115 protein-coding genes (1 of these 115 cut by a window edge) are annotated in these 110757 nt (G+C 65.1%); 66 read left to right on the forward strand and 49 right to left on the reverse strand.

What is annotated here, in order from left to right; genetic code table 11:
- The 4 genes from FGF80_RS08895 to FGF80_RS08910 form a co-directional block, all read right to left on the reverse strand.
- On the reverse strand, positions 1-217 hold the start of the coding sequence (locus FGF80_RS08895; protein ID WP_138653445.1) for a methyl-accepting chemotaxis protein. 2360 nt of this gene lie to the left of the window's left edge; only the first 217 of its 2577 coding nucleotides appear in the window; the start codon lies at positions 215-217; its stop codon lies off the left edge, out of view.
- The gene (locus FGF80_RS08900) at positions 217-1485 is read right to left on the reverse strand and encodes an ABC transporter substrate-binding protein (protein WP_138653447.1); all 1269 of its coding nucleotides are present in this window, start codon (positions 1483-1485) and stop codon (positions 217-219) included. The genes FGF80_RS08895 and FGF80_RS08900 overlap by 1 nt, the downstream gene beginning before the upstream one ends.
- Before the next feature lie 272 nt (positions 1486-1757).
- The gene (locus FGF80_RS08905) at positions 1758-2714 is read right to left on the reverse strand and encodes an electron transfer flavoprotein subunit alpha/FixB family protein (protein WP_006183830.1); all 957 of its coding nucleotides are present in this window, start codon (positions 2712-2714) and stop codon (positions 1758-1760) included.
- Positions 2711-3502 (reverse strand): electron transfer flavoprotein subunit beta/FixA family protein, encoded by a 792-nt coding sequence (locus tag FGF80_RS08910; protein ID WP_006183829.1) that lies wholly within the window; start codon positions 3500-3502, stop codon positions 2711-2713. Before FGF80_RS08910 ends, FGF80_RS08905 begins: the two co-directional genes overlap by 4 nt.
- Before the next feature lie 206 nt (positions 3503-3708).
- On the opposite strand from FGF80_RS08910, the gene FGF80_RS08915 reads away from it, so the two are divergent.
- The 6 genes from FGF80_RS08915 (at position 3709) to FGF80_RS08940 (ending at position 8412) form a co-directional block, all read left to right on the forward strand.
- Positions 3709-4185, forward strand: a complete 477-nt coding sequence (locus FGF80_RS08915; RefSeq protein ID WP_006183828.1) for a TRAM domain-containing protein — start codon at positions 3709-3711, stop codon at positions 4183-4185.
- Between the two features lie 122 nt (positions 4186-4307).
- Positions 4308-5300, forward strand: coding sequence for an MBL fold metallo-hydrolase (locus FGF80_RS08920; protein WP_138653449.1), 993 nt, complete (start codon positions 4308-4310; stop codon positions 5298-5300).
- A 111-nt stretch (positions 5301-5411) separates the two neighbouring features.
- On the forward strand, positions 5412-5765 hold the full coding sequence (locus FGF80_RS08925) for a hypothetical protein (protein ID WP_006183826.1): 354 nt from the start codon (positions 5412-5414) through the stop codon (positions 5763-5765).
- A 124-nt stretch (positions 5766-5889) separates the two neighbouring features.
- Entirely contained in the window at positions 5890-6348 is a 459-nt protein-coding gene (locus FGF80_RS08930) for a Tfx family DNA-binding protein (RefSeq protein ID WP_138653451.1), read from the forward strand.
- Between the two features lie 162 nt (positions 6349-6510).
- Positions 6511-7296, forward strand: coding sequence for an SDR family oxidoreductase (locus FGF80_RS08935; RefSeq protein WP_138653453.1), 786 nt, complete (start codon positions 6511-6513; stop codon positions 7294-7296).
- A 144-nt stretch (positions 7297-7440) separates the two neighbouring features.
- Positions 7441-8412, forward strand: coding sequence for a hypothetical protein (locus FGF80_RS08940; protein ID WP_138653455.1), 972 nt, complete (start codon positions 7441-7443; stop codon positions 8410-8412).
- Between the two features lie 16 nt (positions 8413-8428).
- Here FGF80_RS08940 and ubaA read toward each other — a convergent pair whose 3' ends face one another.
- Complete coding sequence (ubaA, locus tag FGF80_RS08945; RefSeq protein ID WP_138653457.1) at positions 8429-9265, reverse strand: SAMP-activating enzyme E1; 837 nt, start codon at positions 9263-9265, stop codon at positions 8429-8431.
- Between the two features lie 181 nt (positions 9266-9446).
- Here ubaA and FGF80_RS08950 point away from each other — a divergent pair, with 181 nt between their 5' ends.
- The 4 genes from FGF80_RS08950 to FGF80_RS08960 all read left to right on the forward strand — a co-directional run bounded on the left by FGF80_RS08950 (position 9447) and on the right by FGF80_RS08960 (position 13026).
- Positions 9447-9632 carry an HVO_0416 family zinc finger protein gene (locus FGF80_RS08950; RefSeq protein WP_081603398.1) on the forward strand — a complete coding sequence of 62 codons (186 nt, stop codon included), beginning with the start codon at positions 9447-9449 and terminating at the stop codon, positions 9630-9632.
- 149 nt (positions 9633-9781) lie between these two features.
- Entirely contained in the window at positions 9782-9940 is a 159-nt protein-coding gene (locus FGF80_RS19135; protein WP_006183815.1) for a DUF7563 family protein, read from the forward strand.
- A 63-nt stretch (positions 9941-10003) separates the two neighbouring features.
- A complete protein-coding gene (locus FGF80_RS08955) occupies positions 10004-11881 on the forward strand; it encodes a UvrD-helicase domain-containing protein (protein WP_138653459.1) in 1878 nt (625 codons plus the stop codon).
- Entirely contained in the window at positions 11878-13026 is a 1149-nt protein-coding gene (locus FGF80_RS08960) for a M24 family metallopeptidase (protein WP_138653461.1), read from the forward strand. The genes FGF80_RS08955 and FGF80_RS08960 overlap by 4 nt, the downstream gene beginning before the upstream one ends.
- Here FGF80_RS08960 and FGF80_RS08965 read toward each other — a convergent pair.
- Positions 13023-13286 (reverse strand): DUF7533 family protein, encoded by a 264-nt coding sequence (locus FGF80_RS08965; protein ID WP_138653463.1) that lies wholly within the window; start codon positions 13284-13286, stop codon positions 13023-13025. The two genes, FGF80_RS08960 and FGF80_RS08965, sit on opposite strands and share 4 nt — an antisense overlap.
- Positions 13287-13398: 112 nt before the next feature.
- Here FGF80_RS08965 and FGF80_RS08970 point away from each other — a divergent pair, with 112 nt between their 5' ends.
- On the forward strand, positions 13399-14004 hold the full coding sequence (locus tag FGF80_RS08970) for a riboflavin synthase (RefSeq protein ID WP_138653465.1): 606 nt from the start codon (positions 13399-13401) through the stop codon (positions 14002-14004).
- 110 nt (positions 14005-14114) lie between these two features.
- Here FGF80_RS08970 and FGF80_RS08975 read toward each other — a convergent pair whose 3' ends face one another.
- A complete protein-coding gene (locus FGF80_RS08975; protein ID WP_138653467.1) occupies positions 14115-15131 on the reverse strand; it encodes a PrsW family intramembrane metalloprotease in 1017 nt (338 codons plus the stop codon).
- Between the two features lie 224 nt (positions 15132-15355).
- On the opposite strand from FGF80_RS08975, the gene FGF80_RS08980 reads away from it, so the two are divergent.
- Both FGF80_RS08980 and FGF80_RS08985 read left to right on the forward strand, forming a co-directional pair.
- A complete protein-coding gene (locus FGF80_RS08980) occupies positions 15356-15733 on the forward strand; it encodes a DUF7532 family protein (protein WP_138653469.1) in 378 nt (125 codons plus the stop codon).
- Positions 15734-15815: 82 nt separating this feature from the next.
- Positions 15816-17255, forward strand: a complete 1440-nt coding sequence (locus tag FGF80_RS08985; protein ID WP_138653471.1) for a DUF402 domain-containing protein — start codon at positions 15816-15818, stop codon at positions 17253-17255.
- 49 nt (positions 17256-17304) lie between these two features.
- Here the strand turns inward: FGF80_RS08985 and FGF80_RS08990 are convergent, their stop codons facing one another.
- The 3 genes from FGF80_RS08990 to FGF80_RS19570 all read right to left on the reverse strand — a co-directional run bounded on the left by FGF80_RS08990 (position 17305) and on the right by FGF80_RS19570 (position 19214).
- On the reverse strand, positions 17305-17769 hold the full coding sequence (locus tag FGF80_RS08990; RefSeq protein WP_006183805.1) for an NUDIX hydrolase: 465 nt from the start codon (positions 17767-17769) through the stop codon (positions 17305-17307).
- Positions 17770-17903: 134 nt separating this feature from the next.
- Positions 17904-18893, reverse strand: a complete 990-nt coding sequence (locus FGF80_RS08995) for a bile acid:sodium symporter family protein (RefSeq protein WP_006183804.1) — start codon at positions 18891-18893, stop codon at positions 17904-17906.
- Between the two features lie 174 nt (positions 18894-19067).
- Complete coding sequence (locus tag FGF80_RS19570) at positions 19068-19214, reverse strand: DUF7560 family zinc ribbon protein (protein WP_138653473.1); 147 nt, start codon at positions 19212-19214, stop codon at positions 19068-19070.
- Between the two features lie 284 nt (positions 19215-19498).
- Here FGF80_RS19570 and FGF80_RS09005 point away from each other — a divergent pair, with 284 nt between their 5' ends.
- Positions 19499-19768, forward strand: a complete 270-nt coding sequence (locus tag FGF80_RS09005) for a hypothetical protein (RefSeq protein WP_049907762.1) — start codon at positions 19499-19501, stop codon at positions 19766-19768.
- 34 nt (positions 19769-19802) lie between these two features.
- On the opposite strand, the gene FGF80_RS09010 is transcribed toward FGF80_RS09005, so the two are convergent.
- Positions 19803-20858: an aldo/keto reductase gene (locus FGF80_RS09010; RefSeq protein WP_138653475.1), complete on the reverse strand. Its 1056-nt coding sequence runs from the start codon at positions 20856-20858 to the stop codon at positions 19803-19805.
- A gap of 124 nt (positions 20859-20982) precedes the next feature.
- On the opposite strand from FGF80_RS09010, the gene FGF80_RS09015 reads away from it, so the two are divergent.
- The 3 genes from FGF80_RS09015 to FGF80_RS19990 all read left to right on the forward strand — a co-directional run bounded on the left by FGF80_RS09015 (position 20983) and on the right by FGF80_RS19990 (position 22471).
- Positions 20983-21198 (forward strand): hypothetical protein, encoded by a 216-nt coding sequence (locus tag FGF80_RS09015; protein WP_006183800.1) that lies wholly within the window; start codon positions 20983-20985, stop codon positions 21196-21198.
- Positions 21199-21320: 122 nt separating this feature from the next.
- On the forward strand, positions 21321-22217 hold the full coding sequence (locus FGF80_RS09020) for an acyltransferase (RefSeq protein WP_138653477.1): 897 nt from the start codon (positions 21321-21323) through the stop codon (positions 22215-22217).
- A gap of 146 nt (positions 22218-22363) precedes the next feature.
- The gene (locus FGF80_RS19990; protein ID WP_449406422.1) at positions 22364-22471 is read left to right on the forward strand and encodes a DUF7563 family protein; all 108 of its coding nucleotides are present in this window, start codon (positions 22364-22366) and stop codon (positions 22469-22471) included.
- Positions 22472-22529: 58 nt separating this feature from the next.
- On the opposite strand, the gene FGF80_RS09025 is transcribed toward FGF80_RS19990, so the two are convergent.
- The 3 genes from FGF80_RS09025 to FGF80_RS09035 all read right to left on the reverse strand — a co-directional run bounded on the left by FGF80_RS09025 (position 22530) and on the right by FGF80_RS09035 (position 25672).
- A complete protein-coding gene (locus tag FGF80_RS09025; RefSeq protein ID WP_138653479.1) occupies positions 22530-24170 on the reverse strand; it encodes a preprotein translocase subunit SecD in 1641 nt (546 codons plus the stop codon).
- Entirely contained in the window at positions 24167-25039 is an 873-nt protein-coding gene (gene secF / locus FGF80_RS09030; RefSeq protein ID WP_006183797.1) for a protein translocase subunit SecF, read from the reverse strand. Before secF ends, FGF80_RS09025 begins: the two co-directional genes overlap by 4 nt.
- Positions 25040-25198: 159 nt before the next feature.
- On the reverse strand, positions 25199-25672 hold the full coding sequence (locus FGF80_RS09035; protein ID WP_006183796.1) for a DUF5812 family protein: 474 nt from the start codon (positions 25670-25672) through the stop codon (positions 25199-25201).
- 150 nt (positions 25673-25822) lie between these two features.
- Between FGF80_RS09035 and FGF80_RS09040 the strand changes: the two genes are divergently transcribed.
- Positions 25823-27118, forward strand: coding sequence for a glucose-6-phosphate isomerase (locus tag FGF80_RS09040; RefSeq protein ID WP_138653481.1), 1296 nt, complete (start codon positions 25823-25825; stop codon positions 27116-27118).
- A gap of 102 nt (positions 27119-27220) precedes the next feature.
- Positions 27221-28342 carry a CPBP family intramembrane glutamic endopeptidase gene (locus tag FGF80_RS09045; RefSeq protein WP_138653483.1) on the forward strand — a complete coding sequence of 374 codons (1122 nt, stop codon included), beginning with the start codon at positions 27221-27223 and terminating at the stop codon, positions 28340-28342.
- A gap of 58 nt (positions 28343-28400) precedes the next feature.
- Here the strand turns inward: FGF80_RS09045 and FGF80_RS09050 are convergent, their stop codons facing one another.
- Together FGF80_RS09050 and FGF80_RS09055 are read right to left on the reverse strand one after the other, a co-directional pair.
- Positions 28401-28859: an NOB1 family endonuclease gene (locus FGF80_RS09050; protein WP_006183793.1), complete on the reverse strand. Its 459-nt coding sequence runs from the start codon at positions 28857-28859 to the stop codon at positions 28401-28403.
- A 4-nt stretch (positions 28860-28863) separates the two neighbouring features.
- On the reverse strand, positions 28864-29109 hold the full coding sequence (locus tag FGF80_RS09055) for a PRC-barrel domain-containing protein (protein WP_006183792.1): 246 nt from the start codon (positions 29107-29109) through the stop codon (positions 28864-28866).
- Positions 29110-29358: 249 nt separating this feature from the next.
- Here FGF80_RS09055 and infB point away from each other — a divergent pair, with 249 nt between their 5' ends.
- The 4 genes from infB (at position 29359) to FGF80_RS09075 (ending at position 34323) form a co-directional block, all read left to right on the forward strand.
- The gene (gene infB, locus FGF80_RS09060; protein WP_138653485.1) at positions 29359-31158 is read left to right on the forward strand and encodes a translation initiation factor IF-2; all 1800 of its coding nucleotides are present in this window, start codon (positions 29359-29361) and stop codon (positions 31156-31158) included.
- Positions 31159-31391: 233 nt separating this feature from the next.
- Entirely contained in the window at positions 31392-33077 is a 1686-nt protein-coding gene (gene pyrG, locus FGF80_RS09065) for a glutamine hydrolyzing CTP synthase (protein WP_138653487.1), read from the forward strand.
- Positions 33077-33994 (forward strand): glutamine-hydrolyzing GMP synthase, encoded by a 918-nt coding sequence (gene guaA, locus FGF80_RS09070; protein WP_138653489.1) that lies wholly within the window; start codon positions 33077-33079, stop codon positions 33992-33994. Before pyrG ends, guaA begins: the two co-directional genes overlap by 1 nt.
- Positions 33991-34323: a DUF7126 family protein gene (locus FGF80_RS09075; RefSeq protein ID WP_006183784.1), complete on the forward strand. Its 333-nt coding sequence runs from the start codon at positions 33991-33993 to the stop codon at positions 34321-34323. Before guaA ends, FGF80_RS09075 begins: the two co-directional genes overlap by 4 nt.
- Positions 34324-34811: 488 nt before the next feature.
- Here the strand turns inward: FGF80_RS09075 and FGF80_RS09080 are convergent, their stop codons facing one another.
- Positions 34812-35579, reverse strand: coding sequence for a 5-formyltetrahydrofolate cyclo-ligase (locus FGF80_RS09080; protein ID WP_138653491.1), 768 nt, complete (start codon positions 35577-35579; stop codon positions 34812-34814).
- Positions 35557-36117: a MogA/MoaB family molybdenum cofactor biosynthesis protein gene (locus FGF80_RS09085; RefSeq protein WP_138653493.1), complete on the reverse strand. Its 561-nt coding sequence runs from the start codon at positions 36115-36117 to the stop codon at positions 35557-35559. The genes FGF80_RS09080 and FGF80_RS09085 overlap by 23 nt, the downstream gene beginning before the upstream one ends.
- A 474-nt stretch (positions 36118-36591) precedes the next feature.
- On the opposite strand from FGF80_RS09085, the gene FGF80_RS09090 reads away from it, so the two are divergent.
- Both FGF80_RS09090 and FGF80_RS09095 read left to right on the forward strand, forming a co-directional pair.
- Complete coding sequence (locus tag FGF80_RS09090; protein WP_006183781.1) at positions 36592-37617, forward strand: zinc-binding dehydrogenase; 1026 nt, start codon at positions 36592-36594, stop codon at positions 37615-37617.
- A 112-nt stretch (positions 37618-37729) separates the two neighbouring features.
- Positions 37730-38044 (forward strand): hypothetical protein, encoded by a 315-nt coding sequence (locus FGF80_RS09095; RefSeq protein WP_138653495.1) that lies wholly within the window; start codon positions 37730-37732, stop codon positions 38042-38044.
- 68 nt (positions 38045-38112) lie between these two features.
- Here the strand turns inward: FGF80_RS09095 and FGF80_RS09100 are convergent, their stop codons facing one another.
- Entirely contained in the window at positions 38113-38430 is a 318-nt protein-coding gene (locus FGF80_RS09100; RefSeq protein WP_006183778.1) for a DUF7853 family protein, read from the reverse strand.
- Positions 38431-38651: 221 nt separating this feature from the next.
- Here FGF80_RS09100 and FGF80_RS09105 point away from each other — a divergent pair, with 221 nt between their 5' ends.
- Together FGF80_RS09105 and FGF80_RS09110 are read left to right on the forward strand one after the other, a co-directional pair.
- The gene (locus tag FGF80_RS09105; protein ID WP_138653497.1) at positions 38652-39725 is read left to right on the forward strand and encodes an alkaline phosphatase family protein; all 1074 of its coding nucleotides are present in this window, start codon (positions 38652-38654) and stop codon (positions 39723-39725) included.
- Positions 39722-40465, forward strand: a complete 744-nt coding sequence (locus FGF80_RS09110; RefSeq protein ID WP_138653499.1) for a class I SAM-dependent methyltransferase — start codon at positions 39722-39724, stop codon at positions 40463-40465. Before FGF80_RS09105 ends, FGF80_RS09110 begins: the two co-directional genes overlap by 4 nt.
- A gap of 680 nt (positions 40466-41145) precedes the next feature.
- Here FGF80_RS09110 and FGF80_RS09115 read toward each other — a convergent pair.
- The 3 genes from FGF80_RS09115 to FGF80_RS09125 are packed head-to-tail and all read right to left on the reverse strand — an operon-like array spanning position 41146 to position 43857.
- A complete protein-coding gene (locus FGF80_RS09115) occupies positions 41146-42207 on the reverse strand; it encodes a glucose 1-dehydrogenase (RefSeq protein WP_006183775.1) in 1062 nt (353 codons plus the stop codon).
- Positions 42204-42584: a Rid family detoxifying hydrolase gene (locus tag FGF80_RS09120; RefSeq protein WP_138653501.1), complete on the reverse strand. Its 381-nt coding sequence runs from the start codon at positions 42582-42584 to the stop codon at positions 42204-42206. Before FGF80_RS09120 ends, FGF80_RS09115 begins: the two co-directional genes overlap by 4 nt.
- Before the next feature lie 58 nt (positions 42585-42642).
- Positions 42643-43857 carry an aminotransferase class V-fold PLP-dependent enzyme gene (locus FGF80_RS09125; RefSeq protein WP_138653503.1) on the reverse strand — a complete coding sequence of 405 codons (1215 nt, stop codon included), beginning with the start codon at positions 43855-43857 and terminating at the stop codon, positions 42643-42645.
- 112 nt (positions 43858-43969) lie between these two features.
- Here FGF80_RS09125 and FGF80_RS09130 point away from each other — a divergent pair, with 112 nt between their 5' ends.
- Together FGF80_RS09130 and FGF80_RS09135 are read left to right on the forward strand one after the other, a co-directional pair.
- Complete coding sequence (locus tag FGF80_RS09130; protein WP_138653505.1) at positions 43970-44731, forward strand: IclR family transcriptional regulator; 762 nt, start codon at positions 43970-43972, stop codon at positions 44729-44731.
- A 79-nt stretch (positions 44732-44810) separates the two neighbouring features.
- Entirely contained in the window at positions 44811-45509 is a 699-nt protein-coding gene (locus FGF80_RS09135; RefSeq protein WP_006183771.1) for a PIG-L deacetylase family protein, read from the forward strand.
- A gap of 351 nt (positions 45510-45860) precedes the next feature.
- Here FGF80_RS09135 and dgoD read toward each other — a convergent pair whose 3' ends face one another.
- On the reverse strand, positions 45861-47012 hold the full coding sequence (gene dgoD, locus FGF80_RS09140; protein ID WP_138653507.1) for a galactonate dehydratase: 1152 nt from the start codon (positions 47010-47012) through the stop codon (positions 45861-45863).
- Between the two features lie 273 nt (positions 47013-47285).
- Here dgoD and FGF80_RS09145 point away from each other — a divergent pair, with 273 nt between their 5' ends.
- From FGF80_RS09145 to FGF80_RS09155, 3 genes are read left to right on the forward strand one after another with little or no spacing between them, the layout of a single operon-like run.
- Positions 47286-48593 carry an extracellular solute-binding protein gene (locus FGF80_RS09145; RefSeq protein ID WP_138653509.1) on the forward strand — a complete coding sequence of 436 codons (1308 nt, stop codon included), beginning with the start codon at positions 47286-47288 and terminating at the stop codon, positions 48591-48593.
- A gap of 51 nt (positions 48594-48644) precedes the next feature.
- Positions 48645-49631: a carbohydrate ABC transporter permease gene (locus FGF80_RS09150; protein WP_049907757.1), complete on the forward strand. Its 987-nt coding sequence runs from the start codon at positions 48645-48647 to the stop codon at positions 49629-49631.
- Entirely contained in the window at positions 49628-50503 is an 876-nt protein-coding gene (locus FGF80_RS09155) for a carbohydrate ABC transporter permease (RefSeq protein WP_006183767.1), read from the forward strand. Before FGF80_RS09150 ends, FGF80_RS09155 begins: the two co-directional genes overlap by 4 nt.
- A gap of 94 nt (positions 50504-50597) precedes the next feature.
- Here the strand turns inward: FGF80_RS09155 and nagZ are convergent, their stop codons facing one another.
- Positions 50598-52178: a beta-N-acetylhexosaminidase gene (gene nagZ, locus FGF80_RS09160; protein WP_138653511.1), complete on the reverse strand. Its 1581-nt coding sequence runs from the start codon at positions 52176-52178 to the stop codon at positions 50598-50600.
- Between the two features lie 126 nt (positions 52179-52304).
- Between nagZ and FGF80_RS09165 the strand changes: the two genes are divergently transcribed.
- Positions 52305-53471, forward strand: a complete 1167-nt coding sequence (locus tag FGF80_RS09165; protein ID WP_138653513.1) for an ABC transporter ATP-binding protein — start codon at positions 52305-52307, stop codon at positions 53469-53471.
- A 13-nt stretch (positions 53472-53484) separates the two neighbouring features.
- The gene (locus tag FGF80_RS09170; RefSeq protein ID WP_138653515.1) at positions 53485-53817 is read left to right on the forward strand and encodes a hypothetical protein; all 333 of its coding nucleotides are present in this window, start codon (positions 53485-53487) and stop codon (positions 53815-53817) included.
- A gap of 106 nt (positions 53818-53923) precedes the next feature.
- Here the strand turns inward: FGF80_RS09170 and FGF80_RS09175 are convergent, their stop codons facing one another.
- A complete protein-coding gene (locus tag FGF80_RS09175) occupies positions 53924-55318 on the reverse strand; it encodes a DUF6498-containing protein (RefSeq protein WP_175417010.1) in 1395 nt (464 codons plus the stop codon).
- Positions 55319-55638: 320 nt separating this feature from the next.
- Here FGF80_RS09175 and FGF80_RS09180 point away from each other — a divergent pair, with 320 nt between their 5' ends.
- From FGF80_RS09180 to FGF80_RS09200, 5 genes are all read left to right on the forward strand, one after another.
- Entirely contained in the window at positions 55639-57438 is a 1800-nt protein-coding gene (locus tag FGF80_RS09180; RefSeq protein ID WP_138653517.1) for a glycosyl hydrolase family 18 protein, read from the forward strand.
- An 87-nt stretch (positions 57439-57525) separates the two neighbouring features.
- Positions 57526-59262, forward strand: coding sequence for a glycosyl hydrolase family 18 protein (locus tag FGF80_RS09185; protein ID WP_138653519.1), 1737 nt, complete (start codon positions 57526-57528; stop codon positions 59260-59262).
- Between the two features lie 9 nt (positions 59263-59271).
- Positions 59272-60642, forward strand: coding sequence for a PKD domain-containing protein (locus FGF80_RS09190; protein ID WP_138653521.1), 1371 nt, complete (start codon positions 59272-59274; stop codon positions 60640-60642).
- A gap of 273 nt (positions 60643-60915) precedes the next feature.
- On the forward strand, positions 60916-62595 hold the full coding sequence (locus tag FGF80_RS09195; protein WP_138653523.1) for a S8 family serine peptidase: 1680 nt from the start codon (positions 60916-60918) through the stop codon (positions 62593-62595).
- A 96-nt stretch (positions 62596-62691) separates the two neighbouring features.
- Entirely contained in the window at positions 62692-64329 is a 1638-nt protein-coding gene (locus tag FGF80_RS09200; protein ID WP_138653525.1) for a PKD domain-containing protein, read from the forward strand.
- Between the two features lie 696 nt (positions 64330-65025).
- Here the strand turns inward: FGF80_RS09200 and FGF80_RS09205 are convergent.
- Entirely contained in the window at positions 65026-65496 is a 471-nt protein-coding gene (locus FGF80_RS09205; RefSeq protein WP_138653527.1) for a PadR family transcriptional regulator, read from the reverse strand.
- Positions 65497-65748: 252 nt separating this feature from the next.
- Between FGF80_RS09205 and FGF80_RS09210 the strand changes: the two genes are divergently transcribed.
- The 5 genes from FGF80_RS09210 to FGF80_RS09230 all read left to right on the forward strand — a co-directional run bounded on the left by FGF80_RS09210 (position 65749) and on the right by FGF80_RS09230 (position 67475).
- Positions 65749-66006, forward strand: coding sequence for an ArsR family transcriptional regulator (locus tag FGF80_RS09210; protein WP_202978774.1), 258 nt, complete (start codon positions 65749-65751; stop codon positions 66004-66006).
- A 78-nt stretch (positions 66007-66084) separates the two neighbouring features.
- On the forward strand, positions 66085-66351 hold the full coding sequence (locus FGF80_RS09215) for an IclR family transcriptional regulator (protein WP_006183758.1): 267 nt from the start codon (positions 66085-66087) through the stop codon (positions 66349-66351).
- Between the two features lie 268 nt (positions 66352-66619).
- On the forward strand, positions 66620-66868 hold the full coding sequence (locus FGF80_RS09220; RefSeq protein WP_138653531.1) for a helix-turn-helix domain-containing protein: 249 nt from the start codon (positions 66620-66622) through the stop codon (positions 66866-66868).
- Between the two features lie 29 nt (positions 66869-66897).
- Positions 66898-67179, forward strand: coding sequence for an ArsR family transcriptional regulator (locus tag FGF80_RS09225; protein WP_138653533.1), 282 nt, complete (start codon positions 66898-66900; stop codon positions 67177-67179).
- A 29-nt stretch (positions 67180-67208) separates the two neighbouring features.
- Positions 67209-67475 carry an ArsR family transcriptional regulator gene (locus tag FGF80_RS09230; protein ID WP_138653535.1) on the forward strand — a complete coding sequence of 89 codons (267 nt, stop codon included), beginning with the start codon at positions 67209-67211 and terminating at the stop codon, positions 67473-67475.
- 406 nt (positions 67476-67881) lie between these two features.
- Here FGF80_RS09230 and FGF80_RS19140 read toward each other — a convergent pair whose 3' ends face one another.
- From FGF80_RS19140 to FGF80_RS09255, 6 genes are all read right to left on the reverse strand, one after another.
- Entirely contained in the window at positions 67882-68019 is a 138-nt protein-coding gene (locus FGF80_RS19140; RefSeq protein ID WP_175417011.1) for a hypothetical protein, read from the reverse strand.
- A gap of 314 nt (positions 68020-68333) precedes the next feature.
- Positions 68334-69389, reverse strand: a complete 1056-nt coding sequence (locus FGF80_RS09235; protein WP_138653537.1) for a glycoside hydrolase family 15 protein — start codon at positions 69387-69389, stop codon at positions 68334-68336.
- Positions 69386-70108 (reverse strand): class I SAM-dependent methyltransferase, encoded by a 723-nt coding sequence (locus tag FGF80_RS09240; protein WP_006183752.1) that lies wholly within the window; start codon positions 70106-70108, stop codon positions 69386-69388. Before FGF80_RS09240 ends, FGF80_RS09235 begins: the two co-directional genes overlap by 4 nt.
- Before the next feature lies 1 nt (position 70109).
- A complete protein-coding gene (locus FGF80_RS09245) occupies positions 70110-71477 on the reverse strand; it encodes a glycosyltransferase family 4 protein (RefSeq protein ID WP_006183751.1) in 1368 nt (455 codons plus the stop codon).
- Between the two features lie 231 nt (positions 71478-71708).
- Positions 71709-72269: an NUDIX hydrolase gene (locus FGF80_RS09250; RefSeq protein ID WP_006183750.1), complete on the reverse strand. Its 561-nt coding sequence runs from the start codon at positions 72267-72269 to the stop codon at positions 71709-71711.
- 75 nt (positions 72270-72344) lie between these two features.
- Entirely contained in the window at positions 72345-73316 is a 972-nt protein-coding gene (locus tag FGF80_RS09255; RefSeq protein WP_138653539.1) for a diacylglycerol/lipid kinase family protein, read from the reverse strand.
- 42 nt (positions 73317-73358) lie between these two features.
- On the opposite strand from FGF80_RS09255, the gene FGF80_RS09260 reads away from it, so the two are divergent.
- Complete coding sequence (locus tag FGF80_RS09260; RefSeq protein ID WP_138653541.1) at positions 73359-74081, forward strand: PHP domain-containing protein; 723 nt, start codon at positions 73359-73361, stop codon at positions 74079-74081.
- A gap of 132 nt (positions 74082-74213) precedes the next feature.
- Here FGF80_RS09260 and FGF80_RS09265 read toward each other — a convergent pair whose 3' ends face one another.
- Positions 74214-74627, reverse strand: a complete 414-nt coding sequence (locus FGF80_RS09265; RefSeq protein ID WP_006183747.1) for an Lrp/AsnC family transcriptional regulator — start codon at positions 74625-74627, stop codon at positions 74214-74216.
- 102 nt (positions 74628-74729) lie between these two features.
- Here FGF80_RS09265 and carA point away from each other — a divergent pair, with 102 nt between their 5' ends.
- Complete coding sequence (carA, locus tag FGF80_RS09270; RefSeq protein ID WP_138653543.1) at positions 74730-75809, forward strand: glutamine-hydrolyzing carbamoyl-phosphate synthase small subunit; 1080 nt, start codon at positions 74730-74732, stop codon at positions 75807-75809.
- Between the two features lie 239 nt (positions 75810-76048).
- Here carA and FGF80_RS09275 read toward each other — a convergent pair whose 3' ends face one another.
- Complete coding sequence (locus FGF80_RS09275; protein WP_138653545.1) at positions 76049-76816, reverse strand: SIMPL domain-containing protein; 768 nt, start codon at positions 76814-76816, stop codon at positions 76049-76051.
- 303 nt (positions 76817-77119) lie between these two features.
- On the opposite strand from FGF80_RS09275, the gene FGF80_RS09280 reads away from it, so the two are divergent.
- Both FGF80_RS09280 and FGF80_RS09285 read left to right on the forward strand, forming a co-directional pair.
- Entirely contained in the window at positions 77120-77449 is a 330-nt protein-coding gene (locus tag FGF80_RS09280; protein ID WP_006183744.1) for a DUF7577 domain-containing protein, read from the forward strand.
- 212 nt (positions 77450-77661) lie between these two features.
- The gene (locus FGF80_RS09285; RefSeq protein WP_006183743.1) at positions 77662-77976 is read left to right on the forward strand and encodes a HalOD1 output domain-containing protein; all 315 of its coding nucleotides are present in this window, start codon (positions 77662-77664) and stop codon (positions 77974-77976) included.
- On the opposite strand, the gene FGF80_RS09290 is transcribed toward FGF80_RS09285, so the two are convergent.
- Positions 77977-78789 carry a hypothetical protein gene (locus tag FGF80_RS09290; protein ID WP_138653547.1) on the reverse strand — a complete coding sequence of 271 codons (813 nt, stop codon included), beginning with the start codon at positions 78787-78789 and terminating at the stop codon, positions 77977-77979.
- Positions 78790-79176: 387 nt separating this feature from the next.
- Here FGF80_RS09290 and thsB point away from each other — a divergent pair, with 387 nt between their 5' ends.
- Entirely contained in the window at positions 79177-80847 is a 1671-nt protein-coding gene (gene thsB / locus FGF80_RS09295) for a thermosome subunit beta (protein WP_138653549.1), read from the forward strand.
- Between the two features lie 401 nt (positions 80848-81248).
- Here the strand turns inward: thsB and lrp are convergent, their stop codons facing one another.
- Positions 81249-81713, reverse strand: coding sequence for an HTH-type transcriptional regulator Lrp (gene lrp, locus FGF80_RS09300; RefSeq protein WP_138653551.1), 465 nt, complete (start codon positions 81711-81713; stop codon positions 81249-81251).
- Positions 81714-81839: 126 nt separating this feature from the next.
- Between lrp and glnA the strand changes: the two genes are divergently transcribed.
- Together glnA and FGF80_RS09310 are read left to right on the forward strand one after the other, a co-directional pair.
- Positions 81840-83195 (forward strand): type I glutamate--ammonia ligase, encoded by a 1356-nt coding sequence (glnA, locus tag FGF80_RS09305; protein ID WP_138653553.1) that lies wholly within the window; start codon positions 81840-81842, stop codon positions 83193-83195.
- A gap of 97 nt (positions 83196-83292) precedes the next feature.
- Positions 83293-83448 carry a hypothetical protein gene (locus FGF80_RS09310; protein WP_162471314.1) on the forward strand — a complete coding sequence of 52 codons (156 nt, stop codon included), beginning with the start codon at positions 83293-83295 and terminating at the stop codon, positions 83446-83448.
- Positions 83449-83481: 33 nt separating this feature from the next.
- Here the strand turns inward: FGF80_RS09310 and FGF80_RS09315 are convergent, their stop codons facing one another.
- Positions 83482-84327, reverse strand: a complete 846-nt coding sequence (locus tag FGF80_RS09315; protein WP_175417012.1) for a helix-hairpin-helix domain-containing protein — start codon at positions 84325-84327, stop codon at positions 83482-83484.
- A 193-nt stretch (positions 84328-84520) separates the two neighbouring features.
- Here FGF80_RS09315 and FGF80_RS09320 point away from each other — a divergent pair, with 193 nt between their 5' ends.
- Positions 84521-85039: a gamma carbonic anhydrase family protein gene (locus FGF80_RS09320; RefSeq protein ID WP_138653557.1), complete on the forward strand. Its 519-nt coding sequence runs from the start codon at positions 84521-84523 to the stop codon at positions 85037-85039.
- Positions 85040-85162: 123 nt separating this feature from the next.
- On the opposite strand, the gene FGF80_RS09325 is transcribed toward FGF80_RS09320, so the two are convergent.
- Both FGF80_RS09325 and FGF80_RS09330 read right to left on the reverse strand, forming a co-directional pair.
- The gene (locus FGF80_RS09325) at positions 85163-85657 is read right to left on the reverse strand and encodes a hypothetical protein (RefSeq protein WP_138653559.1); all 495 of its coding nucleotides are present in this window, start codon (positions 85655-85657) and stop codon (positions 85163-85165) included.
- 269 nt (positions 85658-85926) lie between these two features.
- Positions 85927-86901, reverse strand: a complete 975-nt coding sequence (locus FGF80_RS09330) for a deoxyhypusine synthase (RefSeq protein WP_138653561.1) — start codon at positions 86899-86901, stop codon at positions 85927-85929.
- A gap of 436 nt (positions 86902-87337) precedes the next feature.
- Here FGF80_RS09330 and FGF80_RS09335 point away from each other — a divergent pair, with 436 nt between their 5' ends.
- Positions 87338-88153: a TrmB family transcriptional regulator gene (locus tag FGF80_RS09335; protein ID WP_138653563.1), complete on the forward strand. Its 816-nt coding sequence runs from the start codon at positions 87338-87340 to the stop codon at positions 88151-88153.
- 51 nt (positions 88154-88204) lie between these two features.
- On the opposite strand, the gene ygfZ is transcribed toward FGF80_RS09335, so the two are convergent.
- A complete protein-coding gene (gene ygfZ, locus FGF80_RS09340) occupies positions 88205-89296 on the reverse strand; it encodes a CAF17-like 4Fe-4S cluster assembly/insertion protein YgfZ (protein WP_138653565.1) in 1092 nt (363 codons plus the stop codon).
- 39 nt (positions 89297-89335) lie between these two features.
- Positions 89336-89632 carry a DUF6432 family protein gene (locus FGF80_RS09345; RefSeq protein WP_006183728.1) on the reverse strand — a complete coding sequence of 99 codons (297 nt, stop codon included), beginning with the start codon at positions 89630-89632 and terminating at the stop codon, positions 89336-89338.
- A 213-nt stretch (positions 89633-89845) separates the two neighbouring features.
- On the opposite strand from FGF80_RS09345, the gene FGF80_RS09350 reads away from it, so the two are divergent.
- From FGF80_RS09350 to FGF80_RS09360, 3 genes are all read left to right on the forward strand, one after another.
- Complete coding sequence (locus FGF80_RS09350; protein WP_138653567.1) at positions 89846-90919, forward strand: DUF7093 family protein; 1074 nt, start codon at positions 89846-89848, stop codon at positions 90917-90919.
- 208 nt (positions 90920-91127) lie between these two features.
- A complete protein-coding gene (locus tag FGF80_RS09355; RefSeq protein ID WP_006183726.1) occupies positions 91128-91511 on the forward strand; it encodes a DUF5611 family protein in 384 nt (127 codons plus the stop codon).
- A 285-nt stretch (positions 91512-91796) separates the two neighbouring features.
- On the forward strand, positions 91797-91985 hold the full coding sequence (locus tag FGF80_RS09360; protein ID WP_006183725.1) for a hypothetical protein: 189 nt from the start codon (positions 91797-91799) through the stop codon (positions 91983-91985).
- A gap of 19 nt (positions 91986-92004) precedes the next feature.
- Here FGF80_RS09360 and FGF80_RS09365 read toward each other — a convergent pair whose 3' ends face one another.
- Together FGF80_RS09365 and FGF80_RS09370 are read right to left on the reverse strand one after the other, a co-directional pair.
- Entirely contained in the window at positions 92005-93336 is a 1332-nt protein-coding gene (locus FGF80_RS09365) for a dicarboxylate/amino acid:cation symporter (RefSeq protein WP_138653569.1), read from the reverse strand.
- Between the two features lie 99 nt (positions 93337-93435).
- The gene (locus FGF80_RS09370; RefSeq protein ID WP_138653571.1) at positions 93436-94923 is read right to left on the reverse strand and encodes a heme-binding protein; all 1488 of its coding nucleotides are present in this window, start codon (positions 94921-94923) and stop codon (positions 93436-93438) included.
- 170 nt (positions 94924-95093) lie between these two features.
- On the opposite strand from FGF80_RS09370, the gene FGF80_RS09375 reads away from it, so the two are divergent.
- The gene (locus FGF80_RS09375) at positions 95094-95621 is read left to right on the forward strand and encodes a PadR family transcriptional regulator (RefSeq protein WP_006183722.1); all 528 of its coding nucleotides are present in this window, start codon (positions 95094-95096) and stop codon (positions 95619-95621) included.
- A gap of 19 nt (positions 95622-95640) precedes the next feature.
- Here FGF80_RS09375 and FGF80_RS09380 read toward each other — a convergent pair whose 3' ends face one another.
- Positions 95641-97485: a site-2 protease family protein gene (locus tag FGF80_RS09380; RefSeq protein ID WP_006183721.1), complete on the reverse strand. Its 1845-nt coding sequence runs from the start codon at positions 97483-97485 to the stop codon at positions 95641-95643.
- A gap of 102 nt (positions 97486-97587) precedes the next feature.
- Between FGF80_RS09380 and FGF80_RS09385 the strand changes: the two genes are divergently transcribed.
- Positions 97588-98223: an IS6 family transposase gene (locus tag FGF80_RS09385; RefSeq protein WP_138653573.1), complete on the forward strand. Its 636-nt coding sequence runs from the start codon at positions 97588-97590 to the stop codon at positions 98221-98223.
- Positions 98224-98255: 32 nt separating this feature from the next.
- Here FGF80_RS09385 and lysS read toward each other — a convergent pair whose 3' ends face one another.
- The 3 genes from lysS to FGF80_RS09400 all read right to left on the reverse strand — a co-directional run bounded on the left by lysS (position 98256) and on the right by FGF80_RS09400 (position 101955).
- On the reverse strand, positions 98256-99971 hold the full coding sequence (gene lysS / locus FGF80_RS09390; RefSeq protein ID WP_138653575.1) for a lysine--tRNA ligase: 1716 nt from the start codon (positions 99969-99971) through the stop codon (positions 98256-98258).
- The gene (gene pyrH, locus FGF80_RS09395) at positions 99968-100693 is read right to left on the reverse strand and encodes a UMP kinase (protein WP_006183719.1); all 726 of its coding nucleotides are present in this window, start codon (positions 100691-100693) and stop codon (positions 99968-99970) included. The genes lysS and pyrH overlap by 4 nt, the downstream gene beginning before the upstream one ends.
- Positions 100694-100893: 200 nt before the next feature.
- On the reverse strand, positions 100894-101955 hold the full coding sequence (locus FGF80_RS09400; RefSeq protein WP_138653577.1) for a CapA family protein: 1062 nt from the start codon (positions 101953-101955) through the stop codon (positions 100894-100896).
- Positions 101956-102058: 103 nt separating this feature from the next.
- On the opposite strand from FGF80_RS09400, the gene FGF80_RS09405 reads away from it, so the two are divergent.
- The 3 genes from FGF80_RS09405 to FGF80_RS09415 all read left to right on the forward strand — a co-directional run bounded on the left by FGF80_RS09405 (position 102059) and on the right by FGF80_RS09415 (position 104812).
- The gene (locus FGF80_RS09405; protein WP_138653579.1) at positions 102059-102898 is read left to right on the forward strand and encodes a molybdopterin synthase; all 840 of its coding nucleotides are present in this window, start codon (positions 102059-102061) and stop codon (positions 102896-102898) included.
- Positions 102899-103154: 256 nt separating this feature from the next.
- Entirely contained in the window at positions 103155-103394 is a 240-nt protein-coding gene (locus tag FGF80_RS09410) for a DUF7123 family protein (protein WP_006183716.1), read from the forward strand.
- 260 nt (positions 103395-103654) lie between these two features.
- Positions 103655-104812, forward strand: coding sequence for a site-2 protease family protein (locus FGF80_RS09415; protein WP_138653581.1), 1158 nt, complete (start codon positions 103655-103657; stop codon positions 104810-104812).
- 40 nt (positions 104813-104852) lie between these two features.
- Here the strand turns inward: FGF80_RS09415 and thiL are convergent, their stop codons facing one another.
- A complete protein-coding gene (thiL, locus tag FGF80_RS09420) occupies positions 104853-105731 on the reverse strand; it encodes a thiamine-phosphate kinase (RefSeq protein WP_006183714.1) in 879 nt (292 codons plus the stop codon).
- A 97-nt stretch (positions 105732-105828) separates the two neighbouring features.
- On the opposite strand from thiL, the gene FGF80_RS09425 reads away from it, so the two are divergent.
- The 4 genes from FGF80_RS09425 (at position 105829) to hisS (ending at position 108850) form a co-directional block, all read left to right on the forward strand.
- Complete coding sequence (locus FGF80_RS09425) at positions 105829-106284, forward strand: 30S ribosomal protein S19e (protein WP_006183713.1); 456 nt, start codon at positions 105829-105831, stop codon at positions 106282-106284.
- A gap of 98 nt (positions 106285-106382) precedes the next feature.
- Positions 106383-106730, forward strand: a complete 348-nt coding sequence (locus FGF80_RS09430; RefSeq protein WP_006183712.1) for a DNA-binding protein — start codon at positions 106383-106385, stop codon at positions 106728-106730.
- A complete protein-coding gene (locus tag FGF80_RS09435) occupies positions 106730-107320 on the forward strand; it encodes a DUF7411 family protein (RefSeq protein WP_006183711.1) in 591 nt (196 codons plus the stop codon). The genes FGF80_RS09430 and FGF80_RS09435 overlap by 1 nt, the downstream gene beginning before the upstream one ends.
- 231 nt (positions 107321-107551) lie before the next feature.
- Positions 107552-108850, forward strand: a complete 1299-nt coding sequence (gene hisS / locus FGF80_RS09440; protein WP_006183710.1) for a histidine--tRNA ligase — start codon at positions 107552-107554, stop codon at positions 108848-108850.
- Position 108851: 1 nt separating this feature from the next.
- Here the strand turns inward: hisS and FGF80_RS09445 are convergent, their stop codons facing one another.
- Positions 108852-109046, reverse strand: coding sequence for a hypothetical protein (locus FGF80_RS09445; protein WP_138653583.1), 195 nt, complete (start codon positions 109044-109046; stop codon positions 108852-108854).
- 123 nt (positions 109047-109169) lie between these two features.
- Here FGF80_RS09445 and FGF80_RS09450 point away from each other — a divergent pair, with 123 nt between their 5' ends.
- Positions 109170-110648, forward strand: a complete 1479-nt coding sequence (locus FGF80_RS09450; RefSeq protein ID WP_138653585.1) for a sulfatase-like hydrolase/transferase — start codon at positions 109170-109172, stop codon at positions 110646-110648.
- Positions 110649-110757 lie beyond the last annotated feature (109 nt).

Genomic DNA, 110757 nt, shown 5'->3' on the forward strand with positions numbered 1-110757 from the left:
GCATCGACTCGACCCAGTTACTGATCGTATCCGCGTGCGTTTCGGCGGTCGATTCGAGCTGGTTGTTCGAGTCCGTCCGGACCGTCTTGTCGATCTGGACGTAGCTGACCGCCCCGACGCTCCCGATCACGAGCACGACCGCCAGGATCGAGACCACGAACTTCAGGAGGTACCGCCGCCTGATGAACGACGGAACCAGCGATGCGAGCGACACCATTATGGACTCACCTTTTCTACTTCGGCGATTCCGCCGGAAGCACTTTCGTCGAACTCCCAGTACTGGATGACGCCGTCGGTTATGTCGCCGTTCTCGTCGAAGGTAACCGAACTGGACGCTCCCTGATACGTGACGGCATTGCCCTGGGCCGCGAGATCGATTCCCTCGGCGAGGTTGTCCGGGGTGATCTCCGTCCCGTCCCCGGTCGTGACGACCGGCATGGCGCTGCCGATCGCTTGGCCGTCGTTTTGCCCGGCGTAGGCGTTCGCGAGCAGCAAGACGGCGCTCGCATCGTACGACTGGGGCGTGAAGGCACCCGGTTCGGTACCGTACTCGCTCTCGAACAGCTCCGTGAACGTCTGGTTCCCCGGTCCGTCGACCAGCGGTGCGGTGCCGCGGATGCCGTCGAGCGAGTAGTCGATCTCGTCGTGGAGGCTCCCCTCTTGCATCCCGTCGGTAACGAGGATGTCCTCCGAGGCGTCGGCACCGAGGTCAGTGAGTACCTGGCTGCCGGTCGCCGGATAGCCGATCACGATCAACAGGTCGGGATCGTCCGTTCTGGCCCGTTCGATTGCCGCGTCGTAGGAACTCGAATCCCCTTTCAGTGGGACCTGTGACGTGACCGTGCCGCCGTGTGTGCGCTGGAACGACCGCGTGAACGCCTGACTCAACTGCCAGCCGTAGTCGTTGTTCTCGTAGAGGATCGCAGCGTTGTCGTGGCCGAGGTCGTTCGCCGCCTTCTGAGCCAGGACGATCGCCTGCAGTCGGTCCGACAGCGCGGTCCGGAAGACGAGACCGGCGTCGTTGAGCGACGTGATCGTCGGCGACGTCGCGCTGGGCGAACAGCAGACGGTCCGGTACGGAATGAGCACCTGCTGGGTCGCCTGCAGCGTCACGTCGGCCGCCGCCGGACCGTTGACCATCGGGTACTCATCGGTGGCGAGCGTGTGAGCGCGTTTAACGCCCGTGGACGGGGACGTTTCCGTGTCGACGATCTTGGAGTCGATCTCGAGCGATACGTCGTCTCGTACCTGTTCGACCGGGAGTTTCGCAGCGTCCCGCATTGGTTTCCCGAGCGACTCGAGCGTGCCGCTCTGGGGTTGCATGATACCGAGTTTGAGCGTCCGGTCGGTACCACCAATGGCGGACCCGGACTGGGCATCGTTCGAGTCGAGTCCGGGTACCGAACTGAGACAGCCGGCAAGGCCGCCGAGACCAGCGGTACAGAGACCAGACAGTAGTGTTCGTCGGTTCGGTCGACTGGGCATACCTCCGCATCCAACTCATAGCATATAACTGTACTGTCTGCCAAACCGGAACGGTTAGCTGACTATCAATAGAACGGCGCTATGACCGGCTGAGAGGGTGCGATCGGTGTCGGTATTCGACGGTGGCGATCCCGACCGGGGACTGATCGCGTGGCGTTGCCCACCCGATGCCGAGAACGCGTTACAGAAAGCCGGCGCGCAACACCGCAACTCCGCTCCCGACCGGTCGCGCAACGATTACGGCACAAACCGGTCGCTCGCAGCGCGTCCGCTTATCCGTCGAACTCGTCGATGAGTTCCGGCACGACGTCGAAGAGGTCGTCGACGATCGCGTAGTCGGCGATGTCCATGATCGGCGCGTTGGGGTCCGTGTTGATCGCAACGATCGTATCGGAGCCTTTCATCCCGGCGACGTGCTGGACTGCGCCGGAGATCCCGATCGCGATGTAGACGTCGGGCGTAACGACCTTTCCGGACTGGCCGACCTGCCGGTTCTTGGGCAGCCAGCCGTTGTCGACGATCGGTCGGGACGAAGACAGCGTCGCGCCGAGCGCGTCCGCCAGATCGCGGATCAGATCGAGGTTCTCCTCTTCCTCGATCCCGCGGCCGACCGAGACGAGCAGGTCGGCCTCGCTGATGTCGACATCGCCGCCGCCGACCTCCTCGAAGCCGTTGACGGTCGACCCGATCGCGTCCTCGTCGATGTCCGCATCGAAGGCCTCGATCGTGGCGTCGCCGGTTCCCTCCGCGGCGGGCCACTCGGCACCGCGGATCGTGATCACGGCGTCGCCCTCGAGTTCAGTCGTCGTCTCGACTTTCCCGCCGTACATTTCCCGCGTCGCGACGAGCGTCTCGCCGTCGTTGTCGAGGTCGATCGTGTCGGTGACGACCGGCAGATCGAGTTCGTTGGCGATCGCGGGTGCGTAGTCGAGCCCGTTGACGCTGTTCGGCGTCAGCACGTACTGCGGTGCGAGTTCGTCGTAGAGCTGTGTGATCGCCTGACTGTAGACATCGTGGTTGAACTCCTCGCCGTGGGAGACGGTGTGGATCGCGTCGACGCCGTCGCGGTTGAGTTTGTCGGCGAAGTCGTCGACGGTGCCGCTGATGACCGCGATGTGGAGGTCGCCGCCGGTTTCGTCGGCGAGCTGCCGGCCGGCCGTGATACTCTCGTAGCTGACGTCGCGCAGTTCGCCGCGTCGGTGGTCCGCGACCGCGAGGACGTCCGTCATTGTGCCACCCCCTTGTCGCGGAGCAGTTCACCCAGCTCCGAGGCGGTCTCGTCGGGGCTCCCCTCCCAGAAGGTCGCGTCGCTCTCGCTTTCGGGTTCGTACATGTCCGTGAGCTCGAGTTCGGTCTCGATGGCGCTCTCGTCGACGCCGATGTCTGCCAGCGTCTGGACATCCAGCGGCTTCTGCTGTGCCTGCCGGATGCCACGGAGGCTGGCGTAGCGCGGTTCGTTGATCCCCGTCTGGATCGTCAGGACGGCCGGCAGTTCGATATCGGTCAATTCCTCGACACCGCCCTCGAGTTCGCGTCGGACCGAAGCGAGACCGTTCTCGAGGTCGTGCTCGAGGTGGTTGACGACGGCTCCCCACTGGAAGCCGAGGTTCTCGGCGACCGAGACGCCGGTCGCGCCGAAGCTGTCATCGCCGGCCTGCACGCCGGAGAGCACGAGGTCGGGGTCTTCCGCCTCGATGACGGCGCTGAGGATCTCCGTCTTGGCGTTGACGTCGAGCAGGTCGACGTCCTCGAGGGCGTCGTCCCAGACGCGAACGGCACGGTCCGCACCCTTCGCGAGGGCCTGCCGGACGGTCTGTTCACAGTCCTCCGGACCGATAGTGACCGTTACGACTTCGTCGGCGATGCCGTCTTCCTGCAGCTGCACCGCCTCTTCGATCGCGTAGTCGTCCCACTCGTTGAGATCGGCACCGAGGTACTGATCGGCGATTTCGGTTCCCTCGATTTCGAACTCGTCTTCGACGGTCGCCACCTCTTTGACCGTAACGAGAATTTTCATCGTCTGTCACTGCGACGCCCATACCGTAAATCTTTTCGAAACCGCCCGTCGTGCGGAAGCCGTTCAGTTTCCAGCCGCCACATATTCTGCCGGTACCGTTATATTTGCTGTCCGCTTCCCCGGTGTTTGCTACCACCGTTTCGTTCGATCGTGACCTCGATCCCCAAGACGGAAACGGTTTAACGCCACCGCTGGTAGTGTCGATCATGGCAGACTGTCCACTCGCCGACGACTGCCCGGAGTTCTCCGAACGGATCTCGGGTATGGGTTGTCAGCACTACGGTGATCGGGGTGGCAAGGAGTGGTGTAACCACTACGGCCAGCCGATCGAGGACCTCAAGACACAGCCGGTCAAGTCCGGCGAGGAAGTCATCATCGATGTCGTCGACATGCACGAGAGCGGGGCCGGCGTCGGCCGCACCGAGGACGGCTTTATCGTCATGGTCGACGGCGTTTTGCCGGAGGCCCGTGCACGAGTCGAGATCACGCGAGTCCACAGCAATCACGCACGCGCCGAGGAACTGGAACTTCTGCCGATGGAGCCCGATGACGGTGAAGCGGCGGATGGAGACGGGAACGCCGACGCTGACGGCGATGCCGTTACCGAAGAGCAACCGAACGACGGCGACGACGGCCCCGAACGCGAGCGACTCGGCAGTCGCGATAACTTCTGGGGCTCGTAACGCGGCCCCCGAGTGGACAGATCGCGCACCCCTGCGACTATTTTCGGCGGTGACGGACCGTCCCGGATTCACAGCGTTCCGCTTTACACAACGTTTTCTCGGCTCCGGTGAGACGTGGGTACATGGAACGCATTTCGCTCTCGAACTCGGCGTTCGAAGGCGATAACAACGCCTACCTCTTCGCCGACGGTTCGGAGACGGTACTGATCGATACCGGTGACTGGATGACGACGACCCGCGAGCAACTCGAGGCGGCTCTCTCCGACCGCGGCCTCGAGTTCGCCGACATCGATCGGGTCTTTCTGACCCACTGGCACCACGACCACTGTGGACTGGCCGGCGAGATTCAGGCCGAGAGCGGTGCCGAGGTGCTCGTTCACGCCGCCGACGCGCCGCTCGTCGGCGGCGACGACGACGCCTGGGATGCGATGAACGAGCGCCAGCAGCGATACTTCGCGGAGTGGGGAATGCCCGACGATCGGCAAGCGGCCCTGCTCGAGTACATGGCCGACGGCGAGACGACGGTCGAGACGCCGACCGTGACGGCGTTCGAGGACGGCGACACGTTCTCGTTCAATGACACCGAACTCGAGGCCGTCCATACGTCCGGTCACGCCGCCGGGCTCAGCATGTTCGAGGCGGACCACGACGGCGAACGGGTGGTCTTCTCCGGCGACGCGCTGTTGCCCGTCTACACGCCCAACGTCGGCGGAGCGGACGTGCGCGTCGACCGGCCACTCGCCAAGTACCTCCGTGCGCTCCAGCGGATCGTCGATACCGACTACGACCGTGCGTGGCCGGGACATCGCGATCCGATCGACGACCCCGCCGACCGCGCCCAGCACATCATCGATCACCACAGGGAACGCTCCTGGCGGGTCCTCGATGCCCTCGACCGGAAGGGGCCGTGCGACACCTGGACGGTCAGCGCCGACCTGTTCGGCGACCTCGACGGGATTCACGTCCTCCACGGGCCCGGGGAGGCCTACGCGCACCTGGAACACCTCGAGCGAGCGGGGACCGTCGTTCGCGAGGGCACCGAGTATCGACTCGCCGACGGCGTTGCGGAGGAACTGGCAGCGACCGACGGGGAGCGCTGGGACCTCGAGTATTGACGGACGACGCGTCGCTCCGGGCCGTTCGGTTCGGGTTCGCGGTCCAGTCACCGAAGTGACACGGTCCGATACCGAGAAGTATTTACTCGAGTCCGAGTTAGAGAATCCACGATGTGGCAAGACCTGATATTCCTCGCCGGTAGCGTCCTCTCGATCGTGTTCCTCGCGCCGACGGTCCGCGACGCGACGGCGAACGTTCCCCTCGGCTCGAGCGTCCCGTCGATGACGATCGGCGCGATCTACGCGATGACCTACGCGACAATGGGAATGCGGTTCTCGGCGCTCGGTTCCCTCGGCGTCGCGACGATGTGGTCGCTGATCGTTTCGTACCGCTCGCCCGGCCCCCACGACGGCCCCGCGAACGCCGTTCGCTTCGCGCGTTCGCTGGGTCGACGGGCACACCGGTCCATGACCGGGACGCCGACCGACGACGAGTACGTCGCCCCGAGCCAGTCGGCCGACTGAGTTGCTGCGTGCTCGCGCTCGAGGACGCGGACGGAGTGCCGAGACCGTGGAAGCTTTGATCCCGCCGAAAGCTAGTTCTTACTATGGACACGCGAGCCTGCGGAGTCGGGGGAGGCGAGTCGCCGTGATCGACGACGTCGAGGCGCTCCTCGAAGAGATCGGCTTCGATCCGGAGACGAGCGTGTTGACCTACCGGCAGGCGGAGGTACTCGCCCTGCGCGAGCGCGATGTCTCCCAGGCCGATATCGCCGATGCGCTCGGTACGTCGCGGGCGAACGTTTCCTCGATCGAATCCAGCGCCCGCGAGAACGTCTCGAAGGCCCGCGAGACGGTCGCGTTCGCGGAGGCGCTGCGCGCACCGGTCCGGGTCCGCGTCCCGGCCGGCACCGATCTCTACGACGTTCCCCAGATGGTCTACGACGCCTGTGACGAGGCGGGCGTCAAGGTCGATCACACCGCGCCGGACCTGATGAAGATCGTCAGTGACGCCGCGGGGTCGGCGGTCACCGGCCGGCAGGTGTCGACGCCCCTGATCGTCGGCGTGACCTCGGAGGGCATGGTTCGGGTTCGACATCAGGACTGAGCAGGACACCGCAGGGGAACGACGTCAGTGGTGCACCCCGATTGCCCACGCGATTTCGAACAGCCCCGCGACGAATACGATGTCGAAAGTCGATCGGCGATCCGACCTGGACCGCGCTCCGGTTCCCCGAGTGATTTGTAGGCCGCCACCGTCGCTCCGAGTATGGACCTCGAACTCGCCGGTAACAGCGCACTGGTAACTGCCTCCTCGAGCGGTCTCGGTTTCGCGAGCGCACTGGCTCTCGCCGAGGAAGGCGCGAACGTCGCCATCTGTGGCCGCGATGCGACGCGGCTCGCGGACGCCCGCGATGCCCTCGAAGCGACGGCGGGGGGCGACGTGCTCGCCGTCCAAACCGACCTCACCGACCCCAACGACGTCTCCCATCTCGTCAGCGAAACCGTCGGCGCGTTCGGCGGACTCGACCACCTGGTCACCTCCTCCGGCGGCCCGCCGAGTACCACGTTCCTCGAGACCGACGAACGGGACTGGTACCGGGCCTACGACCTGCTGGTGATGAGCGTCGTCTGGACGCTCGAGGAGACCTACGAGCACCTGCTCGACTCGGAGGACGGGACGATTACCTGTATCACCTCTCGCACCGTTCGGGAAGTCGCTGACGGCCTGCTCCTCTCGAACGCCGTGCGCCGGAGCGTGATCGGTCTCGTCAAGACGGTGTCGCGGGAGTTCGCGCCGGAGATCCGGGCCAACGCGGTCCTTCCGGGGACGATCGAGACACCTCGAATCGAGGAACTCATCGACGCCGGCGTCGAGCGCGGGACCTACGACGACTACGAGGAGGGACTGACGGCGATGGCCGACGACATTCCGATGGACCGCATCGGCGAGCCCCGGGAACTCGGCGACGTCGTCGCCTTCCTCTCGAGTCCGCACGCGAGCTTCGTTACCGGGGCCGAGATTCCGATCGACGGCGGGCAGTTGCGGAGCTGACCCGATCGAAGCGGTGACCGTGGACGGGCGCTGTGATCGCAGCCGTCGTCCCAGTCGCTGCTAGCGCCGCTGTCACCACTTCGACCGGACGGCCGGCGGATTTCGAATCGAAATGTTCTCGGTCGCCCTCGGACGAGTACGGGTGTGTACGGTTCGGTTCAGCTTGCCGGCTACCTCGTGTTGCTGGTGACGCCCGCCGCGTTGCTCCTCGGTGCCGTTCGCGCGCCGACCGATCCCCCGTCCGGGCTGTTGAGCGTCCAGTTCGGTGTCGTTCTCGCGGGGACCGTCGTCGCTGCGACGGAACGCCGGCGTCTCCGGGAGTTCGAGACGGTCGGCTTCGATCGGACGGACGCCGTCGACGCGCTTGCGGTCGCCGCCGCCGCGGTCGGCACGTATTGGCTGAGCGTTTCGGTCGGCCTCGGCCCGGTGCTGGCTTCCGCGGCCGTCGGGCTGACGGTCGGCCTCGCGATTCGGCGCGTCGACGGCGCGGCCTACTGTGGCTCGTTCGTCGGCATGGCCTCGCCCGCGCTGTTCCCGTCGCTCGAGTGGGTCGCACTGGCGGGGCTGCTCGCCGGCCTCGCGTTCGTCGCGACGGCGGAATCGTTCGGCGGCTTCGGCGGAAAGTACGGGACGATCGCGCTCTTCGGCTGCATCGCGACGGTGTTGCTGACTGACGTCGACTACGCCGGCGGGGGATCGCTCGCGTGGCGGCTCGCCCCGGCGATCGTCGTCGTCGCCGTCGTCGCTGCGGTCGTGACGATCGGACTCCGCACCCACGGCGGGCTGAGTTCGGTCGTCGCCTCCGCGGCGGTCGGGGTCGTCGCCGGCGTCGCGTTCCCGCCGCTGCTCCCGGACCTGGGGGCGACGCTGGCTACAGTCGCCTTCTGTGCGTCGTTCGTCGGGATGTCGAGCGGCGAGCGGTTAGAAGGCACAGGCCAAGTCGCGGGTGCCGGGCTCCTCTGTGGCGTCGTTTTTCTCGCCGTTTCGCCCGCGCTCGCCGGCGCGGGTGGTAAACTCGGCACGACCGCGTTCGTCTCCTGTCTCGCCGTCGCCGGCGCGTTGCGACTGCCCGCCGTCGTCCGCTCGCGGGGCCGCCGCTTTCCCCCGAGCCGTTGACCGCCGCGCCCCCCACTTAATCGGCCGAGATCCCGCAGGTCCCCTCGTAGGCCACGTCGGAGACCGACTCGATCTCGGGGTCGTCGCCACACACGGGACACGCCGGGTTCGGCCGGATGGGAACCTCCTCGAAGCTCATGTCCATCGCGTCGTACATGAGGAGTCGCCCCTCGAGCAGGTCGCCCGTCCCGAGCAGGTACTTGACCGCCTCCGTGGCCTGGATACAACCGACGGTTCCGGGGAGGACGCCGAGTACGCCCGTCGTCGCGCAGTCGGGGACGGTGCCGGGCTCGGGAGCTTCGGGGAAGACACACCGGTAACACGGCCGTGGCTCGTCACCGCCGCGCTCGTTCGTAAAGGACGTCAGCTGGCCCTCGAAGCGGTAGATCGCGCCGTGGAACAGCGGCGTCTCAGTGAGGACGCAGTGATCGTTGAGCAGGTAGCGGGTGGCGAAGTTGTCGCTGGCGTCGAGGACGATGTCGTACCCGGCGACGAGGTCGTCGACGGTGTCGGCCGTAACGCGGGTTTCGTGTGCGTCGACATCGATGTCCGGATTCAGGGCCGCGACGTAGTCGGCTGCGCTCTCGACTTTCGGCCGGCCGACATCGGCATCGCCGTGGACGATCTGTCGTTGCAGGTTCGAGCGCTCGACGACGTCGTCGTCGACGATTCCCAGTCGGCCGACGCCGGCCGCGGCGAGATACTGGATCGCCGGCGAGCCGAGGCCACCCGCGCCGACGACCAGGACGGCGCTCTCGAGCAGCCGTTGCTGGCCGTCCGGACCGATCTCGTCCATGATGACGTGTCTCGAGTAGCGGTCGAGTTGGGTCGTGTTCAGGCGCAGGTCGCTCATATCGTCCCGTTTGCGCGAGAGCGAGAAAAGTCCGCGGGTCGATCCGGCGGCGGACGGGCTCGCCGGGGCGATACGGCGGCAGAACGGTTCCGTGGCCGTCGGAACGACGCGTGAGCGCGGAAAGGAGGCAGGATCTTCATCGACCCAACGATTTAATACTGTGGTTCGTATTCACATACATATGGCAACCTCACCCACGGATGCCGGTGACGACGTCATCGATCAATTCCTGTCCGATCGCGGTCACTCGGTCGAACGAGTAGGGTGGGAGCAGGAGTATAACAAGAAGCAGTGCCCCGATTGCGGCGGTCTCCACGACACGTCAGCCAGTTCCTGTACCGTCTGCGGGTGGGAACCCGCGCCCTGACTGACAGCGACCGGGCGCTCCTCTCGCCCGCCGAAACCGTGTTTTCCGCTCCTCGTTGGACGATTTCTCAGCACCCTCGAGCAGTTCTTATCGTTCTTGATCCGACACAATTATAATGCATTACTGACCATATCCGATTGAGAAGAACGATGCCGGAATGCCAGAACTGCGGCGCGTTCGTTACGGACGCGTACGCTCGGGTCTTCACCCCCCGCGATGTCGACGAACCGCGCGTCTGTCCGGACTGTCAGGACAAGATTCGCGACGGTGCGGACATCAGAGACGCCCGCTCTCCACGCGATCCCTGACCACTGGTTTCTGTCGACGAAAACCCACGTCACTTATGGGTGTCGCGCTCCTGTTCAGCTACAATGACTACGACGGACACGACGGTTACCCGCCTGTTCGGTGGTCCGGGAAGCGGCAAGACGACTGCCCTTCTGGACCACGTCGAGGAAATCCTCGAGCAGGACGGCGTCACCTTTCGGGATATTCTCGTTGTTTCGTATACGCGAGCGGCGGCCCAGGAGGTGCGGGAACGCCTCGCCGAACGACTCGACGAAAGCCCGCGTGCGCTGCAGGGCAACGTCTGTACGATGCACGCGAAGGCCTACGAACTGCTCGATCTCTCTCGAAGCGATGTCATCGGCGAGTCGGACAAAGAGGAGTTCTGCGAGGAGTACGGCATCGAGTACGAGGACGAGTACTCGGGTGCCGGCCGCCGGACCGCCCGATCGACGACCATCGGGAACAAGGTCATCGCGACGAGCCAGTGGCTCCAGCGGACCAGCCGCGATGTTTCGGACTGGTACGACGTTCCTTTCCAGTGGGACGAAGAGGAGGTCCGTCTCCCGCCGGAAATCGACCCCAACGCCCAGGAGGGCAACAAGTACACGCCGACCTGGCCCAGCGACGACGACCGGATCGACGTCCCCGAAGCCATCCGTGCATGGCGTTCCTACAAGGGTGAACACGGCAAGATCGGCTTCGCGGACATGCTCGAGCGAGTCGAACAGCGCTCGCTGCTCCCGAACGTCGACTATCTGGTGATCGACGAGTTTCAGGACATCACCACGCTCCAGTACGACGTCTACGAGGAGTGGAAGCCTCACATGGAACAGGTCCTGATCGCCGGCGACGACGACCAGGTCGTCTACTCCTGGCAAGGCGCTGACCCGGCACTGCTCCTCGACGAGGAGGTCGACGAGGACGTCATCCTGCCGAACTCCTATCGACTCCCGTCGAACGTGCTCAACGCGGTCAACAAGGAGATCCGCCACATCGACCAGCGTCAGGACAAGGACCTCAAGCCACGCACCGAAGGCGGCTCCGTCGAGGCTCGCACGAACGGATCGATGCTCGACGTGGTCCGGATGGTCCGGCGTACCCTCGTCGAGGGCGACGGCACCGTGATGGTGTTGTTCCGTGCCCGGTACCAGATGTTCCAGTTCATCGACGAGTTCATCACCGAAGGCGTCCCGTTCACGTCGCTGACCGACCAGCGGATGTGGACCGACCGACTCACGCAGTACGTCCGCGCAGTCGAGGCCATCGACGCCGGCGAGGACGTCACCGGCCTGCAGGCACGCCGACTCGCCGACATGCTTCAGGAGTCGGCTTTCGGGACCCAGGAACGCGACGACCTCTTCGACGAGATCGACGACCGACAGGAGGATGCGGGCATCGAGGACCTCGAGAACCTCATGATCCCCGCCGAAGTCGTCGAGGACCATGCCCCGTTCATGCCCGGCCCCGATTCGGCGGCCGACATGCTTCGGAAGGTCACCAACTTCCAGAAGAAAAGCGTCCGGTCGTACTTCGCCATCGGCGAGTATCAAGGGATGGACACCGACCGCGTCCGCGTCGGCACGATCCACTCCGCGAAGGGTCGCGAAGCCGACCACGTCCTCGTCGGGACGGACCTCACCGAAAAGGTCGTCGAGCAGATGGTCGCCACCGTCGACGACCCCGAGGACGTTCCCGGCTGCGAGGAGTTCACCAAGACCACCTCGCCGGTTCCGGTGTTGACGGACAACGAACGCCGGGTGTTCTACGTCGGCATGTCCCGGGCTCGCGAACGACTCGTCTTGCTCGAGAACCTCGTCGACGGTGCGCCGACGCTGCCGATCGACGTCCTGCTCAGGAACCAGTTGACCGACTCGACGCTCGAGGAACTGATCGAGCAGGCCCAGGAACCCGTCCCCGACGCGGATGCAGACGAGGTCGAGCCCGAAGCCGAAGCGCCGTGACTGGTGGGAACGGCGGCGGTACTGACCGATTCGGAGACGGGTCGGCCGCCCGTCAGCGACGCGACCACGCAACCGGCGTCGTGTCGGCCGCCCTCGCGGACCGCGATGCGGCCGCGTTCGTCCACGCCGGGGCCGACAGCGATCCGGGGATTCGGTACGCTCGTCCGACACCGACGACCGGTCCCACCGCGGTCGCGTACGACGGGATCGAAAACGAGTGGCTCGTCCGCTCGGCGGCCGACGACGCGAGCGGGCATCCGGCCAAGCGACTCGCGTCAGCACTCGCCGACCGCGGTCTCGAGGGCACGGTTTTGACCCCGCCGCGGGTCCCACACGACGCCGCGCTCTATCTCGAAGGGGAAGGGTTCGACCTCGCGTCGACGGATGCCCTCGAGCGGGCGCGAGCGACGAAGACGGACGGCGAACGGGAACGGATCGCAGCCGCCCAACGGGCGGCGAGTGCCGGAATTCGGCGAGCGGCGTCGCTCCTCGCCGACGCGACGGTCGTCGACGGACGGCTCGCGATTGCCGATGGAGACGGGACCGGAAGCGAGCCGCTAACGCCCGCCCGACTTCGGACCGCCATCGATGTGGCAGTCGTCGGCGCGGGTGCGTTTCCGGCCGGTAACACCGCCGTCGATCCCGGATCCGATACAGGGGCCGACGACCCACTCCGGCCGGGCGAACCGATCGTTCTCGAGGCCGCTCCTCGCGACCCGACGGGCTACTACGGCGGCCTCGTTCGGACGCTCGTCGTCGACAGCGACGGCGGCCGCGAACGGCGAGTCCACGTCGCCGTCACCCAGTCGTTCCGGTCGGCGCGATCGATGCTGACCGCCGGGACGGAGTCGGTGACCGCCGTCGCGGCCGATCTCGAGGCGGAGGTCCGGTCGTTCGGCTTCGCCGAGGGGGACGCGATCGAAACCGACGTCTCGGGCGTCGGACTCGAGCCTCGCGAGCGGCCGCTCGCGGGCAGCAGCGACGTCGGTCCCGGGACCGTGGTGCGACTCGACGTGGCTGGACACGTCGACGCGAACGTTCGGGTCCGGATCGCCGACGTGCTGGCGGTCCACGAGGCCGGCGAACGCCCCGACTGGCTCGCCGCGCCGTCGCAATCGCTCGAGCCGACCGCACTGCTCGACTAACGGCGCGATCCGTCGTCGTCCGACTCGGACTCCGACTCTTTCGCGACCGTGCCGACGACCCGTTTTGCCAGGAGTTCGGGCACGTCGGTGGGCATGGTCAGCGTGTGTTGGATGACGACGAGTCCGATCGCGAGTCCGACGAGCGCCATGCCGACCACCGTCTGTCCGCGACCGAGCGCGAGTTCGAGCCCGGCGATCGCCGCGGGAAGCGCGAGAACGAGGGTACCCGCGAGTTTGATCGTATCGATAATACCGGCCATTGGCCCGAGATAGTGCGGCAACCGCTAAAAACGCGGCGGCGTGTCGGTCCGAGCGACCGACGCCGGGGCCGGACCCGGAACGGCTTTGCCTCGTCGCGCGTCAGGTTCGGATATGTTCACGGGGATCGTCGAGGAGACCGGCGAGATCGTCGCTCGAGAGCGAACCGATGACGGCCACCGGCTGCGGATCGGAGCCGACGAGGTCGCGACGGGGCTCGTCCACGGCCAAAGTATCAGCGTCAGCGGTGCGTGTCTCACAGTCGAGCAGTTCGCCGAGGGCGAGTGGTTCGAGGTGTTTCTCGCGACGGAGACCGTCGAGCGGACCTATCTGGGCGACCTCGACACGGGTACGTCGGTCAACCTCGAGCGGGCGATGCCGGCCGACGGCCGGTTCGATGGCCACGTCGTACAGGGGCACGTCGACGCGGTCGCCACCGTGACGAACGTCGAATCGGTCGCGGAAGACTGGCTCTTCGAGTTCGAGTTGCCCGCAACGTACGACCGGTACGTCGTCGAGAAGGGCTCGATCACGCTCGACGGGATCAGCCTGACCGTCGCGGAACTGGACGCCGAGCGCGGTCGGGTCACCGTCGCCATCGTTCCGACGACCTACGAACTGACGACGCTCGCCGACAAGGAGCCCGGCGATCCGGTTCATCTCGAGGTCGACGTGCTCGCGAAGTACGTCGAACGGCTGCTCGAGGCCCGGTTCGACTGACAGCCGGGGGCTCTTTCCTGCGATATCGGCCTGTGGGTCGTCGACTGACTGGCGGATCGCGGCATCTGCATCGGCCTCGAGTCGAGATCGGAACGGGACGTGGGAGACGGTCAGCGCTGTGGCGGCTCGAACTCGGTCAGTTCCGGTCGCACGCCGCCGTCGGCGTTGCTCGTAACCGCCTGATAGGTCCGGCGGTAGCGAGCGAGCTTGCGGTAGAGATAGTAACCGATCGTGAGATCGTAGAGCACCACGTAGCTCACGAACGCCAGTCCGTAGCTGAGCGGGAGGTACGTGGTGAGGATGTCGGGCACGATGCCGACCGTGACGTTGTACGTCCCGTGGACGAAGGCGGCGACGAGCAGTCCCTTGAGGACGATCGGCCAGAAGTAGTCGCGGTTGAACTTCGCCAGCCCGAGGTAGTAGCCCGCGATCGCGGAATAGATGACGTGGCCGGGGCCGGCCAGCGCGCGAACCGTCGCGATGCCGCCGGCAGTGACGAACACGCCCGCCTCCGGATCGGCTTCGCCGACGACGCGGCCGATGTAGATCGCGTTCTCGATGGCCGCAAAGCCAAGTCCCGCGACGGCACCGTAGACCGCCCCGTCGATGACCGCGTTGAAGCTGGTGCTCCGGTAGGCGAACACCTGGACGGCGAGCAGTTTGACCGTCTCCTCGATCGGACCGACGATCAGGTAGAAAAAGAGGACGCCGCTGCCGATCCCGAGCACCGCCTGGCTGAGCGAGTTGACGACGGCGGCGAACGTCGCGAAGAGCACACCGAGCAGAAAGGTCGCGACGAGCAACGGGAGCGGTTCGCTCGTCGTGATATCGGCGTACCAGATGTACGCTGCGAGTAGTCCCGCGGGGACGACGGAAAGCGCGAAGAAGAGTCCGATGAATGGGTCCTCGAGGATGAGCGCGGCAGGGGAGACGAGCAGGGAGAGTGTGATCGCGACCGCGATCAACAGGACGATGGCCCGAAACCCGTAGCTGACCGCGGTGTAAAGCGTGTACGCGAGCATGTCCGGAACCGATCGCGGTTCCCAGGTGGAGATATCATAGAGGTCCATCGACCCGCCGTCGCGTCGCTCCTCGGCTCGTTCGACCGGGTCGCGCCTTCGCTGCATGGCCGAGTGTAGAGTCGCCGGCCCGGTATAGGTTCGGTAACCGGCGATGAAAGCGGGACGGCACGCCTCGTTCGACGACGACGCATCGCTCGGCCGGCCGACAGCACGCGCGACCGCGGATCGGTTGAGTGAGCTGTCGTGCTACGCCGTTCTCAGCAGACGGCGACTGCGGGACCCGACACGGACTCGGAATCATCAAAGGCCTCCCGGCCCAACCGACCGACATGCACTTCGATCAGCGAACTCAGCAGGCGCTTCGCGATGTCGGCCTCGAGACCGACGACCTCCGGGCCGCCTCCGAGGCGGTCGTCGACGCCGTCGCCGAGGACGCGGCGGCGCTCGAGGCCTTCTTCGACGAGCACGATATCGTCTACTCCGACATGGAGTTGGCACACTCGAGTGCGGCGTATCCCGAACACGAGGTCGACTACGCCGACATCACGACCCACGCCGACGAGATGCGCGGCTGGCTCCGATTCGAGACGTGGGGCGTACCCGTCGAGGGCGGTCGCATCCTGGACGATGGCTCCGTCGAACTCTCGCTCGGGCCGACGATTAACGACCGCGTTCGGTTCGCGACCGACCGCGAAACGCTGCGGTGAGTCCCATGGGTGAACGAGGACCCGGCGCGCTCGAGCGGTTTCTGCACCGACGAACGACATCTACACCCGCAGGGAGGGATCGATGACGACGGCTCGAGTCCGGGGTATCTACACGACGGCAGTCACACACATCCTGAGCGAGGCCGGCTCCGAGGTCGTCCAGGCCTCCGAGCCGATCCGGGAGCGGTTCGAGCAATCGTTCGACGCCGCGCCGGCCGCCGTCTCGATCGAGACGACCCGCGATCGACTGGGTGTCGAAGTCTCGGGCGACCCCGACGCGGTCGAGACGGTCGCAGGCGAACTCGAGAACCTCGCCATCGACACCTTCCGTTGGGACGACGAGACCCCTCGCGGGGCGGTCTTCGACGCGGCGGTGCTCGAAGCCAGCGGCGGTAGCGGTGCGGTCGTCGACCTCGGCGACGGCCGCCGTGGCTACCTCAACTACGACGACGCCGACGGGTACGTCGACGGCGGCGACCGGTACCGCGTGCAGGTTCACGAGCCCGCACCGCCGTGGGCCGACGACCGCCCGCTCGTGCGGCCGGCCCTCGAAGTCGGCGGCGGGCTCTGTACCCTTTCCCGGAACCGGACCGGCGTCTCGGCGGCGATGGGCGGCGACCGCGCGGAGGAACTCGTCGGCATGACCGACTTCCTTTCCGCCGACGTTCCGGACGGGTGGGGTCTGCGCTGGCAACACGCCGCCGCCGACGCGGATCTCGAGGCGATGGGCACCGCCCTCGAAGACGCTGTGACGCGAGCGCGGGCGCTCGAGGACGCCCTCGCCGACACACCGGCCGAGCCGGGCGAGCCGGGGCTCCTCGCCACACCCCGAACGACGGCGTGGTGCTGGTTCGGCCGCGACGCTCGGTTCGCGCTGGACGGCGCTCGACGGCAGGTGGCGGCGACCATGCCGGGACACCACCGGACGAAGGCAGCCGACCGGGCCGCGAGCGCGGCGGTCGACTTCGCCGAGGCCGTCTGTGGCTCCCTCGGGGACGACACCGGCGTCGAGGGCGACGAGTTCCCCTTCGCCGCGGTCGCCCGTCAGTTCGGCCCGACCAGGGGGGACCGCCTCGAGATCGGCCACGGCAAACCCGACGGCCGACTCGTCTCGCTGGGTCGCGGCGAGGTCACCGACTGGGACCCCGACGGGAAGATAACCCTCGAGCGCTCCATGAGCGCGGGCGGCAGCTACGACGCGCTCGGCGTGCCGAAAGAGGCGGGCGACGTGGCCGTGACGAAGTTCCGCGAGGGTCGCTGGTGGTATCCGACGACGTACAAGGCCGCCGACGGTACGCCAAAGGGGACCTACGTCAACGTCTGTACGCCGATCGAACTCTTCCCCGATACCGTGCGGTACGTCGATCTCTACGTCGACGTCATCCGGCGGAGCGACGGGACGGTGGAGATCGTCGACGCCGACGAACTCGAGGCCGCGATCGGCGACGAACTGGTCGCCGAGGACCTGGCCGAGAAAGCGATGGACGTGGCGACAGCCGTCGAGCGCGCGCTGTCGAAATAGGGGCCGTCCCACGTCCGTCCGTTCGGAACGTCGCGAGAGCCAAACGCGATCAGTCGGCGGTGCTCGCGACCGCGTCGAGACCGGGAGCGGTCGGGAGCAGACCGACGTATTCGTCGAGGTCGAGTGCGAACTCACCGTCCTCGACGGCCGTCGGCCGACGCCAGCGGAATTCGAACTCGGCACCGTGTTCCTCGCCGCCGTCAGTGACGACGTGACGCCAGTGGTCGCGCGGTTCGTACACTGTCGCGTGGAAGAAGTGCCGCACGTACCGCTTTGGCGGCTCCTCGCGGCGCGTCCAGATATCGGTCGTCAGGTGTCGCGTTCCGTTCAACGTTCCGAGGCCACTCTCCTCGCGGACCTCCCTGAACAGCGCTTCTCGCGGTGATTCGCCCGTCTCGAGCGTTCCCTTCGGGACCTGTAACCCGTCGTGTTCCGGCCCCTCGAAAACCAGTAGCTCGCCCGTTTCGCGAGTGATGTACGCACACGCCTTCCGGACGTACGTTACGTCGCTCATGACATTCATAACACACCGTTCCACGGTAAAACGCTGTCATAGGGGTGATTGAATGAGTATAAGGGAATTGTGTAGTCGAGTCGGTCACCCGGCGACTCGCGAGCGGGTCAATCGGTTCCGCGTCCTCGAGCGGGTCAATCCGAGGCGACGGTCGGTTCTGCGTCCCCACTGGGCGCGTCGCCGTCGAGTCGGGTAAACAGGGTCGCGAGCGCCGGCCCGGAGACGTTGTGCCAGACGCTAAAGAGCGCCGGGATCAGCGCGGCGCTCGGACTGAAATAGGTCGTCGCTAACGCGACGGCGAGCCCGCTGTTCTGGAGGCCGACCTCGAACGCACACGCCCGTGCTCGGTCTTCGGTCATGTTCGTCGCATGCCCGACGGCGTAGCCGGTCCCCAGACCGAGCCCGTTGTGGACGACGACCGCGAAGAAGACGAGGGCGCTCGCGCCGAGGATCGTCTCGACGCTGAGTCCCACGACGGCCGCGACGATGGCGACGATCGCGATCACGCTGATCGCGGGGAAGATCGACAGCCCCGCCTGCGCGACCGCCGGCGCGTACGCGTCGAGCAGATGGCGCAAGACGAGACCAGCGACGACCGGGAGCAAAACGACCTGGACGATCGAGGTCGCCATCGCGGCGAACGTGACGGTAATCGACTCGCCCGCAAGCAGGACGATCCACGCCGGCATCACGAGCGGCGCGGCGATCGTCGTCACCGACGTGATCGATACGGACAGTGCGACATCGCCACGACCGAGGTAGGTCATCACGTTCGACGCGGTTCCGCCCGGCGCTGCGCCGACGAGGATCAATCCGAGGCCGATCTCCGCCGGCAGCCCCAGCACGGCGACGAGGACGTAAGCGATCGTCGGCATCAGAAGCCACTGCCCCAGCGCCCCGATGAAGACGTCCCGCGGGCGCTCGAGGATGCGACGGAAGTCATCGGGAGTCAGGGTCAGTCCCATCCCGAGCATGATAATGCCCAGCAGCGGCGTGATATAGGGTTCGATCCAGGTGAACGTCTCGGGCGAGTACAGTGCCAGCGGGGAAACGATCAGGACCCAAACGACGAAGTACTTGCTCGTCACCGCGCCGATCCGTTCTACCGATCGCTGTACGGTCATACAACCACCACAATGTGAAACATACTCAGCCGTCTGTGAGTGTCATACATCAATACAACGACTTCAGCGTGCACTCGTGTCCGATTCGCTCCACGCGAACGGGTCCGATCGGCGACCGACGGCAGAACGGTGGCCGTTCGAACGGCGAGTACGGACCCGCGTGGGGCGTCCGGCCTAACAACGGGACCCGGTCGCAAAGTTGTCTTCGGCTACCGCCCGCCCGCAAACCGGGCAGCCGTTCGCCAGCGTCGCCTCGCGCATCGGATCGGTCACCGGAATCTCCCGACGACAGTCGGGACAGGTGAATTCGTACGGTGTCATGGGTCTGGATGGGATTCGTCGACTAGACGTTCGGTCCGTATCCGGATAGGATGCTGACCCAGATATGGAGGGACGTATATACGCGGGACACCGCCGCTCACTCTCGCTCCCGTGCCGCGTCCCGAGTACCGCTGCTCGCGGTCGTCCCTCGAGACGACGCTATCCTCTCGAGCGCAACGGACGGGCCACGCCGTTCGGCCGGCGGACGCGACCCTCATTGCGACGGTCAGGGCTCGTCACAAACAGGCTAAATGGTTATGGGTTGGGCGGTGCTAGCAGTACTGATGAGCACGTTAAACGAGGAGATGTCCGACGTTCGGTCGGAGGTCGACGACGTGCGGACCCGGCTCAGAGAGGACGTTCCGGAGCTCTTCGAGTTCGCCGTCACCGTCGGCAATATCACGTACAACGCCAACAGCAACAGCGTCTCCGTCACGGTCGAACCGAGTTCGCAGGCGCGAGCGCAACTCTCGGACCGGCTCGGAGGCGTGAACGTGAAAACGGACGGGACGCTGGAGTTCGAATTCAGGCTCTCGGAATCGACGGCCGATTAGACCGAGGCGGCCGGCCCCCGCTCGAGACGGGCGATCAGTCGGCCGCGAGTTTGTCCAGGCCGGCCGATTCGATGTCCGCGCCGTCGACCGAGGAGCGCAGGGCGTCCATACCGTCGTCGCGGTCGATGTCGAAGTCGGTCTCGTACAGCTCCGCAACGCGGGTCATCTCTGCGTCGGTGAGCGTCGGCACGTCGCTGGCAGCCGCCCACTCGTCGATGTCCGCCTTCGTGCGGAACGTCGGCGTCACGGTCGCGACCGGCTCGTGACTGAGGAGCCACGCGATCGACGCCTGGCCCATCGTCCGCTCGCCGTCGCGTTCCAGGAAGCGCAGTTGTTCGAGTTTCTCCCAGCCGGTCTCGTACCACTCGTCGGGGCGGAACCCACGGTGATCGCCCTCGTCGAGTTCGGTCTCGGGAGTAACTTGCTCGTTTAGGATCCCCGATGAGTGGGGCACGCGGGGGATCAGGCTCGTCGACGAGCCGGTCCGCTCGATCGTCTCGAGGAAGTGGTTCCCGACCTCCTGCTCGAGGACGTTCCAGACGAGTTGGACTGAATCGAACTCCTCCTCGATGGCGAGGTCGCCTTCCGCGAGCCAGCCGATCGAGGGGCCGAGCGCGAGGCCGGTGGCGTCGATCAGGCCCTCCTCCTCGAGTTCATCGAGCAGTTCGAGCACGTCGGGCGTGATCTCGTCGACGTCCGCGTTGTGGAGTTGGAGGATGTCGATGGAGTCGAGGCCGAGGCGCTCGAGGCTCTTGTCGACGGCGTCGCGAAGGTACGTCGGCTCGATCGATTTGGGGAGTTCGCCGTGGCCGGCCTGGGGGTTGTCGTAGAAGTCGTAGCCGACTTTCGTCGCGATCGTGACCTCGTCGCGGACCTCGGCGAGCGCCTCGCCGACCAGTTCCTCGCTGTTGCCGTGCCCGTAAACGTCGCCCGTGTCGAAGTAGGTGATCCCCTGCTCGACGGCGTACTGGAGCATCTCGATCGCGTCGTCGTCCGAACGGTCGCCCCACCAGTCGGTGCCGACGGTCCACGCGCCGAAACCGACTTCGCTGACCTCGACGCCCGAGTCGCCCAGTTCGCTGTAGTGCATGTTCGGCCCTTCGGAGCGTGGGAACTTATGGTGAACGGAACGCCCGAGCGGTCGCTCCGAACGGGTTCGGGTCGCTGCCCCCTCCAGTCGAACCATTCTTGCCCTGTGGCTGACAAATAGGTGTATGGACAACGGTCGCACTCGGGCCCGGAATTCCAGCCGGCTCCTGCTGGCGATCCTCCTCGCTCTCGTCCCGCTCGGACTCGTCGTCGTGCGGTTTCTCGAGATGCCCGGGGATCGCGTCACGGTCGGCGCGGTCGTAGGCGGCGGGTTGCTGGTGATCGGCGCGCTCGCGCTGCCCGCGTTACTGCTCTCGGAGTGGCAGTCCGGCCGGGAGTGACCCGGCGACACCCGGGTGCGGTCCGCGTTCCCCGCCCGCACCGAACCACCCGTACCGGCGGGTCCGGCAACCCGGACCGCACAACCGAACCCCTATGAACGCGGCGGGCAATACCTCGGGGTATGACAAAGCGGTACGTGTCGCTCCCCGAGGAGGCGGACACGGGGATGCGCGAGTTCATCGATGCGGTCGATCGGCGACTCTCGAGCGACGAGGACACCTGCTCGGTCGTCGAGGACGTTCTGATCGACCTCTCGGGCGACCGCGAGGCCTACGAGCGCTGGCAGGACGGTGCGTCCGTCTCGGCGGCCGAACGGGTTCGCCTGCAGAGCTACGATCCCTGTAACACGACCCTCGAGAGCGAGTACTACGCCGAGAAGGACGAAGCGCAGTTCCGGCGGTCGAAACACCTCCAGTGGCTCTGGCGACAGTTCGATAGCCTGCCGATCGCGGACAACGTCGAGTTCGCCCTGCGGTTCCGGCGGATGCTCGCCGACCACCTCTTCGAGGAGTGTGGCGACGACTGTCGGTTTTTCAAAGGGATCACGTTCACCTACGGCCACAACATCACGATCGGTGACAACACGGTCGTCCACGACGACGTGCATCTGGACGACCGCGGCAAACTCACCATCGGCGACCGCGTCTCGGTCTCCGACGGCGTCCATATCTACAGCCACGACCACGATGTCGTCGACCAGACCGAGGTCCGCAACTACCACACGATCGTCGAAGACGACGTCCGCCTCACCTACGACGCGATGGTCCGCGCCGGCTGCAAAGTCGGCGAAAACGCCATCGTCGGTGCGCGCGGCATCGTCCAACACGACATTCCCGCCCACCACATCGCGATCGGGATGCCAGCCAAGAGCGTCAAGGTCAAACCCGGCTGGGAGGACGTCGCCACTCCGATCGACGACGCCGGCACCAACCGGCAGGACGAGCGCCACCTCGCGTACGATCTCTCCGCGGATCTCGAGGTCTTCGACGAGTTCCAGCGCGACCTGAACCAGCCATAGTACGTCGACAGCGACGGTTTCTGCGGTCGCCCTCGGAGCCGCGATTCGCCACGTCTCGGCGACGGGAGTCGGGTCTCGAGCGCCGGTTGCAATCGCAGGCGTACCGTTATTTATCGTCCCGCCGATGCAGTACGGTTGGTGAGTTGATGCCGGTGTGTACTACCTGCGAGAGTCCCGTCTCGTACGATTTCGCACGCGTGTACGGAGACGACGGAACCGTCGACTGGTGTCCGCGCTGTCGCACTGCACGCTGACACGGAGCAGGAGAGCGGAGCGCTGGACTTAACGAAGCGGAAAAACGGGATCGGAGCGCTAGCGATCGGTCAGCAGTCGTCGCAGGATATCACCGTAGGCGGGCCGGGTGATGAGCACCCCGATGAGCACGCCGAGGATGGTGATGATGGCGAAGCCCTTCAGATCGCCGAGGCTCAGGACCGCGAGCGGCGAGAGGGCGACGATGGTCGTCGCCGCGGCGGCACCGATGACCCAGAACGCCTTCCGGAACCGAGACTGGAAGACCCGTGCCGAACTGACATCGCCTTCGTCCAACACCTCGTCGGCGATGATCACGAGGTCGTCGACCCCGGTCCCGACGACGGCGATGAACCCGGCGACGTGGGAGAGGTCCAGCGGCATGCGTATCATCGCCGCGAACCCGAGCAGGATCACGACCTCCGACAGCGCCGTGACGATCATCGGGAGGGCGATTCGCGTGTCCGTGTATCTGGTGTAGACGACGCCGCTGACCGTGACCACCGAAAGCAGTCCGATCAGCAGGGAGTACTGCTTGAACTGATCGGCGTGGGCCGGCGTAATCGAGTAGATCTGGGCGCGTTCGGGGCTCAGGTCCAGCGGCGCACGCAGACTCCCGGCACGGAGGTTGACCGAAAGCGACTGGGCCTCCTGTTGGCTCGGTGCGCCCATCTGGAAGCTCGGATCGTTCACCCAGGTGCCGGCGATCATCCCGTCGGCGAGACCGCCCATCGAGTGGGCGTCGACGACCTCGTTGTCCGAAATAGTCAGTAGACAGTACTGTTCTCCCTCGTGATTAAAGCTGATGGAGCCGTTCTCCTCGGGGAGGTTACACGCGCCCTGTGGCGTATACCCCTCGTCGAGGAAGCCGTATCGCTCCATGTCCCGCTGGAACTGCTCGGCGGCCTCACCTTCCTTGACCTGCACTGGGACGACGTAGCCCTGAGATTGCCCCCGTGGTCCCTGTGGCTGCTGAGGGGGATCGACGTTGGCGATCTTGTCTTGGGTCAACACCGTCTCGTTCGTCTGGTTCCCGTTTTCGTCCGGGAAGTAGGCCACCACTTCGACGACCCCGCGCTCGGAGAGTACCCTCCGGAGCTCATCGGAACCCATGTTCGGCACTTCGACGACGATGTAGTTCGTGTCCTGCATCGTCTGCTCGGAGACCGAGCCCCCGGAGAGGCCCGCCTCGTTGATCTTCGTGCGCAGCGTACTGATGATCTCGGAGCGGGTCTGTTCGGTGACGCCGTCGCGAATGTCATCCTCGGAGGCGTCGACGTTCGCCGACTGCAGTGCCCCGGCGAACTCCGCTTGCGTCACGTTGTCGGTGAAGACCTCCGCGGAGACGGAGCCGCCGTCGTCGACGGTGACTCTGGCGTCGGCCTGATCCAGTTCGAGCTCCGTGTACAGCGTCGACTCGATCTCCTCGATCCGGTCCCCATCGACCTGCCCGCTGTCGCTGACGACGCCGGCATCGATGTCGGCGGCGGTCATCCCAGTTACCGGTGCCCTGACGCGGGTGCCGCCATCGAGATCGAGCCCGAACTCGAGGTTCGTCGGGCCGCTCTCGACGCTGTCGTTTGCGACGCTGCTGTCGGCGACGATGCCGCCGGGGACGAACAACGCGACGACGGAAAAGGCGAGAAACACCACGAGCAGGAGGACCCGCCAGTTTTGCTTGACGCCGTCGATCGGGTTCATGATCGTACCCCCTCGAACTTGTACCAGCGAAGCAAGCTTAGGTTCAGCATGTACGTGTTCATCAGGTCGGCCGCGAGGCCGACGAACAGGATGATTCCGATCGATGCTAGGAGATCGATGCTGAGTACGAACGCCGCGACGCCCATGACGAGCATCGCGGCCATCGACGTGACGGTCATCGTGATACCCGTTCGCATCGCGCGATGGGTGCTGTCGTAGAAATCACCACCCCGGCGCAGGATGTGATTGTTCAACAGGATATCGGAGTCCACCGAATACCCGATCAGCATCAACAGCCCGGCGACCGTCCCCAGCGAGAGCGGTATCCCGGTCAGCCGCATGAACGCGAGCGGGATCATGAGGTCGGAGAACGCCGAAATGATGATCGCGATCGACGGGACGAACGTCCGAAAGAGGATGAACGCGATCGCGCTCATGCCGACGAACGCGATGACGAGGCCGAACAACGCCGTCTGCTGGTTTTGTTGCCCGAACGTCGCGCCCATCGACGAGGCCGACTGAACGATATCGGCGCTCCCGTCCTGTTCGAGCCCCGATTCCGCCTGCGTCCGGAGCGACTGCAAGTCAGAATCGGAGAACTGCACGACGTACTGATTGTCGGTTCCCGTGCTTCTCACGTTCGCGTCTTCGTCGAACGCCCCGGCGATATCATCCTGGGGCGTCGATGTCTGCACCGTCAGTTCCGTCCCGCCGGCGAAGTCCATTCCCATCGGGACCGGAGAGCCCAAGACGAGAAACGACCCGACGAGGACGAGCAGTGCCACTGCGAGAACTGCAAGCGGGACCGCCGCGAGTTGGCGGTTACTGTACCGGGTGTAGTCGATCTCCGGTACGTCGAAATACGCCATATATCCGTCTACTGGTATCCCCCCCGAAGTAAGCCTTCTCAATTCCGACAGTCCGCACCCGACCACGCGAGTCACTCTGCAACGAGGACCACAGTTGCCGTGCCGGTTGCCAGTCCCGTAGCCGACATCGATACGACCGGTCGGTGTGAACCGTGCCGGTCAGTCTGGCAGGTATCGGACGCTCAAGACGCCGTCGTCGACCGATCGACGAACTTCCACGCGGACCGCCTCGAGCCGGGCCGCCCGCGAGATCGTCTCCTCGTCCGCGAGCACGTCTTGGGCTGCGGGTTCGACCTCGCCCTCGGGAACGCTGAAGACGTGGATTTCACCCGTCCCGGCACGGTCCTCCTGTACCAGGTCGCCGACGTCGGCATCGGCCGCCAACTCCTTTTCGTACGTGGTCGGCTCGAGGTCGCTGTCGACCAGTTCGATCGCGCGTCTGTCCGCGACGTCGACCAACTCCCAGGTAACGTCCAGCGGCGGCTCGGGTGCGACGGTCGCCTCGAGCACGTCGTGGACCTCGAGATCGGGGTTGGAGCCGAGGGTGTGAACCTGTGCGGTCTCGACATCGCGGACGACCGCCGAGTCGGTTTCGGCGTGTGTGACGACGAAAGTGCCGGTTTTCTCGGTCATGGGAGGTCGTAGCGGGCGGATCGGTTTCCCGGTTTCGGCTTTCGATCGCCGTCCGAACGTGAGTTGCAAGCGGCACCGTCGCCCGGTAGTGAGTCGCCCTCGCGCTCGCGTCACGGAACGTCTTTAGTCCGGGCGGTCGCGTACTGAGGCATGAACGTCGACATCGGAAACGCGCTTTCGTCGGTCGCGTCGCCGGGCGTCTCGAAGGACTCCCTCGAGCGATTGGATGAACGAGTGGCGACCGCCCACGAACGGATCGAGACGGGAATGGCGACCGAAGACCACGGGTATGAGGCGCTGAACCTGCCCGAGCGGACCGATCCGGATGAGATTCGTGCGGCGGTCGAGCCGATCGCCGACGCCGAGGCGCTGCTCACTATCGGGATCGGCGGGAGTTCCCTCGGCGCGGCGACGATCACGAACGCCCTCGAGTCGGACACCGAAACGGTGTTCCTCGACAACGTCGATCCCGAGTGGGTCTCGAACCACCTCGAGCGACTCCCGCTCGCGGAGACGGCGATCAACGTGGTTTCGCGTTCGGGGACGACGGCGGAGACGCTGGCGAACTTCCTCGTCGTCCGCGAGGCGTTCGAATCGGCCGGCGTCGACTGGACCGAACGGACCATCGTCACGACCGGCGACTCGGGGCCGCTCCGGGACCTCGCGGAACGACACGGACTGCCGTCGCTGCTGGTACCCGATGGCGTTCCGGGTCGCTTCTCCGCGCTGTCGGCGGTCGGCATGGTCGCCGCGGCCGTCTGCGGCCACGATCTCGAGGCACTGCTCGCGGGCGCGGCCGCCGAGCGCGAGACGCTGTCGGGGTCGCTGTTCGACTGCCCGGCCTACGCCTACGGCGCGACGACGTACGCACTGGATCAGCGGGGTGCCGGGATCAACGCGCTACTGCCCTACGCCGAGTCCCTCGAGACATCCGCGGAGTGGTTCGCCCAGCTGTGGGCCGAGAGCCTCGGGAAGGACGACCTCGGCCAGACGCCGGTGCGAGCCCTCGGCGTCACCGACCAGCACTCGCAACTACAGCTCTATCGTGCGGGCCCGCGGGACAAGCTCGTCACCTTCGTCACGACCGCGGAGAGTGCCGACCGCCCGATTCCCACCACCGAGGTCGAGGACCTGGCGTACCTCGGCGACGCGACGCTCGGCGAACTGCGTGCCGCGGAGTTCGAGGCCACGGAGGCCAGCCTCGCGGCCGCCGGCCGACCGAACGTCCGCGTCGAACTCGAGCGCGTCGACGAGTTCGAACTCGGCGGGCTGCTCTACGGCATGGAAGCCGCCTGCGTCCTCGCGGGCGAGCTCTACGGCGTGAACACGTTCGAACAGCCCGCCGTCGAGTGGGCGAAGAAGGCGACCCGCGGCCTGCTCGGCGGCGGTGACTTCGAGGAGGCCGCGGCCGTCGCCGAGAAGACCGAACTTCGAGTCGAGCGGTAGTCTGATATCCGTTCCCGACCGCCCGACTCGAGTCGGTGTGGTCGACCCGGTCGCCCCGTTCGGTTGCGGTGTGCCTATGAGTCCGGACACGAATACACCACTATGAGCCAGACTGCACGGGCCGACGACGCCGGCCCGATCGCATCCGACGTGGTCCCCGGCATCGGAACCGTCCTCTCGGCGGTCACGATGGTCGCCATGCTCGTCCCCGTTCGCAGCGGCGTCGACGATCCGACCGTCCTGACCGGGGCCGGGTTCGCCCTCGCTGCCGTCCTCGCGTTTCTGGCCCAGCGCCACGGCGGTCTCGAGGGGCGAATCGCCGGCCCGATCGCCGCCGTCTCGAGCGTGGCCGTCGTCATGCTCGCCGGCTACGCGTTGAATCAGGGTGTCACCGCGCCGGCCACGCTGCCGACGAGTTCGGTGTCGATTCCGATCGTTTTCGTCGCGTTCATCACCGGTGGGCTCACCGCCGCCGCCGGAGTCGCGGATTACCACGGGATCAGCGGGCAGGGGCTCGTGCGTCGGAGCCTACAGGTGGTCGTGCTCTCCGGCGTCGGTATCGCAGGGCTCCTCGTGACGCCGTTGGTTTACGCCACCCTCTCGCTTCCGGTTTCCGCGCTGCTCGAGCCGCTTTCGGAGGTCGAAAACACGGTTTTCACCCAGTTCTGCATGGCCATCGGAGCGACGCTCGTGGCGGGCGGATATCTCGCACTGACTGATCGGGACCGCTCCTTTATCGACATCCGACGGCCGACGCTACGGGATGTCGGCTGGACCATCGGAGGATTGGTCGTGCTCTTCGGGGTGCTCTTCGTGATTTCCGTGGTCATGCAGTCGGCCGGCGTGGAAAGCGCCGAGCACTCGACGACCCAGCGGGCCCAGGAGAACCCCCAACTCATGCTCGTGTTGGTGCCGTTCGCCGTCCTGATTATCGGCCCGTTCGAGGAACTACTCTATCGGAACGTCATCCAGAAGTCGCTGTACGAGTCGTTCTCGCGGGCCGGCGCGGTCGCCGTAGCAAGCGTCATCTTCGCGTCGGTACACGTGCTCGCGTACGCCACCGCCGGACTGGGCGCGGTGATCGCCAGTCTCGGGACGATCTTCGGGCTCGCGATCGTGCTCGGAACGATCTACGAGCGGACCGACAACCTCCTCGTCCCGGCGCTGATCCACGGGGTCTACAACGCGTTGCTCTTCGCGAACCTCTATTTCATCTACGGCTGATCGAGCGCGGTCTCGGCGGGACTACCGGGCGGCCGATTCGACAGAAGGGGAACGCGGGCTACGACGGGTTCTTCCGGGCCAGTTCGGACCCGCAGATCGGACACCGGTCCTTCTCCTCGTCGAACTCGCGGCCACAGCCCTGACACTGATACAGCCACTGGCGCTGTTCGTCGATTCCCTCCCGGGCGATCACCTCGACCGCGACGTTGAGTTTCTCCGCGACGTTTTGCATCGCGTAGTCGTCGGTCACCAGGGTCGCATCGAGTTCGAAACTCGCCGCGACGAGCCGAACGTCGGTGTCCGAAAGGACATCGAGGTCGCCGGACTCGCGTGCCGCGCGTTCGACCTTCTCGGTGGTATCGTCGTTGGGAATATGAATGTGCATCCCGGAGCCCTCCATCGCATCGTAGCGGTAGGCGCTCTCGTCCTCGAGTTCCTCGCGGACGAGCGGGATCGTTGCAGTCTGTTCTGTCGTGTGAAAGTCGTGGATAAAAGCGGAGGAGTCGAGAACGTACATACCGTTAGCGCTGGACGACGATGTAGTCTTTCACCGCTTGGACGCGGTTAACGGGAACGAGAAAGCGGCCGGCGTCGTCGTTGTCGAAATCGACGGCGCGCCGGGACAGTTCCTCGTCGGGCTCGATGACGAGATCGTGAAGTTTGCCGGATTTCAGATCCATCGTGATGTTGTAGAGCAGTCCGAGCTCGGTGCCGTCGGAACCCATGACGGACTTCCCCGAGAGGTTTTCAGCGAGTATATCGCTCATGCATGCCCGTACTTACTAATCGGTATTAAAGACCACGGGGTCCGGCATACGAGCGGCAGACACCGGCCGGGACGAGCGTGCGATGTCTCGGCGATCGGGATGGCAGTTGACCGAACTGCATCGGTTGCCGGTCCGCTCATCACCGACGAGGTGGCTCGCGGGCGGACGTGCGCGGTGGACCGTCGATGACGATGGGTTTAACTACGGTGCTACGGAGGTTTTAGGTAAGACCTTCTCGGGTGGTTCATCATGTCGGACACGGATACACGCGACCCCACATCTCTCAGAACGCCGATCGTCGCCGTCCTCGGACACGTCGATCACGGCAAGACAAGTCTCCTCGATAAGATCCGCGGCTCCGCGGTCATCGAGGGCGAAGCAGGCGCGATCACCCAGCATATCGGCGCGACCGCCGTTCCGCTGGACATCATCTCCACGATCGCGGGCGAACTCGTCGACCCGGACGACTTCGACCTCCCCGGCCTCCTCTTCATCGACACCCCGGGTCATCACTCCTTTACCACGCTGCGCTCCCGCGGGGGGGCGCTGGCCGACATCGCCATCCTCGTCGTCGACGTCAACGACGGCTTCCAGCCCCAGACGCTCGAGGCTCTGGACATCCTCCGGCGGTCGGAAACCCCGTTCATCGTCGCGGCGAACAAGATCGATACCGTTCCGGGCTGGAACGCAAACGAGGATTCGCCGATCAACGACACCTACGAGGCTCAATCCGATCGCGTACGCGAGCGGCTGGACGAGAGTCTCTACGAGATCATCGGCAACCTCTCCGACGAGGGGTTCTCCGCGGACCTCTACTGGCGCGTCCAGAACTTCCAGCGCAACGTCGGCGTCGTCCCCGTCTCGGCGATGACCGGCGAGGGGGTCCCGGACCTCCTGACCGTCATGATGGGCCTCTCCCAGCGCTACATGAAAGAGGAGATGGAGATTGACGTCGCCGGCCCCGGCGTCGGCACCGTTCTCGAGGTCAAAGAGGAGAAAGGGTTCGGGACGACGGTCGATACGGTACTGTACGACGGGACGATCCGGTCGGACGATCGGATCGTCGTCGGCGGGCAGAACGAACCGATCGTCACCGACGTCCGCGCGTTGCTCCAGCCGCGGCCGCTCGCGGAAATCCGGACCGAGAGTCGGTTCGAAAAGGTCGACGAAGTGTCGGCCGCGTCCGGGATCAAGGTCGCCGCGCCCGAACTCGCGGACGCGATGGCCGGCGCGCCGGTTCGGGTCGTCCGCGACCGCGATCTCGACGCGGTCATCGACGAAGTTCAGGCCGAACTCGCGGATATCGCCGTCGACACCGCCGAGGAAGGCGTCGTCGTCAAGGCGGATACCCTCGGTAGCCTCGAGGCGATGGCCGACGCCTTGGACGACGCGGAGGTACCGATCGTCCGCGCGGAGGTCGGCGATGTCGCGCCGCGGGACGTCTCGGTCGCCTCGACGGCCGAGGACGGCAAGCAGAAGGCCATCCTCGGCTTCAACGTCGACACCCTCGACGACGCCGACCAGCGCGCGGAGATCGAGGACGTGACGATCTTCACCGACGAGGTCATCTATCAGCTCATCGAGGAGTACGAGGAGTACGTCGAGGGGATCGAGCAGGCCCAGCAGGACACCATTCTCGAGAACATCACCCGGCCCGCGCGGTTTCGCATCCTGCCGGATCACACCTTCCGCCAGAACGATCCCGCAGTCGTCGGCGTCGAGGTGAACTCGGGAACGATCCAGAATAACGCGAACGTCGTCAAATTCGAGGGCAACGAGCCCGACCGTGTCGGCCAGGTCAAAGGCATCCAAGAGCAAGGCGAGGACGTCGACGAGGCCCGCGCGGGCAACCGCGTCTCGGTCGCCATCGAGGGACCCACCGTCGGACGGGGGATCGAGGAGGACGACGAGCTCTGGATCGAGATTCCCGAGAAACACGCGAAGATCTTAGAGCAGGAACTCGCGAGCGAGATTCCCGGCGACGAACTCGAGGCACTGAACATGTACCTCGACAAGCAGCGCAGCCGCGATCCGTTCTGGGGCAAGTAGACGAACCGAAGTCCGTCTCGGACCGCTCGAGGCGACCCCGTCACCAGCCGTCGGGGGGTCCCGACGGCTACTCGAGACGGCGGCCAACGGATGGGTCGGCGACGCGGCGGTTGCTCTCGATAATGTGGTGGTTCGGCGAACACGAGGGTGGCTCCGCTGACCGGGAGTGACAACATCTGTCGGAGGCGGTGCGGTCCCGAAATCGTTTTCAAGCGGTCGCGCGCACACTCGGTATGCCGACGGAATCGGACACTCATTATGACCCCTCGCTGGGGAACAAGTTCATCTTCGTCACCGGCGGCGTCATGTCGGGACTCGGCAAAGGGATTACGGCCGCAAGCACCGGCCGACTCCTCAAAAACGCCGGGTTCGACGTCACCGCGGTGAAGATCGACCCGTACCTGAACGTCGACGCGGGAACGATGAACCCCTACCAGCACGGGGAGGTCTACGTCTTGGAGGACGGGGGCGAGGTCGACCTCGATCTGGGGAACTACGAACGATTCCTCGATATCGACATGACCTCGGATCACAACATCACGACGGGCAAGACCTACCAGCACGTCATCGAGAAGGAACGCGCGGGTGACTACCTGGGCAAGACGGTCCAGATCATCCCTCACATCACCGACGATATCAAGCGGCGCATCCGCGAGGCCGCGGAAGGCACCGACGTCTGTATCATCGAAGTCGGCGGCACCGTCGGCGACATCGAGGGGATGCCCTACCTCGAGGCCCTGCGACAGTTCGCCCACGAGGAACCCGAGGAGAACGTCCTCTTTACCCACGTGACTCTCGTCCCGTACTCGAAAAACGGCGAGCAAAAGACCAAGCCGACCCAGCACTCGGTCAAGGAGGTCCGTTCGATCGGCCTCCAGCCGGACGTGATCGTCGGCCGGTGTGAGGACCGGCTGGATCCCGAAACGAAGGAGAAGATCGCGCTGTTCTGTGACATTCCCACGGAAGCGGTGTTCTCGAACCCCGACGTCGAGGACGTCTATCACGTGCCCCTGATGGTCGAAGACGAGGGGTTAGACCAGTACGTCCTCGAGCACTTCGGACTCGCCGACGAGGCCCTGCCGGAAGGCGAGCGGGCGAACGAGTGGCGCGAGATCGTCACGACCGAGAAAGACGGCGAGATCGACATCGCACTGGTCGGCAAGTACGATCTCGAGGACGCGTACATGTCGATCCACGAGTCGCTGAAACACGCCGGCTTCGAGGTCGGCAGCGACGTCAACGTCCACTGGGTCGCGGCCGACGAGTTGAGCGAGGGCCACGACGGCCAACTCGAGGGGATGGACGGGGTCATCGTTCCCGGCGGGTTCGGGATGCGCGGTTCCGAAGGGAAGATCCGCGCGGTTCAGTACGCCCGCGAGAACGACGTTCCGTTCCTCGGACTCTGTCTGGGCTTCCAGATGGCGGTCGTCGAGTACGCCCGGAACGTGCTCGGTCTCGAGGAAGCACACTCCGCCGAGATGGAAACGGACACGCCCCATCCCGTCATCGACATCCTGCCCGAGCAGTACGAGGTCGAGGACATGGGCGGCACGATGCGACTCGGCGAGCACACGACGGTCATCGAGCCCGAGACGCTCGCCTACGACCTGTACGGGGACACCTCCTGTAGCGAACGGCACCGCCACCGCTACGAGGTCAACCCCGAGTACTTCGACGCCTTCGAGGACGAACCGCTCGTCTTCTCGGGCACCGCGGGCAACCGGATGGAGATCCTCGAACTCGAGGAGCATCCGTTCTTCGTCGGGACGCAGTTCCACCCCGAGTACACGTCACGACCCGGTCAGCCGAGTCCGCCCTTCCTCGGACTCGTCGAAGCGACCCTCGAGCGGACCGACGACGAGGCCGAGCGCGACCCCGAGAATGCGGATACCGACACCGAAACCGAGGTAACCCACTGATGGTAGACACCGAAACGTTCGTTCCAGACGCAGTCGCAGAGATCGACGAGGAAATCGGCGACGCCAACGCCGTCATCGCCCTCTCGGGCGGTGTCGACTCCTCGGTCGCCGCCGCCCTGGCCTACGAAGCGATCGGCGACCGACTCACGCCCGTCTACGTCGACACCGGCCTGATGCGGAAAGGCGAGACCGACCAAATCCGCGAAACCTTCGACTACATGGAATCGCTCCGGATCGTCGACGCGAAAGACCGATTCCTCGACGCGCTCGAGGGAACCACCGATCCCGAGGAGAAACGCGAGGTTATCGGCGAGCAGTTCATCCGGGAGTTCGAGCGCGAGGCGAAAGACGCCGACGCCGACTACCTCGTGCAGGGAACGATCTACCCCGATCGCATCGAGAGCGAGGGCGGGATCAAGTCCCACCACAACGTCGGCGGCCTTCCGGAGGTCGTCGACTTCGAGGGGATCGTCGAACCCGTCCGCGACCTCTACAAGGACGAGGTCCGCGAAGTCGCGCGCCATCTCGGTCTCGAGGAGGTCGTCTCCGAGCGGATGCCGTTCCCCGGTCCCGGGCTCGCCGTCCGAATCATCGGCGAGATCACCGAGGAGAAACTCGAGGTCGCACGCGAGGCCAACCACGTCGTCGAGGAGGAACTCGAGGAGTACGAGCCGTGGCAGGCGCTGGCGGCCGTCATCGGCAAGGCGACGGGCGTCAAGGGAGACAACCGCGTCCACGGCTGGGTGGTTTCCGTCCGTTCGGTCGAGTCACGCGACGGGATGACCGCCCGCGCCCAGGAGATCGATTGGGAGACGCTCCAACGGATGCAGTCCCGGATCACGGGCTCCCACGAGAACGTCGCCCGCGTCGTCTACGACGTGACCCACAAACCGCCCGCGACGATCGAGTACGAATGAGTTCCGCGACGACTGCCGTCGTCGCCGGTCCCGACGAGGACGACATTGGGGCTGCACTCGAGAGCGAAGGCGTCACGGTGAGCCGACTCGACGGCGTCATCTCCCGCCCCCAACTCGAGGAAGCTGGCGTCGTCACGGCCGACCTGTACGTCCTGACCGATGTCGGACAGGCGACGACGATCCCGATCGTCTGCGATCTGAACGACGAGGTCCGGACCGTCGTCTACGCCCACCGGACCGTTCCCGAGTTCGTCAAGGGGCAACTCGACATCGCGATCGATCCGCAGTTGATGGACGCGAGCGTCGTCGCCGACGAACTCGTCGACTGACGCTTTCGGACCCGACCGCCGAGCCAGGCTGGCGGTTGGGGCATCGATTCGGTCGCCAGTATCGCCGTTTCGTCCCGTCCGTTTTTCGAACGGCTGTCTCAGCAGTATAAACTTTCTCACCGCCGATTTCGACCGAATAAAATCGAATTGAACTCGGCGGAACTCGGCGTAAAATCGGTGTACCATCACCCCCGTTCAAGTGATAGCCGCCGCTATGTCGCGATGGAGGTCGACGGGCAGGCCCCACCGATGGCACCCACCACTGCTCCCGCGACTTCCAGCAACCCCACCACAGCACCCTTCCCCCACCACTGCCAACCGATTTCGCTGACGCGGGCCCACCCCACCGGCTCGCGTCACACCCTGCGATTCTGGCATCGGGACGCGGCGGATTCCGTCGCGTCCCGGGGATGGACCCCCCTTCTGTCGACGCCGCCGGCTCCAGTCGATCCATCACCAGCGACCGCCCCGCAGTCACCCGGATCGCGCTACGAGGGCCGTAGCCGCTCCAGAACCGGAATCTCCGCGAGTCGGTCGTCCGTGAGCAGGTCCCAATCGATACCGGTCGGCTGCGCGCTCCCCTCCGGACGGAACGCGCGCTCGGGCGTGACGACGAGATCCATCGCGACGTCGTGGGCCTCGATCGCGACCGACGCCGCGATCAGTTGTCGCTCGTGGACGGTAGTCGCAACGGGCGTCGCGTCGTCGACGAGACCGAGTTCCCGGAGGACGGCGTACTCGAGGTCGCTGTAGCCCTCTCCCTTTCCGATCCGGCCGCCCTCCTCGGTGACCGCGACGCTCCCGGAGACGATCAGGTCGACGCGGTCGATCGCGCCCGGGCCGACCTGTTCGCCGTGTGTCGACGAGCCGGAGACGGTGGTCGCCGCGTCGTAGTCCTCGAGGTCGTCCGGATCGAGCTTCAGGAAACACCGCTCGTCGGCCAGCCGCGGCACGGCCATGTAGACCGTCTTGCCCTCGCGCAGCGCCCGCCGCCGGACGGGGAGTTGCGGTGCGTCGGGGTTCGCTTTGATCGTCGTCGCCTCGGCCCACTCGGGCTGGTCGGCCAGTCGGTCGGCGGCCTCGCTCGCCCCGGCGAAGTTCGGAATGCGGCCGTGGGGCGGGAACGGAAAGCGGGCTTCGCCGCGTTCCTGCAGGTCGTCCCAGACGCGTTCGCGGACGGCGTCCTTGTCGAGCCGGTCGGTCGCGTCCCCATCACGGTCGGAAGCGCCCATGTCAGGCACCTCCGTCGGCCGCATCCGCGTCGGTCGAGTCGTCCTCGTCCGGCTCCTCGCGTGCGAGCCCGACGAGCATGGGCGCTTCCGACAGGATGATCTCCTCGAGCGCGAGGCGAACCGCGTCGGCGTCGCCGGGGAGACAGAAGACCGGCGTTCCGTCGGCGACGCCCGCGAGGGTCCGCGCGGCGACGGTTTTCGTTCCGACTCGGTCGTACGCCAGGAAGGTAAACAGTTCGCTGAACGCGGTCAGTTCCTTCTCGAGGAGCGGCTCGACGGCGTCGAGCGTGATGTCGGTCGGTTCGACGCTGGTCGCGCCGGCGGAAATCACGATGTCGACGTCGTCGCGATCGATCAGTCGCGAGACGATCGACTGGACCTTGTCGTGGTCCGCGCCGACGTGCTCGCGGACCGTGACTTCGTTGCCGTCGTCCTCGAGCGCCGTGATGATCGCCTCGCCGGCCTCGTCGGTAGCGAGGCTCCGATTCGAGGAGACCGTGACGACGCCGGTACAGAGCGTCCCGTCGTCGGGGTCGGCGTCGCTGGTGGTCGGCTCGTTCATACGTCGCCTTCGAAAGCCGGCGGGTAAAAACTACGCACACGCGTCTCCGCTTTGGGTGACGTCCTCCGCGCCGTAAACGGCGCGGCTTCCCGGCATGGGAATGCCAGCGATAGTAGCAACTGAACGTCAATGCACACCTGATCGCACGACGGCGTTGCGATCAGTGTGTCAATCGTTTCAGTTGCTACTATAACTCTCGCTCTTGCTGGCAGCGGGTTCCGACCCGTGGAAAGCCGAGAGGGGTCGTCGCTCGTCTCTCGGTGGGTCCTGGCACTGTCACAGGTGCTCCCATCCCGTGAGATGTCATCGCCCGCCGGTTTCAGCGGCAGGCTCTCACCCCACAGGTCGTGACAGCCAGCTTAGAGCGGCGGAGGTCGTGGTCCACCGTCCGGCTGTATCGGACGGCTGTGGCCAGCAACCGCCGGCTGCTGGTAGCCAAACTGTTATGCGCGGCGTTTCCGTTGGCTTGCGTATATGCAGGCAGTTCAATTCGCGGAGCACGGCGACACCGACGTCATCGAGTACGGGGAGTACCCCGACCCCGAGATCGACCGGGACGAGGTGCTGGTCGACATCAAGGCGGCCGCACTCAACCACCTGGACATCTGGACCCGGCGGGGGATGCCGGGGATCGACCTCGAGATGCCCCACATTCCGGGCAGCGACGGGGCCGGCGTCGTGACGGAGATCGGCGCGGACGTCACGCGCTTCGAGGAGGGCGATCGCGTCGCGCTCTCGGCCGGCTGTGGCGACCTTCGAATGGACGACCCGACGCTCGATCCGCGATACCACATCATCGGCGAACACGTCACCGGCGTCCACTCCGAATACGCGGCGATCCCCGAGGACAACCTGATCCCCGTTCCCGAGCACGTCGACTGGGACGTCGCCGGCTCGAGCTGTCTGGTCTTTCAGACCGCCTGGCGGATGCTCATCGAGCGTGCCGACCTCGAGGCCGGCGAGACGGTTCTCGTGCTTGGCGCAAGCGGCGGGGTCGGCCACGCCGCACTGCAGATCGCCGACTACGCGGGCGCGGAGGTCTACGCGACCGGCAGCACCGAGGAAAAACTCGACTACGCCGAGGCCCACGGCGCGGATCACGTCTGTAACTACGAGGAGGAGGACTTCGCGGACTGGGTTCTCTCGGAGACGGACGGCCGGGGCGTGGACGTGGTCGTCGAACACGTCGGCGCGCCCACCTGGCAGAACTCGTTGAAGAGCCTGACCAAGGGCGGCCGGCTCGTCACCTGCGGCGGCACCGGCGGCGGCAATCCCGAGACGGACATCCCGCGTATCTTCTGGAACCAGCTCCAGATCATCGGCTCGACGATGGCGACGCCCGATCAGGTCGACGACGTGATGGAACTCGTCTGGGACGGGACGTTCGAGCCCGCGATCCGCGAGGACCTTCCGATGAGCGAGACCGCACGCGCCCACGAGATCATCCAGAACCGGGAAGGGTTCGGCAAGGTCGTCGTTCGCCCGGACAGCGAACGCTAACCGACGACCGCCGCACGGACGCGACCGCGTCCCGCTCGCTCGCCGCTCGGGGACGGACCTGTCAGGTCGGCCAACCGTGAGGGCTTTGACGATGCGGTCGAACGATCCGATAGTGAGCTCGAGCGACGACGGCGGCTACGTCCACGATCCAGCGGCGTTCGATACCGATGCCGACGGCGAACAGGGCGACGGGCCGGCCGACAGCGGGGGGGACGAACCGCCCCACCCCGCGACGGTCGACCGCGAGTTCGACTGGCGCGGCTGGGTTCTCGTCGGCGTCCTGTGTTTTGCCTTCCTCGTCGCTCCGGCGGCCATCTATCTCGTCCCGCCGGGTGCGGAGGGGTATCGCTTCGCACTGTTGATTCTCCCGCTTGTGCCCGCACTCTTGCTCGCGATCACCGCCGTCTGGGCGACGACGCGACCCTGAACGCGGCCGACGGCGAGCTGAGCGACGCGATACGGTCGGCGAAAACGAACCGGTGAGCGGTGCGTCGGCTACGCCTGCGCGTTCCGTCCGTCCTCGAGTTGGTCGAGGGCGGCCGTGCCGTGATCGACGTCCCGGTCGGGCGTCTCCTCGCGGTCGACGTACACGGCGAGCGCGTCATAGATGCGATCGGCCTGGGTGGCAGTGAGCCGGTCCGTGTCGCCGTCGGTCTCGAGCGTGTCGATCGCCTCGAGTACCCATTCGGGCGGCCGTTCGTCCGCGTCGAGTGCCTCGTCGAGGCGGGTCGCGAGGACGTGGTGGACGACCCAGCGTTCGTCTCTGGAGAGCGTGACTTCGTACGTCTCGGTATCCGGTGGTGAGGAGCTCATTTCGTCAGACTGGACCGGGATTGTCGGTCCTCGATCAACGCTACGAACACCGTCATAATAAGCCTTGTTACACCATGCCATAGTTGCTGCCTTCGATCGATCGACACCGGGCGGGGACAGGTCGCTCGGCCACTCGATCGTGTCGCGGCTGCTGACAGTCCGGTCGCCGATCAAAAGCTACTAACAGAATCGCGCCGATACACACACAGGAGCCGACGCTGATGGACCTCGCGACGTTATCCGAAAAGATCGCGACCGGATGCATCGGAGACACGCTCTCACGGCTCGTCCCCGCGACGCCGATCTGGGAGCGCGAGTGGGACGTCTGTTGTGTGCTCGACGGCTGCCGGCTCGATCTCATGCGCGAGGCGGCCGCCGCCGGCCATGAGACGCTCCCCAGCCCCGATGCGGTGGGTTCGCTGTGGTCGGTCGGGTCCCAATCGGCCGAGTGGATGGATCGGACCTTTGCCCCCGAACACCGCGAGGAGATGGCCCGCACCGCCTACGTGACCGGGAACCCCTTTTCGTCCCAATCCTGTGAACACATTCTCGTCACCTCCGACGATGTCCTGCCGCTCACGGCCGACGATTTCGGCGTCTTCCACGAGGCCTGGCGCGACGGGTGGGTCGACGACGACATCTCGACGATTCCGCCCGCGCCGCTGACCGACGCCGCGATCGCGATCTGGCGACATCGCCGGGAATTGGGCATCGACCGCATCGTCGTCCACTACATGCAGCCCCACGCCCCGTTCCGGTCGCAGCCGGAGTGGTTCTTCGGCTCGGCCGACATCGAACACTGGGGCCAATTCACCGACGGGGACGACGACGATGATGTCGATCTCGAGGCCCTCGACCCTGCGGACCGCGAGGCGCTCGAGGCGCTGGCCGACGCCGAGGACGATGCCGACGAGACGGACTCGATGAACGATCCCTGGCTGCGACTGCGCGACGGCGACCTCTCCTACGAGGCGGTCTGGGCGGCCTACCGGGACAACCTCGAGTGGGTGCTCGACGATCTCACGCGTCTGCTCACGAACTGCGACGGGCGGGTCGCGATGACCAGCGACCACGGCAACGCGATCGGCGAGTTCGGCGTCTGGTCGCATCCCCCCGGAACGCCGGTCCCCGCCCTCCGCCGGGTTCCCTGGGCGATCCGCGAGGGCCGGGATCGCGGGACCTGCGATCCCGCCCTCCCGACGGGGCTTCGCCAGCACGGCGCGGACGGCACGGAGCGGACGGAGGACCACGGTGGCGACATCGAATCGCGCCTCGAGGCGCTGGGCTACCGGTGACGGGCGCGCTCCGCGACGCGATCTACGCCGTTCGGAAGGCGCGGCTGCGACTCGAGCGCCGCCGCCTCGATTACGGCCGCGAAACGCGAGACCGGGCCGACCGACTGGCGGCGGTGCTCCCGGCGTCGGCCGCCGAACTGCGGGCGTACGAACGCGAGTACGACGACCTCGAGTGGTTTCACGAACGCTATGCCGATCGCGTCGATGCGATTCACGAGGCCGGCGTCGCGACCGACACGACCCACTGGCGCGACGGAGTGACGCTGTACGTCGTCTGTCGCGCCCTCGAGATCGAAACTGCCGTCGAGACCGGCGTTCTGTTCGGTTCGTTCGATGCGCACATCCTCGCCGCGATGGCCGAGAACGGTGGCGGAACGCTCCACTCGCTGGATCTGCCCGGTGGCCCGCCGGGGCCGTTCGAATACGGTCACCTGATCCCGGATCGCTGTCGCGACCGGTGGGACCTACATCTGGGTGACGCACGCGAGGTCTTGCCGAACCTGCTCGCGGCCGTCGGCCCCGTCGATCTGTTCCTCCACGACTCGGATCACCGACTCCCACATATGAAATTCGAGTACGAGACGGCGCTACCACGGGTTTCGCCCGGCGGGGTTCTGGCGAGTCACGACGTGCGACTCTCCGAATTGTTCGACCAGTTTACGGCGGAACACGGCCTCCCCGCCTGCATCGTCTGTGATACGGGCATCGCCGGCGTTCCGCCGCGGGAAAGCCCGGACTGAACCCAGGGAGCAACACTGCACATCGGGATCCGCCCACAGGCGGGCTACCAGTCCCCAGGCGATGGGAAAATCGCCGTGCCGAACCCGTCCTACGGGAGACCGATCGAGGAGACGGACGATACGAGGGTTGGTCCAGTCCGTAGAACACCCATTCCAAATAGGTGTTTTGATTAGTAATTCAAAATATAGGCAAGACTGGAGAACACTATACTGCGTTCGAACCGTGAATCACGACGATAGTCACGCCCTTCTCTCGAGAGACCGGACACTGGAACCACTTATGAGCCCAGTTAGACATATATTGCGACAGATCCGCTTAAAGCTCGAAAGTTATTCATCCATATGCGACAGTCTATAGGCGCTCGATCGCATCGTCTGGCGGTGATAGAGCGGAAAGCTCTCCGTTCAGACATCACCTACTCCGATAAGATCGCCATAGCGGGTGGAAACAGGAGTGACAGTATTGCAAAAATATCGAACAAGTACAGGAATCAGGTGTAGTATAATATCTTATTATTTCGATCGGTATCGAATCGCCATGTTCCCTCGGCTTCGTCGGCGACAGTGATCACAGTCCTCGCGATCGTGACCGAGCCGTCGGGGACGTCCGTCCCGGCTGCTCGATCGTGGGCGGAGTCGCGTCGCTGGGCGACCGCTGCTCGATCAGCACTCGAAACCGGTCAGCGTGAATCGAACTCGATGACGGTCTTGATCCGATCCGGAGCCGCCTCGAACGCCTCATCGACCGCGGCCGGTTCGAACGTGTCCGTGATCAGTTCGTCACCGAACCAGTCGGGGAGCGCTGAGAGCGTTTCACAGGCGGCTTCGAAGTGTTCGATGTGGGAGTTGACGCTGCCGACGATCGCTCTGTTCCCCAGGACGAGCCTGCGGTGGAGTCGGCCGCCCGCAACGTCGAACTCGTCGTCTCCCGGGAGCCCGAGCAACACGCCGACGCCGTTTTGATCGAGCGCATCGATCGTGTCGAAGGCGTGTCTCGCGTACCCGGTTGCCTCGTAGACGAGGTCCATGGGCTCGTACACCGCCGGAACGTCGGCGACGGGAGTCTCACGCGAGTCCACGTAGGTCGCCCCCAATCGTTCGATGAGGTCGATCGTCGGATCGGGTCGGTCGCGTCGACCGAGACAATACGTCCGATCGAACTCCGATTGCAATCTGGACAGCGTTAACAGGCCGAGTGGCCCGTTCCCCAGCACGAGTGCCGCGTCGCGCTGCCAATCGAACGCCGACCGCGATGCGTAGGCGTGCTCGAGTGCCTTTTCCGTATTGCTCATCGGTTCGATTAGGACCCCGGTCGTTGCGAACGCGTCGGGAATCGGGACCAGGAACGCCGCCGGACTCGTGAAGTACTCGGCCATGTACCCGTGCGCGCCGTCGATCCCTCGCTCGAGGCACTCGTCCGGCGGTGCCATATCGGGCTCCCCGCGCCGGAAGTACTCGGTCGCGTCGCCCGGTGGACGGCGAACGGTCGGGACGACGAGTTGCCCCGCCTCGAGATCGGTCCCGTTCGGGTCTTCGACGACGCCGACGGCTTCGTGGCCGAGGACCTGGTGGTCGCTCCCGGCGGGGAACCCGCCGTGTGTCCCCTCGATCACCTCGAAATCGGTTCCGTCGATCCCGACCCTGAGCGTTCGGACCAGTGCGTCGCCGGGGTCGGGATCGGGACGTGGTTTGTCTATCAGACGCGGCCGGGAATCGCCGCGTTCGACGGCGATCGCTTTCATGAGTCGACCCGTGCGATCACGTCGATTTCGACGCCGATATCGATCGGCAACTCCGATACCTCGACGGCGCTCCGGGCGGGGTACGGGTCGGTTACGTACTGTTCGTACACCGCGTTGACGGCCTCGTAATCGTCCATATCGGTGACGAACACCGTCGATTTGACGATGTTCCCGAGGGAGCTGTGTCCGGCCTCGAGAACGGTCTCGAGGTTCTCCATGACGGCATGCGTCTGTGTCTCGATGTCGTCGGCGACGATCTCCCCCGATTCGGGATCGACCGGCCCTTGTCCGGAGACGTACAGCCGGTCGCCGTCGCGGATCGCCTGGGAAAACGGACCGATACTTGCGGGTGCGTCGTCGGTTGCAATTTCGTTCATCGTCCACTCCGATAACGTCTGACGGCCATTATATGCGTTTCGGTCACTAGTATCATGGTTACTGAGTCGCAGTCAGGGACGTCCGGATGCGAGCGATCACGTGGTCCAGTTCGGCCTCCGTAAGACACATGGGGTTGATCGTGACGATGTCTTCGTCGAGGCGGTCCGCACCGACGAACACTCGCGGCGAGTCCGTCCGAAGCGTTCGAACGAGTTGCGTCGCGGAGCACGCCGCCGCGGTCGTATCGACGTGGACCACGACTTCCGGGGCGACCGACACGTCATCGTCGTCGAGCGTCAGGTCGATGCCCTCGACGGACTCGAGCGCGGCCATAATGCGCTCCGCCTCACGCCGCCATCGGCCCCGCGCGGCGTCGTGATCGGCTTCGAGGAACGACTCGAGGGCGACGAGAAGACCGACGAGTTCCTCCTTGCCGACTTTTAGCGGCCGGCCGATCCCCTGTCGTGGGACGCCGTCGAGACGGTCGCCGTCGACGAGCGGTGACGGCGGTTGCCAGACCTCCTCGGCAGCGTGCATGTCGAGCTGTTGGAGCGCGATCGATTCGATGAGATCGCTCCGACCGGCGACGATGCCGGTCGTCTGTGGGCCGCGAATCGCCTTCCCACCGCTGAAGACTACGATATCCGCTCCCTCTTCGATGAACCGTGAGAGGTTCTCCGTCGGCGGCAGTTCCGCAGCTGCGTCGACGATAACCGGAACGTCGTGTGCGGACGCGATTTCCGTGACCGTCGGGAGGGCGGGTTCGGTGTACGGTTTCTGGACGTAGCCGATCGCCGCCGTCCGCTCGGAGATGGCGGCTTCGATCTCCCAGGGCTCGACTGCGGTCGATCCGGTCCCGAGGACGCGGTCGTTCGTGCCGACATCGACGATCGTTGCCCCGGCCGTCCGGAACGCGTGATCGTAGCCGGTTCTGTGTGTCCGTGGCATGATGATCTCGTCCGGAATGCCGTCGGTATCCGGTAACCGGTCCATCGTTCCGGGATCGTCCCCTGCCAGGGCCGCAGCCGCGGCGAGAAGCAGTCCAGCATCCGCACCGCACGTAACGTAGCCGGCCTCCGCTCCCGTCGCGTCGGCGATCACCTCGCTCGCTTTCGCCTGGAGATCGGAGAGCCTGACGAACTCGGTCGCTGCTCGTCCCATCGCCTCGACGGCTTCCGGCCGGATCCGGCTGCCACCGATCCGTGTTTTCGTCCCGGCGGCGTTGACTACACGTGGCACTCCTAACTCGTCGTAGACAGTCTGATCACTCATCTATCGCGTTCGATTACTTCAATTACTTCATATAAGTAATTTACGTTGAACGTTGGTTTCGGGCGTTTCGGACACGGAAACGACTATATAGAGCCGAGACGAACCGATTCCCATGCGGACCGATACCACGATCGACGCCACCGTTCGGTCGATAACGATTCTCGAGATCGTTGCCGACTCGCGGGAGCCGATCGGTGTGACGGCCATCGCCGATCGAACGGACCTCAGCAAAAGCACCGTTTCCAAGCACCTGTCGACGCTACACGAACTCGGATACGTCGACCGCTCCGACGGACGCTATCTGCCGTCCGTTCAGTTCCTCGACTACGGGGTACGTACCGGCTCCCGAACCGAGTTGCGGCACGCAGCCGTCGATCCGGTCGACGAACTCGCCGAGATGACGAACGAAGTGGCCGGGCTCGCGATCGAACACGACGGGCGGGTCGTCGACATCTATCTCTCCACGACTCACGCCGAGCACGGGTTCCCGGCGTACAACACGCGATTCCGTCACTGTAGCGCCGCCGGAAAAGCGATCCTCGCCGAGCAGTCGACTGACGCGCTCGAGGCACTGCTCGAGGATCGGCGGCCGGCGCGGACCGAGTACACGATTACGGACGAATCCGAGTTACGTGCCGAGCTGGATCGAATCCGCGATCGTGGGGTCGCGTTCGACCGACAGGAACAGTTTTCGCGCGTCAACAGCGTTGCCGTCGGTCTCTCGACCGAATCGCTGACCGGCGCGATCTTCGTCTCGGGCTGGGCCGACGAACTCTCCGGCAAGCGATTCGAGGAAAACGTCCCCGGGATTCTCTTCAGTGCGAGACGATTGCTGCGGTCGAGCCTCACTGCTGAGACGGCTGCCGAGCAGTAGCGGCGGCGAACCCCGATTTAACCCGAACCCGACCGAGCCGGAATTATTATGACGCTCCCATTCGTCAGTCGACACGTCCATGGAGCTATTAGCCATCGTTGCGCATCCGGACGATGCCGACATATTTTGCGGTGGGACGCTCGCGAAACACGCCGACCGGGGCGACACGGTTACCATCGCCCACCTTACCAGCGGCGAGTACGGCGGACTCGAGTCGACGACCGACATCGCCGCCGTCCGCGAGGACGAAGCGCGTCGGTCGGGCGAGACGCTCGGTGCTGCCGAGGTCGAGTTCCTCGGGTTCGAAGACGGCCGCATCGAATACTCCCTCGAGAACCGACTCTCGATCGTCGAGACGATTCGAACGTTCGCGCCGGATGTCATCCTCACGCACTATCGGGACGACATGCACCCGGATCACCGAGTCACGTCGCGACTCGTCACCGACGCCTACTACATGGCGTCGTTGCCCCGCGTCGAGACGCCGTCCGACCCCTGTGATCCGGAGAACGTCTACTACTTCGGGAAGCCCACGTCCGAATTCGAGCCGTCGATCTACGTCGATATTACCGGCTACGAGGAGGTCAAGGCCGATGCGATCAGACAACACGAGTCCCAGGTGGAGTTCCTCCAGTCCCACGGCGGTATCGATGCGGAGTTCGACAACCTCGTGGACGGCGTAGCCGCCGAAAACACCGTCCTAGGGAAACAAACCGGCGTCGACAGCGCCGAGGGATTCCGCCCGTTTCACGAAACCACGCGCGCCTATCTCGAGTGACCGGCAACGAAAACAGCGAGACCGGGTCCGCCGTCCGAGTGCCGGCCGGTGGTACGTCGGACTGTCGACGAGCGACGACCGTGACTGCGGGTGCGGTATCCGATTCGAGCTATTCGTCTCGTGGTCGACCTGCGGTCCGTCCCACCTGAGGCGCGGTCCGTGCTCGATTTGTTGCGCTGTGCGAAACGAGAGCTACTGACCATCGAGACGAGTCTCTCATGGCGGCGACCACTCAAGAAATTACAACCATACGTGTGTAAATGCAGATCGATGCTACTGGGGCGAGCAACCAAACAGTCCCGGATCGGTCCCGTTTGTTTCCGACAGCGAAACAAAACAGGTCGCTTCGGGTCACCACTCGGTGATGCTCCCGTCGGCCTGCCGCCACACCTGATTGTGCCAGTGTAAGTTCTGCTGGGACCGCTCCCGAACGGCGTCCTCGTCGATTTCGATACCCAGTCCGGGTCCGTCGAGCGGATCGAGATAGCCGTCGGTGAACTCGAAGACGGAGGCGTCGTCGAGGTAGTCGTCGGCCGCGCTCTTCGGGGCGGGATAGATGTCGAACCCGTGATCCTGGAACAAGAGGTTCGGAACGGTTGCGCTCACTTGCAACGAGGCCGCAAGCGCGATCGGTCCGAGCGGACAGTTCGGGGCCACTGCCACGTCGTGTGCCTCGGCCATGTTCGCGATCCGAACCATCTCGGAGATGCCGCCGGCATGGGAGACGTCCGGCTGGACGACATCGATCCCGCCTCGTTCGAACAGCGGCTTGAAATCCCACCGCGAGTAGAGCCGTTCGCCCGTCGCCAGCGGAACCGTGGTCTGCGATGCGAGCGTGGGCAAACACTCGAGGTTCTCCGGCAACACCGGTTCCTCGATGAACGTGACACCGAACGGCTCGAGTTTCGGCGCGATGCGTTTCGCGAGCGACTTGGAGATTCGTCCCCGGAAGTCGACGACGATATCGACGCCTTGACCCACGGTCTCACGAACGTGTTCGACACGCGAAACGACCTCGTCCACCACGGCCGGTGGCTCGAGGTGTCGCATCTGGTTCGCCGCGTCCATCTTCAACGCGGTGTAGCCGACGTCACACAACTGCTCGGCTTCGGCACCGATTTCCTCGACTCGATCGCCGCCGATCCACTGATAGACCCGAATTCTGTCGCGTGACTTCCCGCCCAGGAGTTCGTATACCGGGGCGTCGAACGTTCGCCCTTTGAGGTCCCACAGCGCTTGATCGATGCCCGCGATGGCGCTCATCAACACGGGTCCGCCGCGATAGAAACTACCCCGATACATCGCTTGCCAGTGGTCCTCGATCCGGTGTGGGTCCGTTCCGAGGAGGTAACTGTTCATGATCTCGTCGACGGCGGTTCGGACGGTCTTCGCTCGCCCTTCGACGATCGGTTCGCCCCAACCGATCGATCCGTCCGCCGTCTCGAGTTTCAGGAAAAGCCATCGGGGCGGCACTTGGAACAGTTCGTAGTCGACCAGTTTCATACGTTCCGTTCGAATCGGTCAGTAATAAACGTTCGACTCGGCCACCGACCGTGACGGGCATCGAACCGGGTGACGGCGCAGCGACCGAGCGGTCACGATCGAGGGACGAGGGGCTGCATGTCGGGTCGCACGACGAGGTGGCATCGGCCGGCGATCGGACCGTGATCGATCGGTTCGGCACCACTTGCTCTCGGTACGACGCCCCATCACAACCACAGCCAACAGTAAGCTATATATACAATTAGCATGAATATTAGTTCGGGTACGAATGAGATGAACGACCGCTCCCGACGCAAGCTACTGCAGTCTGCTGGCGTAACGACGACACTCGGACTCGCGGGGTGTTTGGACGGGTTCACCGGTTCCGGCGGTGCCGGAGATGCGGTTCGGGCACGCTATATCGGCCAGGAATCTCAGTCGGACTGGCTCGAGGAGCAGTCCGATGCCTTCGAAGCGGAGACCGGAATCGAAGTCGAACACGAGTTCCTGACCTGGGCCGACGTCCCGGATTCACAGGTAACCGATATTCAGTCCGGCGTCGGGCCGGACGTCGACCACATCGCGTCGACGTTCCTGCCACAACAGGCAAACGCCGGTGGGTGGGTCGATCTCTCGGAGTTGGACGCGTCGCTCCCCGATCAGAACGCGTTTTTCGATCAGGTCACCGACATCATGGACTATCAGGGGCAGATTCACGGCATTCCGTGGTTCTGGGGACCGCGTGGCTATCTCGAGTACGACCCGCTCATCGAGCAAGCGGGGATCGATGGCCAGCCCGACGACTGGGACGCCCTCGTCGACCAGGGGCAGGCGTTCCGCGAGGCGTTTCCGGACAAACACCTCTATGCGATGATGGGCGTCAGTTGGGAACTCCCGCGCGCGTTCGTCACGTTCCTCTGGCAAAACGGCGGTCGGGTAGCGGACGAGGACACGAACGAGATCCTGTTCGATTCGGACGCCGGCGTCGAGGCCTTGAACTTCTGGAAGGATCTCATTCTCGAGGAGGACGTCATGCCGAGCCAGGTCGCCGAGTGGGGGGTCGACGAGTTCGACGGGGCGTTGATCAACGAGGACGTCGGGGCGATCATGCAGGATTTGAGTCCCGTCGATCAGTTCGTCGAACAGGGTGGGGCGGATCGGAGCGACTTTACGATCGGCCGACTCCCGGCCGGGCCGTCCGGCGACCGGTCGACGTTCTTCGGTATGGAGGGGCTCGGTATTCGACCGTGGTCGGACAAACAGGAGGAGGCCGCCAAGTGGATCTCGTGGCTCTCACGGCCGGACGCCAACGCGACGTTCGCCGATCGGATCGGACTCCTGCCGACGGTCGAAGAGGCGTTCGACCATGACGCGTTCGACGATGAACTCAGTCAGACGCTCCACGACGATGTGCTCCCCGACGCGCGGCATTATCCGATGATCCCCGGTCTGAGCGAAGTCGAGCGCGAACTCACCAACACGATCGGGACGTGGCTCGAGGAGGTCGTCACGGGCGAGTGGGAGGACGGACGCTCCGCGGAACTCCTCGACGAGGCTGCCGGCGTTGCACAGGATCTCGTCGACCAGGCACAACAGGGTTGATTGCCTCAGGTCGGGAGAAGGAATTATCACGGTTCACAAACCTAAGACATTATGGCACGCGCTTTCACCCGGTTACACGAGCGAGTGACCGACGGGGGGATCGGACGGTATCTCCCGTTGTACAATCGACTCGACGAGAAGCACCAATACGCATACAAACTTCTGTTTCCCGCGCTGGCGATGATGTTCGTCGTCCACGTCATCCCCGTCGTATGGGGAGCGACGATCAGCGTCATGGGGGTCAACTCGAACTACATCGCCGATTGGACGAGTGCACCGTTCGTCGGCCTCGAGCACTACGCCTTCGTGATGGACCCCACGACGACCATCGGGAGTCGGTACTGGTACTCGATCTCGCGGACCGTGCTCTGGTCGGTCGGCGTGCTCGTCGGGACCTACGTATTGGGGCTGACGGCGGCGCTGCTCCTCAATCAGGAGTTCAAGGGATCGTTCTTCGTTCGAACGCTGTTGTTGCTGCCGTGGATCGCACCGGCGATCGTGACGTTGAACGTCTGGCGAATGATGTTCCTCTCGGAATCCGGCATCATCAATCACGCGCTCATGTCCGTCGGACTCATCGACGAGCCCGTGTTCTGGTTACTCGGCGATCAGGCACTGTGGTCGATGACCATCGCACACGTCTGGCTGCAGTTCCCCTGGGTGATGATCATGCTCTATGCCGGCCTCCAGTCCATTCCCCAGCAACTCTACGAGGCCGCTGCGATCGACGGGGCCGGCCGCTGGGGCAAGTTTCGGTACGTCACGTTGCCACAGCTCAAACCCGTCTCCGGGGTGGTCGTCTTGCTCATGTTGCTCTGGACGATGATCGACTTTACGACGCCGTACGTGATGTTCGGCGGGAGTCCACCGTCGTCGGTCGAGGTGACGATGGTGTACATCTATAACTTCTCGTTCAGGGCGTTCGCGTTCGGCCGCGGGGCCGCAATGAGCGTCGGACTGTTCGTCGTCGCGATGGTGCTCGCGACGATCTACTACCGTCGATTCATTCGAAGCGATCTCGAGGAGGAAGACCAATGATACCCGACGAGTGGCCGCTCTCCGAAGCGACCACGGACCGACTGTTCGCGCTCGCCTCCAAGGGGCTCTTACTGACGATCCTGATCTGGGCGCTGTTCCCCATCTACTGGATGGTGTTCAACAGCTTCCGGACCCGGTTCGAGATCGTCGGTGGCGATCCGAGCTTCACCGAGACGTCGCTTCACTACCAGAACTACATCGACATGTGGTCTCGCGTCGATCTGATCGAGTACTTCATGAACAGCCTCATCATCGCGAGCGTGACGACGGTCATCGCGCTCTGTATCGCCTGCCTCGGCGGATACGCGTTCTCGCGATACCGGTTCCCGGGCCGGCGGTACGTCGGCGCATCGCTCATCGGGACGCAGCTGATCCCCGGAATCCTGATCCTGTTGCCGATGTTTATGCTGTTCCGGACGTTCCACGACACCGTCGGGGTCCAGCTTATCAACACCTATCAGGGGATCATCTTCGTCTACACCACGTTCGCCGTCCCGTTCGCGATCTGGATGCTGCGGGGCTTTTTCGACACGATCCCTGCGTCGCTCGAGGAAGCGGCTCGCGTCGACGGCTGTACTCGGTTCCAGGCGCTGGTCCGGATCGTCTTACCCCTTGCAGCGCCGGGTATCGCCGCGACGGGGATGTTCGTGTTCCTGGTCGCGTTCAACGAGGTGTTGTTCGCGTCGGTCATGGCGAGAGGCGACGTGACGCCGCTCTCGATCGGGATGCAGCAGTTCATGGAACGCGACCAGAACTACTGGGGCGAGATGATGGCCGCATCGACGGTCGCGACGGTCCCGATTCTGCTGCTGTTCGTGCTATTCCAGAAGCCGATCGTGAAGGGGCTGACGGAAGGCGGTGTGAAACAATAGCCGACCTTTGCCGACACACCGGCAGCGACATCGCGCCCGTCTCCGTTCGCTGCAAGCGATCGATGAGGGATGGAGACGGTTCAGCACGGTCCCGTCAGTCCGCGAGTTCGGGGACGGTGACCGGCAGCCGACCGGTCGCCGTCGTCTCGCCGAGCAGAACCTCGCCGAGCGCGGTGCGCGTCGCCCGCGTGTAATCGTACATCGACACCGCGGTCGAGACGTCGGGAACCGCCGACAGGTCGTAGGGGTTGCGAACGACTACCGCCGCGAACCGTTGTCTGCGGTCGTCGAGCGTCCGGACTACGGCCGCCCGCGACTCGTCGGCCATCGCGCCGTCGACGGTGGCGATTACCTGTGTCCCGGCTTCGACCGACGGCAGGTCGGACCGGTCAGCGACCTCGTGACAGGTGACATCGAACCCGGCGGCCGCGAGCGAGTCGGCGAGCAGCGTCGGCTCGAACTCGTCGTCCTCCGCCGGCGACGACCGGCCACTCGACGAGCCGATCAGGTGAAGCGGCCGCTCGGTCGTCAACGGCAGCGTGTCGTCGCGGTCCCGGACGAGCGTGATCCCGCGAGCGGCGATCGCGCGGCCGACCTCGCGTGACCGGTCGGCCGTCTCCGCCCAGCGAGCGGCTGACGGCGGACGCGAGGCCCCCAGTCGGCGGCGTTTGAACCGCAGAATCCGCTCGACGGCTGCGTCGATCCTCGCCTCGTCGAGCCGGCCCGATTCGACCGCATCGATCACGGCGTCGATCGCGGCCGCCTGAGTCTCGGGCGTGTGACAGACGAGCAGTAGATCACAGCCCGCCTCGAGCGCTCGGACACAACCCGCCGGGGTGCCGATCGTATCCGCGATGGCACGCATTTCCATCCCGTCGGTCACGATGAGCCCGTCGAAGCCGAGTTCGTCGCGGAGCAGTCGGCGCTGGACGGCAGGCGACACCGTCGCCGGGGTGGACGGGGAGTCCGCGATCGCCGGGAACGACACGTGTGTCGTCATGATCGCGTCGATACCGGCTTCGATCGCGCGCCGGAACGGCGCGAACTCCACGGCCGCGAGTCGATCGCGGTCATGCTCGACGACCGGCAGTTCGTGATGGGAGTCGGTACTCGTGTCGCCGTGGCCCGGGAAGTGTTTCCCGCAGGCGACAACCCCGTTGGCTTGCATCCCCATCGCCAGTTCGGCCCCGAGGTCGCCCACCAGGTCGGGGTCCTCGCCGAACGAGCGGACGCCGATCACCGGATTGCGCGGGTTGTTGTTGACGTCGAGTACCGGAGCCAGGTTGACGTTGATACCGAGGGTCGCCAGTTCGGCGGCGACGGCCTCGCCGGCGGCCCGCGCGAGTTCGGGGTCGGCGCTCGCACCGAGACACATCTGACTCGGCAGTGTCGTCCCCCAGCCGAGGCGAGACACCACCCCGCCTTCCTGGTCGGCCATCACGAACGGCGGGACCCCCGCCCCCTCCTCGAGTATCAGTCGGCGGAGGCGGTCGGTTAGCGTCGCGACCTGGTCGGGGGACTCGATATTCCGACCGAAGTAGACGACGTTGCCACACTGTCGGTCGGTGATCAACGTTCGAAGGTCGTCGGTCGGCTCCGTCCCGTCGAACCCGACGACGAACAGTTGGCCGACTTTCGTCGCGAGATCCATCTCGCGTCCGTCTGCTGTCAGCATCGTGAGTCAGTTGGTCGTTCTCGTATGTAGTTCTACTGTCGCGACCGGCGTTAGTTCTAGCGGCTCGTGGGTAGAACTATCGACTGCAGATAAGTATATATGCCTCGCCGATAGCATTCGTAACGAATGGGCCGGATTGACATAGATGGTCTGACCAAAGAGTACCGTACGCCGAACGGACCGATCCAAGCCGTCGAGTCGCTCGATCTCCAACTCGAGGACGGCGAGTTCGTCGTCTTCGTGGGGCCGTCCGGCTGTGGTAAGTCGACGACGCTCCGCTGTATCGCCGGCCTCGAGACGGTCACGAGCGGCGCGATACGGTTCGACGGGACCGCCGTGACGGACGAAAAGCCCAAAGACAGGGATATCGCGATGGTGTTCCAGAACTACGCGCTCTACCCGCACATGACCGCCCGGGAGAACATCGCGTTCGGGCTGAAGATGTCGACGGATCTCTCGGCCGCCGAAATCGACGACCAGGTCGAAACCGCCGCCGAAATGATGGATATCGTCGACCTCCTCGACGACAAACCCGGCGACCTCTCCGGCGGGCAACAACAGCGGGTCGCGCTCGGGCGGGCGGTCGTCCGCGATCCGGAGCTCTTCTTGATGGACGAACCGCTCTCGAACCTCGACGCGAAACTGCGTACACAGATGCGGACGGAACTCCAGCAACTGCAAACCGAGTTGGGCGTAACGACGGTGTACGTCACGCACGACCAGACGGAGGCGATGACGATGGGCGACCGGATCGTCATCCTCAACGACGGCCGGTTACAGCAGGTGGGGACGCCGCTCGAGTGCTATCACCGGCCGGCGAACCAGTTCGTCGCGGGATTCATCGGCTCCCCACCGATGAATTTCCTCGACGTCGACGCCGATCTCGAGGACGGCAGGCTCGACCATCCGGACTTTACGCTGCCGCTGTCGGACTCGCTGGCCGACGAACTCGACAGCACCGACCTCGTGCTCGGTATCAGACCGGAGCACGTGTCGCTTACCGACACCCCCGAGACCCACCCGGAACCGAACCGGCTGATCGAGACGGATGTGACCGTCACCGAACCGATGGGGGACATCACGAACGTCTATCTGGACGTCGGTGGCGAGGCGATTACGGTTATCGTCGACGGTCACGTCGGCGTCGATCCCGGCGGGCACCTGCACATGCACGTGCCGGCGTCGAAGATGCACCTCTTCGACGCGGAGTCCGGGCGGTCGATCAAGCACAGCGATGAACCGATCGACTCGAGTTCGCTCTCCGAAGCCGACAGCCACGTCGAGACGGCGTAACCGTCGCCGCTACTTGTACCTCGACCTCGTCTTCGAGCACTCCAGCGGCGCCCAGGTAACGATTTCACCGGCTGGGTTTGGTATCTACACCGACTTCGACAACCCGGTCGGCATCTGCCTCGAGCCCAGCTTCCGGGTGCCCAGCCCGATCCCAGGGAAGGCGGACGCCGAGGTATGTTTCGACTACACGTTCACCGTCAAGGGATCGGACGTGATGGTCGGCTTCGGGTTCGAGAAGTTCGAGGTCTGCGTGGAGGACAACACCTTCTGTGCCGACGTCGTGTCGGTCGGCGCGGGCTTCGAGTTCAAAGTCGCCGATGTCAGCGACGTCCACTTCCTGGATTAAGCCTCGCCCGCCGCGGATCTGTCCAGAGCCCTGATCCCGTACACGGGAAGGCTACGTCGCGGTGACCGACCGCGACGCGCCCGCTCCGCCCACCGTCGACGTCGGCTCAGGCGGCCGGGAGCGCCCACTTCCACGCCCACCTGAGGGCGACGACGCCGAACGGGCCGCCCCACCCGGCGGCGACCGCCGCGATGGTGGGAGCGGAGTAGGCGAGGCCCGCCACGACGGCGATGCCACAGGCTCCGACTGCGGCCGCCACCCCGGCCACGCATCGGTCGAGTGAGCCGAACTCCGTCGTCTCGGCCGGAAGTTCGAACACCTCGACGGCCCGGCCATACTCCCGGAGGTGCGCGACACTGAGTTCGTACTTCCCCGCTGACGGCATGAGCGAGAACGTTCGGGTGTCGCAGGCGCGGTCAACGAACTCTCCCTCGCACAACTCGGCGTCCTGGATGTCGTCGACGGGGATTGCCCACTGGACAGTATTGGTAAGGTCGTCGTACGCGACCACCGTGTCGTCGCGACGCTGATACGCCAGTGTACCGTGAGTGAGGGCGTACTCGACGGCCTTCAGCCCGCCGATGCCGGCCGGCAGGAGGCCGAAACAGGCCACCGTGGCAGCGACCGGCCCTGTCGATCCGCTGGTGAGCCCAACCCACGCGAAGAGGTATACCGGGCCGCTGCCGATTGCGGACTTCGCACCCTGCCAGAGCGCGGTACCGCGGACGGCGCGCCGGTCCGGACGGACCTCAGCCGTCGGCGACGCATCCGGAGCCGCTACAGGCGGGAGCGTCCCCACCCCCTTGTCGGTGCTGGACGACTGCCCGGCGCGGTAGTCCCCCCACTCCGCGAATAGCTTCACCGTGACGAACGCGACCAGCGCGCCGGTCGGACCACCGGCGGCCGCGAACCAGAGCACCACCATAGCTACCCCAGCCTCGTTCTTCGCGCTTCTGATCACGTCTCGAGGGGTACTCGTCTCGTAGCGCCGCTTACGGAAGTACTCGCGGTTGATGACGCCGACTTGAGAGACGATCAGGGAGGCGGCGCTCGCCGCCACCATCGGATCGGCGAGCGTCGCCGGCACATCGATGAAACGGCTCAGTACGGCGAGATATATCCCGAGGAGCGCCACGCCAGCCCCGAACGCTCGCGAGACGAACGGGAAGTTCCGGGGATAGATCGGCGGAAGGGAGTCGACGACCGTGACGCTCCCGCGCCGGCGGTTGAGGTCGCTCGGTCCGACGGAGACCCCGCCTAACTCGTCGGACTTGAGCGGGTTATCCTCCTGTGGGCGCTCCAGCTCGTCGTAGTCCGGCGGGCGGCGCGCGAACAATGCCTTCAACCCGGCGAACGGGACAGCGACGACCAGTTCCATTGCGTAGACGACAGCGAACGTCTGTGCGCTCCACTCGAGGTGGAACACGCCGACCAACGGGACGACGTTCGCCGCGACTGTCACCAGAAACACGGCAGACGAATCGTTCGATGGTGGTTTCATAGATCCAGCATCTGTGAGAGGTGAATAAAAATTGTTGGTGTGGGCCGACGACTGAAACGATGCGGCGCGTGTGCCGATAGTCGGCCGACAGCGGTCACCGGAGCGACAATTGTCCCTTCGGTTCGACCCGTCGTAGCCCCGAGAGTGGGACCTGTAATCGATCCGTTCCTGTAAAATATATAGTACTGTAAAGTGTGAACTGATAAATATTATCTCGAGTATTAAGATATTATTTTATATGCCGAGTAAAGAATACTAGGCAGGTCGCGACGGATCGCGACCAGTTGCAACGTCCGACGACCATACTGAAATCCAAACCAATGAAACGAACACGACGAACCGTACTCAAGAACGCGACGAAACTGTCCGCGCTGCTGGCGAGCATCGGTGCGAGCACGGCGGCGGCACAAGAACATCCCGAGTGGGACTCCGAAACCGTCTACACGAGCGGCGATCGGGTCGTTTACGACGGCTCCGTCTGGGAGGCCCAGTGGTGGACCCGCGGCGACGAACCCGGGGCCGACGAGTGGGGCCCGTGGGACCAGATCGAGGAAAACGACGGGGACGACGGCGATGGCGGCGACGACGGCCCGACCGCGCAGTTCTCGGTCAGCACGCAGTTCCCCGATCCCGGCACCGAAGTCACGTTCGACGCCAGCGATTCGGAGGGTGAAATCGAGTCCTACGAGTGGGCCTTTGGCGACGGCACGACCGCGTCAGGCGAAACCGTCACCCGTGCGTTCGAAACGGGACAGTACGACGTGACGCTGACGGTCGAGACCGCCGACGGCAAGACCGACACGCATTCGATCACGATCACCGCCGGCCGCCCGTCCCCGGACGAGAACCGGGTCATCGCGTACTACCGGCAGTGGGCCCAGTACGACCGGGACTACGTCCCGGGCGACATCCCCTTCGACAAGGTGACGCACGTCCAGTACGCGTTCGCCCGGCCCGAGGCGGACGGCTCCATCAACCTCGTGGGCGATAGCTACGGGCAACAGATGTTCTACGCCGAGAAGGACTGGCAAGGGCCGGACCGCGGCAAGACGTTCGCGGAATATGCCGCCGAACGGGAGGACACCAAGTTCGTCCTCTCGATCGGTGGCTGGGGCGACTCGGAGAACTTCTCCGACGCTGCGCTCACCCAGGAGAACCGGGAGCGCTTCGCCAGCAATTGTGTCGATCTCGTCGAGAAAGCGAACCTCGACGGGATCGACATCGATTGGGAGTTCCCCGGCGGCGGCGGCTGTACCGCGGACGATCCCGTCTGTGACGTCGACAACGGCGTCCGTGAGGGCGACCAGGAACGCTTTACGCTCCTGTGTCGGGAAGTCCGCGAGCAACTCGACGCGGCCGCGGAAAGCGATCCCGACCGCGACGAGCCCTACGAACTCTCCGCCGCCGTCAGCCCCAACCCCGAAGTCGTTGAGGGGAAGAGCGCGGGCAACGACGGACTCGAGCACGACGAACTCTCGGATATCCTCGATTTCGCCCAGGTGATGACCTTCGATTATCGAGGTATCTGGAGCGAGACGACCGGCCATCACGCGCCGCTGAAGGAGAACCCCGACGACCCGTACGCGGACTCCGACAGCTGGAACGCCCAGTTCGCCCTCGAGTACTGGGCCGAGCAGGGCTGGGACCCCGATCAGCTCAACATGGCGGTCCCGTTCTACGGGCGGAGCTGGACCGACGTCCAGCCGCCCGAGGGTGACTTCGGGACCGGGACGGACGACGGTCTCTTCCAAACGTACGAGGGCGACGGTCGAGACGCCAGCGGCGAGGGATCGTACCCGAGCTGGGACCCGTCGATGGGGACCAGCTACGCGGGCGTCTGGGAGTGGTTCGACCTCGGCTCCGACGGCCGGAGCGGGAGCAACCCGGTCGATCTCGACGGCCCCGGCTGGGAGACGTACTTCGACGAGGACGCGGTCGCCGCCTGGAGCTGGAACTCCGAGGAACGGACGATGATCTCCCACGAAACCGAGCAGTCGATGGAAGCAAAGATGGACTGGCTCAGGGACTCACCCTACGGCGGGACGATGCTATGGGCCATCAGCGGCGACACCTACGAGGGCGATCTCATCACGACGCTCTGGACGACGCTCAACGGCTAACCGACGGTCGCGAGCCCGCGCCGCGACGGCCGGGGAGCCGCTCGAGCAGCAGCACTGCCGATCGAACGACACACATACCCACAACCGATGAAACGATCACGACGAAACGTACTGAGCACAGCATCGAAAATATCCGCCCTACTGGCCGGCCTCGGGGCGGGGTCGGTGGCGACGGCCCAAGAGTATCCGGAGTGGGACCCGGACACCGCCTACACGGGCGGTGATCGCGTCGTCCACGACGGCTCCGTCTGGGAAGCCCAGTGGTGGACCCGCGGCGACGAGCCGGGCGACGGCGGCGAATGGGGGCCGTGGGACGAGGTCGACTCGTCCGAGCCCGAGCCCCCGGCCCTGTCCGCACGCATCGCCGCGAGCGCGTCCCGCATCGAGATCGGCGAGACCGTCGAGTTCGACGGGAGCGAGTCGACGGGTGCGATCGACTCCTACGCGTGGGCGTTCGGCGACGGGACCGAAGCCACCGGCGAGGTCGTCACGCACACGTACGACGAGACGGGCGACTACACCGTCGAGCTGACCGTCACCGACGCCGACGGCGAAACCGACACCACCCGTCTGGACCTCACCGTCCGGGACGAGATCGAGGGGCCGGACGACGAGTTCAAAGTCGTCGGCTACTACCCCGGCTGGAAGGCAAACACCGAGCAGGACTACTACCCGAGCGACGTCCCCTTCGACAAGGTGACCGACATGCTGTACGCGTTCATCGCGGTCGATGAGAACGGGAACGTCTTCCCGCCGGAAAACGACGAGACGGAGTTCGACGTACCGCGCCAGACACACGAGGAAAACCTCGAGCAGTTCGCCGACCTGGCGGACGAGGCCGACTGTCGGTTCCACCTCTCGATCGGGGGCTGGACGCTCTCGGAGAACTTCCACATCGTTGCGGCCGATCCCGACCTGCGGACGACCTTCGCCGAGAACTGCGTCGAGTTGATGCGGCAGTACAACTTCGACGGGATCGACATCGACTGGGAACATCCCGGTCCCCAACAGGGCGAGTGCCAGTGTGGCAACGACGACGACTACGAGAACCACGTCCTGTTGCTCGAGGAACTGCGCACCCACCTCGATCAGGCGGGCGAAGAGGACGGCCAGCACTACTACCTGTCGGTCGCCAACGGCGGCTCCGACTGGAACGCCGGCGGGCTTCGCCACGATCGGATCGGCGAGGTCTGTGACTCGGTGTACGTCATGGCCTACGACTTCACCGGCGAGTGGATGACCACGATCGGCCTGAACGCGCCGCTGTACGGTCCCGACACGCATCCGACGAACGACCGCGACGTCTACCCCGACGGCGAACAGTACTGGGCGGAGTACTCCGTCGACAAGCTGTGGGCCGGCGATCACGGCGAGGAGGGCTACTGGCCCAACCAGTGGCAGTATCCGCCCGCCGACCCCGCCGAGTACGACGAACTCGTGCTCGGGATGCCGTTCTACGGTCGCGGCTTTACCGTCGGCGAGTGGCAGTCGCCCGAACTCGGCTCGCGGTACTCGGGACTGCCCGAGGGAACCTGGCACCACCTCCTCGAGGACGGCGCGGACCCGACCGGCTCGTTCGACTTCGGCGACATCGAGGAGAACATGCGCGACGAGTCCGGCTGGGAGGTCAGCCGTCACGACATGGGTGATGTTCCATATCTCGTCAACGATGAGGAGGGGATTTTCATCAGTTACGACGACGAGCAAGCCATCGAGGCGAAAGTCGAGTTCGCCAAGGAGCGCGGCATGGGTGGCGTGATGTTCTGGGAACTCTCCCAGGACTGGAACGAGACGCTTCTGGAGACGATCCTCCGGACGATCTAACCGACGACAATGAAACGATCACGACGAAACGTACTGCGTACTGCATCGACACTGTCCGCCATCGTCGCGGGCGTCGGGGTCGGCACCGCTGCGGCCGCACAGGAGTACCCCGAATGGAAACCCGACGACGTGTACACGAGCGGCGACCGCGTCGTCCACGACGGCACCGTCTGGGAAGCCCAGTGGTGGACCCGCGGCAACGAACCGGGCGAGGGCGGCGAATGGGGACCCTGGGATGAAATCAAAGCGTACGATCCCGGCCCGACCGCGTCGATCGCCGTCAGCGACGCCACCCCCGATCCGGGTGCGGACGTTCGGTTCGACGGCACCGACTCGGACGGCGAAATCGCCGCCTACGCCTGGGACCTCGGCGACGGCACGACCGCCGAGGGCAGCGTCGTGACACACGCCTACGACGACGACGGCGAGTACGAGGTAACACTGACCGTCGAGACCGCCGACGGCGACTCGGATTCGACCGCGACGACGGTCCACGTCGGCGGCCGGGACGGGATCACCGTCGACGGCGCGTTCGCGCCGTACCAGGGCACCTGGGGCGATCTCGTCGACGGCACGCTCGCGGCCGATACCGATCGCGTCGTCGTCTCGTTCCTCGGCGATGCGACCGACGACGGCGACATCAATCCCGGGTGGCTGACCGGCTGTAATCAGGGCTCGTGCGATCAACAGCCCCTCTCGAGGTACGAACAGGAGATACGGACGTTACAGGACGAAGGCATCGAGGTCTGGCTCTCGATCGGCGGCTGGGAAGGTCGAACCATCGCCCGCGATGCCGATTCCGCGACGGAACTGAAAGACGCATACGCGGCGGTTCTCGATACGCTCGCTGTCACGCACATCGACATCGACGACGAGAACGCCCACCGACGCGACCAGCCCATCTACGAACGGCGCAACAAGGCTCTCGCGCTGTTACAGAACGAGCGACCGGAGGTTACGGTGGGCTATACCGTGCCGGCGGACGAGAACGGGATCGCGAACTCGAGCCACGCACAGGCCAGAACGTGGGTCCGCGACGCCGTCGAGAAGGGCGTCGACCTCGCGTACGTCAACATCATGACGATGGTGATGGGCCCGACGACGTACGACAAGATCGTGTCGGCGTGTGAGGGCACCGTCGAATTCCTCGACGAGACGTATCCCGACAAGTCGACCGCGGAGTGCTGGGCGATGCTCGGCAACACCCCGGACGTCAGCGAGGAGTCGATTACGCCCGACGTTGCCCGGAATATCGTCGATTTCGCGGCGGACCGCGGAATGGGACTGGTGTCCTACTGGGCGCTGTACAACGACCCCGACGGAACGTTCTCGGACATCTATAGCGACTTCGAGAGCGGATCGACCGATCCCCCCGCCTGAACAGATTCACACACCGATCACACGGCAACCGGCGGTCGGCTGTGCAGTGACGGGCAGCGACTCCCGTCACCCTGCTCGAGTCGTGACCGGCGGCCAGCGTGGCCGTCAGCGTCGCCGGCCGAGCAGTCGAGACATCGAGCGCCGTCCTCGAGCGGTTGCCGTTCGTTGACCGGGGCCGTCCTCCACAATTTTCTTTAGATTATGTAAATTAATACTAGTATCTAATTTACTAATAAAATATAAGTGCAGCAAGTAAATATATATGGTTGCAAAATGGCAAATAACAACGACCGAAACGGTCCCGGCAGACGGGATATCCTTCGGAGTGTCGGAGCGATCGGCGGTATCACAGCGCTCGGCGGTCTGACGGCCGCACAGCCCGGACGCGATCCGGGACCGAAACCGAACGAGTTGCTGGTCAGCACGGCACCGACGACGAGTACGGTCTCCGTACAGCGCACCGTCGCGAATCAACTCCCCGCAGACGCGAACGTCGTCCACCGAAACGAGACGCTCGGCTACTTCGCCGTCGAGGTTCCCGAGGAGGCAAGCGCCCAGTCGGGATCGACCGTCGCTCGGAGCCTCGAGCGAACCGACGGCGTGGAGTTCGTCGAGGAGAACGGGACCTACTACGCGTTCGACCCGGTAGAGACGGAGCAGCGTACCCCCGACGATCCGGACTTCTCCCAGCAGTACGCCCCTCAGCAGGTGAACGCGCCGGAGGCGTGGGAAACGACGCTCGGCTCGGACGACGTGACGATCGCCGTCGTCGACACGGGTGCCGATTACACCCATCCCGATCTTCGGGACCGGTACGGCTCGAATCCGGGGACCGACCCCGCCGGCGACACCGACGATCCGGCCGCACGAGGGGCGAAACACGGGACCCACGTCTCCGGCATCGCGTCGGCGACGACGGACAACGGCAGCGGGGTCGCCGGAATCTCGAACTCGCACCTCTATTCGGTGCGCGTCCTCGGCGACGGCGGCGGTTCCTGGAGCGACATCGCCGACGGTATCCAGTGGGCCGTGGACAACGGTGCCGACATCATCAACCTGAGCCTCGGCGCGCCACAGCAAAGTGGCGTGGTCGAAAGCGCGATCAACTATGCGTACAACAACGGAACGCTGCCGATCGCTGCAGCGGGGAACGACGGTCCGTGTCGGGATTGTGTCTCCTACCCGGCGGCGTACTCCAACTGCGTCGCGGTGTCCGCACTCGATTCTTCGGAGTCCCTCGCGCGCTTCAGCAACACCGGACCGAAGATCGACGTGGCTGGGCCGGGCGTGGACGTCCTCTCGGCGGTTCCGAACGGCGGCTACGAGCGGCTATCGGGCACGTCGATGGCGTCGCCCGCCGTTGCGGGCGTCGCCGCGCTCGGACTGGCGGCCAACCCCGACTGGGGGCCGAGCGAACTGCGCTCCGCGCTCGAGGAGTCGGCCGTCGATGTCGGACTTCCGAGTACCGACCAGGGTGCAGGCCGGGTCGATGCTGCTGCCCTCGTCGGCAACGGCGGTGAACCCCCGGAGGGAGTCACGGCCGTCGCGGACGCGTCACCGACGACCGTCGAACCCGAAAAGACCATCACGTTCGACGGCGGTGACTCGTCCGGTCCGATCGACTCCTACGAGTGGGAGTTCGGTGACGGTGTCTCGGCGACCGGTCAGTCAGTGACCCACAGCTACGACGCCGAGGGAGAGTACACCGCGACGTTGACCGTGACCGGCGACGGCGAGAGCGACAGCGACTCGGTTACCGTCACCGTCGACGAAGACGGCACCGGCGAGCAACCGGGCGACTGCGGCGACTACCCGGCGTACGACAACGCGACGGTCTACGAGACCGGCGACCGCGTCGCCTACGACGGGGCCGTCTGGGAGGCCACGGTAGACGTGATGACGGTCCCGCCGAGCCGCGATAGCTGGCGGTGGGAACACGTCACGGACTGCTGATCGCGTTCGCCCACCTGCTCGAGGCGGGGCTCCTCGAGCGGACTACGCGTATTCGTCGTTTCGTTCGACAAATACCACCCGACGATTCCGAAATCAATGAAACGAACACGCAGAACAGTCATCCGCAATGCATCGTTAGTCACTGCTGCACTCGCAGGCGTCCCCGCCGTTTCGGCCGCCGACGCCCCACCCGAGTGGGACCCCGACACCGTCTACACGAGCGGCGATCGCGTCGTCTACGACGGTGCCGTCTGGGAAGCCCAGTGGTGGACCCGCGGCGACGAACCCGGAGCCAGCGAGTGGGGGCCGTGGGAGCAGACCGACGCCGACCCCGATCCGGAGCCGCCCGAACAACCGACGGCCGCGTTCACCGCCGCGCCGGAGTCATCCTCCCCTGGCGACTCCGTGACGTTCGACGCGAGCGGCTCCACGGGCGCGCTCGAGACGTACGCGTGGACGTTCGGCGACGGCACCGAGGCCACCGGCGACGTCGTCTCACACGCCTACGAGGAGGCGGGCGAGTACGAGGTCGAACTGACCGTCACCGACGACGACGGCGAGACGGACACCGCGACCGACGCGGTCGTCGTCGAGGAGCGAGACACCGAGCCCGGCGACGTGACGGCGGAGACGACGCTCGCCGAGTTCTACCCGAACTACGCCGAGCGCTACGTTCCCGACCTGTTCGACCTCTGGCTGCCGGACGACGCGGCCGAGTACGGCGTGGACACGGACGCGATCCGGAACAACGCCGCCGACGGCACCCTCGAGTTCGGCTCGCTGGGCACGCAGGCGCTCCCCTGGGTACAGCAGTTCGACGAGGAGGGGCTGCCCCATCACGCCAGTTCGCAGTTGCTCCCCTGGCTGTTGGTCCTGCCCGAGGAACCGGACCCGCCGACGTTTCAGGGCAGTGGCCGCGGCGTCGCCTGGGACCAGACGGCCGGCCCGACCGCAGCCAGCAACGAGCCGACACAGTTCGTCCAGCCGCAGTGGCCCACGGACGCCGTCGGCGAGGCGGACGACGAGGTCGCCGAGCGCGACGCCGTCCACAACCAGCCGATGCACCGCGACGACTGGGATTCGCACTTCTCCCTCCCCGACGAGATCCTGTACAACCACGACAACCAGCTGCTCGACACCATCAAGAACGACGTCCACCCCCTGACGGGAGCGTCGCTCGGCGGCGACAGCTTCACCGCGAACGCGCCGATGTCGGTCACCGCGGAGGTCCACTCCGACGGCTGGAGCGGGCACCAGGTGCTCCTGTTCAAAAATACCGGTCGGGTCCCGTACCATCTCGACGGCGCGGTCATCTGGTGGGTCGGGCCGTCGAAGTACGGCAAGACGATGTCCGCGGGTCACTACAACAACGAACAGCGCCCGGAGCCCGGCGTCGGGCACCCACAGCGTGACATCATCGAGGTCGTGCTCGACGACGAGCACATGCCCGACCGCTACGAGGGCATGGACGTCGACCTCTCGGCGTTTGCCATCCGGCTGGCGTTCCACGATTCGCCGTACATGTTCCGGACCGCCTACCCCGGCCAGTACTGGTCGCTCGAGATCCGTACCGGCGATAACCTGAACGGCCGCCATCAAAGCGACGCGGAACGACAGCGCCTCGTGGACACGATGGTCGATACGTGTCACGTCGAACTCAGACACGATCTCGATATCGAGCGCAACACCGACCTCGTCGAAGAGATCGAACTCACGAACCGGGTCGCGAACTGAGCACCGGCCCGAGTCGGCGCTCGCAAGCGACCGTGCCACCGCCGCGTCGCCCGGCGACGCCATCCGTTCGACCCGCGATGGTAACCGGCGACCGGATACCAGTATTCTTTTATGGAATGAATACTGATCTGTCGACAGACCGAATGGCTTTGTTGTGGGCGATACTCGAGATACTATTCGGCGGTCCCACCGCCGCGTTCCTCGAGTCGTCTCCTCCGGTCCCCTCTCGAGGGGGAGTCATCACGGCTCGCTCGAGGCGGGCGACCGAATCGCTCCATCCGATAGATTTGGCTTTGTAGGCGTTTTAACGGCAATATAGTCGTCACGGCTCGAGTACCGTGCGTACGGGTTGGCAGCGGTCGGCGTGGGTGTTCACCGTCGATGACGGGCGTGGAGCGGCGGCAATCCAACAACGAGTGGTGCTCTAATTTTGCAATATCTCAGTGGTATAGATATAACATATAATGTACCTTTCCCGGTTCGTGACGGGTTGCTGGGCACTCGATCCGGGCGGGCGACGTTACCGATCCCGGATCGCGGCTGGTCCCGGCGTGAGCGGGCACAGAGGGGAACCGGGACACGACAGGCACATCGAATCGCGGCCCCGGTCGCGGTGTGGGGGCTCGAGCGGCGGCCGGCCGCGGGCGCGAGCGCGAGGGTGCGGCCGTCGTCCAGCGGGTGTGTGTGTCTCGCCTGTCAGTGGCTACTTCGGTCCTCGTCTCGCGTCGCTGGCGCTCGGTCGGTATCTGTCGCTCGAGCGCTGGCGGCGGTCACGGCGTCGGTGGGCTCGCGGCCGAGTTCGCAGAGGGTGGCGAGGCGTTCGGCGCGCTGGATGAGCAGCGCGCGGCCGGTGTCGGTGAGGCGGTAGGCGGGGACGTGGCCAGTGAGGCCATCGCGCGAGGTGATAAAGCCGCGGTCGGCGAGGATGCGCAGGCCCGGCTTGACTCGGGCGCGGCTGACGGTCGGATACCGTCGCTCGAGGGTGCGGGCGATGCCCGAGGCGTAGCAGGGGTAGCCGTCGCGTGCGCGGCGGGCGACGGCCTCGAGACAGTCGCGCTGGAAGCCGCTGAGTTCGACCCACGCGCGGCGGCCGTCGGGGGTGTCGTCCGGGAACGATGCAACTGCTCGAGCGGGACGTTCATGGTCCCGCGAATCGTCGTCTGACATGGCTTGCTGAGGTGCGGAAGCCACGCGGGCCGGTGGTGTGACACCGGGTCCGCATTTTCCGGGACCGAGTCGGGGAGTCGTTGGTCCGTCTGGCCTCCGTTGGTTCAGTCATAGAGTGGACACCACTTAGAACTAGTGCATCAAATACAGTACTAGAGAGTTCTAAACACCCCTCAAATACCTTTGAACCGAGCGTTCTAACACGGTGTTTCGTGTGTTCATGGTCGAATGCGACGGCCACGGGTGGACTGGATGACACGAGCCGATGACGCGATCCTCGAGTTCCTTCTCAACGAGGGAAATCGACCGCTCATCGCGAATCCGTCCACTGTCGAGGCCAACATCGATTACAAAATCTCACACGTGAGACGCAGACTGCGAGCATTACAGGACGGTGGGCTCGTAGCGTATTACGACGAAGATCGCGGTCTCTATCGGATCAGTGAGCGGGGTCGGCAGTATCTCGAAGGCGAACTCGATGCTGAGGACTTAGAACTGAACGAGGAATGACAGCGCGCCGTCTAGGAAATTGGATGCATTAATGATCGAGTCTTGAGTCACTCGAGTCATATACGAGGTGGACACTGAATGCGTCCGTTGGTTTCGTGGATGACGAAGTCTGATCCTGCAATTCTCGAGGTTTTCGAGGAAGCGGGGATTGCGATCCCGCCAGCGGTTGCGGAATACAATTTGATGGGTGTCTCGAAATCTACGATAAGTCGACGCCTTCCAGTTTTAGTTGATCACGGGCTATTGGAACGCGTCGACGAAGACCGGGGCTATTACCAAATTACGGATCGGGGTCGCGCGTATCTCGAGGGCGAATTAGAGAGCGACGATCTCGAATCATCATAACAGACCCGCACCTGCAACACTCGAAAGCGTACTTTCCGGCTTACTAAACGGTCTACTTCAGATCACAACCACCAGAATGTGCTGAATGCCCAAAATGAGTGGTTGGATATTCATTGATCATAGTATCTACAGAACACACATAAACTCCTCCAGTGATTATCTAAACACTGAACACAGATTCATTGTATACTCTCTTATTTCGTGATAATAATGATCCCTGAACGAGTATTCGCGCCTAATCGTGTCGATTCGAGAACGACCAAGTTGGATGTCGCGTGAAGATTTCCGTATCCTCGAAGCATTAGCCGATCCGGGGATTCTCGTCGTACAGTCGCCCGCGATAATCGCGTACAATTTGGATATGACTCGTCCCCACGTCTCAAATCGTCTTTCTGCGTTCACGGAGCACGGTCTCGTCAAAAAGATAGAGAACGGCCGCTACCAGATGTCAGACCGCGGTCACGCGTATCTCGAGGGCGAACTCGACGCCAACGACGTAGAACTGAACCAAGAGTAATCACCACTGATCCAGTGACTAGATGCAGAATGCGACGGCCACGAGTGGACTGGATGACGCGGGCGGATGACGCGATCCTCGAGTTCCTTCTCAACGAGGGAAATCGACCGCTCATCGCGAATCCGTCCACTGTCGAGGCCAACATCGATTACAAAATCTCGCACGTCAGGCGAAGACTGCGAGCATTGCAGGATGGGGGGCTGGTAGAATATTACGACGAAGATCGTGGACTGTACCGGATCAGTGAGCGGGGTCGTGCCTATCTCGAGGGCGAGCTTGACGCCGCGGAATTGAAGGTCAACGAGGAATGACTTCGACCCGAACGAGAACTGATCACTGAATGCGCCCGCTGATATCGTGGATGACGAAATCCGATCCCGTGCTGCTCGAGCTTTTCGAGGAAACGGGAATAGCGATGCCACCAGCGGTAGTTTCATACAACATCGACGGCGTTTCTCATCCAACAGTGAAACGCCGCCTTCCGGTCTTGGACGACCACGGACTCCTCCGGAAAGTCGACGACAATCGAGGCTATTACCGAATTACGGATCGGGGTCGCGCGTACCTCGAGGGCGAATTAGAGAGCGACGATCTCGAATCATCATAACAGACCCGTACCTGCAACACTCGAAAGCGTACTTTCCGACTTACTAAACGGTCTACTTCAGATCACAGTAGGTTGTCCCAACCTTTGACATATATTTTGTAATAGAATCCAAGTTGGAAGTGGACCCAAACGTTATTTCTAATAGATTTTGGATATCCAATACAAATATAAGACATGGAAAAGACTACCCAGCAAGCTACGTTTTACGCGCTACTCTTATGTCTCACTTATTTCTCAAAATCACTCTTGACTGATGGAAATACGTTCCATATGTTTGCATGGATGGCTGCAGTAGTGACATTTGCGGGCCTCCTCCTTTGGACCCTCATATCTAGTAGCCCAACGTGAGGAGTCCCTTACGTTTCATACAGACACTCTTGTGTAGCACAGTGTCGGAGCGTCGGCCTCAGGTGCATGCCTCCCGACGAGCGACGACGAGTTCGACCGGGACGACGAGTACCCGCTCCATCTGGGTTCGGACGATCTCGAAACTGGCATCAGCGAGGACGGCACTGACATCGAGCGGGCGACTATCGACCAGCATCGGCAACACCTCGTTGAGTCGCGTGTAGAGTGGCGAAACGATCGTGCTCGCTGCTTTCGAGGGGCTAACGACACAGATGCGACCCTGTGGATTTCGCGAAGCGTTCGAATCGTCATGATTGTGGCAACTCGCTGACGCCGAAAGCTATTTCTATTCGTCATAGCTGTTCCTGCGTCGTCGAGACGACCCCCTCGGCAGTTGCGACGACGCTCCGTACAGCCAGGCGAACGGCATCGGTGAGCGAAACACCTGCACCGCTCCCGATTCGACATTCTCCGGCATCTCGGTGGGTGCAGGATGTCCCCCCGAATCAGTCACGCGGATAGCGGATCGGTAAACAGCTCTCCAGCCCCCGACAGCCCCGACAGTCCGTCCGCAGCCAGCACCGCCGCCCCGCCGGTCCACGTCGGCCGGTCGCCCGGCCAGTACTCCTCGTCCTCGAGCTGATACCCCGTCCAGAAGACGCCCTCGTCGTCGGTCCACTGGAAACACCACTCGTACATCTCGCGTGCGCGCTCCGTCTCGCCGGCCGCCGCCAGCGACAGCACCAGTTCGCACGACTCCGCGACGGTCACCCACGGCTCGTCCGCCACGCACCGACAGCCCAGGCCATCCTCGAGATACCGATCCATGCCCGCCTCGAGCCGCGCCCGCGCCGGCTCGCCGGTCAGCACGCCACAGAGGACGGGATAAAACCAGTCCATCGCGTAGCGGGACTTGCTCTCCCACGTCCGATCGAAGCGGTCGGGCCGCGTTCGGATCGCCTCGCCGAGGGCGGCCCGGGCCTCGAGCCAGCGCTCGCGGGCGTCTTCGTGACCGAGTTCGCCCGCGATCGCTGCGCCACAGGCCAGGCTCTTGTACAGCGAGGCACAGCCGGCGACCAGCGCGTCCTCGTAGGCCTCGCCGTCAGCGCCGACGGTCCAGTAAATCTCGCCGGTCGACGCCTGCTGGCGGCAGGCGAACGCGAGGGCGTCGCGGACGGTCGGCCAGAGCGTCGCGAGGAAATCCCGGTCGTCGGTACAGCGATAGTAATGCCAGACGCCGACCGCGACGTAGGCGCTGCGGTGGGTCTCCTTGCGCGGCTCGTCGCCGGCATGTGCCCCCTCGTCCGCGTCGGCCTCGCCGTAGGTCGCCCACAGCGCCCCGTCGTCGTGCTGGGCGTCGGCCACCCAGCGATACGCGCGCCGGGCCGCCTCGTGGCGACCGGCGACCGATAGCCCCATCGCACTCTCGACGTGATCCCAGGGATCGGCGGGGCCGTCGGGATACCAGGGGATGAGCCCGTCCGATCGCTGGACGCGTTCGATGTAGTCGACCGCGGGCTCGAGCCCCCACTCGGACAGCGTCCGCCCCGACGACACGTTGCTCACGCTCCCGCCTCCAACTCGAAGTAGTAGACGACGCTCTTGCCCACGACGGGATCGAGCGCCCGCTCGAGCAACCGCACGGGCCGCGGGGATTCCAGCACGTCCCACTCCAAAAAGCGGTCGTACGCCCGGAGTGGCAGCGGCGCGTCACCGCGCTCGTCGCGGTCCCACCAGAGACACTTCAGCCACCAGTAGGGCGCGTGCAGGGCGTGGGCGAAGTGACTATCGACCCGTTCGAACCCGCGGCGCTCGATGGCGGCCCGTAACTCCTCGCGATCGAAGATGCGGACGTGTCCCCCCTCGACCTCGTGGTACTCATCCGAGAGGGCCCAGCAAACCCGTTCGGGGCCCGCCCGCGGGACGCTCACTGCGAGGGTTCCGCCCGGCGCACAGACCCGACGGAGTTCGTCCAGCGCCGCCTCGTAGTCGGGGATGTGCTCGAGCACCTCGGTACAGCAGACGACATCGAACGCGCCGTCCTCGAACGGGAGCCGCAGTGCGTCCCCCGAAAGGAAGGTGACGGGCACGTCCGATTCGGGAGCGATATACGCTTCGTGATCCTCGCGAGCCGCTGCCAGGTTCGCACGCTCGAGGTCCAGCCCGACGACTGCCGCGACGTTCTCGAGGGCGGCGGCGTGGACGTGCCGACCCTCGCCACAGCCGACATCGAGGACGCGTTCGCCCGGCGTCAGCGCCAGCCGGTCGAAATCGATCGTCTCCATGTCAGGGCCCCCGCGACTGGGTTTCGATGGCGTCGCGATACGTCCGGACCGTCTCGCGGGCGGCCCGCTCCCAATCGAATTCCGTGACGATGCGCGCTCGCCCCCGCTCGCCGAGTCGCCGCCGGCGCTCGCCGTCCGTGAGCAGGCTGCGGATCGCGTCGGCCAGCGCGTCGGCGTCGCCCGGATCGACGAGGACGCCGGCGTCGCCGACCACCTCGGGAAGCCCCCCGCCGGTGGTCGCGACGACCGGCACGCCACAGGCAAGCGCCTCGCCAGCCGGCAACCCGAACCCCTCGTAGACCGAGGGGACGACCGCGATATCGGCGGTTCCGTAGAGGTCGACCATCCGCTCGTAACTGATCTCGCTGTGGGTCTCGATCGCGTCCGCGATCCCCAGGTCCGAGATCAGCCGGTCGCAGTCGCCGCCCTCGTCGAACTCGCCGACGACGACGAGTTCGGCGTCGATCTCCTCGCGGATGGCCGCGAACGCCTCGAGCAGGTACCGGGCTCCCTTCAGCGGCACGTCGGCGCTGACGGTCGTCATCACGCGCGGGCGGTCGCGACTGCGCTCGACGGGTTCGAACAGGTCGGTGTCGATGCCGTTGTGGACGACGCGGATGGACTCCGGATCGGCCCCGAAGTCGGTGACGGTGCGATGCTTGGCGGATTCGGAAACTGTCAACACGTGTGGCAGGTCCTGGACGACCTCGCGTTGCATCCGGAGGAATCGGTACCAGCGCCGGATCAACAGCCGCTCGCCCCAACTGTCGGCCGCCTCGAGCGCGGCGTCGCGGTCGACGGTGATCGGGTGGTGGACGGTCGCCACGACGGGGTGGCCCCGTTCGCGGAGGGTACACAGCCCGTGACAGAGCGACTGGTTGTCGTGGACGATGTCGTAGCCGGGCTGGTGGGTCTCGAAGTAGTCGATCACGCGGCGTCCGAACGCGTACGGGTCCGGAAAGCCGCCGGTGAGCGCGCTCAGCCACTCGTACAAAGCCAGCGGATCGCGCAGATAGGACGGCTCGAACTGGCCCAACCGGTCGAGTTCGTCGACGACGTTCTCGCCGGGCAGTTTCACCAGCCCGACATCGTCGTCGAGGTCGGGGTACGGTTTCCCCGAGATGACGTCGACGGAGTGACCGAGATCGGTCAGCGCCCGACTCAGGTACTTGACGTAGACGCCCTGGCCGCCCGAATACGGGTTCGATCGATAGCTCAACAGACAGATCTCGAGCGGCTCGTCGGCGAGCCGCCCCCCACCGGGCGACGGCTCCGACTCCGCCGTCGCTCCCGCGGCAGTCGACCCCGCCGACGCCGACGACGCGATCGTACTCCCCCGGAGCAGCCGTCTCAGCGTACCCATGACCATCGCAGTCTATCCTGCATGTGTGGGCACTCCCTCATAAACCTCCCGCTCGTGTACTGTTTCCGGACAGTGTGTGGTCGCGAGAGGAACCTTGCTCGAGCGCGGCGAGAAGCTTGAAGCCGCCGGTTCAGGACCCGAACGGGCCGGTTCGATCGGCGTCGTCTCGGACGGAAGCGGTACTCGCGACGAGACGTTCGGAGGCGTGCCACGCGGCGTACTTGTTCGGTCGCCGTCCTACCGAACGTCCCGACGCATCGCGATCTCGAACCACGGACAGAGTCGCAGCTGTCGGTACCACTCCGGGTTCGAGTGGAGGCGTTCGTAGGGGACCCACAGCAGGCCGGCGACCTCCTCCTCGTTGGGATCGAGGCTGCGGTCGGTCAGCGTTAGCTGTAGGACGGCACAGACCTCGTGTTCGACGCCAGCGTTCTCGAAGTAGCGCTTGTACTCGAAGCGGTCGGTCAGTTCCAGGTCGTCGTACTGATCGGGGGTGATCCCCAGCTCCTCCTCGAGTCGCTGGCGGGTCGCCTCCTTCTGGCTCTGGCCCTCGACGGGGTGGGAGGCGACGGTGCCGTCCCAGTAGGTCCCCCACAGGCGCTTGTCCGGCGCGCGCTGGGCGAGCAGGACGTTCCCCTCGCCGTCGAAGACCAGCGACGTGAAGGCCCGATGGCGGATCCCGTCGCCGGTGTGGGCGTCGAGTCGGTTGACCAGTTCGAGTTCGGTGTCGTCGGCATCGACGGCGATGACGTCTTGCCCCGCGTTCTCGTGTTCGAGGTCCTCCTCCGGCGTGCTCATACCCGCACAATTACGGCGACTCTTGAAACCAGTATCGTCTCGTCGCGGCCGTTTCGAATCGATAGGGGGGGTGAGCTACTGATTCGCGGGCGTTCCGATGTGCCATCGCTCCTCGTCGTCGGGGTCGGGCCGGTAATCGTCGCCGACGGGGAGCGTGAGCGCGCCGGGGTCCGTCTCGATCCGAACGGTCTCGGTCTCGAGGATCTCGCCGTCGAGGCTGTACTCGATCGAGTCCGCGCGACTGTCAATCGCCAGCGAGGGCGTGCGCCGGCGAACGATGTGGGTACTGTCCCGCCCGAACAGCCCTTCGAGGGCCGCACCCTCGAGCAGGTCGGTCGTCGCGGCGTCCTCGACGATCGTGACCTCGAGCAGGCCGTCCTCGACGTTCGCCTGTGCCGTCCGCGCGCCGGTGAACCGTCGGCAGTTCCCGATGAGGACGAACAGGGCCTCGCCCTCCCAGGACCGGGCCGTCTCGCCGTTCGGACCCGCGGCCGTCTCCACTCGCAGGGGAAGCGAGTCGAACTCCCCGACCGTCTCAATAGTGTGTTTCACGTACGCGAGCACGCCGAGGGCTGCCTTGCTCTCCGTGGTCGTTTCGCTGCTCGCCTCGGCGGTGATCCCGCCGACACAGGAGTTGACGAAGCACCGATCGTTCGCCGTCGCGATGTCGACCGTCCGCCGTCGGCCGTCCTCGATCACGGTAAACGCGTGCTCGAGGCCGCGAATTCCGACGTTGGTCGCGAAGTTGTTGCCCGTTCCCGCGGGGACGACGGCGACGGTCGTCGTCTCGAGGGCGTCCGCGGCGGCGACGCCGTTGACGACGGCGTTGAGCGTGCCGTCGCCCCCGGCCGCGGCGACGAGGGTGGCCTCGGGTGCGGCCTCGCGGGCGAACTGCTTTGCGTCGCCGCCCTGCTCGGTCCGTCGAATCTCGAACCCGTGGTCGGCCGCGAGTTCGACGACATCGTCGACGTGGTCGCCACTCCCGCTGACGGGGTTGAGAATGAGCACGCGGTCGCTCCCCTTGCCGGGTGTCATACTGCCGTCCATGCCGGCCGCACGCAAAAGGGTCTGCCCGGCGTTTGCTCTCCCATGTACGCAATCGATCTCCACGCGCACACGCGGTTCTTCCATGGGCGGCGCTCACTCGGCGATCGGTACGACCCGCTGGGCGTCCGCTTGCTCGCCGAGATGGCCAAGCGACGGGGCCTCGACGGCGTCGCGACGACCAACCACGACTACTACACGGCGTTCGACCCATCTCCCGACATCGAGACGCTGCCGGGCATCGAGATCACGACCGACCGCGGTCACGTCCTCGTCGTCGGCCCCGATCCGCCCCATGCGACGAAACCCGGCGCGCTCTCCCCCGCGGAGGCGGTCGCGCTGGCACGCGATCGGGATTGCGCCGCGATCGTCGCCCACCCCTTCCGAAACAGCACGGTCCGGGAACTCGAGGAGGTTCCCTTCGACGCGATCGAAGTCAACGGCAAACACCCGCGTTCGCAGCCGCTGGTCGAACAGTTGGCCGACGAACGGGACCTCCCGCTGGTCGGCGGCAGCGATGCGCACTACCCCTTCGAGGTGGGGCGAGCGTACACGATCGTCGAGGCCGACCGGCTCACGCCCGCGTCCGTCGTCGACGCGATCCGCGACGGCCGGGTGAGCGCGACCGTGTCGCGGTCGGGGTTCGATAGCCTGCTGCGGCGGGCGTACCGCATGATCCACGATCGCAAGGGAGTGATCGACGCGATCGACCGGCCGACGCCCGGCGTGGGAACCCCGCCGGGCGAGGAAGAGACCGCCGACCGGTAGGGTCACCGCCGTTGCGGCCGCCCGTCGAGCCGTCGGGGATGACCCACGAGAGCAGGTCGATGACGGGCACTCGGACGGAACGCGCGACTACACCACCGACACCGTGACGAGGCGGACTCTCGGTGTCGATCGTTAGCCGAGTTCCTCGTCCAGAATCAATCGCGTTTTCGTGCTCACGACCTCCTCCTGATCGCGGGCTTTCGTAATGAGATCGTTGACCCCGCGCGTGTCGGCGGCGTCGACCACGAGCACGACGTCTTGCTCGCCGGAGACCATCCAGACGAAGTCGACCTCGTCCCACTCGGCCATCCGCTCGGAGACCCCTTTGGTATCGACATCGACCGCGACGCTGATCTCGAGCATCGCCTGCACGTTGCCGGTCCGGGTCGAAATCGTGAAGCGTTCGATTACGTCGTCGTCCAGCATGCGCTCGACGCGGTTGCGGACGGTGCCCTCGCTCGTGCCGACCTCGTCGGCGATTTCGGTGTACGGCGTGCGACTGTCCCGCCGGAGTATATCGAGTATCTGTCGGTCCAGGTCGTCCATGGAGATGCGAACCTACGTGTGACCTGCACTTACCGATTACGAAAATCGTAACTGAGCTTCGAAGACAACACTTATGATGGTCCATCCGATACGTAGATCGTAATGACGGAAGCCTACGTCGCACTGGAGGGCGGCCACGTACTCGAGGGGCGTGGTCGTGCCGACGGGACGGCCCGCGGCGAAATCGTGTTCACGACAGCGTACACCGGCTACGAGGAGAGCCTGACCGACCCCTCTTACGAGGAACAGATTCTCACGTTCTCCTACCCGCTGATCGGCAACTACGGCGTCCGCGAGGAGCGGTTCGAGGACGACCGCATCCATCCGCGCGCCGCGATCGCCAAGGAGTTCACCGACGAGATCGTCGACTGGTTCGAACGCGAGGGAGTCCCGGCGGTCGACCACCTCGACACCCGCGATGTCGTCACGGACATCCGCGACGGCGGCGCGATGAAGTGTGGCATCGCCGTCGGCGAGGATGTCACCGAAGAAGACGCGCTCGAGCAACTCGAAGCCTGCACGGCCATGAGCGACCACACCGACATCGGCGCGCAGGTCAGCGTCGACGAGCCGGTCGTCCACGGCACGGACAACGACGGCGAGACGGTCGCCCTGATCGACTGCGGCGCGAAGGGCTCGATCGTCGACTCGCTGCTCGCACGCGATGCGACCGTCCACGTGTTCCCCTACGACGCGGCCGTCGAGACCGTCGAGGCCGTCGACCCCGACCTCCTCTTCATCTCGAACGGCCCCGGCGATCCGGTCAACTTCGAGGGGGCGATCACGCTCGTCGAGGCGTTCGTCGAGGACATGCCCGTCGCCGGCATCTGTCTCGGCCAGCAGATCGTCGCCGAGGCCCTCGGCGGGTCGACCGAGAAGATGACCTTCGGCCACCGCGGCGTCAACCAGCCCGTTCTCGACCTCGAGTCCGGGCAGGTCGTCATGACGACCCAGAATCACGGCTACACCGTCGCCGACCCGGGCGACCACCTCGAGATCACCCAGATCAACGTCAACGACGACACGCCCGAGGGAATCGACGGTATCGAGTACGACGTGCTCACCCGCCAGTACCACCCCGAGGCCAACCCCGGACCGGAGGACACCCTCGACTTCTTCGACGACGTGCTCGCCATGGCTTCCGGGCGAGCGGACACGCGAGCCGTTCCGGCCGACGACTGACGGCCACCGACTGATCGCGGCTCGCCCGCTTTCGTCGCGTCGTGGACGACTGCTGACTGCGTAGGTGCACTGTTCCCTGTTCTCGAAACCGTCAGAACCGCTCGAGAGAGCCGTTTGGCCGTCATCTCGAGTTAGAAGAAGTTCATGATCGGTCCCAGGTATCGCATGCCGCTGGCGAGGACCCGGTCGTTCTCCACCGCGGTCAGTTCACTGCCGGCGGCGTCGCTCGTCCCGCCGCCTCACGTGGCGAACTCGTAGGTCACCGTCGCGCTGGCGCTGACGGTGACGGGGTCCGCATTGATCTCCGTCGGCGGCGCTGCGTTGCCCGCCGAGTCCTCGGCGGACATGTTATCGTACCGAACCGTATGGACCCGTACGTCACCGGTTGTGACGGATGTCGTTCCCTCGAGTTCGACCTCGCGGTTGTCCGCGATGTGGCTCGCCTCCTCGTCGGCGTTCGCCAACGCGGCGTCGATCGCGTCCTTTCGGAGTTCGGACTTGGACTCTTCCTGGAGGGTGAAGTTCACTCGACCGATATTGTTGGCACCGGCCTCGACCGACGCGTCGATGACTTCGCCGACACGGCTCGTATCGGTGAGCGTCACCTCGAACGAGTGAGCTCCCTCGAACCCGTCGGTCTCGCCGTCACGGGTGTGGTTGGGATGGACCCGGTACCGGCCCTCTTCGATGTTCTCGTCGGGAATGCCGAGGTCGTCGAACGCGGTGCGAAGCCGGTCGGCACCGGTCGAGAGCGCGCTGGTCACTTCGTCGGCGGTGTCACCGGAGGCTTCGACGCCGATGTCGACGATCGCCTTATCCGGTTCCGCCTCGACTTCGCCGCTGGCGCTGACCGTGATTTCACCGTCGTCGACGTCCCCGTCCCCGTCGGCTGCTGATCCGGGGTCCGTCGAATCGGTCTCGGTACTACTGAGCGGGCTTCCCATACAGCCCGCGACCGTCGCTGCGACGCCGACGCTCGATGCCGTCAGGAACTGTCTTCGATCCATAGGTGACCGATACGAAAGGGTATGAAAAAAACCCATCCCAAGCTCAAACGGATCTTTGACCCTCGAGCGCTCGAGCAGGAAGACGTTCGGGACACCGATAGTAGTGTCATCATTACGCATGCTGGGCCCGATGGTCGGACCCCTCGAATCGATCACCGAATCGCCGGGGTCGTCTTCGACCGGTAGGAGCGGCGAGCGAACGGGCGGGTCCGCGCGCCGACGGCGAACCGTTCCGTCCGCCTGACTCTCTTCGGCTCGGAACTCAAGGAATATCCAAGTGGCTCGAGGACGTACCACACAATAATGGAGCTCTGGGGCTGGCTCATCGGCTACGTCGTCTTATTCGCCCTCTTACACCTGTTACTGTACTACCTGTACGTCCGCCGTGACGACGGGGACGGCGAGCGGACGCCGTCGCTTGCCGATCCGAACCGCGCGAGCATGCGGTCCTCGGCCGGTCCGGATCGGTTCCCCCGCGCATCCGACGACATCGGCGACGCCGACCAGGTTGACGAGGACCGCGAACCCGATTTCGACGGGGAGACGATCCGTTGTCCCCACTGCGGCGCGCGAAACGAGGCCGACCAGACGTTCACCTACTGCTGGAACTGCATCTCCGGACTGCGGCAGTGACCTCGCTCGAGCGGCCGGCGATCGTGGTCCACCGGGGTCGCCATCCGGTTTTGAGTGAACCGACGTGATGCATCCGTTCGTTTCGCCCCGTTCATACCACGGTGAATTTCTTCATAAATGGCCAATTCATGCGCTCGGCTAGCCTTTTTCTGCCAGTAATGAACGATTAAGCTTTTAGTCTTCAAAAAAAGAGTAGGATGCGACGACTAGGTATGAACGGATACGCTCCCTCCCCCTCGCAGTCCCGCTCTCCATCCCTGTATCGCGCCACGCACGACCCGAACGGATCGGCGACGCTCAGTACGACCGTCGTCCACGCGCTGGCCGACTGTCTGGGGGTCGATGTGACCGACAGCCGTCTCTCGCTGTACGATGCCGTCGATCCGGACGCTCTGAACCAACTCTTCCGACCGCGCCACGACGGCACGCCGCGGGCCGGCGGCACGCTCACCGTCGTCGTCGCGGGCCACCACGTCACGATCAGGGACACGGGCGAGATCCTGATCGAACCGCCCGCGCGACGCTAACTACCGGTCGGGTTCCGCTATCGCGGGAGCGCGTTCGTCGCCGGTCGGAACGCGCCGGCCGGACGCCGACAGCGCCGTCGCGAGTCGCTCGAGGTGATCGACGCCGACGACGGCGACGACGTCACCCGGCTCCGACCGGAGGTCTGCGAGCCGTTCGATCATGCAGTGTTCGCGCGTGTCGTCTCGGTACGCTAACGCAGAGCCGTCGGTTTCGATGCTACCGAGCAGCGCCTGCACGCCGGCGACGTGGGAACGCTCGTGGGCAGCCTGCCGCTCCGGCGGGTCGTCCGGCTCGCAGTCGTACTCGACCCGCTCGCCCGGGACGACGGTCATCGATGTCGCGTGGGTCAGCGTCGCGGCGACCCGACAGGTCAACGCCTCACGGGTCGCGCCGCCGACGCTCGAGAGGACGCGCCGGGCCGTCGCGGGAGAGACGCGGTCGGCGACCAGTCGACCCACGAGTCGCCGGAGGAACGAGAGGTTCGGCGCGTCGATGCCGACCGGATCGGCCTCGGGGGCGGCGCTGATCGCAGCACTCATCTCGCCGCCGAACCGCGGCGGTGCCGACTCCTCGGCGTCGCGGTCGCGAGCGTACGCGCGATACAGCGGCACCGCGACAGGCGGCAGTTCCAGCGCGACCGTCTCCGGTTCGACGCGCTCGAGGATGCGTTCGACGCGTGCGATACTCGCGGGATGGTCGTGAACGACGCCGATGAGAAGTAGGTCGCCGGCAGTGCTGGAAAGGCGACGACAGAACTGGGCGGTGATCCGCGGATCGTCGAACGATTCGGGAACGGACGGGGACTCGTCCATTGCTCGAGTGGTAATACGCGACTACCGTGATAACACTTCCGTTGTGTTGACTCGAGTCCGAGTTAGGATTTAGGGCGGCAGTCGACGCGCGACTGAGAACCGTTACAGTGGGGCAAACCACCCGTTGCAGTTCCGTCGAGGACGATTCTGCCGTCACAGACCGAAGCGACGTGCGACTATCGGACCCGGCACATCGTCTTCATATATAAAATCACCGTCCCGGTATGCGACTGGGAAGGATTGACGAGCGAGATCGAACGCTGGAAACTGTGGCGACGGTCGTGCACTACGGTGGTTTTCGCCTTTGAACGGGGTCTCGTCTCCGTCTCCCGACTCGCACAGATTAGAAAACTTTATGTAGAATCACAATCAATCATCCGCTCGACTATGAGTCAGCGAATGCAGCAGGGGCAGCCGATGATCGTAATGAGCGAGGACTCCCAGCGCGTCAAGGACAAGGACGCGCAGGATTACAACATCAGCGCCGCCCGTGCGGTCGCTGAAGCCGTCCAGTCGACGCTCGGTCCGAAGGGCATGGACAAGATGCTCGTCGACTCCATGGGATCGGTGACGATCACCAACGACGGCGTCACCATCCTCAAGGAGATGGACATCGACAACCCGACGGCCGAGATGATCATCGAGGTCGCCGAAACCCAGGAGGACGAGGCTGGCGACGGCACCACGACGGCCGTCGCGATCGCCGGAGAACTCCTCAAAAACGCCGAGGACCTCCTCGAGCAGGACATCCACCCGACGGCGATCATCAAGGGCTTCCACCTCGCCAGCGAGCGGGCCCGCGAGGAGATCGACGACATCGCGACCGATATCGACACGAGCGACGAGGAACTCCTCCGGAAGACCGCCGAGACCTCGATGACCGGCAAGGGGACCGAGGTCAACAAGGAGCACCTCGCCCAGCTGATCGTCGAGGCCATCCGCCAGGTCACCGTCGAGGACGAGAACGGCGACAACGTCGTCGACCTCGAGTTCCTCAACATCGAGACCCAGACCGGCCGCAGCGCCGGCGAATCCGACCTCCTCGAGGGTGGCATCGTCGACAAGGACCCCGTCCACGACAACATGCCCCGCTCGGCGACCGACGCCGACATTCTGCTGCTCGACGAGGCCATCGAGGTCGAGGAGACCGACGTCGACACCGAAGTCTCGGTCACCGACCCCGATCAGCTCCAGAAATTCCTCGACCGCGAGGAGAAGCAGCTCCGCGAGAAGGTCGACGCGATCGCCGACCTCGGCGCTGACGTCGTCTTCTGTCAGAAGGGCATCGACGACCTCGCCCAGCACTACCTCGCCAAGGAGGGCATCCTCGCCGTCCGCCGCGCCAAGAAATCCGACCTCGAGTTCCTCCAGGAAGTCGTCAACGCGTCGATCGTCTCCGACCTCGAGAGCGCAACCGAGGAGGACCTCGGCTTCGGCGACGTGACTCGCGACGAGGAGGACGAACTGTTCTACGTCGAGGGCGAGGACGCCCACGGCGTCACCCTCCTGCTTCGCGGCTCGACCGACCACGTCGTCGACGAACTCGAGCGCGGCGTCAACGACGCGCTCGACGTCGTCGCACAGACCGTCTCGGACGGCCGCGTCCTCGCGGGCGGCGGTGCGATCGAAGTCGAACTCGCCGGTCGCCTCCGCGACTACGCCGACTCCGTCTCCGGCCGCGAGCAGCTGGCAGTCGAAGCCTTCGCCGACTCGCTCGAGCTCGTCCCGCGCGTCCTCGCCGGAAACGCGGGGCTGGACTCTATCGACACGCTGGTCGACCTGCGTGCGGCCCACGACGACGGCGACATCACGGCCGGCCTGAACGTCTTCTCGGGCGACGTCGAGGACACCTTCGAGGCCGGCGTCGTCGAACCGGCTCACGCCAAGGAACAGGCCGTCACCTCCGCCGCCGAAGCGGCCAACCTCGTGCTCAAAATCGACGACATCATCTCCGCCGGTGACCTGTCGACCGACAAGGGCGACGACGAGGAAGGCGGCCCCGGCGGTGCGCCCGGCGGCATGGGCGGCATGGGCGGCGGCATGGGCGGCATGATGTGAGACTAAATTTTGCTCTGCAAGCGCGGCTTCGCCGCGCTCTCGGCAAAGTTTAGTATAAAAGCACTCCTCCTTCCGTTCCGACCCGCTACGCGGGTCTCCACATCAATCGTCGGCCCGCTCGCTCACTGCGTTCGCTCGCGGTGAAGGCGTCGCTCGGATTCTTCGAACCGTTCACGGGGTCGCTCCGCTCCCCGTCTGCTCACGGGCATGGAGTGCCCGTTCGCACGGTTCGCGAGATCTTCGAGCTCGCGCTATTCGCATTTGCGCGGTTCGAAACGAGCAGGGCGAGTGAGAACCGCGCACCGCTCGCTCGCCGATATTTGCGAGCGGGTGATAACGTTTCAACAGAGGACACGGAGTCGCCACTCCTCGAGCGACCTCCGCAGAACGGGGCCGTCCGACTACTCCTCGTCGTTGACCTCGAGTTCGAACTGCTCGTTCTCGGAGACGGCGTTGAGAACGACGCTCGTGTTCGAGGCCTTGATGTCGGGGTCGGTCAACAGTTGTTTGATCTGATCGTTCATGCCGTCGGTGTCTTCGAACTTGCCGATGGCGATGACGTCGTAGTCGCCGGTGACCTCGTAGACGCTTGTCATCTGCTGGTGATCGCGCAGCGTGTCGGTAACGTCGGGCAGGGCGTTGCCCTCGACCTGGAGTTGGATCACGGCGGTGACGTCGTAGCCGACGGCATCGTAGTCGACTTTCGGCGTATACCCCTCGATCACGCCCTCATCCTCGAGATCGGAGAGGTGGTTCGAGACGGTCGTCACGGAAACGTCGAGTTCCTCGGCGAGACTCCGCAGACTCGCACGGCCGTCGCCCAGAAGTGCATTCACTAGTTTCGCATCGAGATTTTCGTACGTCATCACATCTAGCCTCGCACCGTGCCCTTTAGAAATTTACGAATATGCAGTTTGCAGGGGAAGAGAGAAGATTTGCACGGAACAGTAGGGTTTTAGTAGCAGAGTTACGAGAATAGAGCGACGAGAAAAATGACAAGCGGCAACCTTACTGACACCGAACAGGCGGTATTAGACGAGATCGAGGAGCAGGACGTCGATTTCCTCCGACTGCAGTTTACCGATATTCTGGGAACGGTCAAGAACGTCTCCGTGCCGGCCAGACAGGCCGAGAAAGCGTTTACCGAAGGCATCTACTTCGACGGGTCGTCGATCGAAGGCTTCGTTCGCATTCAGGAGTCGGACATGCGTCTCAAGCCCGATCCCGACACGTTCGCCGTGCTCCCGTGGCGTCAGAAGGAGGAAAGCGCTGCCGCCCGGATGATCTGTGACGTCTACGACACCTCGACCGGCGACCCCTTCGAGGGCGATCCGCGCCGCGTGCTCAAGAACGCGCTCGAGCGCGCCGACGAGATGGGGTACAAGGTCAACGCCGCCCCGGAGCCGGAGTTCTTCCTGTTCGAGGAGGACGACGACGGCCGCGCCACGACCATGACGAACGACGCCGGCGGCTACTTCGACCTCGCGCCGAAGGACCTCGCGAGCGACGTTCGCCGGGACATTATCTACGGACTCGAGGAGATGGGCTTCGAGGTCGAGGCCAGCCACCACGAGGTCGCCGAGGGCCAACACGAGATCAACTTCACCTACGACGACGCGCTCTCGACGGCCGACAACGTCGGGACATTCCGAACGGTCGTCCGCGCCATCGCCGCTCAACACGACCTGCACGCGACGTTCATGCCCAAACCGATCCCGCGCATCAACGGCTCGGGAATGCACACCCACCTCTCGCTGTTCACCGCGGACGGCGAGAACGCCTTCCACGACGAGGACGACGAGTTCAACCTGAGCGAGGAGGCCCACGCCTTCACCGCCGGCATCCTCGAGCACGCGCCGGCGATTACGGCGATCGCGAACCCGACGGTCAACAGCTACAAGCGACTGGTGCCCGGCTACGAGGCACCCGTCTACGTCGCCTGGTCCGATCGCAACCGCTCGGCACTGATCCGCAAACCGGCGGCGCGGACGCCCGCAGCCTCACGCGTCGAGTTGCGCTCGCCGGACCCCTCTTGTAACCCCTACCTCGCCCTAGCGGCCATGATCCACGCCGGGCTCGAGGGGATCGAAAACGACCTCGAGTGCCCGGATCCGGTCCGGGAGAACATCTACGAGTTCGACGAGCAAAAGCGCGAGGAGTACGGAATCGACACGCTGCCGTCGAATCTCGGCGAAGCAGTCGCGGCCCTCGAATCGGACGAGGTCATCTACGACGCGCTGGGCGACCACGTCGCGCCGAAGTTCGTCGAAGCCAAACAACAGGAGTTCCAGGACTACCTCGTCGACGTCTCCCAGTGGGAACTCGACCGCTACCTCGAAACCTTCTGAGGCGGCCGTACTCTCGGTCGTGGGTTCCGTTCCGGTTCAGTCAGCGGCTGACAGGGCGTGCTCGAGGCGCTCGAGTGCGAGCGGTGCCGACTCGAGCGTGTCGGTCCCCGAGGGCAGCGAGGTTCACACCGGCAAGATCGACGGGGAGGACGACTGGAAGGTCACCAGCGTTCTGATCGATCATTCGACGTGCGCCGAATCAATGCGGTCTCGTGACTCTTCGATGGCCTGTGGCATCTCGCTCGAGCGGTGAACAAACGAGACGAACGCGGCGCTGCGATTCGATTTAGGCGTGGGCGTGCTCGATCCAGTCCTCGGCCCGGGTCTCCGAGATATCGGCGGCCTCGGCGACGGCCTCGGGACCGGCACGCGTGAGGTCGTCGACCGTCGTGATACCGGCCGCCGAGAGCTTGTCGCGGGTCTCGGCGTCGATTCCCTCGACGGACTCGAGGGTGTGCTCCGGATCGGTCTCGATCGCCGTATGCGGCTCGTCGGTCCCCTGTATCGGGATCTCCCGCGTGACCGCCTCGGCCTGGTCCGTGAGTTGCTGCTGGAACTGCTCGATCTGTTCGGCCTGTCGTTCGAGGAGTGCCTCGATATCGCCGGTCCGGCGCTCCAGTTGGTCCTCGAGTCGGTCCTGTAGCTCCTGGGTCCGCTCGAGGTGATCGCGGAAGTGTCCGGAGAACTCATCGACGGTGTCGACCGTCCGGTCCTCGACGGCCTCCGTCATCTCGAGGAGCTGGTCGGTCTGATCGTCGAGCGCATCGACGAACGCCGCGGAGAGTTCGTCGGCGGAGTCGACGCCCTGCTCGAGTTCGCGCTCGAGCGCGTCGTAAACCGCCGCGTGAGTGCGTTTCAGCTGCTCGAAGCTCTCGTCGACCGACCGGTGGGCGTCGGTGGCGTCGTCGCTCGGGAGCAACGCCGCCATCGCGCTGACGGAGCCGTGGGTCGCCGCCTGCGCGATCTCGAGTTGGTGACGCTGGAGGGATTCCTGCCCCTTGAATCCGGTAAGAACCATCGCATCGACGGTTCGCTGGGTGATCATGCCCTGCGTGAGCAACTGCTGACTCTGTTTGACCGCGGTCCGCTGTGCGTCGACCATCGTTCGAATGGGGGAGTCCGATCGGGCCATCTGTTCGGCTACTGATCCGACACGATACAGTATAAGTAACGGGCTTGCAAGCCACTGAAGCCCATTAGATGGTATATATTGGATACGGTAGCGGCGGATCGCGGCGGCTCGATCCCGGGTAAGTCCCGCTCGAGCGTGACTGTCACGGGCGTCGTGCTCCGGTATTATGCCCGCAGCAGTAGTGTGACACCCCATGGTCGACAGCAGACGCTACGAGTTCGAGGGGGATCGACCGACGATCGACGACGCGGCGCGAGTAAGTCGGGAGGCGACCCTCGTCGGCGACGTGGCGATCGAGGCGGACGCGAGCGTCTGGCCCGGCGTCGTCTGCCGCGGTGACATCGGCCCCGTCCGTATCGGTCGGGAGACTCACGTCGGGGACAACGCAACGATTCACGCCTCACGACTCGGCGACGAAGTGATGATCGGCCACGGGGCCGTACTCAACGAAACGACCATCGAGGAACGGTCGCTGGTGGGGTTCAACGCGACGATCAACACCGATGTGACGATCGGCAGCGGAAGCATCGTCGCCGCCGGAACCGTCGTCCCCGACGAGTACGCCATCCCGTCGGAGTCGTTCGTCCGCGGCGTTCCCGCTCGAGTCACGCCGCTCGAGGAAACGGGGATCGACGCGGGAGCGATCCTCGAGGAGTTCTCCGCCGGGGAATACACGAACCTGGCACAGCGTCACGAGGAGTTGTTCGAGTGACGAGTGAAGGCGGGCCGGCCCACGGGAGACGATTTCCGACCGGTCGGGAGAGCAAGAGCGGAATCGACGGCGCAGTCACGCCGCTGGGCTCGCTAGCGAATACCGTGCATTTCGGGGCGGCGGTTACGGGTTCGACCCGAACTCGAAAATTTCCCGGTAGAGCGTTTCGGCGAGTCGGTCGATGTTCGCCGCCGCCTCGTCGGCGGCCATCGTATCGCTGATCCCCTGCCACTCGACGGACAACCGGGTGATCGGAACCAGTGCGACGCCGCCGACGACGATCTCGCCGTCGGGCGTGTGGACGTGCCACTCGGTCCGCATGCCGTTCGACGATCGGGTGACGGCCTCGATCTCCCCACCGGCCGCGCTCCATCGGACGACGAGGTCGTCGGTGAGCTGCCGGAGCGTCCGTTCGCCGAGCAGGTGACAGGCGACGCCGCCACCCGCCAGTAGCGCGAACGCGGCGACCGCCATCGGCAGGCCGCCGTAGGGGACGTTTATCGAGGCGGCGAGACCGGCCGTCACGACGACTACCCCGAGTACGCGCGCGTCGATCGCGTTCGGCACCGTGCCGTTCCAGACTCCCGACGCGCCCCGGGACGGCTGCTCGAGTTGCATATCGACTCCACCTCGCGGTGACGACCGGGTAGCTGTTGGCCTGTCCCACTGGCGGCTTTATACACTCTCCGGCGGTGCTCGGTTCGAGTACTGCATCGGCACCGCGTCCTCCCGTACCTCGGCGCGGGACTCGCGCCGATCCTCGAGTCGCGCAGTCGATTCCGCGTCGGTAGCCACGAACGAGTATCCGACGACGAAAACGAGTTCGATCGCTCCGACGTATGTGTTCCTGTGCCGTTTTTCTGCGAATCAGCGGCGCTATCGTGATTTCAGGCCGTAAACGCGCCCGCCACCAGAAGCGGGAACACGAGCGTCGCTTCCGCTTCGACCTGTGTATAATTCGTCCGCTCTTCTTTGATCTTCCCCCACGAGACGGCCTCGTTCGGCGGCGCACCGGACAGTGAGCCGTCTCCTTCCATCCCGGTCGAAATATAGACGACGTAGTCGGCCCCGCCACGGAAGAGGTTCGTCATGATCGCGTGGTGCTTTGGGACTCCGCCACCAACGGCGATGAGGCCGGTCGTCTCCGCTAACAGACCGTCTTCGATCAGGGAATCGTAGTCGTCGAGGATCTCGATCCCGACATCGGAATCGTACCCCTGACGGTAGTAGTAGAGGAAGTTCCCGACTTCGGCGTCGGTCAACGCCGGACAGTATACCGGCACGTCGTTGTCCGCCGCTTGCTTCAACACCGAATCCTCGTCGTCGAGCGTTTCCCCTAATTCGCGCGCGAACGCCGTCGGCGTCCGGACTTTCTGCTCCGCGAAGAAGTCATCGAAGAAATCGTACAGATACTCCTCGAGCCACACGTATCGATCGGAGGGGACGAAGAGGTTTCCGAGTCGGTTGATCCCACGCTCCCGAAGGGCCGCCTCGTCCGCATCCCAGTCGCCCATCTTGAACGGTTTCGCCGTCTTGATGACGTCCTCAGTGAGCGAGCCGGATGTCGTGATGAGAACGTCTACGTACCCTTCCCGTACGAGATACGCAACGGTCTCGCGGAGCCCGGACGAGATGATGTTCGAGGTACACGTGAGATAGATCGTAGCGTCTTCCTCCTGCATGCGTTCGGCGATGTCGATGGCCTCCGCGAGTTGCGTCGCCTGAAAGCCGGTCGTGGCGTAGGAATCGAGCAACTCCCGGAAGTCGAACTCGCCGCGAAAGTCGTAGCCGCGAACGTCCGGGGTACTCAGTTCCTCGTCGCTCCCAGGAACGACGTGATCGTACGAATCGTCGTTGTCCATATCGCTGGATAACGCGACGAAGGGTTTGAAGTACTCGGAATCGATCGTACGACCTTCGATCCGCCCCGAACCGTGAGGGACAGTGGCGACTATCGTGTCCGTCACGCGGACAGCGGACCGGGCCTGGAACTGCTTCGCCGGCAAGACGACGACCGTTCGAGCGGTTGCTATAGCTCAGCGATTCGTTTTCGGACGGCGGCGAACCCACTCGCCGGACTCGAAACGGACGAGCCCCGTCGTGGTTGGGCCAAACAGGGCTCGCCACTCACTCATATCCAACCGACACCCAAGTAGCTTGTGTGATTATCTGAGTGAACGAGATTTAGCGGAGCGAGCGTTTCAAGCGGCTGGTCGTGACAGGAAAGTAAGACACGAATGCTTTTCCATCCGCACACCCTACTCTGCGTGTTCGGATATCCGAATTCGTGGTTGGGCCATGACAGAGGATACTACTACAAGAGAGGCGATTAGCCTGTTGCAGGACCTCGGACTCCAGGAGTACGAAGCACGCTGCTTTATGGCGTTGAACAAACTTCCGAGCGGAACTGCAAAGGAGATACACGAAATCTCCGACGTTCCGCGAACCAGGGTGTACGACGCTATTCGCGTCCTCGAGTCCCAGGGCCTGGTCGAAGTGCAGCACACGAGCCCGCAGGTGTATCGCGCCGTCAGTATCGACGAGGCGACACAGACGCTGCGGCAGAAGTACGACAACCGGATCGAGACGCTCGAGACGCATCTCAGGAACACGGACGTCCGAGAAACCGACGAGGACGACCAGGTCCAGGAGGTCTGGTCGCTGACCGGGCACGAGGCGATCGAGTCGCGGACGATCGAACTCATCGACGAGGCCGAGTCCGAGATCGCACTCATCGTCGTCGACGAGGACATTCTGTCCGAGTCACTGTTCGACGGCTTGCAGACGGCGGCGGAGCGGGACATCTCGCTCGTTCTGGGCGGCCAGACGGATGCAGTCACGGAGACGCTCGGGGACCGGCTCTCCGCGACGCACGTGTTCGAGACCGGCCTCGACTGGCTCACCGGAATCGAACGCGACGACGAAGTCGCGATCAGCCGCATCCTGCTCGTCGACCGCGAAACGCTTCTGGTCGGCTCCTACTACCCCAACACCGCCGGTAGCGACGCGAAAGAGCAAGCGGTCTTCGCCCGCGGTCTCGAAAACGAGATCGTGGTGTTGCTTCGCCGGTTGGTGACGGCGGGCCTCCCGCGGATCAAAGACCCGGGAGCCTGATGCCGCCCTCTCGGACGCGGCGCGGAGCAAACGACCGCGCGGTGTGGCCGATTACTGATACGCGGGCAGCCGGTCCGATCGATCGGACCCCTCGACGAACGGCAGTTCCGTCCGCGTCGCCGTCACCTCCGTGCCATCGACTCGGACCGTCAGCTCGTCGCTCTCGAGGTCGTAGTCGACGATCGCGAGCGCGATGACGTCGCCGAGCAGCGGGCTCTCGCCGGCGCGGGTCACGTTGCCGACCGACGCGTCGCCGTCGAAGACGGCCGCGCCGGACTCGGGCACGGCCTCGCCGTCGAGGGTGAGCCCGACGAGTCGTCGGCTGGGTTGGCCGCGGTTCTCGACGCGGGACACCACCTCCTGCCCGACGTAACAGCCCTTCTCGAAGTCCAGCGCGTTCCGGAGGCCGAGCACGTTCGGGAGCGTCCCCTCGAGTTCGGTGTGAAAGAGCGGCGATCCGGCCTCGAGCGCGAGGCTGTCGACGGTCCGATAGCCGAAGGGAGCGGCGTTCAACCCCTGGTTGAGCAGCGTGTCGTGGACGGCAGCGGCGTCGGCGGCGGCACAGATCACTTCGTAGCTCTCCTCGCCGGTGAGCGCGTCGGTGCGGATGACGGAGACGCCCACGTCACCCATCGTTCCGCGGACGAACGAGTACCGCTCGTCCGGCGAGCCGGCCCCGTTGAGGACGCTGGCTATCTTCTCCGTCGCTTGCGGGCCGTGAATGCCGAAAACCGCGTAGTCGTCGGTCGCGACGCGGATTTCCACGTCCTGAATGAACACCTTTTCCGACCACTCCTCGGCGAGGGGGGCGGCGGTTTCGGGCTGGGTGAAAAGCAAGAGTCGCTCGCCAGCGTTGTAGATGTAGAGTTCCACGTCGATCCCGCCCTGGGGATCGAGGACGAGCGCGTAACAGCCCTGCCCGTCCGTCGTCGGGACGCGGTTCGAGACGACGTTATCGACGTACTCGACGCGGTCGTCGCCCGTCACGACGATCACGCCGTAGGCCTGCTCGAGCAGGCCGACGCCGTTGCGTACCGCCCGATGGGTGCGCGCCGGCCGTCCGTAGTGTTCGACGACCCGCCGATCGGCGCGCTCGCCGAACGTAGCCCCGTGGTCCTCGTGGATCGACTCGATGACGCTCATGCGTATTCCCTGGGGCCTGAGCGTATCAGGCGTTTCGATTCAAAAGGGCAACCGCTCGCGGAGCCAGTCGCCGATCGATTGCTCCCCGTCCCCCTCGGCCGGCGTCTCGGGAACCACGCGTTCGGCGGGCTTGATCACCGTCTCCGACCCCGAGTCGACGACGATCAGGTCGTCCTGCTTGAGCGTCGAGAGGGCGTCCTCGAGTTCGTCGATGTCGACTTCGACGGCCGCGCGGAGCTCGAAGACGGACATTCCGTCGTCGGCGCGATCGACCAGCGCGTCGAGTACCGCCACCTCCGTCCGTTCCCGGTTCCGGTACTCCCGCTTTGCTCTCATCTATGTGTGTATTCGACCACCTGGGATTTGACGTTTGTCGTTCCGCCGGTTCCAGAGCACCGGCGTCGCGAACACCGACGCAGGCTGGCGGAGAATGCCCGGCCCGATCCGACCCGGTGAGACATCCCGACGAAACGCGTCGCCACCGTTCGGTCGTCGTGACAGTCCATCATGCAACACGTTTTTTATGGTATGACTGGGTACGGTGGGACAATGGCCCTTCGATGTTCGTTGCTCGGACACGACTACGGGGACTCCGAAGTCGAACGCGAGCGCGAAGAACGGGGCAGCGAGGTCGTCGTAACCGTCCAGGAGTACGAGGAGTGTGCCCGCTGTGGTGATCGCAACGTCATCAGCGAAAACACCGAAGTGACCAGCCTCTTCGCCGGAACGGACGCCGACTCGGTCCCCGACGAGCCCGATACCGAACCGCCCGAACCACCACTCGAGCCCGACGCGACGGATGCGCCCGATGCGACGTCGGCCTCGGACCCCGAAGTCGCCGCCGCGGAGGATGCGGTCGCGTCGACCGACGGCGACGACGCCGAGCTCATCGACGCCGACGACGACGGATCGGACGCGCTCGAGACGGGAACACCGGTGGCGGAGCCGTCCGCGAGCCCGACAGCCGATCCGTCCGAGCCGACCCCGGAAGCGGCGGCCGGCGGTCTCGAGACCGACGACGACACGGCCGAGATCGACCTGCCCACCGACGAGCACGGCGATCCGGTCACTGACGACGGCGAAATCCTCGAGGACGAGCCCGCGACGGAACGGGATCGGGACCGCGACCACGGCGAGTGGCCCGATTCGGACGACGTCGGCCCGCCGGTCGATGGCGAATCCGATCCGACCAACTGGCCGGACGACCCGGTCGACGGCGAGACGGCGTCCGACACTGACGCCCTCGAGCCCGACGAGATCGACGATGATGCCGTCCTCCTCGACACCGAAGACCCCGTCGGAGGTGTCCAGGCAGGCGGCGAGACCGGACCCGACGGTGCGGCTGCGGCTGCGGCCGACGCCCGGTCGGTGACTGCGGACCCGCCGACGGACGTCCGAGGCGACGCCGAGCCCGCGCCCGATCCCGATCCGGGAACCGGAATCGAGCGCGCCGCGTCCGCGCCGACACCCGCCGAAAGCGACGGCGCGTCCGACGACGTGCCGACCGAACTCTACTGCCCGCGGTGTGACTACGTCTCCGCTGGCGATCAGGAATCGCTTCGCACCGGCGACATCTGCCCCGACTGTCGGAAGGGGTACCTCAGCGAGCGCGAGCGACGATAGAAGCGTCAGTCGGACGTGATCGGCGATCCCCGCGTTCCCGCGTCGGCTGCCGCGGTCCCGCGAGCGCTCACCGATACCCCCACACCGTGCCGATCGATTCCCGACCGATAGCGATCGGTATCGGCGGTCTCCGGGTTCGAGAACGCATCAGACGCGCGAAACGTCGGCTATGAAAAGAGGTAAACACTCCGCCGTGTTTCTTCGAGCCATGAAGGAGTACAAGATGCGTCGCGGTGAATATCTCGAGGAACGAATTCCGGATATGGAAGCCACGATCGAGGACTACTTCGGCTCGATCACGGATACCGAGGAGTACAAGGGAAGCGACCTGTACGTCATCGGCGAGCCGGCCAATCCGGTCTTCGAGAAGATCATCGCCGGGACCGTCGAATACTCCGGCAAGAAGGACAAACTCGGCGTCGAGTTCCACGAGCGCGATCCCACCGAACTCGGCCCCGACGAACTCGAGGCCGCCGGCGATGCCGTCGACGCGAAAAACGATTTCCTGCTCGAGGCGACCGGCCGCGACGCCAAATCCCGTCGCGAGTCGATGAAGCGCAAAGTCGAGGACGACCCGGATCACGACTTCTAGACACCGACGTTTTGTTCTTCGGTCTCTCATGCTGGCAGCAGCACCACTGCCGCCAGCGTGCCGTCTGCCGTCCCTCGGCAACAGGTCGATCAAACGCACTCTCCCTCGGTGGGTCGGTCGTCGGCCCGCTCGTTCGCTTCGCTCACTCGCGGTTGGTATCGGTGACACGCCTGCCCTTCCCCGAGTCAGGCGACTCACCGCGAGTGCGGTGACCCGCCTTCCCGGCCGGAGCGGTTTCCACCCGCGTTCGTAACGGCTTTTATCGCCGCGTCGATCCCTCGAGTCATGGATCCACAGGCGTTTGTCGCCGCCACGCTCGCCGCCCACGTCGGGTTTGCGATCGTCGTGACCGCACACGCGTCGCTGACCGATCGCGATGCCGGCCCGTGGCCGTTCGTGACACTCGCGTTCGGATTGGCCGGGATCGCCGCCTACGTTTTCTACGATGGGACAAGCGGTTCGGACACGCACTGAGACGACCGGCGACCTGCGTTCAGTCGCCGGCTGTGGCCCGTTCCCCGCCCTCGCTGCTCGAACGGGAGCCGTCGGCCCAGACGCCCTCCGTGAGGTCGATCCCGTCGGTCCACTTGCCGACGACGGAGGCGACGGCGAGGTCGCCGGTCACGTTGTTCGTCGTCGCGATCCGGCCGAGGATCGGGTCGACGCCCGCGACGAAGCCGACGATCTCGAGGGGCAAGCCCACGGCGTTCAGGATGACGGTGAGCATGATCAGCCCCGCACCGGGGACACCGGCGGTGCCGATACTGATCAGGATCACGGTCGCGAGAACGAGCACCTGATCGCCGAGGCCGAGGGAGACTCCGACCATGTTAGCGGCAAATACCACCGTCACGGCCTGTCTGATCGCCGCCCCGTCCATGTTGATCGTCGCCCCGAGCGGGAGGCCGAAGCCGTAGACCGATTCGTCGATCCGCAGGTTCGTTTCGGCGTCGGTGATCGTCACCGGTAGCGTGCCGCTCGAGGAGCGGATCGTAAAGGCCGTCACCATCGCGTCTTTCGCACCGTTGAGAAACGCAAGCGGCGACTGGCCGAGGATACCGACCGTCATCACGCCGAGGTAGGTGACGGTCATGTGGATCACGATTCCGATCGTGATGACCCCGACGAGTGCGCCCAGTTGGACGATCGCGCCCAGTCCCTCGGTCCCGATCGCGGCGGCCATGAGCGCGAAGACGCCGATGACGCCGTACTCCATGACGCCCCAGACGACTTTGAATAACGCCTGCGTGCCGGCGTCGATGAACGCGAAGAAGCCGTCGATCGCGTCTTCGATCGGCTCCTCGGTCGTCGACTCGCGGACGATCGTCAGCGCCAACCCGAAGACGATGACGACGAAGATCGTCGCGAGGATCTCGCCGTTGACCATCGCGGCCAACGGGTTCTCGGGGACGATACCGAGGACGACCTCGGAGACCGTCGGCGGTTCGGCCTGCTGGGCCTCGCCACCGGTGAACTCCACGGCCGTGCCGGGATCGAACAGATTCGCGACTGCGAGGCCGATCAGGGCCGCGATCGTCGTCGTCGCGGCGTAGAGCAAGACCGTCAGCCCGCCGACTTTGCCGAGTTTCGACGGCGTCAGCTTGCGCATCCCACCGAGCAGCGTAAAGACGATCAGCGGGATGATCAGCATCTCGAGCAACCGCAGGAAGAGATCACCAAGCGGGCTGAGAACGCTGGCGCGTTCGCCGGCGATGGCCCCGAGTGCGGTCCCGAGGACGAACGCGACCGCGATACGGTAGATGATCGGAATCGAGCGATACTGGCTCCAGGTTCGTCGCGGCAACGACTCCTGCGTCGGACTCATCGACCCGCCCTATGAACGGGACCGATCAACCCGTGTCGGTACCGGTGAGACTGGCCCGCTCCTATGACGGCCGCGTCGTGGCGGAGATGGGGCTGGTGTTCAAGCCAGGAAGACGTGTCGCGGTCGGTCAGCGAGGACGTCCCGGCCGAACTCGACGGTCTCCGAGAAGGCGTCGCTCCGGAAGAACGCCATGGCATCCTCCCGGGAGTCCCATCGGCTGGCGATGAACATGTCGTTCTCGTCCTCACGGTTGACCAGCAGGTCGGTCTTGCGGTGGCCGTCCATATCGGCGAGGACGCCGCCGACGTCGTCGAAGGTCCCGACGAAGTCGCTGCGATGCTCCGGCTTGACCGTATAGAACATCCCCATCGTCCCCCACGAGTCGTCCTCGTCGTCACCGGCCTGTCGGACGACATCGGGTAACTCGGCGAGGAACCCGGCGGCCGTGTTCGCAGCCCGATCGGTCTCCCAGAGGCTGACGACGGCGGTTTCGCTGTCCGCGTCTTGGGCCTCGTAGACCGCCGTCTTCACGTGGGTATCGTAGTGATCGAAGTTCTCCCGGTAGCCGTCAACCTCCTCGAACAGGTCGTCGGGGTCGGCCGCCGAGTAGAGGACGACCGCGTGGACATCCTCGCCGTGGGGCTGGCCCGCGTAGATGCCCTCGTCCTCGAGTTCGTCGCGGATGTCTCCGCTCTCGTCGCCGTGGCCCGACACCGAGTCGTCGCCGTGGTGATGGCCACCGGACCCGCCGTGGTGTCCCGCGGCGTCGCCGTCAGCGTGGTGATGGGCCCCGTCACCCTCGGTCGGAACGCGTTCGCCGGCGAGGAAGGCCGCGAGGTCCGTGGGCGGGACCCGGCGGGCCGAGAGGAACCGACCGAACTCGGCGAAGCGGGAACTCGAGGGGTCAAAGCGCATCTCGTAGAGCAGTTCCTTCACGTCCATCGGATCGTCGCCGAACAGCGTCACGCCCCACTCGAAGTCGTCGAGGCCGACGCTGCCGGAGATAATCTGCGTGACGCGGCCGGCGTAGTCCTTGCCGATTTCGCCGTGGTTCGCGAGGTAGTCGGCCCGCTCGTCGAAGGGGAGTTCGTACCAGTTGTGGTCGGGGCCGCGGCGCTTGCTCATCGGATAGAAACTCAGGAAGTCGCTGTCGGGAATCTCGGGTTTGAGCCGCGACTCGATGTAGCGCTCGAGGCCGGCATCCTCGACCTCGCTGTCCTCGTCGAAGTAGTCCTCGGACATATACCCGGAGACCTCCGTCACCGAAAGGTAGGAGTCGGCCCGCTCGGTGAACTCGGCGAGCGCGGTGTGCTCGAACCGGCGCTCGAGCGTATCGATATCGGCGAGCGTCGGCCGCAGGTGGAGAACGAGCAGGTCGGCCTTGTGACCGAGCACCGAGAACGTAGCCGAGTCACCGGCCTCCGCGTCGTCGACGGCCTCACAGGCGGTCAGATAGTCGATGCCGTCGTCGATCGCCTGCGAACGGCGCCGCTCGGGCGCGTTTCGCCAGGCGTCCCAGTCGATCGACCGGAAGTCGTGCAGGACGTACCAACCCTCTTCGGTCTGTGGCGGTCGTCGTCGTTCCATGGATGCGGGTTGGGACGGAGACGCCAAGAAGGGCCGGGTTTCGCCCCGCTCCCGTCCATCGACGGACTCGGCTCCGTGCCCGGAGCGCCCGGCTCCCGTCGCGGGTCGGACCCGTCGCGTGCGGACGTGACCGAAACCCTTTAGCGCTATCCGTATAACTGACCAGCCATATGCGGAAGAGTGGGCCGCCGAAAGGACTCATCGCCTATATCGTCCTCGAACTCCTCGAGGAGAAGCCGCGATACGGCTACGAGATCCTCAAGGAGATCCGGGATCTCAGCGGCGGTCACTGGGAACCGTCCTACGGCTCGGTGTACCCGATCCTCTATAAATTCGAGGAGAAGGGATGGGCCGAGCGTATCGAACGCAAAGACGAACCGGACCGAAAATACTTCGAACTCACCGACGACGGGATTGCGGAACTCGAGGACCGCCGCGAGAGCGGGCCGGAAAAGGCTCGAGACTTCGCCGACGTCATCCTCGGGTTTTTCCACGTCTACGCGGCGTTCTCGACGGACGACCGGTTCGACATTCCGGAGAAAGAGTGTGAGTGGTGCTTCGACGAGGAGTTCAGCCGCTGGGTCGTCGAGCAGGTCGCCCGCCACTACGAACACTACTTCGATACCGAGTTCGAGCGCATCGAGGAGACCCACGAGGAGTTCTCCGATCGCCACGGGCTCGATCCCGACGACTCGTAGACGCCGCCGAGATCGTTTCTCACCCCAGCAGTTGCGGGCCGAACAACAGGAGGATGAAGCTCACGAGCATCGTCACTCCGATCGCCGTCGTCACCGTCCGGACCATCCCGCGGGTTGCGTCGACAGGGAGTCGGGAGACGATCGCTTCGGTACTCGTCCGAAGGATGTGCCCGCCGTCGAGCGGGAACGCCGGAATACAGTTGAAAAAGCCCAGTTGGACGTTGATCCAGCCGGTCCAGAACAGCAGGTTCGCGAGGAGGAAGACGGTCCCGTCGCCGAACGCACCGAGCATCCCCTGGGCCTGGTAGAAGTTCTGTACCCCGCCGGTGAAGCCGGCGAAATTGAACGGCATCGCGCCGCTGACGCCGATGACCGGCAGCATCAGCGCGACACCGATCTTCCCGAGGAAGCTCTCGGTAATCGGGCCGAATCGCGTCTCGCCGTCGCCCCCGAGCAGCCCCAGATACTCGTCCGCGGGGTAGAGTTGGACGCCGATGTCGTTCACCGCGACGCCGGACATGCCCGGCACGGGCTGAATGCCGAGGAACCCGCTGTTCTCCCGCGGGTGCTCGTCGAGCGTGACGGTGTACGTCTCGCGTTCGTCGCCGACGTAGCCCGCGACCGCGACCCGTTGGTCGGGCTCGCTGTCCTCGAGCAGGGCGGCGAGCTCACCGTAGTTCTGTACCCGTTCGCCGTCGAAGCGGGTGATCACCATGGTCTCGTCGGTCGGGCCGGCCTCGCGCTCGAGGGGGCCGTCAGCGGCGACCGAGACCGCCGCACCGACTGTTACCTCGCGCTCGATCCGGTCGTCGGTCGTATCGTCTGCGGGTTCGATCGTCAGCGTGACCCGCTCGCTGTCGCCGACGGCGTCGTAGAAGCCGCGTTCGGTCGCGACGGTCCGGCCGTCGACCGCGCGGATCTTGTCACCGACGGAGAGTCCCGTCGGGCCGTTTTCCATCGCGGTGGACACGAGCAGGGACCGATCAACGGGGACCGTCCGCTCGCCGTTGAGTTCGATGGCGACCTGCTCGCTGTCGACGGCCTCGAGTCGGGTCGCGAGGTCGTCGTTGCCCTCGACTGCGGTGCCGTTGATCGCGGTAATGCGGTCGTTCGGCTCGATCCCGGCGTCGGCTGCGGGCGAGTCGGGAGCGACGCCGCCGACGGCGGCTCCGGGCGCGATGCCGATCGCGCCGACGACGGGGCCGAACAGGAGGGCGAACGCCAGCAGCGTGATCGCGAAGTTGTTCGTGACGCCGGCGGCGAACATTCTGGTCTGACCACCCCGCGAGGCGGACTTGCTGCTCTCCTGATCGGGTTCGACGAACGCGCCGATGGGGAGGAACGCGAGCATCGCGACGCCCATCGAGTCGATATCGATGTCCTCGACGCGACAGAGCAGCCCGTGGCCCCCTTCGTGGACGACGAGGCCGACGAGCAGCCCGAAGACGATGCCGGGCGTCGCCGACAACGGCAGAAAGTCGTTGACACCGGGAATGACGAGCACGTTGTGTGGCTGTCTGGCGGGGGAACTCGCCGACTGCGGCGATGAGAGCGCGATCACCGCCACGCGAATCAGAACGGCGAACATGCTGATCATCACGACGAGCGCGATCCCGACGCCGAAGTTCGACCACGCCCGCCAGAAACGCTTCGGTCGTGCGAGCCGGTCCAGAAGCACCCGCCCGCGTTTCGTGTGGAACGTGAGGATCGGCCCTTGGGTCCCGATGTAGTCCGGGAGATACCCACCGTTTCGGAGGCCGATGACCGCGATCCAGTAGAGCAGAAGACCGATCAGAACCCACGTCAGGAGTTCCGAACCGTAGATTGCAGGCGGCGAGACGACAGCGAGAGAGCCGTGGTCCATCGATACTATCTCCGGGCGGGGTTCTCAAATGACTTTTGTCTATCCGGGCGGCGGTGTTCAGATAAGCACTGAAAAGTGAGGAACGGCATTTTTGAAGTGTCTATGCCCAAAAGCGCCGTCCTCAACGGTTGTTTGGACGAGATCGAGTTAGGTTTTGTGGAGCGCGAAGCAACACCGCGACTGTTGATGAAGCTCAGTATTCAGCCACATCTTGCTGGATTATCGCTTTCTGATACTGTCTCTATTCTCGAACTGTTTGGCGTTAACCGCGTCAAGTCGACCGTCCACAACTGGGTTCGCAAGGCCGACCTACAGCCCGAAGACGGTCAGTCACCGGATCACGTTGCGGTCGACGAGACCGTGGTCCGACTCAATACTGAACAGTACTGGCTGTACGCTGCCGTCGATCCAGAAACCAACGAACTGCTGCATACAACGCTCGAACCGACCAGAACGAGCGTCTTAGCACATGCGTTCTTTACGGAACTACGCGAGAAGCACGACATCGACGACGCCGTGTTCCTCGTCGACGGTGCGACGCCGCTGAAAGACGCCTGCACGCGTCACGGGCTCGATTTCCGCTACGAACGTCACGAAAATCGCAACAACGTCGACCGTGTCTTTCAAGAGGTAAAACGCAGAACTACCGTTTTCTCGAACTGTTTCGGTCACGCAAGTGCAGAAACTGCTGATGAATGGCTCAAATCGTTCGCCTTCGCATGGAATCAGCTAATCTGAACGCGACCATCCGGGCAGCCGTTCGAGCCCGCTCACCGCTCCCGGCGCAATCGTCCGACGACGAACGCGCGATCGACCTTCGCGAGGAACGGGCCGAGCTTCGGCCCCTGCTCCTCGTCGAAGAACAGCCGGTAGCCCGCCGCGAAGAAGTCGCCGGTGTCGATGTCGTGGCGCTTTGCGGCCTCGTAGATCTCGCCCTGAATCTCCTCGGGGTCGTGACCCGCCTCGATGAAGTCGGCCAGGTCCGCGAGCGCGGCTTCGGTCTCCGCGTCGAAGTCGTGCGCCGGAATCTCGGTTCGCTTGAGTTCGTAATCGAACTCGTTGCCCGTCCGGCGCGCCCAGTTGCGGGCCTGCTCGACCCGATCGAGCGCGTCCGCCACGGCCCACTCGGGCGCATCGTCTGGGATGTGGCCCTCGCGGCGCGCAATTTCCTCGCGCAGGTCGGAATCGTCGGTCATCCCGAGTACCGCGGCGAAGGTGTAGGGAAGCCGAATCCGCTCTTCGCGTGGCTCCTCGACCACGAAGGGGTAGACGCGATCGGCGAAGGCCTGTTCGTCCTCGCTGGCATCGATTTCGCCGAAGTAGGTCGCCTCGAGCCGGTCGAACTCGTCGACCAACTGGTCGAGGCGCTCGATGCTGAAGTCCCGGGCCTTCGCGGGGTCCTTCGCGAAGAAGTAGCGCAGCACGTCGGGCTCGAGCAACTCGAGTACGTCCGAGACGAGGATGACGTTTCCTTCGGAGGAGGAGAAGGGCTCGCCGTCGAGGGTGAACCACTCGTAGACCATCGGCACCGGCGGCTCGATCTCGAGGACGTTTCGCGCGACGTCCTGGCCGCTGGGCCACGAGCCTTCGGCGTGGTCCTTCCCGAAGGGTTCGAAATCGACGCCCAGCAGCTGCCACTGGGCGGGCCACTCGAAGCGCCAGGGGAGTTTCCCCTCGCGCAGCGTGGCGGTGCCCTCGTGGCCACAGCCATCGATGGTCCGATCGCCGGCGTCCATGTCAGTACAGCGGTAGTCGACGGTGCCGGCCGCTCCCGCATCGAGATCGACGCTCGTCACCGTCTCGGTGAGCTTGCCACACTCCTCGCAGATCGGGTTGAACGGGACGTAGTCGGCGTTCGCATCGACCTTGTCCTGATACTGCGAGAGCACGTCGCGTGCGCGATCCCGATGCTCGAGGACGAAGCGGGTCACGGACTCGAACTCGCCGGACTCGTACAGGTCCGTGTTCGAGACGAGGTCGATCTGCGCGCCGATCGCGTCGGCGCTGTCCTGAATGATCGTCGAGAAGTGGTCGCCGTAAGAATCGCAGCAACCGAACGGGTCCGGGATGTCGGTGTAGGGCGCGCCGAGGTTGCGACCGAGCGCGCCGGCGTCGACCTCGCCGAGATCGACCAGGTTCCCCTCGAGGTCACAGAGGGTTCGCGGGAGCTTCCGGAGGGGGTCGCGGTCGTCAGCGGTGAAGACCTGCCGGACCTCGTAGCCCCGATCCCGAAGCACTTCGGCGACGAAGTAACCGCGCATAATCTCGTTGACGTTGCCCAGATGGGGAACGCCCGACGGCGAGATGCCGCCCTTGACGACGATCGGCTCGTCCGGCTCTCGGGTTTCGATCCGGTCCGCGACGGTATCCGCCCAGAACGCGTGTCGCGTTTCGCTCGCTTCCTCGCGCTGGAGGGTGTAGGGGCTGATCGCGTCCGATTCCGCGACGGGTTCCGTTTCCGCGTCGGCATCGCCGTCGCCACTCATCGTTCGTCGCTCGCCCAGTAGGTCGGTTCCGCGCCGGCACCGTCGGGGACGATGTCGGTCCCCTCGTGATCCCCGTGACGAACGGCGCGGGCGATCCGGTCGGGATCGGTGCCGTCGAGGACGATCGTCCGCATTCCCGAGCGTTCGATGATCTTGGCCGCCAGCAGGTCGACGGGTGCCGAGGCGCCGGCGTTCATCTCGAGGCCGGCGATGGCGTCGACCAGGGCCGTCGCGGAGAGGCGGTCGTGTTTGGTCGCGTCAGCGTCCTTGTTCGGATCGGCGCTGTAGACGCCGGGAACGCTCGTCGCGTAGATCAGGAGGTCGGCGTCGATGTACTCCGCCAGGGCGGCCCCGACCGCGTCGGTCGTCTGGGCCGGCGCGACGCCACCCATGATACAGATGTCGTCCCGCCGAAGCGCCTCGCTGGCCTCCTCGTAATCCAGCGCCGGCGCGGTCACGGACTCCTCGCTCAGCGCGGCGATGAGCAGCCGTGCGTTGAGTCGCGTGACGTCGATACCCAGCTGATCGAGTTCGATCTCGTTCGCCCCGAGGTCTCGAGCGGCCCCGATGTACTCGCGGGCGACGCCGCCGCCCCCGACGACGGCACCGATTCGACACCCCTCCGAAATGAGGTCTTCGATGACGGCCGCGTGCTCGGCCACCCGGTCCGCGCCGGGCTCGGGCACGAGGACGCTTCCGCCGATAGAGACGACCACTTTCATACTACCCCGGTGTAGCGGAGTTGCTATCTTAAGGGTTGTCAACTGCCCGGACGGCGTGGTGACATCCCCCTCGAGCGCGACCGGCTCGACGCCCGGCCCCGCGAAACGGGGACCGCTCTCGGATGAATCGCTGTCAGTCGGTGCCGGTGATCCGACGGGCGGCACGTGGAGTTGCCGGTCGCTCGGCACAACAGCCCGTCTCATTCCTCGAGCGACAGGACCAGCGCGTCACCGTCCCGGTGGAACTCGGTCCCGAACGGAGCCGATAGCGTTCGCATCCGCTCGCGGGCCCACGCGGCGGCCTCCGGACCGGCCTCGTGGACCGCACAGCCGTCGATGACGGTCGGCTGCAATCGGAGTTCGACCGGTCGGCCCTCTGGCGTCACCGCGAGGACGAACAGGAAGCTCCGGTCGTTGTGCACCGCCTCGTCGACCCGGTAATCGTCGACGAAGTCGCCCGCGTCGTAGATGATCGGACTCCCGTCGTGGTGTTCGATCCCCTGAACGACGTGGGCACTGTGGCCGTGAATCACGTCGACGCCGTTGTCGACCAGCCAGCGGCCGAAATCCCGGAACGACGCCGGCGGCTCGGTGACCATGTTCGGCCCCCAGTGCAGCGAGGCGACCAGCAGGTCCGGATTCGTCTCGCGGGCGCGCTCGAGCGTCTCTCGAACGCGCCGTCGCGTAGCCGGGTCATCGGTATCGATTTCGATCCGGGCCGTCCCCGGCGAGGCATCATCGGCCGCGTACTCCGGCGTGTTGTCCGTCAGCGAAACGAGCGCGATGTCGAGACCGTCGTCTCCCGCCGCCGGTGCCGCGTCCGACTCCGCGGCCGCGGGATCACCGGCAGCGGCCGTTCCGCCGATCGTCCGCACCGCCGGTGCGAGCGCCTCGTCGATCGTCGCTCCCGCACCCGCGTGGGCGATCCCGGCGTCGTCGAGCGCGTCGATCGTGTCCCGTAGCGCCACTTCCCCGTAGTCGAGCACGTGGTTGTTCGCCAGCGCACAGATATCGACGCCGGCGCGCTCGAAGGCGGGGATCGCCCAGTCGGGATCGGCTCGGAAGTGAAACGGCCGGTACGTACGTTGCCACTGCCGTCCGCGGGTCGAGAGCACGCACTCGAGGTTGATCACGAGCCCGTCCAGTTCGCGAAGGCGCTCGAGGACGGTCCCCCAGACGGCGTCGACCGGCCGGTCACGCTGACGGTCGTCGACGAGCCGCCCGAGCATCACGTCGCCCGTGAAGCCGATGCGGAGGGGCATATGCGAACGGTCACCATCCAACTGCAAAACTCCGGGTCACGATCGCCGATCGCGGTGCTTGCCCGGCGACAGCTACAAAGTCCGACCGGACCATAGCTCGCACATGCACGTACTCGGCGTTCGCGAGGCGGGAGCCGACGACGGCGCGCTCGAGTCGGTCGTCGACCGGGTCGTCGATCGGCTCGCCGAGCGGGGACGCGTCGGCGTCGTCAGATACGATGCGACGATCGCTGACGGGACACACGCACGCGAATCGACGACGGTCGGCGGCGACGTCACCTACGACCTCGGCGTCGACGGCGACTGGACCGCATCGGGGACGGGGATGTCCGTCGGCGACGCGCTCGAGAGCCTAGCGACCGACTGCGGGTACGCGGTCGTCGTCGGCGTCCCGTCCCTGCAGTACCCTTCGATCGCGGTGGGGTCGGACGCCGCTGCCGAACGCGAGGCGGGGGAGACGGTCATCGCTGCCGTCGACGGCCCCGCCGACCTCGATCTCGACGCCCTCGTCCCGGCCCTCGAGTCGGCCGAGCCCTACCGAAGCCTCGCGTCGCTGGTCGCTCGCGTCAAACGATCGCCGCGGGCGGACCGGGCGGGCGCGATCGCGACGTTCACGGGCCGGGTCCGCGCGAAGGACAGCGCGGACGACGCTCCGACCCAGTACCTCGAGTTCGAGAAGTACGAGGGCGTCGCCGACGAGCGGATGGCGGCCCTCGAGACCGATCTCGAGACTCGGGACGGGGTGTTCGAGGTCGAACTCTACCACCGGACCGGGATCGTCGAGGACGGCGAGGACATCGTCTTCGTCGTCGTGCTCGCGGGCCACCGCGAGGAGGCGTTTCGGACCGTCGAGGACGGGATCAACCGGCTGAAAGACGAAGTCCCGCTGTTCAAAAAGGAGGTGACGGTCGAGGACGAGTTCTGGGTCCACGACCGACCCTGATCGTTACATTCCAGCGAAGTCGGCGTGCAAGCATCGAACCGGTCGGCAAACGCGACCGTAACCGAATCGCGTTGATTATACGGATTATAATGTATTAGATTCGGTTTTAAAACGTCTCGAGGCCTCTCGTGGATCGATAAATAGTCTCTTAATCGAGAATAAAACGTCTTTTACCCCCCAGATCGCTGAAGACAAGCGAAACGCCGCTAATCATCCACCCTTTATAACATATATCCCCACCAATGGTTGGTTGTCGATGAGTACGACAGCCCACTCCTCCACGGAAAGCAAGGAACGCCGCCTGAAACGCTACCTGCGCGACCGTGCCGAAGACGGTGAGATGTACTTCAAAGGCAAGTTCATCGCGGACGATGTCGGGATGTCCCCCAAGGAGATCGGCGCGATGATGGTCAAGCTCTCGGACTCGGTCAACGACCTCGAGATCGAGAAGTGGTCGTACACGAGCGCGACCACGTGGCGTGTCGCACCCGCCTGATCGTCGCGTTCACCCCTCCCCCACGTGCGACCGTCTCCCGAACCGCTCGGACGACGGTCCCCGCTTCCAGTGCCGGCACACCGACTCGTCGGCACGACCGCCCGCGGACGGATTCGTACTACCGTGTCCCCGTTTTCGGTCGGCCCTGCCGGACAGTCCAGTTACACGTCGACTGGTGGTTCGCGTCTCCCCCGCGATGAGAAACGGCCGGGCCTGCCGACGGCAGTCGATTTATACCCGAAGACGGTGAACCTCGGATGATGGAGGACATCGATCGGTCCGGATTCGGTACGGCGGGACGCGACGGACCCTCGCTCGAGGACGGGCCGCCGATCGATCGCATCGAGTCAGTGTTTGCGGTCTACGAGGTACAGCGGGAAGACGGGCGGCTGGTGTACTACGGCGACCCGTTGACCCACCCGGAGCGAGTGATGCGAGAGCTCTGGGCGGCGTTCCGCGAGCACGGCTACGACGCCGAACTCGAGACACGCCACGGCGAGTACGTGCTCGTCGCCGAACCGACCAGCGTCGGGATCGACGGGATACCGTGGACGAATCTCGTGCTCTTGCTCGCGACGGTGTGTTCGACGCTGTTCGCCGGCGCGTTCTGGTATCAACTCGATCCGTTCGCGGACCCAGCCTCGGTCTGGCAGGCATGGCCGTTTACCGCGGCGATTCTCGGCGTTCTCGGCGTCCACGAGATGGGGCACTACGTCATGAGTCGATACCACCAGGTCGACGCCTCGTTGCCCTACTTCATCCCGGTCCCGACGCTCATCGGGACGATGGGTGCCGTGATCAAGATGAAAGGCCGGATGCCGGACCGGAAGGCGCTGTTCGATATCGGCGTCGCCGGGCCACTGGCCGGCCTCGTGGCCACGGTCGTCGTAACCGTCATCGGGCTCCACCTGCCGCCCGTGGCCGTCTCCGATGCGGTGGTACAGGACCCCAACGCCATCCGGATCGAGTTGGGCTACCCGCCGTTGCTCGAGTTGCTCGCGGCGGGATTCGATCAGCCGCTGTACCGGAACGATCCGACGATGGGAGTGAACCCGGTCGTCATCGGGGCCTGGGTCGGCATGTTCGTCACCTTCCTCAACCTGATCCCGGTGGGGCAACTCGACGGCGGCCACATCCTCCGGGCGATGGTGGGCGACTATCAGGAGACCATCGCGGCGCTCGTGCCGGGCGCGCTGTTCGCGCTCGCCGGCTACCTCTATTATTTCCGGGACTACAGCATCAACACCGTCTTCGTCTGGGTCCTCTGGGGGCTGTTGGCGACTCTGTTCGCGTCGATGGGAGCGACAACCCCGATTCGGGACGACAGACTCGGCTCCGGCCGGCTCCTCCTCGGGGTCGTCACGTTCGGGGTCGGCCTGCTCTGTTTCATGCCGGTTCCGGTCATGATCATCGACTGAGCGGTGTTCGATCGCCGACTCGAGTCGGACCGCGGCCGGATTATCCGTGCGTGTATCCGCGATCCGCAAGCGCCTCGCCGTCCATGGTTATTCCATCGGCGGCATCGCGAACCGACCCGACCACTGACAGTGGGACATCGGCCGCCTCCCGGACCGCCGGAAGCGCGTCTTCGGGGAGCGTCGCGACGAGTTCGAAGTCCTCGCCGAACGTCGTCGCGACCTCGAGCGCGTCCCCGTCACCGTCGGTGACGTCGTGGACGGCATCGGCGATCGGAACCCGGTCGGCGTCGATCGCGAAGCCGCAGTCGCTGGCCTCGGCGAGCTGGTGGAGCGAGCGGGCGAGTCCGTCGCTCGAGTCCATCATCGCGCTCGCACGGGCCGCGAGCGCCCGGCCCGTCGCGATTCGAGGCTCGAACCGAAAGAGGGCGTTCGCCCGGTCGGTGTGGCCCCGATCGAACAACCGGAGCGCGGCCCCGCTACGGCCGAGCGTCCCGGTCACGCAGACGACATCGCCGGGACGGGCCCTGCTCCGACGAACGGGGTCGGCAGTGCGACCGATCGCGGTCGTCGACACGGTAAACTCGTCGTGGCCGTCGAGGTCGCCGCCGACGTACTCGGCCCCGACGTGCTCACAGACGTCCCTCGCGCCGCGAACGAAGGCGAGTAGTTCGTCTCGGTCGAATGTCGGCGCGGCGTAGGCGGCGACCGCGGCCGTGGCCGATCCGCCCATCGCCGCGATGTCGGAGAGGGACGCGCCGACGGCACGCCAGCCGGCCGTGTAGCGGGTCGTTCCGTCCGGGAAATCGGTCCGGTCGTGGAGCATGTCGGTCGTCACGACCAGCCCGTCGACGATCGCCGCGTCGTCGCCGGCCGCCGCGAGTTCGTCCGAAAGGAGCCGCAGGGCGGCGCGTTCGTCCATACCTCCCGTTTCGACTCGAGAGCGAAAAACGGTCCGGGCTGGCGTCGGCTGCACAGATACGATGGTCTTAAATGCCGCGGACGGAAATCACACGCCAATGGCTACGATGTACGACGTTCCGGCGGACGACCTCATCGAGGCGCTCGCCGACGATCTCGCGGATCGACTCGAGGAACCGGAGTGGGGCGCGTTCGCCAAGAGCGGCGTCGACAAGGAACTCCCCCCGGAACAGGACGACTTCTGGGCGACCCGTGCGGCGAGCCTCCTGCGAAAGGTCTCCGACCGGGGCCCGATCGGCGTCGAGCGACTCTCGACGGAGTACGGCGGCGCGAAGGGTGGCTCCAACCGCTACCAGGTCGCGCCCGACAAGCGCGCGGACGGCTCGAAGAACCTGATCCGGACCATCCTCCAGCAACTCGAGGACGAGGATCTCGTCGAGACCGCCGAGGGCGAGGGCCGTCGGATCACCGCCGAGGGACAGAGCCTGCTCGACGACACCGCCGGTCAGGTGCTCGACGACCTCGACCGTCCGGAACTCGAGCGATACGCGTAATTGGCGATTCCAGTTTTCACGTCGCGTTCGCCGCCCAGAGCCATCGCTCCCGTCGTCCGTAATCATTTTCCGGCGTGCCGGACAAGTACGGTATAACTATGAGTGGATCACCGGACGAGGAAAAACTCGAGGAGCTCCGACAGAAGAAAATGGAGCAGCTACAGGACCGCGCCGAGTCCCAGGGCGAGGGCGGACAGGAAGCGGCCCAGCAGCAGGCCGAGGCCCAGAAGAAAGCCGTGTTGCGCCAGCACCTGACCGACGACGCCCGCAAGCGGCTCAACACGGTCAAGATGAGCAAACCCCAGTTCGGCGAGCAAGTCGAGCGCCAGGTCGTCAGTCTCGCCCGGAGCGGCCGCATTCAGGGCAAGATCGACGACGCCAAGATGAAACAGCTCCTCAAGGAGCTGAAACCCGACTCGCAGAGCTTCGACATTCAGCGCCGGTAATGGAGCTCGGACTGCTCTACAGCGGCGGCAAGGACTCGACGCTGGCCGCACTCTTGCTCGAGGAGTTTTACGACGTGACGCTGCTGACGGCCCACTTCGGCATCAGCGACGACTGGAAACACGCCCGCGCGACGGCCGCGGATGCCGGCTTCGCGTTCGAACGACTCGAGTGCGACCCGGAAGTCGCCCGCGACGCCGTCGACCGGATTCGCGAGGACGGCTATCCGCGCAACGGCATTCAGTTGGTCCACCAGCACGCCCTCGAGCAACTCGCGGCCCGGGAGTTCGATGCCGTTGCGGACGGGACCCGCCGCGACGACCGCGTCCCGACGATTTCGCGGGCACAGGCACAGAGTCTCGAGGATCGCCACGATGTCGACTATATCGCGCCGCTGTCGGGGTTCGGTCGGTCGGCCGTCGATCGGCTGGTCGAGGCGCGACTGGACGTGACCGTCGGCCCGAGCGAGGAGATCGAGAGGGCGGATTACGAGGCCGAACTCCGCGCGCTCATCGCCGACGAGGACGGACCGGCGGCGATCGCGGACTACTTCCCCGATCACGAGCAGACGTACGTGACGAACATCCGCTAGCGGAGTAACTGAAAGGCAATGCACACCTGATCGCAGGATGGCAGTACGATCAGTGTGTCAATCGGTTCAGTTGCTCCAATCGCTCACGGCCCAGTAGCAACGCTGGAGACGGTCACCGGATCGGTGGCAATGCCATCGATTCCGATTGTGGACTGGGGCCTGTCGAACGCGGGGTCGGACGACCGCCCCCGAACGAAAGGATAGAAGTTCGCCGTCCCCGAACGGGTTTCCATGTACGACCGGATCAAGGGCTTTCGTGACTTCTACCCCGGCGAGATGTCCGCCAGACGGGCGGCGATCGACGTGTTGGAGGACACGGCCCGCGAGTACGGGTTCCGCGAGATCGGGACCCCGGCGCTGGAGCGCGCCGAGATGTGGACCGACAAGAGCGGCGACGACATCGTCGACGAACTCTACGCGTTCGAGGACCAGAGCGGCCGCCACGTCACGTTGACGCCGGAACTCACCCCGACCGTCGCCCGGATGGTCGTCGCGAAACAACAGGCGCTTTCGAAGCCGATCAAGTGGGTCTCGACGCGCCCGTTCTGGCGCTACGAGCAGGTCCAACAGGGTCGGTACCGGGAGTTCTATCAGACCAACGTCGACATCTTCGGCTCCGCGGAGCCCGAGGCCGACGCCGAGATCCTCGCGTGGGCCGCCGATGCCCTGACCGGCCTCGGACTCACCGGCGACCACTTCGAGTTCCGGATCTCCCACCGGGACATCCTCGGGGGCGTCCTCGAGAGCTACGAGACCGAGGTCGACACGGAGGCGGCGATCCGCGCGGTCGACAAATCGGACAAACTCTCACGAGCGGAGTATCACGATCTGCTGATCGACGCCGGATTGACCGCCGAGCAGGCCGCCGAGTTCGGCGATCTCATCGCGGGGGGGGACCTCGACGAAGTCGAGGCGTTCGCGAACACCGAGCGCGTGACGGCAGCGGTCGAGAACCTACGGAACGTCCTGGACGCGGCCGAGGACTTCGGTGCTCGAGAGTACTGTACGATCTCGCTCGAGACGGCCCGCGGGCTGGACTACTACACCGGCGTCGTCTTCGAGTGTTTCGACTCGGCGGGCGAGGTCTCGCGGGCGATCTTCGGGGGCGGCCGCTACGACGACCTGATCGAGCGCTTCGGCGGGCAGCCGACGCCCGCGGTCGGCGTCGCACCGGGCCACGCAACGCTGTCGCTGCTCTGCCAGCGGGCGGGCGTCTGGCCCGAGGAGTCGGTGACGACCGATTACTACGTCCTCCAGATCGGGGACACGCGCTCGGAAGCGGCCCGGATCGTTCACGAACTCCGCGACCGGGGCCACGTCGTCGAGACCGACATCGCCGGTCGATCGTTCGGTGCACAGCTCGATTACGCCGACTCGATCAACGCCGAGACCGTCGTCATCGTCGGCGAGCAGGACCTCGCGAACGACGAGGTAACGATCAAGGACATGGCATCGGGCGACCAGACGCAGCTCCCGGTCGACGAGTTCCCGGGCGACCGCGAGCGGCCGACGTTCGAGGACTTCGCCTGAGTCACTCGAGGCCTGGCTTCGCGTCCGACGCCCGCTCGTCACCGCGGTCCGCGAGGCGCTCGTCCGCGTCGGACCGCTCGACCGGCGAGTGACCGGACTCGACGAAGTGGTCGATCATCGCCCGGCTGAGTTCGCTCGTATCGGTCCCGTCAGTTTGGCACTGCCACTCGCACTCACCACAGTACGCGCTCGGCACGCGTCGTCCCTCGAACGGCGCTCTAATGAACGGTGGGGTTCACAGTGGGCTGCCTTATGCGACGGTCCACTGAACCCCTCCGCAGGTCCCATCATTAACTACGGCGACGATGTAGCTCGCCCGATGGCCGACGCCGACACCCGTCCGAACGTCCTCCTCGTCCTCACCGACCAGGAGCGATACGACTGTAGCGCACCCGCGGGACCGCCGGTCGAGACGCCGGCGATCGACTCGCTCTCGAGCGACGGGACCCGGTTCGACCGAGCGTTCACGCCGATCAGTATCTGCTCGAGCGCCCGTGCATCGCTGCTGACCGGGCAGTTCCCCCATGGCCACGGCATGTTGAACAACTGCCACGAGCCGGACGCCATCCAGCCGAACCTGCCCGCGGACCTGCCGACGTTCTCGGAGGAACTCGTCGCGGCGGGCTACGACCTCACCTACACGGGGAAGTGGCACGTCGGCCGCGATCGGGCTCCCGCCGACTTCGGCTTCTCGTATCTGGGCGGCAGCGACGACCACCACGACGACATCGACGAGGCGTTCCGCGAGTACCGCGAGGAGCGTGGCGTCCCCGTTGGCGAGGCCGAGCTCGAGGCAGCGCTGTACACGGGAGACGATCCGAGAGACGGCTCCGACGGGACGTTCGTCGCCGCGAAGACGTCGGTCGACGTCGAGGACACGCGGGCCTTCTTTCTCGCGGAGCGGACGATCGACGCCATCGAGGCCCACGCCGACGGCGACCGAGACATCCCGTTCTTCCACCGGACGGACTTCTACGGCCCCCACCACCCCTACGTCGTCCCGGAACCGTACGCGTCGCTGTACGACCCCGCCGAGATCGACCCGCCCGCGAGCTACGCGGAGACCTACGACGGGAAACCGCAGGTCCACGAGAACTACCTCGCCTACCGCGGCGTGACCGACTTCGACTGGGACAACTGGGCCGAAGCGATCGCGAAGTACTGGGGGTTCGTCACACTGATCGACCACCAACTCGAACGAATCCTCGAGACCCTCGACGATCAGGGGCTCGCGGAGGAAACGGTCGTGATCCACGTCTCCGATCACGGCGATTTCGCCGGCAGTCACCGCCAGTTCAACAAGGGGCCCCTGATGTACGACGACACCTACCGGATTCCGCTGCAGATTCGCTGGCCGGGGGTCACCGACGGCGGCGCGACCTGTTCCGTCCCGGTCCACCTCCACGACCTCGCGGCGACCATCCTCGAATTAGCGGACGTGCCGGCCCCCGACAGTTTCGATTCCCGAAGCCTCGTTCCGGTCCTCGAGAACGGCGGCGAACTGCCCGAAAGCGCCGACTGGCGTGACTCGACGTTCGCCCAGTATCACGGCGACGAGTTCGGCCTCTACAGCCAGCGGATGGTCCGTACTGACCGCTACAAGTACGTCTACAACGGCCCCGATATCGACGAACTGTACGATCTCGAAGCCGATCCGGCGGAACTACAAAACCTAATCGACCATCCCGCCTACGCCGACGTGCGGCGAGACATGCGGAACCGACTGGTCGAGTGGATGGATGAGACGGCCGATCCGAATCGCGTTTGGGTGACGGACGCACTCGAGACGGCCTCATAGATGTCGTCGCGGATGAGGGCGAACAGTATCGGCTCGTCCTCGCCGCGGGCCGGGGGATCGGAGCCGGCGGCCGAGCCCGCTGTGCATGCATTCGCGACCGGATATGTTT

Origin of the sequence: Natrinema pallidum (assembly GCF_005890195.1) — an archaeon.
In the GTDB taxonomy this organism is placed as follows: Archaea; Halobacteriota; Halobacteria; order Halobacteriales; family Natrialbaceae; genus Natrinema; species Natrinema pallidum.

Coding starts and splice junctions, on each gene's coding strand:
- FGF80_RS19135 (WP_006183815.1), top strand. CDS start 9,782: ATGCCGGAATGCCAGAACTGCGGCGCGTTCGTTACGGACGCGTACGCT.
- FGF80_RS08955 (WP_138653459.1), top strand. CDS start 10,004: ATGACTACGACGGACACGACGGTTACCCGCCTGTTCGGTGGTCCGGGA.
- FGF80_RS09130 (WP_138653505.1), top strand. CDS start 43,970: ATGCGGACCGATACCACGATCGACGCCACCGTTCGGTCGATAACGATT.
- thiL (WP_006183714.1), bottom strand. CDS start 105,731: ATGGACGAACGCGCCGCCCTGCGGCTCCTTTCGGACGAACTCGCGGCG.
- FGF80_RS09010 (WP_138653475.1), bottom strand. CDS start 20,858: ATGCACTACAGCGAACTGGGCGACTCGGGCGTCGAGGTCAGCGAAGTC.
- FGF80_RS09105 (WP_138653497.1), top strand. CDS start 38,652: ATGGACCTCGCGACGTTATCCGAAAAGATCGCGACCGGATGCATCGGA.
- FGF80_RS08965 (WP_138653463.1), bottom strand. CDS start 13,286: ATGGCCGGTATTATCGATACGATCAAACTCGCGGGTACCCTCGTTCTC.
- FGF80_RS08915 (WP_006183828.1), top strand. CDS start 3,709: ATGGCAGACTGTCCACTCGCCGACGACTGCCCGGAGTTCTCCGAACGG.
- FGF80_RS19140 (WP_175417011.1), bottom strand. CDS start 68,019: ATGCTGGTCGATAGTCGCCCGCTCGATGTCAGTGCCGTCCTCGCTGAT.
- FGF80_RS09365 (WP_138653569.1), bottom strand. CDS start 93,336: ATGAGTCCGACGCAGGAGTCGTTGCCGCGACGAACCTGGAGCCAGTAT.
- FGF80_RS09230 (WP_138653535.1), top strand. CDS start 67,209: ATGCGCCCGCTGATATCGTGGATGACGAAATCCGATCCCGTGCTGCTC.
- glnA (WP_138653553.1), top strand. CDS start 81,840: ATGACAAGCGGCAACCTTACTGACACCGAACAGGCGGTATTAGACGAG.
- lysS (WP_138653575.1), bottom strand. CDS start 99,971: ATGAGTGGCGACGGCGATGCCGACGCGGAAACGGAACCCGTCGCGGAA.
- FGF80_RS09320 (WP_138653557.1), top strand. CDS start 84,521: ATGGTCGACAGCAGACGCTACGAGTTCGAGGGGGATCGACCGACGATC.
- FGF80_RS08950 (WP_081603398.1), top strand. CDS start 9,447: ATGGCAACCTCACCCACGGATGCCGGTGACGACGTCATCGATCAATTC.
- FGF80_RS09165 (WP_138653513.1), top strand. CDS start 52,305: ATGGGCCGGATTGACATAGATGGTCTGACCAAAGAGTACCGTACGCCG.
- FGF80_RS09330 (WP_138653561.1), bottom strand. CDS start 86,901: ATGGACAACGACGATTCGTACGATCACGTCGTTCCTGGGAGCGACGAG.
- FGF80_RS09405 (WP_138653579.1), top strand. CDS start 102,059: ATGCACGTACTCGGCGTTCGCGAGGCGGGAGCCGACGACGGCGCGCTC.
- FGF80_RS09415 (WP_138653581.1), top strand. CDS start 103,655: ATGGAGGACATCGATCGGTCCGGATTCGGTACGGCGGGACGCGACGGA.
- FGF80_RS09040 (WP_138653481.1), top strand. CDS start 25,823: ATGAACGTCGACATCGGAAACGCGCTTTCGTCGGTCGCGTCGCCGGGC.
- FGF80_RS08925 (WP_006183826.1), top strand. CDS start 5,412: ATGTGGCAAGACCTGATATTCCTCGCCGGTAGCGTCCTCTCGATCGTG.
- FGF80_RS09015 (WP_006183800.1), top strand. CDS start 20,983: ATGGACAACGGTCGCACTCGGGCCCGGAATTCCAGCCGGCTCCTGCTG.
- pyrG (WP_138653487.1), top strand. CDS start 31,392: ATGCCGACGGAATCGGACACTCATTATGACCCCTCGCTGGGGAACAAG.
- FGF80_RS09055 (WP_006183792.1), bottom strand. CDS start 29,109: ATGAGCGATATACTCGCTGAAAACCTCTCGGGGAAGTCCGTCATGGGT.
- hisS (WP_006183710.1), top strand. CDS start 107,552: ATGTACGACCGGATCAAGGGCTTTCGTGACTTCTACCCCGGCGAGATG.
- dgoD (WP_138653507.1), bottom strand. CDS start 47,012: ATGAAACTGGTCGACTACGAACTGTTCCAAGTGCCGCCCCGATGGCTT.
- infB (WP_138653485.1), top strand. CDS start 29,359: ATGTCGGACACGGATACACGCGACCCCACATCTCTCAGAACGCCGATC.
- FGF80_RS19990 (WP_449406422.1), top strand. CDS start 22,364: ATGCCGGTGTGTACTACCTGCGAGAGTCCCGTCTCGTACGATTTCGCA.
- FGF80_RS08905 (WP_006183830.1), bottom strand. CDS start 2,714: ATGACGGACGTCCTCGCGGTCGCGGACCACCGACGCGGCGAACTGCGC.
- FGF80_RS09225 (WP_138653533.1), top strand. CDS start 66,898: ATGCGACGGCCACGAGTGGACTGGATGACGCGGGCGGATGACGCGATC.
- FGF80_RS09045 (WP_138653483.1), top strand. CDS start 27,221: ATGAGCCAGACTGCACGGGCCGACGACGCCGGCCCGATCGCATCCGAC.
- FGF80_RS08995 (WP_006183804.1), bottom strand. CDS start 18,893: ATGACCGTACAGCGATCGGTAGAACGGATCGGCGCGGTGACGAGCAAG.
- FGF80_RS09385 (WP_138653573.1), top strand. CDS start 97,588: ATGCCCAAAAGCGCCGTCCTCAACGGTTGTTTGGACGAGATCGAGTTA.
- FGF80_RS09430 (WP_006183712.1), top strand. CDS start 106,383: ATGAGTGGATCACCGGACGAGGAAAAACTCGAGGAGCTCCGACAGAAG.
- FGF80_RS09255 (WP_138653539.1), bottom strand. CDS start 73,316: ATGGACGGCAGTATGACACCCGGCAAGGGGAGCGACCGCGTGCTCATT.
- guaA (WP_138653489.1), top strand. CDS start 33,077: ATGGTAGACACCGAAACGTTCGTTCCAGACGCAGTCGCAGAGATCGAC.
- FGF80_RS09215 (WP_006183758.1), top strand. CDS start 66,085: ATGCGTCCGTTGGTTTCGTGGATGACGAAGTCTGATCCTGCAATTCTC.
- FGF80_RS19570 (WP_138653473.1), bottom strand. CDS start 19,214: ATGACACCGTACGAATTCACCTGTCCCGACTGTCGTCGGGAGATTCCG.
- FGF80_RS09050 (WP_006183793.1), bottom strand. CDS start 28,859: ATGTACGTTCTCGACTCCTCCGCTTTTATCCACGACTTTCACACGACA.
- FGF80_RS08910 (WP_006183829.1), bottom strand. CDS start 3,502: ATGAAAATTCTCGTTACGGTCAAAGAGGTGGCGACCGTCGAAGACGAG.
- FGF80_RS09425 (WP_006183713.1), top strand. CDS start 105,829: ATGGCTACGATGTACGACGTTCCGGCGGACGACCTCATCGAGGCGCTC.
- FGF80_RS09325 (WP_138653559.1), bottom strand. CDS start 85,657: ATGCAACTCGAGCAGCCGTCCCGGGGCGCGTCGGGAGTCTGGAACGGC.
- FGF80_RS09435 (WP_006183711.1), top strand. CDS start 106,730: ATGGAGCTCGGACTGCTCTACAGCGGCGGCAAGGACTCGACGCTGGCC.
- FGF80_RS09370 (WP_138653571.1), bottom strand. CDS start 94,923: ATGGAACGACGACGACCGCCACAGACCGAAGAGGGTTGGTACGTCCTG.
- FGF80_RS09035 (WP_006183796.1), bottom strand. CDS start 25,672: ATGACCGAGAAAACCGGCACTTTCGTCGTCACACACGCCGAAACCGAC.
- FGF80_RS08980 (WP_138653469.1), top strand. CDS start 15,356: ATGCACTTCGATCAGCGAACTCAGCAGGCGCTTCGCGATGTCGGCCTC.
- FGF80_RS09260 (WP_138653541.1), top strand. CDS start 73,359: ATGTACGCAATCGATCTCCACGCGCACACGCGGTTCTTCCATGGGCGG.
- FGF80_RS09210 (WP_202978774.1), top strand. CDS start 65,749: ATGACACGAGCCGATGACGCGATCCTCGAGTTCCTTCTCAACGAGGGA.
- FGF80_RS09200 (WP_138653525.1), top strand. CDS start 62,692: ATGAAACGAACACGCAGAACAGTCATCCGCAATGCATCGTTAGTCACT.
- FGF80_RS09025 (WP_138653479.1), bottom strand. CDS start 24,170: ATGAACCCGATCGACGGCGTCAAGCAAAACTGGCGGGTCCTCCTGCTC.
- FGF80_RS09240 (WP_006183752.1), bottom strand. CDS start 70,108: ATGGAGACGATCGATTTCGACCGGCTGGCGCTGACGCCGGGCGAACGC.
- FGF80_RS09115 (WP_006183775.1), bottom strand. CDS start 42,207: ATGAAAGCGATCGCCGTCGAACGCGGCGATTCCCGGCCGCGTCTGATA.
- FGF80_RS09005 (WP_049907762.1), top strand. CDS start 19,499: ATGAGCACGTTAAACGAGGAGATGTCCGACGTTCGGTCGGAGGTCGAC.
- FGF80_RS08920 (WP_138653449.1), top strand. CDS start 4,308: ATGGAACGCATTTCGCTCTCGAACTCGGCGTTCGAAGGCGATAACAAC.
- FGF80_RS09285 (WP_006183743.1), top strand. CDS start 77,662: ATGAACGGATACGCTCCCTCCCCCTCGCAGTCCCGCTCTCCATCCCTG.
- FGF80_RS09155 (WP_006183767.1), top strand. CDS start 49,628: ATGATACCCGACGAGTGGCCGCTCTCCGAAGCGACCACGGACCGACTG.
- FGF80_RS09080 (WP_138653491.1), bottom strand. CDS start 35,579: ATGCGGCCGACGGAGGTGCCTGACATGGGCGCTTCCGACCGTGATGGG.
- FGF80_RS08900 (WP_138653447.1), bottom strand. CDS start 1,485: ATGCCCAGTCGACCGAACCGACGAACACTACTGTCTGGTCTCTGTACC.
- FGF80_RS09280 (WP_006183744.1), top strand. CDS start 77,120: ATGGAGCTCTGGGGCTGGCTCATCGGCTACGTCGTCTTATTCGCCCTC.
- FGF80_RS09400 (WP_138653577.1), bottom strand. CDS start 101,955: ATGCCCCTCCGCATCGGCTTCACGGGCGACGTGATGCTCGGGCGGCTC.
- pyrH (WP_006183719.1), bottom strand. CDS start 100,693: ATGAAAGTGGTCGTCTCTATCGGCGGAAGCGTCCTCGTGCCCGAGCCC.
- secF (WP_006183797.1), bottom strand. CDS start 25,039: ATGGCGTATTTCGACGTACCGGAGATCGACTACACCCGGTACAGTAAC.
- FGF80_RS09205 (WP_138653527.1), bottom strand. CDS start 65,496: ATGTCAGACGACGATTCGCGGGACCATGAACGTCCCGCTCGAGCAGTT.
- FGF80_RS09265 (WP_006183747.1), bottom strand. CDS start 74,627: ATGGACGACCTGGACCGACAGATACTCGATATACTCCGGCGGGACAGT.
- FGF80_RS09180 (WP_138653517.1), top strand. CDS start 55,639: ATGAAACGAACACGACGAACCGTACTCAAGAACGCGACGAAACTGTCC.
- FGF80_RS09145 (WP_138653509.1), top strand. CDS start 47,286: ATGAACGACCGCTCCCGACGCAAGCTACTGCAGTCTGCTGGCGTAACG.
- FGF80_RS09245 (WP_006183751.1), bottom strand. CDS start 71,477: ATGGTCATGGGTACGCTGAGACGGCTGCTCCGGGGGAGTACGATCGCG.
- FGF80_RS08975 (WP_138653467.1), bottom strand. CDS start 15,131: ATGCAGCGAAGGCGCGACCCGGTCGAACGAGCCGAGGAGCGACGCGAC.
- FGF80_RS09020 (WP_138653477.1), top strand. CDS start 21,321: ATGACAAAGCGGTACGTGTCGCTCCCCGAGGAGGCGGACACGGGGATG.
- FGF80_RS09350 (WP_138653567.1), top strand. CDS start 89,846: ATGGCCCTTCGATGTTCGTTGCTCGGACACGACTACGGGGACTCCGAA.
- FGF80_RS09135 (WP_006183771.1), top strand. CDS start 44,811: ATGGAGCTATTAGCCATCGTTGCGCATCCGGACGATGCCGACATATTT.
- thsB (WP_138653549.1), top strand. CDS start 79,177: ATGAGTCAGCGAATGCAGCAGGGGCAGCCGATGATCGTAATGAGCGAG.
- ubaA (WP_138653457.1), bottom strand. CDS start 9,265: ATGAGCGACCTGCGCCTGAACACGACCCAACTCGACCGCTACTCGAGA.
- FGF80_RS09150 (WP_049907757.1), top strand. CDS start 48,645: ATGGCACGCGCTTTCACCCGGTTACACGAGCGAGTGACCGACGGGGGG.
- FGF80_RS09120 (WP_138653501.1), bottom strand. CDS start 42,584: ATGAACGAAATTGCAACCGACGACGCACCCGCAAGTATCGGTCCGTTT.
- ygfZ (WP_138653565.1), bottom strand. CDS start 89,296: ATGAGCGTCATCGAGTCGATCCACGAGGACCACGGGGCTACGTTCGGC.
- FGF80_RS09195 (WP_138653523.1), top strand. CDS start 60,916: ATGGCAAATAACAACGACCGAAACGGTCCCGGCAGACGGGATATCCTT.
- FGF80_RS09315 (WP_175417012.1), bottom strand. CDS start 84,327: ATGGCCCGATCGGACTCCCCCATTCGAACGATGGTCGACGCACAGCGG.
- FGF80_RS09335 (WP_138653563.1), top strand. CDS start 87,338: ATGACAGAGGATACTACTACAAGAGAGGCGATTAGCCTGTTGCAGGAC.
- FGF80_RS09220 (WP_138653531.1), top strand. CDS start 66,620: ATGTCGCGTGAAGATTTCCGTATCCTCGAAGCATTAGCCGATCCGGGG.
- FGF80_RS08985 (WP_138653471.1), top strand. CDS start 15,816: ATGACGACGGCTCGAGTCCGGGGTATCTACACGACGGCAGTCACACAC.
- FGF80_RS08970 (WP_138653465.1), top strand. CDS start 13,399: ATGTTCACGGGGATCGTCGAGGAGACCGGCGAGATCGTCGCTCGAGAG.
- FGF80_RS09250 (WP_006183750.1), bottom strand. CDS start 72,269: ATGAGCACGCCGGAGGAGGACCTCGAACACGAGAACGCGGGGCAAGAC.
- FGF80_RS09190 (WP_138653521.1), top strand. CDS start 59,272: ATGAAACGATCACGACGAAACGTACTGCGTACTGCATCGACACTGTCC.
- FGF80_RS09360 (WP_006183725.1), top strand. CDS start 91,797: ATGGATCCACAGGCGTTTGTCGCCGCCACGCTCGCCGCCCACGTCGGG.
- FGF80_RS09410 (WP_006183716.1), top strand. CDS start 103,155: ATGAGTACGACAGCCCACTCCTCCACGGAAAGCAAGGAACGCCGCCTG.
- lrp (WP_138653551.1), bottom strand. CDS start 81,713: ATGACGTACGAAAATCTCGATGCGAAACTAGTGAATGCACTTCTGGGC.
- FGF80_RS09090 (WP_006183781.1), top strand. CDS start 36,592: ATGCAGGCAGTTCAATTCGCGGAGCACGGCGACACCGACGTCATCGAG.
- FGF80_RS09100 (WP_006183778.1), bottom strand. CDS start 38,430: ATGAGCTCCTCACCACCGGATACCGAGACGTACGAAGTCACGCTCTCC.
- FGF80_RS09085 (WP_138653493.1), bottom strand. CDS start 36,117: ATGAACGAGCCGACCACCAGCGACGCCGACCCCGACGACGGGACGCTC.
- FGF80_RS09380 (WP_006183721.1), bottom strand. CDS start 97,485: ATGGACCACGGCTCTCTCGCTGTCGTCTCGCCGCCTGCAATCTACGGT.
- FGF80_RS09290 (WP_138653547.1), bottom strand. CDS start 78,789: ATGGACGAGTCCCCGTCCGTTCCCGAATCGTTCGACGATCCGCGGATC.
- FGF80_RS09450 (WP_138653585.1), top strand. CDS start 109,170: ATGGCCGACGCCGACACCCGTCCGAACGTCCTCCTCGTCCTCACCGAC.
- FGF80_RS09125 (WP_138653503.1), bottom strand. CDS start 43,857: ATGAGTGATCAGACTGTCTACGACGAGTTAGGAGTGCCACGTGTAGTC.
- FGF80_RS09275 (WP_138653545.1), bottom strand. CDS start 76,816: ATGGATCGAAGACAGTTCCTGACGGCATCGAGCGTCGGCGTCGCAGCG.
- FGF80_RS09175 (WP_175417010.1), bottom strand. CDS start 55,318: ATGAAACCACCATCGAACGATTCGTCTGCCGTGTTTCTGGTGACAGTC.
- nagZ (WP_138653511.1), bottom strand. CDS start 52,178: ATGCTGACAGCAGACGGACGCGAGATGGATCTCGCGACGAAAGTCGGC.
- FGF80_RS09355 (WP_006183726.1), top strand. CDS start 91,128: ATGAAGGAGTACAAGATGCGTCGCGGTGAATATCTCGAGGAACGAATT.
- FGF80_RS08990 (WP_006183805.1), bottom strand. CDS start 17,769: ATGAGCGACGTAACGTACGTCCGGAAGGCGTGTGCGTACATCACTCGC.
- FGF80_RS08935 (WP_138653453.1), top strand. CDS start 6,511: ATGGACCTCGAACTCGCCGGTAACAGCGCACTGGTAACTGCCTCCTCG.
- FGF80_RS09345 (WP_006183728.1), bottom strand. CDS start 89,632: ATGAGAGCAAAGCGGGAGTACCGGAACCGGGAACGGACGGAGGTGGCG.
- carA (WP_138653543.1), top strand. CDS start 74,730: ATGACGGAAGCCTACGTCGCACTGGAGGGCGGCCACGTACTCGAGGGG.
- FGF80_RS09075 (WP_006183784.1), top strand. CDS start 33,991: ATGAGTTCCGCGACGACTGCCGTCGTCGCCGGTCCCGACGAGGACGAC.
- FGF80_RS09185 (WP_138653519.1), top strand. CDS start 57,526: ATGAAACGATCACGACGAAACGTACTGAGCACAGCATCGAAAATATCC.
- FGF80_RS09375 (WP_006183722.1), top strand. CDS start 95,094: ATGCGGAAGAGTGGGCCGCCGAAAGGACTCATCGCCTATATCGTCCTC.